The sequence below is a fragment of the Telluribacter sp. genome, assembly GCF_035998675.1.
Taxonomy (GTDB): domain Bacteria; phylum Bacteroidota; class Bacteroidia; order Cytophagales; family Spirosomataceae; genus Telluribacter.
Genome location: NZ_DASYHI010000020.1, coordinates 115,344 through 230,686 on the forward strand (window position 1 = coordinate 115,344; position 115,343 = coordinate 230,686).

The following is a 115,343-nucleotide window of genomic DNA, read 5'->3' on the forward strand; positions in this document are numbered from 1 at the left end:
TTGCCACAAACCTGCTGAAAGGCTTAGAGCGGCCCCATTCATTTGGACCAATCAGCGAAAGCGTGTCGGTTCCGTTCTGGCGCTCGTACAGGTAGTAGGTATGTCCAATCAGCGGTTCAAAACTCATGTGGGCCGAGTAAATACGCTCCGAGATTTCCACCCGCTTTTTAATGTGATTGGCCTGGTCGGCCAGGAGCTGCATTTGCTGGTAAATCTGCGCCATCTGAATATCCGTTTGCTGACGCATGGCCAGCACCGACCGCCCTTTTACTTTCCCCATATCGTCGGGGCGGATAACTGCTCCGCCGGCGGTATGGGCGTATTCCATTAAACCCGGATTCTGGGCAATTTTTTCATTTTCTTCTTCCTGCTCTGACATAGTACCTCCTATTGAGTGGCCGAAATTAAGGATACTTTCTCTTTCCTTCAAAAACTATTGATTAACTTTCCGGTTCGAAAAACGGCCAAAAAGAAAAATCATATCGCTTCTGACGAGATAGGGCGGGTATTTGTTGAGGTTGATAGTAAAGATTTCATTCCAATAATAGTGGTTTCAGACGGGCCTGAATATTCTGACAGGAAAAAAATTAATAAATGCAGATGCTTTGGCAAACCAACCGTAGGCAAATTGCCACGCAACCAGTACCGGAGTCGGCCTACTTTCGACTTGCTTACGATTTCGCCCAAACCTGGATAGCCAATCAGCCTGAGTACCTCCTGCATACCTCCGGCTCTACCGGGCAGCCCAAGCCCATAACCCTGGCCCGGGAACAACTCGAGAGTAGCGCCCGCCTGACGGGAAAAGCCCTGCAATTAGGAAAAGGAACCCGGGCGCTGGTAGCGCTCAATATCCGGTACATTGCCGGGGTGATGATGCTGACCAGAGGTATGGTACTTGACTGGGAGCTGACCATTATGGAGCCTTCCGCTAATCCGCTGCTGTCGGTACCGGCCGGGCAAACCTTTGATTTTGTTGCCCTGGTACCTTTACAACTTTCCGACATTCTTGAAAATAAAGAAACCCGGAGGCGGGTAGGTAGCCTGGGGAAAATATTGTTGGGAGGGGCACCCGTAAGTGTAGCCTTATGGGAGCAAATCCGACGTTTGAGCGTACCCGTTTACCAAAGCTACGGAATGACCGAAACCGTGTCGCACGTGGCCCTGCGGCAATTGAACGGCACCGGGCCCCACGAAGATTATACCCTTCTGGAAGGGGTGAACTTTGGGGTGGACCAGCGGGGTTGCCTGTATGTATCGGGCCCCATGACGCTCCACCAGACCATCCAAACCAATGATTTGGTAGAAATTACCTCCGACCGTACCTTTCGCTGGCTGGGCCGGGCCGACCAGGTAATAAACTCTGGTGGAGTGAAGATCCCATTGGAGCAGGTGGAGCGGGTAGTGGAACAGATTTTATACGGTATGGGATGTTCATTTGAATTTTTTTGCTGGCACGAACCTGATGAAAAGCTGGGGCAAAAACTGATTATGGTAGTGAAGAATCGGGATGTATATTTTCCAGGTGAAAAAGTACTAAGTGAAATCCGGCAACGGGAGTCGGCGTATCTGGCCCCCCGGCGCATTTACTTCGTTGATGAATTCCTGAAAACTCCCACCGATAAAGTAGATAAGAGGCGAACTGTTGACCTGCTCAGGCAGCTTGAGGAATAACACCAAACATACACAACTACACGATTGCATGAAAACAGAAGATCTGCGATACGATGAGGTACTTATCAAGTACCAGACCGCTCCCGTAGTGCCCGCACCTTATTCTTACTACTATACCATGCGCCTGACACCCGCGGAGTCGGAAAGTATTAACGTACAATTTGATATGGTATACCTGGACCGCGACGAACTGGATGAGGATGAGATCATAGGGGAAGGATTTTCCCTGAATGATGATTTCTCATGGCAGGGAAATTTGCCCCATATTTGGGTGGCAGAGTTGAATTCCACCCTTACCTATAGTCAATACGTAGAGGAGGCCGAGGAAAATGAACTGGAGGAATTTATTGAAGTTCAGTGGAGCCAGGAAGGGGAAACGGAAAAAGGCAGCCCGGTGGACAAAGAAAGCTGGTCCTACTTTCTCCAGGAACTCATGCAGGCTATTTTTGAAGCTTCGGGCCGGGAAAAAACCTTTGAAATGGAATACCTGCGGATAGAAAAAGGGGAAGAAACCTGGATGGGCTTCAATGCCTCTTTTATTACCAAGACCTTCACCATTAATAACAATAAAAATACCACACAGCAGTTGGACTGGGAACAGTTGGAAGAGGTAATGGGTACCGTATTCAAAGCCGAATTTGTCGCCGACGAGGCAATGGAAAATCGTCCTTCGGAACCAGGTACCTATCTTTCGGTGGGAGACGGCCTCTGGTACCAATTGGGCGCTTCCGTTCTGAATCCAACGCCCAAAAGCAAGGTACTTCCCCAAATCGAAAACCTGTTTGAGCGGTTAGAACGATGGGTTGCGGTCTAGTTCGTGGCGCAGCTCCTCTACCAGTTCCCGTACCCGGTCAATAGAAAGGCTTGGCTCGGGTAATTGCAGACTTACAAACGCTTTCACTTCCCAGACTTCCAGTACCTCCTTAATGGAGACTTCGGTGCTGGAAACACTGGCTATATCGGAACTTAGCAGTACTATCCCTTTGATTTTTACCTGATTATAAGCCCGGCGGTAAACTATGCCCTGGTTTCTGAGTACAAATATGTAATTGGCTCCATCCTTGATGTCGTACCAGTTCCTTATATAAGTACCTACCAGTAAAGCCCCCGGAAAGGCAAAGTCCTCGCCCGCCTCAAAGGCCCGGTAGTTGCCCGAAGGCAGGTTCGGGAGCTGAAACTGAGGCAGCCGGGTCAGGAAAGTACTGTTCTGGTAGTTGGTGAGGTAGTCGGTAGTCTGGCTATTCCTGACCAGCTGAATGGATTGTTGGCTGAACAGGTGCTCTTCCGGCCGGGAGGTTCCATTTGCCGACGTTCCCCCGTCATACTGGCTGTTAAACCGGGGGGGAAGGTACGACGCCTGAACCGAAGGGGCAGGCTCCTGACTATTTTTTGCAACACCATGATGAAGACCACCTTGCTGGGCAACACTTTGCTGAGCCACACTATGTGGGGGCGTTCCCGGCTGAAAGGTACCCCGCTGATGCACGGGTTTTAAGGTTATCTGGCGGGAAACCATCCGGAGGGTGGGTCGGGGGCGCTGGTACTTGTCAATAATGGCCGCCAGAGGTTGGGGTGGGGTGGGATCAGCCATGAGCGGTGGCGGAGGATTCTGCCCGACAGCACCATTCATCGGTAACCCCAGGTTGGGAGTTTCCCTTATTTTACGCAGGTCATTCTTAAGGAGTTGGTCCACCGAAATACCAAAGGCCTGCGCCATGTTTTTCAGGTTGGTCAGGTTTGGATTGGCGCGGGCTTCCTCATAAGCGCCCAACAAGGAACGTTTAATTCCTATTTTCCGGGCAAATTGCTCCTGGGTCAGGCCGTTCAGGCGGCGAAGGTACTTGATGTTGTTACTTACAATACTCATGGGCCGTGCTTGTCAGGACAAGGTACTCTTTTTTGACAAAATATTTAGTAAAAGCTGAATTCTGCAAATCATTACCCTTTTTTTGAGGTAATTGTTGACTGATTGGTTAACTTGGGAAAACAGATAATACCTGAACTGATCATGAATATACCTTTAACCGAGGAGGCAATACAGCAGGAAGCCCGCCTGCTTTTTGAAAAACAACGAAGATTTGCCCCCGCCATGGCGCAGACCACGGTCAAAGAGCGGATTGAACGGCTGAAGCGGCTGCTGAACTACCTGACCAGCCACCTGGAAGAAGCCCAGGAAGCAACCTATAAGGATTTTAAAAAGCCCGCCGCTGAAACCTTGCTGGGTGAAATGTACGTGCTGACCAGTGAAATAAAGTACACCATCAAGCACCTGCGGCGGTGGATGAGGCCCCAGAAAGTAGCTACGCCCCTGAGTGCATTGGGGACTTCGGCCTATATTCAATACGAGGCCAAAGGAAATGCCTTGATTATTTCACCCTGGAACTACCCCATCAATCTGGCTCTGAAGCCACTTATTTCGGCCCTGGCTGCCGGTTGCGTTGCCATTATTAAGCCTTCCGAACTGACGCCCCATTCATCTGCCTACGTGCGAAAAGTAGTGGAGGCGGTATTTTCTGCCGAGGAGGTGGCCGTGATGGAAGGTGGGGTTGAGGTGTCTCAGGCGCTGCTGGCGCTGCCGTTTAACCATATTTTCTTTACGGGTAGCCCCGCCGTGGGAAAGATTGTCATGAAAGCAGCCGCCGAACACCTGGCCTCGGTTACGCTCGAATTGGGTGGTAAATCTCCTTCCATCGTGGATGAAACCGCCGATGTAGCTACCACGGCGCAGAAAATAGCCTGGGCCAAATTCCTGAACAACGGCCAGACCTGTATCGCCCCCGATTACGTACTGGTACATAGCTCCGTACGTAGCAAATTCCTGGATGAATTTACCAAGGCGGTTACCACCATGTACCGCCCCGAAGGAAAAGAGGCCGAGGCATCCGAAAGCTACGCCCGCATAGTTAACAACCGCCATTTCGACCGCTTAAAATCCTACCTGGACGATGCGGTAGAGCAGGGGGCGGTGGTAGAGTTAGGGGGCAAGACCAATCCGGCTGATAATTTTATTGAACCTACGGTACTTTCCGGAGTAAATGATTCCATGAAGGTTATGCAGGAGGAGATCTTCGGACCCATATTACCCGTTATGGAGTACGAAAAATTGCCGGATGCGGTAGCCTACGTAAACCAACACGAAAAGCCACTGGCCCTGTATGTCCATAGCTCAAGCGTCGCTAATGCCAACTACGTCCTATCCAATACCAGCGCGGGAAATGCACTCGTAAATGACCTGCTTATCCATTTTGGAAACCACGAAATTCCTTTTGGTGGAGTTAACAACAGTGGTATTGGGAAGTCGAATGGCTTTTTTGGGTTTCAGGAGTTTTCCAACGCCAAAGGAATTATGAAACGAAAGTTTGGTACCACCAAATTCCTGTATCCACCCTACACGGACAAGATAAAAAAGCTGCTGAATTTTATGGTGAAGTATATGTAAAGTAAAAAAGGACCGATACCGGTCCTTTTTTACTTTCTAATTGTTCAGTAGCGTTATTTATAAATCTCCTTCCGGGCGGCCATCAGCGTATTGGTAAGTAGTCCGCAAATGGTCATTAGTCCCACGCCGCCGGGTACCGGGGTAATGTGGCTGGCTTTGGGAGCTACATCGTTAAAGTTTACGTCTCCTCTAATGGCGAATCCGCTTTTCTTGCTGGCGTCAGGTACCCTGCTTATTCCCACGTCAATAACTACGGCCCCTTCTTTTACGTAATCGGCCGTTACGAATTCGGGCCTGCCCAAAGCTACAATCAGAATATCGGCCGCCTGGCAGATTTCTATGAGGTTGTGGGTTTTGCTGTGGCAGATGGTAACGGTACAGTTGCCGGGGTAGGTGTTGCGTTGCATCAAAATACTCATGGGTAAGCCCACAATCTGGCTGCGACCTATGACCACGCAATGCTTCCCCACAGTGTCTATTTCAGCTCTTTTTAGCATTTCCAGAATACCGAAGGGGGTCGCCGACAGGTAAGCCGGAAGCCCCTTGCACATACGCCCTACGTTAATGGGGTGAAAACCATCCACATCTTTGGACGGATGAACCGCTTCCATGACGGTATTTTCGGAAATATGTTTGGGCAACGGCAGCTGTACAATAAATCCATCCACATCCGGATCGGTGTTTAACTGTTCTACGGCCCCTAGTAGTTCGGCTTCGGTTACGTCCGAATCAAATCGAAGCAGGGTAGAGGTAAAGCCAATTTCTTCGCAGCTCCTGATTTTGGAAGCCACGTAGGTTTCGCTGGCGCCGTCGTTCCCCACCAGAATGGCCGCCAGGTGGGGCTTCTTGCCTCCCCGCGACATCCAGTAGTCTACTTCAGTTTTTATTTCGGCCTTAATTTGGGAGGAAATCAGTTTTCCGTCAAGGAGTTGCATGCGTATTTGTCAATTAGGAATTGAATGAATTGTTCAAAAAGAGGAATCTAAACATACGTCATCGGGTCGTCAGCTACCCGGGTACCATCGTGCAGCTGGTTCAAGGCATCCATTTCCATGGGACTCAATTCAAAGTCCCATACGTCGAAGTTTGCTTTAATTCGCTCGGGGTTCACTGACTTGGGGATCGTTATTACATTATGCTGCATGGACCACCGGATAAGTACCTGGTAGGTTGACTTCCGGTGTTTTTTGGCTATTTCAACCAGTACCGGATGCCTGGCTTTTTCGCCGCGTACCAGGGGCGCGTACCCTTCCGGCTGAATGCTATGATCAATACAGTAGTTAACTACTTCGGGCACGTACATAAACGGACTAAACTCAAACTGGTTGACAGCTGGTACTACCGTGGCATACTCAAACAGTTCTTTCAGGTGCATTTCGTAGTAGTTGGATACGCCAATAGCCCGGACCCGTTTTTCCGCGTAGAGTGTTTCCAGCGCCTGCCAGGTTTCCTTAAGTTGATGACGAACAGGCCAGTGGATCAGGTACAGGTCAATGTAGTCGGTTTGCAACCTTTTGAGGCTATTTTCGTAAGCCCGGAGCGTTTGGTCATAGCCCTGCTCGTCACGCCATACTTTGGAGGTAATAAACACCTCTTCCCGGGCCAGACCACTATCTTTGAATCCCTGACCTACCTCCTCCTCATTCTGGTAAATACTGGCAGTATCCAGAAGCCGGTACCCGACCTCCAGGGCGTACGAAACCGCGTGTCTGACTTCGTTTTTTTCGCCCGGAGCATAGATCCCCAGGCCCAGAATCGGCATTTTAACACCGTTATTTAATATAACATTGGGTTGCATGGTGGTGTAGTGTGTTGATAATCAATGTTTACTGGAACAGGTACTCCCTGAGCCGGGCAGCACCGACCGTGGCTTTTTCCTTTATAAAAGTCATGTTAGAACTAAGCGAAACGTCGGGCATGGTCGGATCAATGAGGTAAATAGGTACCCCTTTGCGAACGTAATATAGTAAACCGGCCGCCGGATACACCGCCAGGGAAGTACCTATTACGACAAAAATATCCGCCTGTTCGGTAATCGCCACGGCGGCTTCCATCATAGGTACTTCTTCCCCAAACCAGACAATATGCGGCCGGAGCTGACTGCCCAATTCACACACATCACCAGGGTTAAGTTCGGTGCCTTCCAGGTTATAAACTAGTTCCGGATTTTTAGTACTTCTTACCTTGAATAATTCGCCGTGCAGGTGAAGTACCTTCGTTGAGCCCGCCTGTTCGTGCAGGTCATCCACATTCTGGGTTATGATGGTGACATCAAAGTCTTTTTCCAGTTCAACCAGAATGGCGTGAGCGGCATTTGGCTTTACAGATCGGGCCTGCCGCCGCCGCTGGTTGTAGAAGTCAAGTACCAAGGTAGAGTTTCGTCGCCAGGCTTCGGGGGTAGCCACGTCTTCAATCCGGTGGTTTTCCCACAGGCCACCACTATCCCGAAAGGTACTGATACCACTTTCGGCACTGATACCAGCTCCCGACAACACGACCAGTTTTTTTCTGGATTCCCCCATAGCCAGCCTGTTCTACTTTGACTTTTTTGTGGCGGTCTTGCGTCCTCCCTTTGGTTTGGCCGCGGGCTTCTCGTCGGTACCTTCGGCCAGCTTAAGCACATCTTCGTAGGTGAGCGAAGAGGGCTCCGTACCCCGGGGTATTTTAATATTCCGCTTTCCAAAGGAGATGTAAGGGCCGTACTTGCCGTTAAGTACCTTGGCGTTGGGGTTTTCGTCGTACTCCCGGATTATACGGTTGCTTTCCTGCTTCCGCTTTTCCAGGATTATCTCAATCAGTCGCTCCTCAGTAACAGACATTGGGTCATCCGTTGGAGCCAGGGAATAAAACTTATCGTCGTGCTTGACGTAAGGACCGTACTTGCCAATGTTAACCACCAGGGCTTTGTCTTCGTAAAATCCAACCTCCCGGGGCAGCCTGAAAAGCTCCATAGCTTCATTAAAGCTAATGGTTTCCATCAATTGGCCCTTCTGCAGACTGGCAAACTTGGGTTTTTCTTCGTCTTCCACGTCTCCAATCTGGACGTAAGGACCATACTTACCCACCCGCACCGACACTTTTTTACCCGAGTTGGGATCTTCGCCCAGGTCCCGGGTCGTCAGGCTCCGGTCTATTTTCTCTCCTTCCGCTTCGGCTACTTTTTTGTGGAAACCCTGGTAGAAGTTGTCGATCATTCGCTGCCAGGCAACTTTGCCCTCGGCAATATTATCAAAGTCTTTTTCGACGTTGGCCGTAAAGGAAAAATCAACGATGTCCTGGAAATGATTGACCAGAAAATCGTTAACGATCATGCCCGCACTGGTCGGGAACAGTTTCGATTTTTCGGTTCCAAAGGTTTCCTTATTGACTTTGCCTTTAATCTGATTCGCCTGAAGGGTAAATTCCTTGAACTCCCTTTCCAGCCCGGCCCGGTCTTCCTTGACCACGTAGCCACGCCGAAGTATAGTGGAAATGGTAGGGGCGTAGGTTGAAGGACGGCCAATTCCCATTTCTTCGAGTTTCTTTACCAGGCTCGCCTCGGTGTAGCGCGGCGGGTTACGGGTAAAACGTTCGGTAGCCTTCATATCCGAAAGCGCCAGCTTTTGTCCTATGTTCAGCGGGGGCAGCATTCCTTTCTGTTCCTCGTCCGTATCCTCATCGCTGGATTCCAGGTACACCGCCAGAAAACCTTCAAACTTAATGACTTCCCCCTGCGCTACCAGTTCTTCTTTTATAGATGAAATTTCAGTTAAAAAACTGGGATCATTTAATAAACTGGGATCATCAAGAATCCGAACTTCTTTCGATGGCATAATACCAATGGTAGCCGTGGTACGTTCCAGTTGTGCATCGGCCATTTGGGAGGCAATGGCTCGTTTCCATATCAGTTCATACAACCGTTGCTCATTCCTATCCTTACTGGCCAGCAGGGTCGAAAAATCAGTTGGGCGAATGGCTTCGTGCGCCTCCTGGGCCGACTCCGACTTGGTTTTGTAGGTTCTGGGTTGGTGAAATTTAGAACCATATTCATTCGTAATCTGGTCCTTGGCTTTCCCCATAGCTTCCTCCGACAAGTTGGTGGAGTCGGTACGCATATAGGAAATTTTTCCAGCCTCGTATAGCTTCTGGGCAATAGTCATAGTCTGCGAAACCGAAAAACTCAGTTTACGGGATGCTTCCTGCTGAAGCGTAGACGTTGTAAATGGCGGTGCCGGGGACTTTTTAGCGGGCTTAGTTTCCAGGTTACTAATGGTGAAGTTCGCCTGAATGCACTTTTCAAGAAAAGCATAAGCTTCCGCTTCGGTGGGGAAGTTTTTGGGAAGTTCAGCGTTAAGTACCTTACCATTTCCCAAATCAAAACGGGCCGTAACTTTGAAGCTTCCTTTGGTTTGAAATGCCTCAATCTCCCGCTCCCGGTCGACAATTACCCGCACGGCCACGGACTGTACCCTTCCGGCCGACAGGGATGATTTGCCAATGCGGATTTTTTTCCAGAGTACCGGCGAAAGTTCATACCCCACCAGCCGGTCCAGAATACGCCGGGCCTGTTGGGCATTGACTAGGTCAATATCAATCAGTCGGGGTTTTTGAATGGCGTTCTGGAGGGCCGCCTTGGTAATCTCCCGGAATACAATCCGTTTGGTGTTGTCCGGTAGGCCCAGTGCCTCTTTCAGGTGCCAGGAAATAGCCTCCCCCTCGCGGTCGTCGTCCGTCGCTAACCAAACTTCTTCCGCTTCCTTTGCTAATTTCTTTAACTCATTTATTACTTTCACCTTATCCGAAGATACCTCGTACACGGGCTGAAATCCATTCTCTACGTCCACACCCATATCATGTTCAGGAAGGTCCCGAACGTGCCCGAAGCTTGATTTAACGGTAAAATCAGAACCTAAATAACTCTCTATGGTCTTGGCCTTGGCCGGTGACTCTACGATCACCAGATTTTTTGACATAATGAATTTATTTAATAATAATGGCGCATTGAATGCTCAAATATAGGGTAGAAACTTACAAATCTTAAACTGCCGCTATAAATGGATTGTTACATCTGTAGTAACGGAAGGCTCTTATCCAATGGTTCTTCTTCGAAGATTATTTTATTAATTGGAGAAACATTGACAATTTATTTAGAAGAAATTTGAAATAAATCAAGAGCCATTCGATAAAATATTGGAAAATAACCGGGGCAAGCCGGTAACCTACGGGGATTTTTGTAATTTTAGGCGTCTTTTCTATTAAAGTAATCTGTTCACAATAATTATGGCATTTGACATTGACATGATCAAGGGCGTATATGCCCGGATGGGGGAACGAATCGAGTCTGCCCGTACCGCGGTAGGCCGTCCCTTAACACTCGTTGAAAAAATCTTATACTCGCACTTGTGGGAGGGCAACCCTTCGCAGGTGTACGAACGTGGTAAATCATACGTTGACTTTGCTCCTGACCGCGTAGCGATGCAGGATGCAACCGCCCAGATGGCGCTTTTGCAATTTATGCAGGCGGGGCGTCCGCAGGTAGCGGTGCCCTCGACGGTACACTGCGATCACCTGATCCTGGCCGAAAACGGGGCTGAGAAGGACCTGGTAGACGCTAACAATAAAAACAGAGAAGTTTACGATTTTCTGGCTTCGGTATCCAATAAATATGGGATTGGGTTCTGGAAGCCCGGTGCTGGTATTATTCACCAGGTAGTGTTGGAAAACTACGCTTTCCCCGGCGGAATGATGATCGGTACTGACTCCCACACCCCCAATGCCGGTGGACTGGGCATGGTGGCCATTGGAGTAGGTGGTGCCGACGCCAGCGACGTCATGTCCGGGCTGGCGTGGGAACTGAAAATGCCCCGACTGATTGGTATAAAATTAACTGGTACCCTCAGTGGATGGGCCTCCGCCAAAGATGTAATCCTTTGGGTAGCTGGTCAATTGACAGTAAAAGGTGGTACTGGCTATATACTTGAGTACTTCGGGCCGGGCGCTGAAAGCCTGTCGGCTACCGGTAAAGGTACCATCTGTAACATGGGTGCCGAAGTAGGTGCAACTACTTCCATTTTTGCCTATGACGAAAAAATGGGCTCGTACCTGCGGGCTACCGAACGTGCCGACATTGCCGATGCAGCCGACGCTGTTAAGCAACACCTGCGTTCTGACGACGCAGTATATGCTGATCCGGCTACTTACTTTGACCAGGTACTTGAACTGGACCTTTCTACGCTGGAACCTTATATCAACGGACCTTTTACCCCGGATCTGGCATGGCCGCTTTCCAAATTCGCTCAGGCGATTAAAGAAAACGAATGGCCCGAGCGGCTGGAAGTTGGACTGATCGGATCATGTACCAACTCTTCCTACGAAGACATGACCCGTTCGGCATCGGTAGCGGCGCAGGCCACTACCAAGCATTTGAAAACCAGGTCGGAGTTTACTATTACACCCGGTTCTGAGCTGGTGCGCTTTACCGCTGAGCGGGATGGTATTCTGGATACTTTTGAGAAAATTGGTGGAGTGGTACTGGCCAACGCCTGCGGACCTTGTATTGGTCAGTGGGCCCGCCATATGGATGACCCTTCGCGCAAGAACTCCATTATAACTTCCTTTAACCGAAACTTTGCCAAGCGGAACGACGGTAATGCCAGCACCCACGCATTTGTAGCTTCGCCCGAAATCGTTACGGCATTTGCTATTGCGGGTGACCTTACATTCAACCCCATGACCGACACCCTTACCAACGAGGACGGACAGCAGGTAATGCTGGATGAGCCCCAAGGAATAGAATTACCGATCCGAGGCTTCGATGTGGAAGATGCCGGTTACCAGGCACCCGCCGAAGACGGTAGTCAGGTACAAGTACTGGTAAGCCCTACCTCGGACCGTCTGCAGCTGCTTGATCCCTTTAAAGAGTGGGAAGGTACCGACATTACCGGCCTGAAGCTGTTGATTAAAGCCAAAGGTAAGTGTACTACCGACCATATATCGATGGCTGGTCCCTGGCTGAAGTACCGTGGTCACCTCGACAACATTTCGAACAACCTGCTTATAGGAGCCATCAACGCTTTCAACGATAAGGCCAATAGTGTAAAAAATCAACTGACCGGTGAGTACGGCGAAGTACCTGCTACCCAGCGGGTGTACAAAGCCGCCGGTATAGGTTCTATTGTGGTGGGTGATGAGAACTACGGAGAAGGTTCGTCGCGCGAGCACGCAGCTATGGAGCCACGCCACCTCGGGGTTCGGGCCATACTGGTGAAGTCCTTTGCCCGTATCCACGAAACTAACCTCAAGAAGCAGGGAATGCTGGGGTTAACTTTTGCCAACCCGAACGATTACGATAAAATTCATGAGGATGATACGATCGATATCGTTGGATTGCAGAGCTTTGCACCCAACCAGCCGCTTGGAGTGGTACTGCACCATGCCGATGGTACTACCGAGGAGATTCAGGTAAACCATACCTACAACGAGCAGCAAATCGAGTGGTTCAAAGCCGGGTCAGCGCTGAACATCATTCGCAAGCAGGTAGACGCTGGCAAGATCAGCTAAGTACTGCCGCATATCAATTAACAAAAGCGCGGCTGCCTGATTGGCAGCCGCGCTTTTGTTAAAAAGAGAGCTCTACCCGGTGATTAATTAATAGTTAGCGATTTGCTGAAATTCAGAAGCGCTACTAGTTCATCTTTTTCTTTAAAATTCGTTTTTTTCTCCTTCACATATCCGTTTATTTCCTTTTTGTGGTTAGGGAAAAAACGAAGTACACTGGCCTTACTGGCCGGATACACGACGTTGTTTTTATCTACCAGGAAAAATTCCTCTTCCCTGGTCAGCAGTACATCCCCTTTAATGTCCAGGTTTTGTACCCTGCCGTTCGGGTCCATAAACGATTTGACAGCGGTAATGGAGGAGGCTCCCGACGATTGGTCATAGGCGCCCATTTTATCATTACCTACCTGAATCAACATTTGATGCGCCGCTAACCGGAAACTCCCGTGGTCATCCACAAATACAAGGAAACCTGTCTTAGGATGATGGATAAACTGGTCCTGGTCAATCACGATTTGTTTAATGGTAAATTCATTGCTCAGGTTCATTGTGTCACCCTTAGGGTCAATAAACTGGATGGCTTTCAGCAGGAGGTTGTAATTCAGTTTTGCCTCAACGGCGGTACCATTGTGCAGGGACACGGTTCCGGTTTTGAAAGCAGGGTACTTGTACTGGTCTTTCATAGGTACTGCTTTACGTAAATCCGTAACATCTTTCACCCGGATAATTTTGGTGGATTGGGCCCAAAGGGAGGAGGCAAAACAGATAAAGGCGCTGGTAATCCAAAGGTGTGTTTTCATAGCTGAATAGTGGTTAAGGAAAGTTTAGGGAAAAGTACAGCCTGTACCCTGTATATAAAAGTATATAATATACCCGAAACTACCTCATTTCTAAATGAAAAGAAATTGGATATTGGAAAAACGGTTAAAATAAGATTTACGCTATGTTTCTGGGTAGGAAAATCAGGCAGGAACTACTCAATTTAGAGCTGATCACAGTACTTAAGTACAGCTTTCAGCTGGGTGACAATCATTAGGTCAATGCTGTTTTTTCTGATGTACTGGGTAATTTCCCTGCGATGGTTGGGGTAAAACGTGAGGAGGTTGGACTTGGTAACTTCATGAGCGGTATTATTTTTATCAACCAGAAAATAAAGTTTGGTTGGAATAAGAATAGTGCGCCCCCTCATATTATTCAGCTGGGTTTTCCCGGTACTATCCTTGGCTACTGTTATCATCACAGTTTTTGATAGTGATCCGGTACCCACCACCTTTTCGACCATTAAAAATTGGACTGATACTCTCAGATTTTTGTAGTTGGCAACAAAAGCCAGGAATCCGTACGGGGGTACGAAATGAAACAATTCTTCCTGTAATTTGATTTTGGCAATACCTCCTCCGTTGGCAAGTGCCAACGTATCTCCTTCCTCGGTAATAAAGTGCATTTCCCGAAGCAACCAATTGTAATTTAGTGGTGCGGTTACCGTACTGCTGTCATGAAAAGTGACAATACCGGGTTCGAATGTTGTATAGTGGTAGCTGTTCCGGATACTTTTGGTAGTATAGGTACTTTTTGTGTTCTCTTTATTTAGGTTTTCGTTGGACTGCGCCTGACCTGGCCCGCTGAACAGGAATAGCAGACAAAGAATTGGTAGAGGGAGGGAAGTTTTTGTAAAAAGCATAAATCAAAAATAAGGAGAACAACCTGGCAAAGTACCGGTCATTGGTACCTCAGGCAAAGGTACTGCGGTCTTTTTTGAAGTACTTAACCTGATAATAAAATTGGTGCAGCAGATTTCAGGTGGAATAACATTTGTTAGATTAGGAATAGTTAAAGAACTTTGGTCACTTACCCATTCAACTTTCACTGATGTCTAAATTTAGGACTTTTACCACCTTTTTATATTCCTGTACCTTTCTGGCAGCCTGCCTGACCGGTCATCCGCTCCTGGCTCAGAATGATACGCTCAGAACCAATCAACTGGAAGAAGTGACCATCAGCGCTTACGAGTCCCGCCGGACCTTACTGGAAACCCCGGCGGCTATTAGTTTGATAACGCCCCGGCTGATGACTCGATTTGCCGCAACTACCTGGATTAACGCCGTCAATACCGCTCCCGGCGTCAGGATGGAGGAGCGTTCACCCGGTAGCTATCGTTTTTCAATTCGGGGGAGCCTTTTGCGTTCGCCATTTGGCGTTCGGAATGTGAAGTTTTACTGGAACGGCATTCCCTTTACCGATGCCAGCGGAAATACTTCGCTGAATGTAATTGATTTTGCGGCCGTGGAACGGATGGAAATTATCAAGGGGCCGGGCAGCAGTCTGTACGGAGCCGGTACCGGTGGGGTAGTTTTGTTGTCTTCGCCCACCAACACGGCAGGGAACAATCGGGCCGAGCAGCAGGTAGGCGTTGGGAAGTATGGTTTCCGGAGCTGGAATTCCCTGCTTCAGACCGGTGGAGCCACGGTTTTGTATGGTCACCAGCAGCAGGAGGGGTACCGCGACCATAGTGCCATGGTCAGGGACGCCCTGACTTTTACCCTTACCAATCCGGTAGGTAGCCGGGGGTCTTTTTCCTTGCTGGGGATGTATTCGGACCTTCACTACCAAACCCCCGGCGGAATTAACCTGCAACAGTACCAGACCAACCCCCGGCTGTCCCGGCAGCCTACGCCGACCCTGCCGGGTAGCCGCGAACAACAGGCGGGGGTGTATACCCGCTACGCCATGCTGGGTGGAAGCTACGATTACCGCCTTTCTGCTAACTGGAGCCAGACCACCACGCTATATTTGTCGACCAACGATTTCCGGAATCCGTTTATCAGCAATCAGGAAAAACGGACCGAACTGGGCCTGGGCGGCCGTCAGGTTTGGAAATATGCGTTTGATAATGCTCGCTGGAATGCCACCTGGACCAGCGGCCTGGAAGGACAGTACCTGCAGTCGGTGCAGCGAACCTTTAGGAATCTTAAAGGGACTACCGGTACGTTGCTGACGGATGAAGAACTGCTGACCGGTGCATTCACCGCCTTTAGTCAGTTTGAGGCTGAGCCGGTGTCGGGTTTAATTGCTACCGTGGGCCTTAGCTATAACACGCTTCGCTACGACTTCCAGCGCTTTTTTCCGGCACCTTATGGTCGCCAGATGCAGAATTTCAAGGCTGAACTGGCACCCCGGATTGCCCTGCTGAAAAAAATCGGGGAGGATTGGGCCGTTTTTGGAAGCTACAGTCAGGGATTTTCACCCCCTACCTTGCAGGAAATTCGTCCCTCGGCCGGTGGGTTTCGGGCCGACCTCTCGGCCGAGCGGGGGGTGAACCGGGAGATTGGAATTCGCCGGGCCGGGCAAAAGCTCTCCGCTGAAGTAAATCTTTACTCCTTTAGTTTGCGGGAAGCGATTGTGCGACGCACCGAAGAAAACGGGGCTGAATTCTTCATCAACGCGGGCAAAACCCGGCAAAACGGCGTAGAATGGCAGGTTGGCTACGATATTTTTTCGAGCCGGACCGCTCCGTTGCGTCAGGTACGGGCCTGGCACAATGGTACCTACACCCGGTACACCTTTGTAGATTTCCAGCAGGCCGATGCGCAGCTCTCCGGTAATATCCTGCCGGGCATCCCTCGTTTAAGCCATACCACCGGGCTGGATCTGGAAGCACTGGCCGGATTGTCGCTTTACCTGACTTACCAGCACGGCGGTAGCGTTTTCCTGAATGATGCCAACACCGTGGAAGCTCCCGCTTATGACCAGTTTTTGGTACGGGGTAGTTGGAAGCGGAATTGGGGTGCCCACTTTTATACTGATTTGTCGGCTTCGGCCGAATGGGTGTCGGCTGAGATTTACAGCCTGGGCTATGACCTGAATGCCTTCGGAAATCGTTTTTTCAATGCTTCTCCCAAACAAAATACCTGGGTGGGAATCAAAGCCGGATGGCGGTGGTAGGTAATTTTACCAGAAGGTTTTGACGGAATTAAAAAGGCTGTTCAGACCAAGGACCAACGTGACTCCAAAAATCAGGTACAACAGAATGGTCTGAAGGCGGGAGTTGCGGTGCGCCGGGGGTAGGAGAGCCGGGTCATTAACCGCCCGGATTATTTGCCAGGTTATAAATGGTAATAATAACCCGTTGGCCGCCTGTGCGGCAATGATAATGGGTACTGGTTTAATGTTCAGTACTCCAAACACCAGTCCAATCAGGATAACGCCCCGACCTACCCAGGCCGTTTGTTGGGGAGTAGTTCCCAGTAGGGTACGGGCCGTTATACCAGCGGCAAACGGAGCCGTAACTACGGAGGTAAAGCCAGCACCGAACAGACCAATGGCGTACAGTAGCCGACCGTTTTTACCAAATTTCTGAGCGAGTACTTCGGCGGCTCTTTCAAAACTGAAGGTACCTTCTATTAGGGTACCTCCCAGCACAATGCTGATAGAAATTAGTCCCCCAATAAGAACGGCCAGTACCAACCCCTGCCGCATTTCCCGTACCGACTGCCCCTGCCCGATGCCCGAAGCAAGAAACAGGTTATAGGGTACCACGGTAGTACCCACCAGTCCGGTTATTACCAGGGCCGAACCAGCAGGGAAGGCAGGCACAAAGCTATCCCGGAGGAGTTGCGGAAGTGACGAAATGCTTTGTACGCCTACCCACACAAAGGCAATGCCCATCAGGAAAACTACCAGACCCAGCAGGCGGGTAAGTAGGGCGGTGGATGGTATGGACAAAAACAGTACGGCCAGCGTACCTACCACCAGCGTAAGCAGCCAGGCAGGTACCTGGAAAAGAAGTTGAATTCCGGCTACTGCTCCCAGGATATTACCGGCTTCGTAGGCCGCACAACCGGTTATTACTCCGATGGCCAGGAGGTAATTTACGGTTTGTCCGTGGCTCTCGTGCCGACCGGCCAGTATCTCTCCCAAATTCTTTCCGGATGCAATCGTTAGACGGGCGGCGGCCTCCTGCAGAAGTATAGTACTTACGGTAGAAAACACCAGGGCCCACAGCAGGGAACTACCAAAGGTGGCTCCCGCCAGTCCGCAGGTGGTGACGGTTCCCGGCCCGATAAAGGCCGCCGATATCACAGACCAGAACAGCAAGCTGGACAGCCCGGAACGGAGCGAAACGTACTTCATTTGGTAAAATAAATAGAAAAAAGATTTAGTCAGGTGACCTACCCGGCTTCCCCGTACCCACCGCCGCCGGGCGTTTCCAGGATAATACGTTCCCCGGGATACACGGTGGTACTGCCAATGGCGGGTGAATTTTCAACCTTACCCCCGCGACGAACCAGGGTAATCAGGGACGTTTTTCCGGGTTCACCCCCCTCGAGGCCATAGGGCGAAAAATGATTGTGCTGCCCAATGAGGGTTACTTCCAGTTTTTCCAGGAATTCCAGCTCGCGGATAATGCCATCACCTCCCCGCCACTTTCCGGCTCCCCCCGATCCCGTTCGGATGGCAAACCGGCGGAGGCGTACGGGGTAGCGCCTTTCCAGTTCTTCCGGGTCGGTGATGCGGGTATTGGTCATGTGCTGGTGTACCCCCGAGCGCCCGTGAAAGCCCGGGCCGGCACCCGCCCCTCCACCAATGGTTTCGTAGTACCCAAACCGCTCGTTGCCAAACAGAAAATTGTTCATGGTACCCTGGCTACAGGCCGCCAACCCGAAAGCTTTCAGGAGGGTATCCACCAGTCGCTGGCTGATTTCGGTATTTCCGCCAACCACGGCGGGGCAAAGGGTGGCATCATCTTCAAAATGAGGATGGAGAAAAGAGTTTTCCGGCAGTATAAGCTGTACCTGCTTCATCAGGCCATCGTTCAGCGGAATTTCCCGGCCTACGAGTAAACGAAGTACGTACAAGACCGCGCTGTGGATAATAGAAATATTCGCGTTCAGGTTCTGCGGGTGAACCCGGGAGGTACCTGTGAAATCAAAGCTCAGCCGGGAAGGAGTAACCGTGACTTTCAGGGCCAGACGGTTTCCATCGTCCAGGTACTCGACGGCTTTTAATTCTTTTCCTACCCAGGGTTTCAGGGCTTGGGTTACCTGCTGGGAAGCACTTCGTTTCAGGAGCTGCATGTAGGTAGTTACCTTGCGGTAGCCGTGCTCCTGCACGAGTTTCAGCAGGTCCTCCTGACCGCGGCGCAGGGACGACAGCGCCGCCACAATGTCGGCTTCATTTTCGGCCAGCATCCGGGACGGGAAAGGACCCCCGGTAAACAGCTGCTGAACAGTTTCCCATTGCAGTTCTCCGCGACGGACCAGGTACTGCGGAAGAATGGCAACGCCCTCCTCGTGTAGTCGGATGGCATCCGGTGGCATTGAACCGGGCTTTTTACCCCCTATTTCGGCATGGTGCGCCCGGTTAACCACGTAGCCAGCACACTGCCCATCCTCGGTAAACACACCGGCTATAAGAGTAACGTCGGGCAAGTGCGAACCACCGTACCGGGGGTGGTTGGTAATGACCACATCGCCCGGACCAATCTCAATTGCTGCCCTGACCAGGCGGGTACATATACCCAGGCTACCCAAATGCACCGGAATATGGGGGGCATTTACGAGAAGTTCACCGGCGGGGTCCAGCAGGGCACAGGAAAAATCGAGCCTTTCCTTCACATTCACCGAAAAGGCCGTGCGTTGTAGCTGGGCACCCATTTCCTCCGCAATGGCCATAAACCGATTGGTGAAAAGCTCCATTTCTACTTCCCGGGTATGCTGGATCGTAGCAGTCAGGTCCGTACGTTTATCGGAAAGAATAATATCGCGGGTAGTTTGAACTACACCTTCCCAACCTTCGGGCAGGTAGGAAGTGGAAGTGGCGTTGCGCAGAATGGCCGGTCCCATGATAAGATGGCCCGGGTCAAGCTCTTCCCAGTTATGGATACCTACTTCCTGCTGTGGCAGGTACGGAGTCGAAACCGTTTTCTTTGCCACCAGCGGAAAGCTTTCCTGTATGAGAGGAGTCGGGGGATTCTCCTGACTTTTTTCCTGAACCATCATCCGGATACTTTCCACCTCGACCTCCCTGGTACGGGGCAGGTACCCAAACTGGGTTTCATAGAGTTTCTCGAATAAGGAGAGGGTTTCCAATTCTCGATAGGGTACTTCCAAACTACTTTCCTGCCCGGCAAACCGTAAAAACAGGGCACAAAACGCTACCTCGGTCTCCTGGACCAATTCCATCCCAAGCTCAAGTACGGCCTGGGCGTGGAGTTCCTGTACGTAGGCAGGAAGCCGGTAAGCCACCTCCGTCCACTTTTTTAGGACCTGTACCGAAACGATCCGGCTTAGCTGCGCTTCTCCCATGCCCAGGGCACTGAACAAGCCCGCGTCAAACGGAATGATTACCTGTTTTATTCCAACGATTTCGGCCAATTGGCAACCGTGCATTCCCCCGGCTCCCCCAAAAGTCAGCAGGGCGTATTCTTTCGGGTCTACTCCGCGAGCTACGGAAATGCGGCGGATGGCCTCCGCCATTTTTTCATTGGCAATCCGTTCGAGGCCCAGCAGTACCTCCTGACTAGACAGACTGTTTCCACTTTTGAAAAGAATGTCGTCCTGCAATTTTTTTAAAGCTTCCACCGCGGCTTCGGGATAAACAGGAATACCCAACCGGGAGGCCTCCATCTTGCCGAGTAATAAATTAATATCCGTAAGAGTAAGCGGCCCTCCTGCGCCATAGCAGGCGGGACCGGGGCTGGCCCCCGCACTTTCGGGGCCTACCCGAAGGCCGAAGCCGTCGAACCAGCAAACGGAGCCGCCCCCGGCCGCTACGGTTTCAATGGCCAGGGCCGGGCTGTGCATCTCCAGGTTATTAATGCGGGTGGTATAGTGGAGGTCGGGGCGACCGGTAATACGGGCGGTGTCGGTACTGGTACCTCCCATGTCAAAGGTAAGTACCTTGTCATAGCCCAGCCGCCAGGCCAGGGAAGCCGCCGCAACCATTCCTCCCGCCGGGCCGCTCAACAAGCTGTCCTTGGCTCTGAACTTTTCTGCTCCCACCAGCCCACCGGCGCTGGTCATTACTTTTAAGGCGGCATCGCCCAGCGAGGATTTGATTCTGCTCAGGTAGGTGTCCAGTACGGGCGACAGGTAGGCATTGATGACCGCGGTTTGGGTTCGCCGGAGGTAGTGGAGGCCGGGGTAGAGTTGCGACGAGAGCGAAAGGTAGGCGAGTCCCTTTGTCCGCAGGTACTCCCCAATCTGCATTTCGTGCACCGGGTTGCAGTAGGAGTGAAGCAGGGAAATGGCAACCGTTTCAAACTGGTGCGCGCGGCAATAATCTCCCAATTTTGCCAATTCTTCATCCAAAAGCGGCACCGCCACCGAACCGTCTGGTTCCAATCGTTCTTCAATTCCAAATACGGCTGCATATAACAGGGTAGGTTCGGGAATATCCAACTGGAAAAGATGGGGTCTTTGCTGCGTACCAATACGGACAATATCTTCGAATCCCTTGGTAACAACCAGCAGCGTTTTGGCTCCTTTTTTTTCCAATAAAGCGTTAGTCCCCTTGGTGGTACCCAGGCGCATCCTGAGCGGAGGGAAGGAGTGACGGAGAGGCGTTCCGGTTACCAGCCGGGTGGCCAGAACGGGGGCTTCTTCCCCCGTAAAAAGCTCAAAATCTTTGTCAGATAACGGTGTTAGATTATCTTCTAAAGTTAGGGTTTGGTTTAAGTAGTTTATAGAGAGAAGCTTAGTAGAAAGACCTCCGTTGAGCAATCTAAACGAAAATCCTTCCAATAATTGACTTTCGTACTGCCAGGGCGCTTCAAATTTATAGTAGTTGGCATCTATTTTTCGTACGATCCGCCCCCGGAGACAACCACTGCTTAGTACTTTGGCCCGGTGCCGCTGGCCCTCCGGGTCAATGGCCAGACAATCGGTAAAGGTACCTCCGGTATCAATCCAGATTTTCCAGGGCGAAGTAGTTGCTGTCAAAACAGGCGGTTATTAAGTATAAATGGAGGGTGGTTGAAGTTTTTGATGGTGGTCTATTTAGTTTTCCCGGCCGATACCAGATTGGCAAACAACCGGTAGGCACCCGTAACCCCGGCGGGGAGTTCTCTGAAAAAGGAAAGTCCGGTGTAAATAAAATGGCCTTTTCCGTAGGGGGCATACAGCAGACTACCATCTTTGGGCGTTTCGCCGACATCGTTACCCGACAGAATGGCCTGGTAGGCCGGGTCCCACTCTTCGGCAAAGTACAGACCTCGTTCCTGAATCCAACCGTCAAAATCCCGGGCGGTAATTTTATTGGGAGCGTTCAGTAGCGGGTGCGCCGGTTTTAGTACCCTCATCTCAGCTTCCTCCTCCGACACCCGGTCCCGGCCCAGTTTGAAAGGGTAGGGACCTAACTGAGGTACTTTCAGACCATTGGAGGTAGTATATTGCACCAGCATCGTCCCCCCGTTTTTGACGTAATTCATGAGCTTATCCTGGAAAAAACGAAGTCGCTCCTCGGTATTATAGGCCCTTACCCCCACTACTATGGCATCGTAAGTACTTAGGTCTTTGCTTAGTTCTTCCCCGTTTAGCATAACGACCGTAGCCCCCATTTGTCGAAGCGCGGCTGGTACATCATCGCCGGCACCGGCAATGTACCCAATCCTGCGCGCGAGCATTTTAACATCAACCCGGGCCAGTTTTGCTTCGGCGGGAGGGAATATGGTTTGGGATGGAATGTGGGGGTACTCAATGGTTTTCATGGCGGTGGCATAACTCTGTCCATCCACCGTGGCGATGGCCCGGAGGGTCACTTCCTGGTTCTGGTTGGGAGGAGTAATGGTGAACGAAAAAGCTTCTTCCTGGTACTTGTCGTTGAATTGAAAGGGGCGGGAGGCGGGTTCAACTTTCCAGCCTGCGGGTACCTGAGGGCGCAAGGTACCCTGCATCCCTTTTTTCTGAGCTTTTACCAGTACCTGGACTTCCCGGGGACTGTTTGTGGTAAATATAAAAACCGGCTCGTTGAGGGTGGCAGTTACGGCGGGCCTGATTTCAAAGGGCCGGTACTGCTCTCCCGCCACCGGGTCGTTGAATTTGTAGGTCCAGGGCTTACTGAAGGTAAAAGGTTGACCATCAATCTCAAAAGTGAACTTTGTTAAAGTCAGTGGGGTATTTTCCGGAAAGCCAATGGCGCGTTGGTCATCAATCTGAAAGACCCCTTTACTCAAAGGTTTTTCTAACCAATAGGGCTGGCTTACAGGTAAATTATCCGGTAACTGGGTGTTCAGGGTAACGTTTACTGCTTTATGGAGGGCCAGACTGGTACTGAAGGTACTATCGGCGGCCCGGCCCGTCCATTGCAAGCCCACCAGTTTGACGGGGTAGTCGGCCCGCTTGACTACATTCACCTTTAAGCTAACCTGGGTACCCGGCACGGCAGAGTATTCGGTGGGGTTGGTTTCAAACCACAGGCCCAGGCATTGCTGAATCAGTTTTTCTACCTCTTGTTTTTTGGCTTGTACCAGAATCTGCGACGGGTCCAGCTTGCTGAGTTGCTGGTGTATCCGAACCAACGTGGGGACCGAGGCTTCCGGTTTGGCAACATTAAAATTTGTTATTACCTGAGAAACCAGCCGGGCCACCTCGGCGCTACCCGGTACTCGGTTCCAACTGGTATCAACTCCGTCAAAAAGGTCTTTTTGGGCAGGATCACCAGCGGTATGAACCAGGTAGTCGGTCCGGACATCACGTACGGGAGAGGACCCAAAACCCTGACTTTTATGCTGGCTCCGGCTTTCTGCGGCTATTTCTGAATAGGATTTGCCAAGCAGCGGGTTAAACCCACCTAACTCAACGGCTATGTAAGGAGCTTTTTCCTCGGTAGGGGCCTGGTTGGTAAAGCCCCGGCTGTAGGTGTTCCAGGTGATGCGTTTAGGTTGCCAGGTTTTGACGTATTTTAGCTGGTCAGGGTAAGAGGCCGGATTCCCTGCCAGTTTAAAAGCTTCTTCGGCCAGGAACGCCGACGTTTGGTGGTGACCGTGACCGGCCCGGGGGTCGGGGGGGAAGCGGGTTATAACTACATCGGGCTGATACTTACGAATCATCCATACTACGTCGCCCAGTACTTTTTCGCGGTCCCAGAAGTTAAGGGTTTCGTCGAGCGTTTTGGAAAATCCAAAATCGTAGGCACGCGAAAAAAACTGTTCGGCGCCGTCGATCCGGCGGGCCGCCAGTAGCTCCTGAGTTCTAATTAGCCCAATATTGTACCCCTGCTCAGCCCCGATAAGGTTTTGGCCGCCGTCACCGCGGGTCAGGGACAGGTACCCGGTGCGGGCCAGCCGGTCCTTGGACAGGTAGGCGAGCATCAGGGTATTTTCGTCGTCGGGGTGGGCCGCAATGTACAGTACTGACCCCAGCATATTCAGCTTTTTCAGGTTCAGCAGAATCTCACTGGAAGGCACGACAGGAGTCTGAGCGGTTACTTTTGAAACAATGAGAAATAGCAGGACTGCAAAAGAGGTATAAGGGAATCGCTTCATTATAAATTGAAAAGTATAGACAAGGATAGTAATATATGGTGTAATCTACTGACAGGAAGGGTAAAGTTGCAATAATGATTTTTTATTTCTCGGATATTTTATAAAAACTATACAAAATAATCAATGTAGGCTCTAGATGCATTTTTTTAATGTAAGGCCGCAATCTATATTTACACGATTTTTTGAACACTTAACCAAAAACGTATTACGCATGAATAGCATTACTTATCTGGTGCCAGTGCTTGGGCTCGTTGGGCTACTGGTCATGTTTTTTAAACGAGGCTGGGTGGTGAAGCAGGATGCAGGCGATGCCAATATGCAGGAAATCGCCAATGCCATTGCCGAAGGTGCCCTGGCCTTTCTTAAAGCCGAATGGCGGGTTCTTATTGTTTTTGGTGTAGTGGTTAGTATTCTTTTAGGTTTTTCAGGAACACTGGTCGAAAATTCCAGCTGGATTATTGGCGTTGCCTTTATCCTTGGAGCTTTTATTTCCGCCTTTGCCGGATATATCGGTATGACTATAGCCACTAAATCCAATGTGCGTACTACCCAGGCTGCACGTACCAGCCTGGCTAAAGCCCTTGAGGTAAGTTTCACGGGTGGTTCAGTGATGGGCATTGGGGTGGCGAGTCTGGCGGTGCTGGGTTTGAGCAGTTTGTTCATCGTTCTATATTATTTGTTTGTTGGAGAGAGTACGGATGTGAATGGTCTGCCCATGGAAACCGTACTGGAAGTACTGGCCGGCTTTTCATTGGGAGCTGAATCAATCGCTTTGTTTGCCCGCGTAGGTGGTGGTATTTATACCAAAGCCGCCGACGTAGGAGCTGACCTGGTAGGTAAAGTAGAGGCCGGTATTCCGGAAGATGATCCGCGTAACCCGGCTACCATCGCCGACAACGTGGGCGATAACGTAGGGGACGTGGCCGGTATGGGGGCTGACCTTTTCGGTTCTTACGTGGCTACCATCCTGGCTACCATGGTACTGGGCCGCGAAATTATTTCCCGCCAGCCTGACAACTTCGGAGGCATTGCCCCCATTCTGCTGCCCATGGTTATTGCCGGAGTAGGTCTGATCGCTTCCATTATAGGTATGCTGCTGGTTCGGATCGCCGACGAGAAAGGAGATGTACAGGGCGCTATGAACCGTGGAAACTGGGCTTCCATCCTTATTACGCTGGCGGTATCGTACCCCCTGACTACCTGGATGCTACCCGATTCCATTCTGACCATCCGTGGGGTTGAATTTACTTCGCTGGATGTTTTCTGGGCTATTCTGCTGGGTTCCGTTGTGGGCGCTATTATGTCGGCTGTTACCGAATACTACACCGCCATGGGCAAACGTCCGGTTCAATCAATCGTAAACCAGTCATCGACGGGTCATGCGACCAACATTATCGGTGGTTTATCGGTCGGAATGGAATCTACGGTTATTCCAACGCTGGTATTGGCGGCCGGTATTTTTCTCAGCTATGAATTTGCCGGTCTTTATGGAGTAGCCATAGCTGCGGCCGGTATGATGGCCACTACGGCTATGCAGTTGGCAATTGATGCGTTTGGACCTATTGCGGATAACGCGGGTGGTATTGCCGAGATGTCCTACCTGCCCGAAGAAGTTCGGGGGCGTACTGATATTCTGGATGCTGTGGGGAACACTACCGCTGCTACGGGTAAAGGCTTCGCCATTGCTTCGGCTGCCTTAACTTCCCTTGCACTTTTCGCGGCCTTCTGTGGTGTAGCCGGAATCAGCGCCATTGACATTTATAAGGCTAATGTACTGGCTGGTCTTTTTGTTGGTGCCATGATACCGTTCATATTCTCTTCGCTGGCCATTGCGGCGGTAGGTAGGGCGGCCATGAAAATGGTGGAAGAAGTACGTCGTCAGTTCCGCGAAATCCCGGGTATTATGGAAGGTACTGCCCGTCCCGAATACGAAAAATGCGTGGCTATTTCCACCCAGGCTTCCATAAAAGAAATGGTGGCTCCCGGTCTGATTGCCCTGATAGTACCCGTTATCGTTGGATTTGTCTTTGGGCCCGAAGTACTGGGAGGTACCCTGGCTGGTGTTACCGTTTCCGGCGTGTTGATGGGTATTTTCCAGAACAACGCCGGTGGTGCCTGGGATAACGCGAAAAAATCGTTTGAGAAAGGAGTTCTTATCAACGGACAGACTTACTACAAAAAGTCGGAGCCACATAAGGCAGCTGTAACGGGTGATACCGTAGGTGACCCCTTCAAAGATACTTCCGGTCCTTCTATGAACATCCTGATTAAGTTAATGTCCATTGTTTCGCTGGTTATCGCTCCGCACATTGCGGTGAATGAAGTAACGGATGAAGAGTTTATCGAAGACAGCAGCATACAGGTAGAAGCGCCTACCATGGCGGCCACCGACAAAAACCCTAACCGGGTAGAGTGGTCTTCGGTTGCGAAGTAATTACTAGAATTTTATAAATGAGGCCCGACCAATTGAATGGTCGGGCCTCATCTTTTTGAGTAGTTAAATAAAATTAATCGCGGTTGTAAATCCGGGTCCATTCCAGCAGCTGCTTTTCAGCTTCCTTGGTAAGCTGGCCGGGTTTGAGCCGCCAAAGCCAGTTACCTTCTCCCTCTCCCGGATAATTCATCCTTGATTTTTCATCCAGCCCCAGTAAGTCCTGAAGCGGAATTATGGCAATCTTGGCAACGGAAGCAAAGGCCATCCGACACATAGCCGGGGCTATTTCATCCCTTTCCAGTACCCGCCCCAGGTACTTATCCATCCGTTTTTTATCCTCTTTGCCTTCCTGATTGTACCAGCCCAAAATGGTGTTGTTATCGTGGGTACCGGTATAGGCGACAAAATTAGGGGTGAAATTATGGGGGATAAAAATGCTTTGGGGCATACTTTCATCAAACGCAAATTGGATTACCTTCATCCCGGGTAGCTCAAACTCATCCCGGAGTTCCAGCACGATGGGACTCACATCGCCCAGGTCCTCCGCGATGAACGGCAGGCCGCCCATTTCTTTTTTTACCTGGTTAAAGAATTCCGAACCGGGGCCCAGTTTCCACTCGCCACGGCGGGCGGTCTTCTCGCCGGCCGGTACCACCCAGTAGTCAGCAAATGCCCGGAAATGGTCGAGCCGAACAATATCAAACAGCTCAATGTTTTTTATCAGCCGCTCAATCCACCACCTATAGTTTTGCTTTTTGAGTACATCCCACTCAAACACCGGCATTCCCCAAAGCTGACCATCCTCACTGAAAAAGTCGGGAGGTACACCCGCGATGCCGGTCATGTTTCCTTCCTTATCCAGACTGAAAATCTCCCGGTTGGCCCATACGTCAACCGAGTCGTAGCTGGTATAAAAGGGCATATCTCCAAAAAGTTGGATCCCCCGGTTATTACAGTAGGTTCTCAGGCGTTTCCATTGAGAAAGGAAAATGAACTGCAGCCACCTGGTTTTCTCAAACTGGTCGGCTTGTTCAGCTTTGAGTTTTTCCAGCACTTTTTTGTCGCGTTGCTTGAACTCCTCAGGCCACTCAAACCAGGGTTTTCCTCCGTTTTTGTCTTTCAGTACTATGAACAGGGCGAAGTCATCCAACCACAGGGCTTCTTGTCGGCAAAAGTCAAGGAACTGCTGCTTCATGGTAGCAAATTCCCCGTCCTTGTAATTTTTCCAGGCTATTTCAAATAGTTCAGTTTTTATTCGTTCGGCCTCCGCGTAGTCGGCCTGGTCTTTTTGGGGAAGCCGGTACTTTTTAAAATCCTTCGGGTCGAGCAAGCCAGCGTCGGCCAATAACTCGGGACTTATCAGCAATGGGTTACCGGCCCGGCTTGATAAAGCACTATAGGGCGAATGCGCCTGGCCTTGTTCGGTAGGGTTGAGCGGTAACAACTGCCAGTACTTTTGCCCCGTCCGGTACAGGAAGTCCGCAAAGGCTTTGGCCTCCGGACCCAGGTCACCCAGTCCGAAAGGAGACGGTAAGGAAGTAATGTGGAGCAGGATTCCGGCTCCACGTTCATTCTTTGCCTTGAATTTTAATACCGCAATTGGTACGGTGGTAAACAAACCATTAACCGGTAGTTCTTTTTCAGCAGTCCCCTCGGTTTTTAAGAGCAGGTGCTGCCATTCGGTAGGTATGTCTTTGGGAAGTGTAATGGTGGTATCCTTCCAATCCAGCTCCAGTACCTCTTTTCCCTGTTGCTTACAAAGCTGAGCCAGGTGCAGGGGTACGACTATCAGGTAACAGGTTTGCTGGTAGGAGCGGGCAAAAGCTATAATATTGTCTTTATACTCGCCGCTTACTTCCAGAGGCAGGTAGTCGCCCTTGGCAAAAATATCGGCGTTTCGCTTCCGCTCATTGAGGAGCGTGTGCGTCAGCCAGAGTTTTATTTTGGCGTTTGACCGGTTTTGCCATAAATCCTGCCATACTTCCTCCTGTTTATTGAGGTCCTGGGCATCCAGGTCATCCAGCCACTGCTGACGTTTTTTGTAGTCTACGGCCCGACGGTTATCCGGGTCGACCAGACTCAAATCCCACAACTCGGTACCCTGGTACACATCCGGAACGCCCGGGCAGGTAAACTTTAGCAGCACCTGCGACAGGGAGTTTACAATTCCGTAATCAGCCACCTTCTGGTGAAATGGCGCAAAACTTTTCCAGAAGGGCTTGCTCTGGTCCAGCAGCCCCTTAGCGAAAGCTTTGGTAGCTGTCTCATATTCCTCATTAGGGGTAGTCCAATTGGAGTTTTTCTTGGCTTCCCGCAGCGCTTTCTGCAGGTACTCCTGAATCCGCTCCCCAAACTGGTCTTCGTCTTCTCCCGGCATGGGCAGGGCACCAATCAGGGTTTGGTATATGAGGTACTCGTCGTTGTCGTCCGGGGCTCCGTTTTGTTTCAGGTCACCGGATTGTTTTTTCCATTCCTGTACCTTTTCCAGCCACTCATCCGCCAGGTCGGTAAGTACGTTGAGCCGGATTCTGACATCTTCCCCCCGCTTGGTATCGTGGGTGGAGGTAGTATTGAGGGCCAGGGGCCAGTTTTTTTGACGATCCACCATTTTCTGGTGAAATTCCTCCGGCGTTAGACCAAAGGCTTCGGGAGAATCGCCCACTTCATTGTGACCAATAAAGCGGTTATAGGTGTACATCAACGTATCCTCTACTCCCTTAGCCATGAGCGGTCCGGTAAACTGCATAATCCGCTGGTAAAAAAGCAGCGCGTTCTTATGTTCTTCTTTTTTGGCTTTGGCCGGTTTTTTCAGGATGGCTTCCTCCAGCAAATTTATACCAGGGACCAGTTCCTTTTTGTTCTTACGGATATTATTAAAAATCTCCGTTACGGCGGTAGTCTCTTCCTCATCCAGCGGAAGGCTGTTACCGTAGTACCTGTAAACCGGACACTGGATAAGTACTTCACCGATGGCCCTTTTTAGTATTTCCGGGTCAACTTTGGATAAGGCCTTTTCATCCGCCAGGTTAAGCTCTATAAACAGGTGGTACAGGTTGTCCAGCTCCCCGGCCATGTGTTCAAATAAAATGTAAGCCTTTTTGTCGTGGATCTGGTCGTGGGCTGAGGCTTCGTTGCCCACCAGCCGGGCGTAGTAGTCAGTGAAGCTTTTTTTGCTTTCCCGATTAGTAAAAAGGTTATTTACATCCGATAAAAACTCGTAACCAGTCGCTCCCTGGATGGGCCAGTAGTTAGGTAAATCCTCCCCGGGTTCCAGAATTTTTTCAACCACAATATATTTTTCCTCCCCGGCCAGTTCCCGAAGTTGCTGCAGGTAGCCACTCGGATCAAACAAACCATCGATATGGTCGATCCGGATGCCCTGGAAAATATCGTCCTGCAACAGCGTATTGATAAACTGGTGGTAAGTTTGAAAAACTTCCGGATTCTGAATGTTCAAACAGATCAGGCTATTGACGGTAAAGAACCGGCGGAAAGTGATTTTTTTGTCTGTTTCCTGCCAATGGCACAGGCGATAAGTTTGTTCTTCGGCTATTTTACTGATCGCGTCCGGGTCCTGGTTGACCGCCTTAATACAGGATTCAATGTAGGAGCCGGTGGTTTTATTCTTCAATAGAGAAGCGAACTGCTGCAGAAACTCCTCCCAGCGTGAGGAAAAGGCTGTTGATTCATCTTCCTTATGGATTTCGTCCAGTTTTTCCAGGAGCTGGTTGATGGCTTCGGATTTTTTCTTTTTCCCTGAATTTAAAATGGTAGCATAGGAGCGGAGATTGAGTGGATAATCAGAATCGTAGTAAGAAAGGTACAGGCGTAGGCGATCGGCCTGGTACTTGACTTTTAGCTCTCCATTCTGGATTACCTCTTCCAGGGTACTACCCAGAAACGGCACCATGATCCGGCCATTATAAAGCTGGCTGGTCCAGGCTACGTCGAAGAAAGAAGCGTAGGCCGAAAGCTCTCCTTTTTCCAGGACATCCATGAGCCAGGTATTGTTGGGGTGGTAGGCCATGTGGTTGGGCACAATATCCTGAACCCAGTTTATACCCTGCTCTTTCAGGCGTGTACATATATCCCGTAGTTGTTCTTCAGTACCAATCTCGGGGTTTATGCGGTGCGGGTCAACGCCGTCGTACCCATGCGTACTGCCGGGGGTAGCTTCAAAAATGGGAGAAGCGTATAAGGTACTTATCCCCAGCTTCTGGAGGTAAGGGAGTAGTTTTTCTGCGTCAGCCAGAGTAAAGTTCTCGTGAAACTGTATCCGGTAGGTAGCGACGGGATTATGCATGGTTGGTGTAGATTTGTATAGACTCAGGTTGTACCACCACGGTCGAGGCCTCTTTGGCTTGCTCAGGTGCAGCGGCTGGGCCATTCCATTCGGGAGCAGCCGAATCCAGCAACTTGGTCCACGAACTGGCGTGGGCCGGAAGCCTGAGCTGCTGCGTAGTTTTTGAGAAATTCATCAGACAAACAACGCGCTGATTGTCATTCCAGCGGGTAAGTACCAGCGTTTTTTGATTTTCGTTGGTTTCTACAGTTAGTTGATGGCGGTTGAGCTGGCGTAAGGCAGGTACCTCTTTACGCAGCCTGATTAGGGTTTGGTAGTACCTGAAAATAGTCGAGTGGGGTTCCTGGTCAAGCAGATTCCACTGCAGCTTCGATTCTTGGAAGGTACTTTCTGCCATGGGATCAGGCGCTTCGCCTTCGGCGTGGAATGCGGCAAATTCGGCTTTTCGACCCTTACGAACGGCTTCGGCCAGTTCTGGGTCGGTGTGGCTGACGAAGTACAGGAAGGGGTTGGGTTCGCTGTATTCTTCGCCCATAAATAGCATGGGAAGATAGGGGCTAACCATAACGGCACCCGCCAAAAGTTTTTGCATTTCAAAACTTGTCAGCTGGCTCGTGCGCTCGCCGAGCATCCGGTTACCTACCTGGTCGTGGTTCTGCGAGAAAACGATGAATTGTTGGCCCGGATTATTCTCTGCTTTTATACCAAATATTTTATCCCGGTGTGGTGAATACTGTCCATCGTAAACGTAGGCGTCTTTATAGGCCTTAGCCAGGTGAGATAGCCCTTCAAAGTCGACGTAGTACCCATTGCGATCGCCCCCGGCCGTGACGCGGAGGGCATGGTGGAATTCGTCCACCCACTGCGCATCCATGCCAAAACCCTGCTTCTCGAGCGGATTAATAAAGCGGGTATCATTCAGGTCCAGCTCCACGATCATGTAATGCGTGCGACCGGTTTCCTTCATCAGTTGATTAACACACTGTTTCATTTCCCGAAGAATATGGGTTGCACTAAAATCCTTGATGGCATGAACAGCGTCCATGCGTACGGCATCAATATGAAAGTCCCGGAACCACATCAACAGGTTTTCGGTGAAGTACTTTCGTACCCCGTCGCAACCGGCATCATCAAAGTTGAGCGCCTGCCCCCAGGGGGTATTGTACTTTTCGGTAAAATAGGGGCCAAAGTCGTTTAGGTAGTTGCCTTCGGGGCCCATGTGGTTATAGACCACATCCAGGATTACGGCAATCTCTTTTTTATGACAAACATCGACCAGATGCTGTAGTCCTTCCGCGCCTCCGTAGGAATTCTGGGTAGCAAATGGTAGCACTCCATCGTAACCCCAGTTGCGGGAACCGGGAAACTGGGCCACCGGCATGATTTCAATGGCATTGACCCCCAGCTCTTTCAGGTAGTCCAGTTTTTGTTCCAGACCCGCAAAGGTACCCTCGGGCGTAAATGTACCCGTGTGCAGCTCGTACAGGATGTAGTCTTCGAGCGGAATATTCTTCCATTGGCCGTCAGTCCACTCAAACTGATTTACATCTACTGCTACCGAATTTCCGTGTACGCTATCTTCCTGGGCCAGGGAGGCCGGGTCGGGGCGTTCAGTACCGTCCAGTACTATTTTATAGGCATCGCCGGGCTGTATGTCCGGGCTGGTGGTTTGCCAGTATCCCATTTCCCCTTTGCTCAAAGAGATGTTTTTTTTGTCCCGGGAGAGTCGGATGGCTACTTTCTCTGCCTTTGGGGCCCAGACATATACCTCCGCCTGACCCTGGGTGTTAAACGTAACACCCAGGGTTCTTTTACTACTATCCAGTTGATTCATAAGCTTATCTTTGGAAGGGGAATTTTAAAAGTACCACTGAGCGGCTCTTGACTGTGAGGGTGTCCTCCGGCTTAAAAGTTTCACCTTCTTCATCCACTTTATTTTCACTGGTGTCCAGGATTTTTATCCACTCCTTTCCGTACTTTTCGGTCGGCAATTTGAATTCGAGCGATTCATAGTGGGCATTGAAAATCACGTAGAAAGAATCATCCAGGATTTGCTCACCTTTAGAACCTACTGACCGCAGTCCGCGTCCATTAAGAAAAACCCCCAGGGATTTGGCAAAATCGTGGGACCAGTTCTCCTCATTCATTTCAGTACCTTCCGGTAGGAACCAGGCGATGTCTTCTACGCCGGTACCTTTAATAGGCTGCCCCTGAAACCAGCGACGACGGCAGAAGACCGGGTGGTTTCGGTTAAGGGCAATAAGCTTTTGGGTAAAGGCCAGCAAGTCTTTGTCGGCATTCTCCCAGTCCAGCCACGATATTTCGTTATCCTGGCAGTAGGCATTGTTATTACCTCCCTGGGTACGGCTTATTTCATCCCCCGCTACCAGCATGGGTACACCCTGCGACAGGAACATCGTAGCCAGCAGGTTACGTTTCTGGCGGTTACGCAGGTCAATTATCTCCGGGTCGTCGGTGGGGCCTTCCACGCCACAATTCCAGGACCGGTTGTGGCTTTCGCCGTCGTTATTATCCTCACCGTTTGCGTCGTTATATTTTTCGTTGTAGGTAACCAGGTCGTTCAGGGTAAATCCGTCGTGGGCCGTAATAAAATTGACACTGGCGGTGGGCCGACGGTTATCACCTTCGTACAGGTCCGAACTACCCGTAAAGCGCATCGCAAATTCGGCCAGCATACTGTTTTCACCGCGCCAGTAGTCACGCATACAGTCGCGGTACATGCCGTTCCATTCGGCCCAGCCCGGTGGGAAGTTACCAACCTGGTAGCCCCCTTCGCCTACGTCCCAGGGTTCGGCAATTAGTTTGGCCTGCGAAATAATGGGGTCCTGATGGATAATATCAAAGAACGAACCCAGCCGGTCAACCGCGTGCAGCTCACGGGCGAGGGTGGAAGCCAGGTCAAAACGGAAGCCATCCACGTGCATGTCCAGAATCCAGTACCGCAAGCTGTCCATAATCAAGCGGAGTACGCTGGGAAGCTGGGCGTTCAGGGTATTTCCCGTACCGGTATAATCCATATAGAAACGTTTGTCTTCCTCGACCAGCCGGTAGTAGGAGCCGTTATCAATCCCTTTGAAGGAAAGCGTTGGCCCCATGTGGTTCCCTTCACCGGTATGGTTATATACCACGTCCAGAATTACCTCAATACCCGCTTTGTGAAGTTCTTTCACCATATTTTTGAACTCGGTCACCTGCTCACCGAGGGTACCGCTGCTTGAGTAGCGGACATCCGGAGCAAAAAAGCCGATTGAGTTGTAGCCCCAGTAGTTGGTCAGCCCCTTTTCCTTGAGGTGCCAATCGGTAATAAAATGGTGTACCGGCAGTAACTCAATAGCGGTAATTCCTAATTCTTTCAGGTACTTAATAGTTACCGGATGACCAATTGCCGCGTAGCTTCCCCGGATGTTTTCGGGTATATCGGGGTGTTGTTTGGTAAAACCTTTTACGTGTGTTTCGTAAATTACCGTACGGTGGTAGGGTATCCGGGGCGCTTTATCTTTTCCCCAATCAAAATTCGGGTCAATAACTACCGATTTTGGAATATAAGGAGCACTGTCGGATTCACTCATGTTCAGGTCTTCGTCCGGATTGCCAACATCATAGCCAAACAGGGATTCATTCCACTCTATGGTTCCGGATATGGCCTTGGCGTAAGGGTCTATCAACAATTTGTTCGGATTGAACCGGTAACCATTGGCAGGGTCATAAGGGCCGTGCATGCGAAATCCGTACAGTTGGCCAGGTTTCAAACCGGGCATATATACGTGCCACACGTGGTGGGTGCGCTCCATCATTTTTACCCTTACCGATTCTTTTTCAGCCTCGGTGCTATCAAACAAACAAAGTTCAACGCCCTGGGCATTCTCGGCATATACTGCAAAATTTACTCCTTCGCCATCCCAGGTGGCTCCCAGGGGGTAGGGGTTACCCGGATAGGCAATAACATTCTTTTTGGTTTCAACTCCCGCGGGTTCGGCGGCGATATTGCTGAAATTTTTTCCCATTAGTTTAGTGAGTTGGTAGGTTTTAGTTTAGGTACACGGAAAGTACAACAAGGATGTACCGTCATTACATCTCAACAAGTACCAGCAAAAACTGTTTTCAACCAGACACTGGACAGATGTAGTGCTGGAAATCCAGATCTTAGTAAATTTATACTATATAAATCTGGTGGGAGAGTCCGCCCTTGAGGAACATAGTCTATAAATAGTCGTGCCACCGCTGCTCTACCTAATTCTTAGAGAGCGAAATGGATGGGAAGGAAGCTGAGGGAATTCAACTAAATGGGAGAGCTAGCAGAGAATAGTGCCAGAAAAAAGGGAGCGCGGTAGTTGGGGGAGTTATAAAACAAATATGCCGACCAATGGTCGGCACGTTTGCATCTATTAGCCATGAAAAATAAATTACTATCCACGTAACTGTCCACGAAGTGCCCGTGGGATTTCAACCGAAGCAACCGGGTTGCTGGAAGGGCTTAGTATAACGTAGCCCTCAGGTTGAATAGCGCTCACCTTCACTGATTTGCCAAGGTCAAGCGTAGTTACATCAACTTCAATATAGTCAGGAATGTTCTTAGCCAAACCTTGTACACGCAATTTACGCAATTTTAGGTTAAGTTTTCCACCTTTCATTACTCCGGTTGAAGCTCCTGTTAACTTAACAGGTACTTCTACCTTTATTTCTTTTCCTTCCACAATTTCCAGAAAGTCGGCGTGTAGCAGACTGTCGTTTACCGGATGGAATTGAGTTTCCTGCAAAATGGCCGTAAAAATATCGCCTTCGATATTCAGAGTTACTTCAAATACATCGGGAGTATACAGCAATTCACGGAAAAGGATGGAGGGCGCATAGAAATGAACCTGATCTTTTCCTCCGTACAATACTGATGGAATATAACCCTGAGCACGCAGGTCCTGAGATTCAGACTTGCCGAGATTCGCTCTTTTATACCCTACAATCTCTAATTTTTTCATAATTTGAATTAGATAAAAATAAATGAATGTTAATAAATAAAAATGGTACTATTGATTATTTATGAATAGTGAGCTAATAGAATCGTGGTCCCGGATACGGCCAATCGCTTTGGCAAATAACTCCGCGACTGATATCACCCGTATTTTATGGTTATTTTCTCTAAGGGGTATGGTGTCGGTAACTATTAACTCTTCCAGAACGGAGTTAGCAATGTTTTCGTGCGCATTTCCGGACATGACCGGATGAGTACAAATGGCCCGGACCGAACGGGCTCCTTTTTCCAGAATGATTTCGGCGGCCTTACATAGGGTACCACCCGTGTCAATGAGGTCATCTACCAGTACCACATCGGCTCCTTCAACGTCCCCGATGACCTGCATGGAGGCAATTTCGTTGGCTCTTTTGCGGTGTTTATCGCAAAGAACCATATCAACATTGAGCATTTTGGCAAAGTTCCTCACCCGGGCAGCGCCTCCCACGTCGGGTGAGGCAATGAGCAGGCGATCCAGGTTAAGTTCTTTTATGTAGGGAACCAGTACCGTAGTACCTTCCAGGTGGTCCACCGGGAAATCAAAAAAGCCCTGAATCTGGCCCGCGTGCAGGTCAATGGTCATCAGCCGGTCCACGCCCGAGGCCGACAATAAATTAGCCACGAGTTTGGCCGCGATAGGTACCCTGGGCTTATCCTTCCGGTCCTGACGGGCATACCCAAAGTAGGGAATAACTACCGTTACGTAGTGGGCGGAGGCCCGGCGACAGGCATCTACCATCAGCAGCAGCTCCATTAGGCTGTCGGTAGGCGGAAACGTAGACTGAATCAGGAAAACGTCACAACCACGAACAGATTCTTCAAAACTAGGTGAAAGTTCTCCGTCGCTGAATTTGCGGAGAGTATACCCTCCCAGGTCTTTGCCAAAATAGCGGGCAATATCCTTCGACAAATATTCCGACTGACTTCCGGAGAAAATTTTAACTGTGTTAATAGAGCCCATGGCTACGAGAAAATTTCCGCAAAAATAAAGAAAATCAAATTATTATGACAGCTTTCGCTGTAAAACATTTTTGTAAATCAGGATACATACCGCCGCGGCTAGGCAACCCACCAGGGCTCCCACCACCAAATCGCCCGGATAATGGACGCCTACGTAGATTCGGCTGAATGCATAAATGATGGCCCACAGGTACAGCCAACCCGCCCCTTTCAACTCACTGGACGTAAGTACCTGAAACGTTACAGCCAGCGCGAAGGCCGTGGCGGCGTGGGACGAAACAAAGCCGTACTGTCCGCCGCAGCCATTTATTACGTGTACCACCGAACTGATGTCCGGGTCGTGGCAGGGCCGCAACCGGGCAAAAAACGGTTTGAACAGGCCGGATGCTATTTGGTCGGCCAGGGCAATGGCGGAAATGAGGGTAAGTACCATTCCAATGGAACGCCTCTGGTACTTCCTGACCAGACTATAAATCAGGAACAGGTACAGAGGAATCCAGGTAAATTTAAAGGTTACGAGGTCCATGATCCGGTCGACCCAGGGCGTATGCCACCCGTTCAGCGCCAAAAAAAGGCGCTGGTCGGCCTGCCCGATGGCTTCCAGTAGGGTAGTCATGAACCGAAGCCCAGCGCCTGGCGTACCCGGCTTATGGTATTTCGGGCAATCTGCCGGGCCTTTTCTTCACCTTCTTCCAGTTTGCGTTCCAACTCGCCCGGATTTTCCATGTAGTAGTTATAAATGCGACGGGGCTCCTCAAAACTCTCCATGAACAGTTCGTACAAGGCCTGTTTGGCATGACCGTACCCGTAGCCTCCGTTCTGGTAGTTCTGCCGCATTTGGGCCACTTCCGCCTCGGTGGCTAGTAAGGAATACAATTGGTAGGTAATGTCTGTATCCGGATTCTTGGGCTCTTCCAAGGGGGTGGAGTCAGAAACAATTTTCATGACTACTTTCCGCAAGTCCTTCTCCGGCAGGAAAATATCAATATAGTTGTGGTACGACTTACTCATTTTCTGCCCGTCCAGCCCCGGTATTACCATCAGTTTTTCGTCAATTCGTGATTCGGGCAGTACAAGTACTTCCTTACCCACCTGCCGGTTCAGCGCGCTGGCTATATCACGGGTCATTTCCAGGTGCTGCTTCTGATCTTTTCCTACGGGTACTATATTGGCGTCGTAGAGCAGGATGTCGGCCGCCTGTAAAACAGGGTACGTAAAAAGTCCGGCGTTGACGTCGGAAAGCCGCTCCGATTTTTCCTTGAAGGAATGCGCGTTGGCCAGCATGGGAAAAGGTGTGAAACAGCTAAGGTACCAGGCCAGCTCGGTATGCTCCTGAACCCGCGACTGCCGCCAGAAAACATTACGGTCCGTATCAAAGCCAAAGGCCAGCCAGGTAGCGGCTATGGCGCGGATATACTCCTCACGCTGCGAACCCTCTTTAATGGTGATCAGTGAGTGCAGGTCAGCGATGAAAAAGAAAGACTCGTTCTGAGGATCTCTGGATAGCTCGATGGCCGGCTGAATGGCGCCCAGGATATTACCTAAGTGGGGCCTGCCGCTGCTCTGGATGCCGGTGAGGATTCGTGCCATATGGGAGGAAGATTTATTCGGTTAGATTCCATTCGAAGCCCTAAAATTCGTTAAATTGAGCCAATATTTGAAATGAAAATCGTGATTAATCATTAGAAGGCTCATTTGCAGCAGCTAAGGACTTTGGTACCCCCGGTACCTGCATTTCTGCCATGCGCTTCTTCTTTATCCAGTACTACGAATGATTCAGGCAACTACGCTCCATTTTTTGCGTGATTTGAGCGAGAACAATAACCGGGAGTGGTTTCAGGAAAATAAAAAGCGGTTTGAAGCCGCAAAAAAAGATTTTGAGAGTACAGTTGATGCGCTTTTGACGGAGGTTAAAACCCTGGAAGAGCTGGGGAACACCCAGGCCAAGGACTGTATATTCCGAATAAACCGGGATATACGCTTTTCAAAGGATAAAACGCCCTACAAAAACTGGCTGAGTGCCGCCATTGGGCCGGGTGGTCGAAAGTCGGGCCGCACCGACTACTACCTGCATATTCAACCGGGGGGAGAGTCGTTTATTGGGGCTGGTATGTGGAATCCTACGCCCCAGCAGTTGGCGAAGTACCGCCAGGAGATAGACTACAATGCCGGCGAACTGAAAAAGATTATTCATGCGGAAGCATTCCAGACCTACTTTCCGGAGGTATGGGGTGAATCCACGAAAACCGCGCCCAAAGGGTACGCAAAAGAACATCCCGAAATAGAACTACTAAGACGAAAGCAATTGTTCTTTATGCACTATTTCAGCGATAAGGAAGTGCAGCAAAAAGGCTTTGTGCAGGAAATAATGAAGGGAGTGGTTCTCATCAAGCCTTACTGCGAATTCCTGAATTACATATTCTTCGACGAACCCCAGGAGGAGTAGGGCCTATATGCTGAATGATACAGTTGAACGTTTTATACTAAAAAAGCTAATAGCTTACACCATAAGTACCTAATCAATGCAATTTTCTCATTTACACTGCCACACCCAGTTTTCGTTGCTCGACGGAGCGGCTGATATTAAAAAGCTTTTCAAAAAAGCCAAAGCCGACAATATGCCGGCGGTGGCCATTACCGACCATGGTAACATGTTTGGCGTGTTTGAATTTGTGGCCGAGGGCAATAAGCAGGGCGTAAAACCTATAGTCGGCTGTGAGTTTTATGTGGTGGAAGACCGCCACAAACGGCAGTTTACCAAAGAACAAAAAGACGTACGGTACCATCAGTTGCTGCTGGCAAAAGATGCCGAAGGCTACAAAAACCTGGTAAAGCTTTGCTCGCTGGGTTTTATGGAAGGCATGTACGGCAAGTACCCCCGCATTGATAAAGAACTTATTATAAAGTACCATAAGGGTCTCATTGCGACTACCTGTTGCATTGGCGCCCAGGTACCTAAAACCATCCTGAAAAAAGGCGAAGCGGAGGGAGAAAAAGAGTTTAAATGGTGGCTGGACCTGTTTGGTAAGGACTACTACGTGGAGTTGCAGCGCCACGAAATACGGGAGCAGTTGGTTGTAAATGAGATACTGGTGCGGTTTGCCCGGAAGTACGGGGTGAAAATCATCGCTTCCAATGACTCCCACTACGTAGACCAGGACGACTGGAACGCCCACGATATCCTGCTGTGTATCAATACGGGAGATAAGCAGAGTACCCCTTCGGCCAAAGACTTTGACGATGAAGTAGGTATACCTAAAGGGTCGCGCTTCGCCTTTTTTAACGACCAGTTCTACTTCAAAAACACCAGCGAGATGCTCACCCTGTTCAACGACATTCCCGAGTCGCTGGACAACACCAATGAAATCGTTGACAAGATTGATACGCTGGACTTGCGGAAGGATATCATGCTGCCCAACTTCCCGATTCCCGACGAATTCAAGACCCACACGTCGTCGGAAATGGCGGGTAAAAAAGAATTGACGCCCGATGTACTGAACCAGTGGGAGTACCTGCGCCACCTGACCTTTGAAGGAGCCCGCCAGAAGTACCAAACGATTACGCCGGAAATTGAAGAGCGGTTAAATTTTGAGTTGAATACCATCCGGAACATGGGTTTTCCGGGCTACTTCCTGATTGTGGCCGACTTTATCAGGGCCGCGCGTGAAATCGGCGTATTTGTGGGGCCGGGTCGGGGCTCGGCCGCGGGTTCGGCGGTGGCCTACTGTACCGGTATTACCAATATTGACCCCATTAAGTACGACCTGCTTTTTGAGCGTTTCCTGAACCCCGACCGGGTATCACTGCCCGATATTGATACTGACTTTGACGATGAAGGTCGTCAGCGGGTGATTGACTACGTGGTAAAAAAGTACGGCTACAACCAGGTGGCCCAAATCGTGACCTACGGTACCATGGCCTCCAAGTCGTCGCTGAAAGACGTAGCCCGGGTTATGGACCTGCCCCTTCAGGATGCCAACGCCCTGGTGAAACTGGTACCCGATAAGCCTACCTACAACATGACCCTCAACCGTATATTTACGGCCCCGCTGGAAGGGGAGGGTAGTCTGCTGAAGAAGGAAGGTATCTCGCCCGACGAGATGGAAAATGTCAAACGACTGCGGGCCATCGCCGCCGGCAAAGACCTGCCGGCGAAGGTTATTCAGGAAGCGCGCCGGCTGGAAGGTACCGTGCGCAACACGGGTATCCACGCAGCGGGGATTATTATCGCGCCATCCGACCTGACCGAAATTATTCCTGTAAGTACTTCCAAAGACTCGGACCTGCTCATTACCCAGTTTGGCGGAAAGGTAATTGAGGACGCGGGCGTAATAAAAATGGACTTCCTGGGTTTGCGCAACCTGACCATTATCAAGGAAGCGCTGAACCTGATAAAACAGAATTACGGACGGGAAATAGATATTGACGCCATTCCGCTGGACGACCCTAAGGTTTTCGAATTGTTCCAGCGCGGGGAAACTAACGCCATATTTCAGTTTGAATCGGACGGGATGAAGAAGTACATGCGGGAGTTAAAACCCGACCGATTTGAGGACCTTATAGCCATGAACGCCCTTTACCGTCCGGGTCCGCTGGCCTATATCCCTAACTTTATCAAGCGCAAACACGGGCTGGAAGAAATAACCTACGACCTGCCCGAGATGGAAGAGTACCTGTCCGATACTTACGGCATTACCGTGTATCAGGAGCAGGTGATGCTACTCTCGCAGTCGCTGGCGGGCTTTACCAAGGGCCAGGCCGATACCCTGCGGAAGGCCATGGGGAAAAAGCAGATTGAGATACTCAATAAGCTGAAAAACGACTTCATGAAGGGTGGTGAAGAGCGGGGGCACGACAAGAAAAAACTGGATAAGATCTGGACGGACTGGGAGGCCTTTGCTTCCTACGCCTTCAACAAATCGCACTCGACCTGCTACGCCTTCGTGGCCTACCAAACCGCCTACCTCAAGGCCCATTATCCGGCCGAGTACATGTCGGCGGTACTAACCAGCTCGCTGGGTACCATTGAAAAGATTACCTTTTTTCTCGAAGAATGTAAAAGCCTGGGCCTGCCGGTACTTGGGCCGGACATCAACGAATCGGACCGGCAGTTTAACGTAAACAAACGGGGCGAAATTCGCTTTGGATTGGGTGGAATTAAAGGTACTGGCGATGCCGCGGTTGATTCCATTATAGAGGAGCGAAATGCCAACGGACCTTTTGCGGATATTTACGACTTTATAATCAGGGTAAATCTACGGACGGTAAATAAAAAAACACTGGAAAGTCTGGCCTATGCGGGCGGTTTTGACTGCTATGAAGACATCCACCGCGCGCAGTACTTTGAGTTGGTAGAGGGCGACAATGCCACCTTTATTGAGAAACTCATAAAGTACGCCAACAACTACCACGCTGAGAAAGCCTCGAGTCAGGCTTCCCTGTTCGGGGCGTTTGGCGGAAACGATGCCCTGATGGTCAAACCCAAACCGGCGCAGGTGGAGCCGTGGAGTGATATTCAGAAACTGCGATTTGAACAGGATGTAGTTGGGTTTTACATCTCGGGGCATCCGCTGGATACCTTTCGGATTGAACTGGACAACTTCTGTAACTGCACCCTCGACCGCGTCATGGAGATTCCCGAAGGGGAACGAAATCCGGTTTTCTTCGGAAAAGAAATCAGTGTGGGCGGCATCGTGACCAGTGCGCAGGAGCGAATTTCCCGTAATGGGAATCCCTTCATGATTTTTAAAGTGGAAGACTACCGCGGCTCCATGGAAATGCTGTTGGGGGGAGAGGAATTTGTCCGACTGGGTAACTACATTCAACCCGGCCGTTTTCTGTACATAAAAGGGAAAGTACAGAATCGCTGGAAGCAGGAAGATCAGTTTGAATTTAAGCCAATAAGCATTCAGCTTCTTACCGAAATCAGGGATAAAATGTGCAAAGAAATAAAGGTGCAACTATCACTGGACCAGATAGATGACCGGTTTGTGTTAAACCTGAACGAGGCCATTAACAACCATCCCGGTTCCTGCTCGCTCACCATGACCGTAGTGGACCCCGAAACCCGCATGGAAGTGCAGATGCTGTCCCGGCGTTTCCGGGTTTCGGCTTCTAACGAATTCTTTAATGGTTTAAAAGCGCTGGACGGTGTAACCTTTTCGCTTAACTAGTTTTGCCGAACGTACAGCAGAGGAACTTTTGGTACCATTTTTTTGATTGTAGAAAGAACAGCATATTTTTCTATTTTACACTTTCTATAAACAATATGGGAAAAGCACTTGAAGTAACCGACAACAACTTTGAAGAAATCATTCAAGGTGATAAACCAGTACTTGTAGATTTCTGGGCTGAATGGTGTGGGCCTTGTAAAATGATCGGCCCCGTTGTGGAGCAACTGGCTGGTGAGTACGAAGGCAAAGCCGTTATTGCCAAAATGGATGTTGATATGAATGCCCAGATTCCGGCTAAATTTGGTATCCGCAGCATTCCTACCCTGATGATTTTCAAAGGCGGCCAACTGGTAGATAAAGTAGTAGGTGCAGTACCTAAGTCGGTATTGGAGCAGAAATTGAACGAGCAGCTTGGGTAAAGCAGCTTTACCGATAAACGAAAGCCCCGAAAGTGTACCCTCCTTGGGCAGGCTTTCGGGGCTTCGGCCTGAAAGGCACCTACAATGAAGCCACCGGCGTGGCCTGCGCCAATACCTTTCTGATTTCCCTTTCCACTTCCCCGCTCGAAGGCCTCGCCGCCATGACGCTGACTATCCTTCCCTGCTGGTCAATGAGGAAGTAGCGCGGAATGCCCCAGATCATGTATTTTTTATAAACAGAAGAGTTAGCGTCCGCCTCCGGATTCTGGTTGATGTGAATGCCCGTCATATCCTGATTTTTTCGCAGGTACTTTTTCCATTCTTCTACTTCCTGGTCAACTGAGACGTACAGGAACGCCACCCGGTCGTTACCTTCAAATTGTTTTTTTATCTTTTTAGCATAAGGAAATTCACCCTTGCAGGGACCACACCAGGTAGCCCATATATCTACATAAACTACCTTTCCGCGTAGGTCGCTCAGGGAAAATTCTTTTCCATCGGAGTTGATGCCCCGGATGTCGGGAGCAACTTTACCCGGCAGGAGCGCCGCCCACTTCTGGTATTGGGTTTCAACGGAAGATTGATATTCTGAAGAAGGGTAGTGCTGTTTAAATTGAGTATAGAAGGAGTCGATAGCGGGAGTAATGCCGAAACTGGCTAAAGAATAGTCCAGAATCTTAGCTTGAAAGAACTCCTGAAAAGCGGGCGGTGGGCTAACTTCTTTTATCTTTTCGTAAGCTAAAAAAGGAAAGTTCTTACTTATTGAACCAACTTCTGTCTTACTGACGCCTTTGGGATACACCGAAGGGTACTTGTGCATGTAAAGGTAGAAATACAAAACCGACGCATAGGTAGGCATAGCCGTGCGAAGTAAGGTAGAGTCGAAAGGAATTTCTTTCCAGACGCTGCTGATGGCCCCAGGTATTTCCTTGTTTTCTGCCGCGAAATAATTATTCCAGAAAAATCGTTGTTTCGCCATTAACAAGCTAAGTTCATATCTATGCTTGAATAGTGTCCCTATTGCGGCCGATAGAGCCGTACTGTCCTGGTAGTGCCGGAGGAAGTCTGAAATTTTATTCTTTGTGGAATCAAGGCGGGCCAAAAAAGTCTCGGCACTGATTTCATTTTCGTAAAGGCCCGATTGCTGCCAGATTAAAACTTCCTGAGCCAGGTAGTGGTTTGCGTCAGCAGAGGTACCTTCAAAGCGTACCTGGTTCCCGGTTGTATCGTAGTGAATGGTAAGCTCATCGCCGGGTGTAAGGTATAGTGTCTGAAAATCATCGCCCAGCTGGAGTCGGGTAAATTGGGGTCGGGGTAATTCAAACTCCAGCAGAGTACTTCCAGCCGAATCTATTGTTAACTGAGCTATCACCAGATTCTCCAATGAGATCATATCCAGAGTATCCAACTGAACGTCTAGCAGGGCCTGCGGGATACTTCGAATGGAAAGCCTGACGGTGCGGGTACTTGATTGTGGTTGGCAACCAGCCATGAACCAGAATAAAGCCATTCCAAGTACAGCGAGGCGAAGGGTAGTTCTCATAAGGGGGAAGGAGCTGTGTGATAGTAGTGATTTATTGAAAGATACGTAGAAGGGAGGTATCGTTGGAAGAATCAAAAATATTTTTTCTTTCACTTCGAAAGGGTACCCGTTCTTTCTATTGCCACTACCCCCGGCCCTTCCTCCTCCGGAGGAAGGTAGTATTGCCAGTACTTATAAAAAAGTACCTTGCGCGGGCGTTTCTACCCCGGTTTGGTTGCCTTAAACGCCTACTTCAAGTACCCCCAGAATAATCTCGCAACCTTCTTTAATCTGTGCCTCCGTGATCGTCAGGGGCGGGGCAATGCGCATGGAATTGTCGCAGAAAAGAAACCAGTCGGTGATAACGCCTCGCTCAATACAGCGGTCTATTACTTTTTTAAGTACTTCAAATGAATCAAATTCAGCCGCCAGCATCAGGCCTTTTCCCCGTATTTCCTTAACCATGGGGTGCTGAATCAAGCTTTTTATCAAATCTCCCTTCGCGTTAGCTTGTTCTTCCAGCTGCTGGTCCCGTATAACCGTAAGGGTAGCCAGGGATGCCGCACAACTTACCGGATGCCCGCCAAAAGTGGTTATGTGCCCCAGAATCGGATTATTTTTAAAAACACTCATTACCTCCTGCGAGGCCATAAACGCCCCGATGGGCATACCTCCGCCCATACCTTTGGCGCTGACCAGTACATCCGGGTAAATACCATAGGGTTCAAAGGCCCAAAAGGTACCGGTACGGCCAAAGCCCGTCTGGATTTCATCCAGAATCAGCAAAGCCCCCACCTCGGTACAACGTTTCCGCAGCGCCTGCATATACGCCACCTCAGGTACCCGTACCCCCGCTTCTCCACCAACTACCTCTATCACTACCGCCGCCGTTTTGTTGGTAATCATGTCCAAATCCGCCGTAGCGCCGTGTTGTATCTGCCGGATGCCGGGGATGAGCGGCCGGAAGTTTCGTTTAAAAAATTCAGCTCCCGAAAGACTCAATGCCCCCTGGGTAGCCCCGTGGTACGCATTGAAGCAGGATATAACTTCGGGGCGACCGGTAAAGCGCTTCGCCAGTTTCAGGGCTCCTTCTATGGCCTCGGTACCGGAGTTAGAAAAGTAAACATTGTTAATGCGGCCATAAGGGGCTGTTTGGGCCTGAGGCAGATTCAATGTCTGGGTGAGGGCTTCGGCCAGCCGGACCTGCGGACTCTGGACAAATTCTCCGTATACCATCAGGTGCAGGTACTTGTCCATTTGTTGCTGAATGGCCGCCAGTACCGCCGGATGCCGGTGTCCCACGTTGCTTACCCCAATTCCCGAAATAAGGTCAAGGTAGCGCTGGCCATTGGTACCGTACATATAGACCCCTTCGGCCCGATCGATTTCAATGGCCAGGGGGAAATCGGAAGTCTGGGCCAGGTGATTAAAAAAAAGCTGTCGCTGATTTATATGCATTCTTGAAAGAACAAATTTAGAAAAGTACCACTTCAGAAAGGTTCAAAGAAGCAGGCGCTGCCACCAACCCAGGTAAAATCCTTGTTGAAGCGTACCCCAATCATTTCACCCCGGCTCAGGCGGCTCAGGCTGGTCAATAGGGTTGGTCGCTCGTCTGCATCCGGCCAAACGTACAGCATCCGGATTTCGCATTTGACCCTACCGTCCGGTGCCTCAATTACGGGTGCGTACACAACCTTGCGCTGTAAAATGTAGTTGTGCGGGTCTTCAATTTGTTGAAGTACCTCCGGGGTTACGTGTAGTTCAACGCCGGTACCGGCAAAGGAGAACAAGGGCTTTAGTACCCAATTTTCCAGGTCATCGGGAAAATTCCCCCCGTAATCGCTGACATAGCGCGTATCGGGAACGTACCTGCTTTGGAGCAGGGGCAGGGTAAATTTGCTTATCCGGAAAAACCAATTAGGGTGCCCCACCCAGGTCACGTCCACTTTGTCGGTAAAGTGAAAGCCAGTTGGCAGGTCGGGGAAGTTTTTTAAATCGTCAAATATTAAGCGGTTGTATATTCGCCTTACCTGGATTTTGCGCCCTTCCTGCTCATAGTATAGCCGACGGCCTTCCTTGATTAATCGGGTGTAGCAAATGGCCTTTACGCCCACTAGCTGCTCGGTAATAGCAAAATCAATCCGGGTTTTTTGCTGCTCGGGGTAAATTTCCAGCAGGATTACGTTCTCCGGATGTTCATCCGCCAGAATGGTCCGTTTCAATTTTTCTACGTATTCTTCCGGGCTGTTTACACCGAAGGCATAGGAAAACTCAGAAGGGACTGAAAAGTGTTTTCGGTACAACTCAGAGAGATACAACTGGTACCCAAACATGGACGGGAATCCCTGTAATTCGATTAACTGGGGTACGAGTTGTCCCTCCTGATCCTGACAAACTGCAAAATCTATGGCCAGAAAGGAAGTATGCCCATTTTCGTTGGGAACTGCCTCTCCGGCCGGAATGGCCCGGTCTGTTTTTTGAATAAAGTCCGGCGCGGCAATGGTACTTATGATCTCCTCGCAGGCTTCCACCATCTGCTCACCAAGTTTCCGGGGAATGAAAACGGGACTTTCCGCCACCCGAAAATCCAGCTTGTCAGGAAAATCAGTCTGGATGGCAGCCAGTAGTTGCTGGTACTTCTCTTCACTGAAAGTTTGGTTAAAGTTGGTCCGGGCGGTCTGGTGCATACATCGAAGGGTAAGGCGGGAAATAGTTCAGACCTGCTGGGGGGTAAACAGCCGCTGCGCGGCCCTTGACAGGAAGCCCGGCAAAATAGTAGAACCAGTCAAGAGAATCTTGTCCGGATCGTTCAAATGCTCAATCATGGCGTTATACTTATCCAGACCGTGATTTTTAACAATGTTTGCTTTTTTATCTTCCTTCAAAAAGTACCTGAGCATCCCTTCGGCGTCGGCTTCGGGATGAAACTGGGTACCAACAATCTCTTTGGAAAACCGAATGGCCATAACAGCCCGTTCCAGGTTAACGTGGGGGCGGATTTTTTCCAGACACAGTACCTTAGCCCCCATTTGTTCCAGGACGTGGTGGTTGGGTTGAATAACCTGGTACTCGCGGGAGTCAACCACCCAGAAAGGGTCGTTGAGCCCGGAAAACAGAGGCTCCTGGTGAGCCGAACGGGTCATGTGGACGGGAAAGGTACCAAAAGACGTAGACCGGCGCTTGCCAACCGAGCCGATTTGCCAATGAACGCAGGCCATCTGAAACGAATGGCAAATCAGGAACAGCGGCTTTTTTATCCGGTTGCGACGGTTGGCATTATGGGCCCAGATTTGGTCCAGAAAATTGAAAAAACGCCGTTCCCATACGGTGCCTTCCACCATTGGGCTTCCCGGCCCACCCGTTGAAATGTAAGCGTCGAAGCTTAGGTCAGGTACCTCATGGTGCTGACGCACATCAAACACCTGGTACTGTACCGGTAGTCCTTCTTTTAGTCCAAAATCTTCAATATGCTGTTTTATACAGCGCATTCCTTCGTTCTCCACCCCGTTGTACATGTCCAGGACGGCGATACGAAAGGCCTGTTTTTCTATATTCATATGTAAAATTAATGAGTGAATTAGAAATTGAGCGAATAAAGGATTCCAAATGGAAGATTTTCCAAAAAAGATTCACTCATTCACAATTCACTAATTCAAAATAATCATTTACCCAATTCCAATCCTGGTCTCAGATACTATATAATCAACGACGGCCGCCATATCATTAGTTTCCTCAAAAACAGCCAATTGGCGGTCGGCACCGGAACCCATTTCCAAAATCCGGTGAACGTATTCCACTTCGTGACGGCTTCCCAGCTCATCTACTACATCGTCAATGAAGTCGAGTAGTTCGTGGATCAGTTGTTTAAACTCCACTTCCTCCTGCTTGCCAAAATCAATCAGCTTGCTATGAATACCATACCGGGCCGCCCGCCACTTGTTTTCGTTGATCAAGATGCGGCGGTAGGGGCGGAAGTTGAGGTTTTTCTTGTGTAGTTTATGGATCTTGGCCACGAGCGCCTGCATAATGGCCGCCAGACAAACGGTTTCGTCCGTCCGCATAGGTACATCACAAATCCTGAACTCGATGGTATTGAAAAACGGATGCAACCGGATGTCCCACCAGATTTTCTTGCCGTTATCAATACATTTTGTCTTGATGAGCAGGTTGAGGTACTCGTCGTATTCGGCGGCGCTGGAGAAAAAATCGGGTATGCCCGTGCGGGGAAATTTATCGAAAACTTTGGAACGGTACGATTTAAACCCGGTATTGCGCCCGCACCAGAAAGGCGAATTGGTAGACAAAGCGTATATATGGGGCAAAAAGTACCGCACCGCATTCATGATATGAATGCCTTCGTTGCGGTTTTCAATGCCCACGTGTACGTGCAAACCGAATATGAGATTACCCCGGGCTACGTCGCGCATTTCGTCAATCAATTCATCGTACCGGGGATCGTCGGTAATAAGCTGGTCTACCCAGTCGGCGAAGGGGTGGGTACCCGCGGCGGCTACCCGCAGGTCCTGCTCACCCGCCAGGTCCAGGATCATTTTACGCAGGTACGTAACTTCATCCCGTGCTTCCTGGATATTGTAACAGATATTGGTACCTACCTCCACCACGGCCTGGTGCATTTCGGCCTTTACCCGTTCCTTCAGGATTATTTTCCCCCCTTCAACCAGCTTTGACATGTGCGAACGCAGGTTTCGCGTTACGGGGTCAATGGTCTGAAATTCTTCTTCAATACCCAGAGTGAATGCCGGCATAGGATAGTCGGTTAGGTCAAGATTATTTTTTTCCGGGGGCAGCGGTACCGGGTTTTTTGGGTTTTGCGGCTGCTCCATTGGCTTCACCGGCCGGTTCGGTCGGCGCGGTGGTACCTACCGCCGACCGGACAAAGGTACCCCAGGTCAGATTGTCCTTTCCGGGTTTTTGCTTTTTGGCCCGTTCAATCGCCATGTTGGCGGCGGCTTCCACAATCCATTCAAAATTGTTGTGCCCTACCGAATATACATCCGCATCGGGTGCCGGATTACAAAAATCAATGGCAATGGGGACCCCGTCGCGTACAGCAAACTCAACCGTATTGAAATCATATCCCAGCGCTTTGTTGAGGCGAAGTACATAGTCTTTTATGGTAGCCAGCAATTTTTTACCGGCCGGTCCTTCGGTATTCATCTGGGCCGCGTAGCGCAGGTGGTGCGGATTGCGCGGCTCGTAGGGCATAATATGTACTTCTTTTTGTCCAATGCAGTAGCAACGGAAATAATCGGTAAAAACTATTTCCTCCTGCAGCATCATGACCAACTGGCCGGTTTCCTGGTGTTTTCTCCACAAATCATGGGGGTCTTCCACCCGGTACACGCTTTTCCAGCCCCCCCCGGCGTGGGGTTTCATGTAAGCCGGAAAACCAATGTACTCAAACATGGCTTCCCAGTCCAGAGGAAATTTCAGGTTGCGGAAAGAAGTTTCGAACGTATCGGTCGGTCGCTCGTGCGAAGGCAGAATCACCGTTTTGGGAACGGGTACGCCAATCTTTTCGGCCAGACAGTTATTGAAAAATTTTTCGTCGGCGCTCCACCAGAACGGATTATTTATAACGGCAGTCCCACTAAGGGCGGCGTTTTTCAGGTACGACCGGTAAAAGGGGACATCCTGGGAAATGCGGTCAATGATTACGGCATACTCAGTTGGTTCGGCCTGAACAACCTTGCCAATGCTTACCGGCTCGGCTACTATCCCTTTTTCTCCCTTACTATTTACACGCTCAATAAAGGCCTGAGGAAAAGTGTTTTCCATGCCGTGCAGAATTCCAATTTTTTTCATGGGAGCTTTGGGTTTTACTGACTTTAGTTTGGGTTAATGAATGCGGTAAGGGGTTGCTCTTTTTGCGACCTACAAGATAAGTACTTTACTGGGCCATTTTGGAAAGGTAATCAGGGAACATCTGCCGCCACAGGGGCCAGTCGTGTAACTCGCGTCCTCTGATGTCTAACCAGTGATCTATCCCTTTGTTATTTAAAATCCGGGACATAATTAAATTTCCATTGAGACAGATATCCCATTCTGAACTACCCAATACGATATTCATATGCGCGAAGCGCCAGCCCTGGTCATTAGGAATATAGTCCACCGGATTGGTAAAGTACACGTTCTGGTCGTAGTACCCATTGAGGAAGCTCCGGATATCAAAATCGCCGCTCATACTTAATAAGTAGGCTACCTGGTCGGGGTGGCGGAAGGCGAAGTTCAGGGCGTGGAAGCCACCAAAACTACAACCGCCCACGGCAATCCGGTCTACCTGGCACTCCCGCTGAATATAGGGAACCAGCTCATTGGCCAGAAATTTATCGTATTGTATATAGTTTTGTACACGCTGAGCAGGGGGAAGGTGTTTCCCGTACCACGTTTCGGCGTCAAGGGTATCTATACAATAAATCTTAAATTTGCCGGATTCGACAAAACCCCGGACGGATTCTATCAGTCCCTGGTCTTTGGCTTCGTAGTACCGGTTGAGGGTACTTGGGAAAAGCAGGATAGGGTACCCCCAGTTGCCAAACACCAGCATTTCAACGTCACGGGAAAGGCAATGTGAATAGTATTTAATATATTGTTCTTGCAAAATTCTGCCCGGATTTAATGTTCAAACAGATTGGGAAAGATACAAAACAAAACTAAGGAAGCAAATCCGGGGCGTCGCCTAAAACCTGCAGATGCCCGCCAGAATATGGCCCGAAACCTGCCCAGAGAACTGGGTTTGATCGGAGTTGTATGAGTATGGGCAGTACTGGCTACGCAGGCACAGCAGGCAACCATCAGGGGAAGGGTGCTGGATGAAACGACCAGCCAGCCGCTGGAATTTGTATCGGTGTACCTCAATACCACTACCATAGGTACCCTGACCAATGAAAAAGGTGAATTCACGATTCCGGTGCGGGCAGGCAGGTACGAGCTGATTGTATCCATGGTAGGCTACGAACCTATTATTTATCCCATAGAAACCTCCCGGCTTCCCTCGGCTTACGTATTCAAACTTTCTCAGCAGAACCATACACTTAACAGTATTCAGGTAAAAGCAAAGCGCGGAAAAGAATGGTACGACAATCTGGAAGTATTTAAAGAAAATTTCCTGGGCCGGGGTGAGCTGGCCCGCGGCAGTAAACTTAAAAATCCGGAAGTACTTATCATTGATTACAATCGTTCACAAGGTACCCTCAAGGTTAGTGCGACCGACCTTATTCAGATTGAAAACCCTGCACTTGGCTACCAGATAAGTTACCTGCTGGTAGCATTTGAATTCATCATTCCCGAGCGTTACGTCTCTTATCTGGGCTACCCCCGCTACGAACCCATGACCGGCAATGCCCGCCGACAACGACGTTGGGAACGAAACCGGTTAATTGCCTACCAAGGTTCTACGATGCACTTTGTAAGGTCGCTCCGGCAACAGCGGCTGGAAGAAGAAGGGTACAACCTGAGGCGACTGCACCGCAGCCCCAATCCGGACCGCCCGTCGGACGAAGAATTGGAAGAGGCCCGGAAGCAGCTCAGGGCCGGGGGAGGTTGGGATATGGTACCTGAACATGACCCCCTCCGGCAAGTACTTTCCAAGTCGAACCTGCCCAAAATGATTGAGCGCCTGGACACCACGCAGGTACCTTACCAGGACTACCTCCGTAAGGATAGCAGTAGCGTTACAATGGCTTTTGACGGGTACTTTCAGGTAGTGTATACGGGTGAAAAAGAAGAATGGGATTACGTAACAAGTAGCTTTCAGCGCCGTATCCCTACTTTCCAGACTTCGGTACTTTCTTTACATTCCAATTCTGTTATACTGGACGAGCTGGGCGAGTTTATTGAACCACTTAATGTATTTGTGGAGGGCTACTGGAGCTGGGAAAAAGTTGCTCATTCCCTGCCGTACGATTACCTCCCCCGCTAGGGCAACCATGGCCGGAAGAAACCCACTTTTTTTCTTATCATTAGCACCTTTTTCCAAGTTTTGATACCTTATATACTTTTCCATTTAATGATTTTCCAGGCCACCAACGGGCTTTCAGCCCCTGACCAGGGAGTAAGTAGCCGATAGTACTATGCAATCTATTCAATGCCTGAGTGATTCTCTGACCTCCAGGTACCTGGGGCGAAAAGTAATGTTAACCGTACTCCTGCCGCCGGAATATTCCCAAACGGAAGCGAGGCTGCCCTTGCTGCTGGTCCACGATGGGCAGGATTTTCCGGCACTTACTTTCTCTGAAATTCTTGAAGAGAGCTTTCGGGAGCAACGGGTAAAACCCCTAATGGTGGTGGGGGTACATGCCAATAAAGATCGACTTTCTGAATACGGCACCGCCCACACGCCCGACTATGCGGGCCGTGGAAACAAGGCGGCACTGCATGCCCAGTTTGTATTGGAAGAATTGCTGCCCTACCTGGAAGAAAAGTACGGGGCTACCCGGGAAGCAAAAGACCGGGTAGTAGCCGGGTTTTCCCTGGGGGGACTCATGGCCCTGGATTTAGCCTGGAACCATAGCCGCATTTTTTCAAAAGTCGGTGTGTTTTCGGGCGCTTTGTGGTGGCGAAAAAAAGCCTTCGACAAGGACTACCTCGATAGCTACCGGATAATGCACCAGCAGATCAGACAAACGGAAAGCCGACCCAGCTTAAAGTTCTGGTTCCAGACTGGTACAAACGATGAAACCGATGATAGGGATGGAGATGGAGTTATTGATTCAATAGACGATACGCTCGACTGCATCGCCGAGCTGGAAAGGAAAGGCTACCGCTGGGGCAAGGAGGTCGAATACGTGGAAGTGGCAGGTGGTGAACACAATCCCAAGACTTGGGGTAAGGTAATGCCGCAATTTTTGATTTGGGCTTTTGGAAGATAGTTTTATATATAGTTTAATTATCTATATTTGTAGTATAGATAATTAAACTATATATATATGAAAAGAGTGCTACTGCTGCTTTTGATACTGCCCTATTTATGTTGCGGACAGAAGTCCCGAAAGCCACCCATGTTTGATCCACCTCGTGGCTCTAAAATTATTTATTTGTACTATGACCAGTCGGATGCTGAAGCGTACCAATCGGCCCTCCGAATGATTCAGTCCCACGGGTGGTCACTGGCGCAGCAGGATACTATTGCTGGTCTGCTCGAAACAAGCTTGTTTCCCCTATCACCAGGCTACGATATGATGATTAGGCTTACCTTACAGGATAGAAAAATACAACTCCGGGGTTATTGTTTTAACTACCTCGGTATGGAGTTTGAGGCTGAATGTGGGGCATTAATGAGGGGGCCTTTACTGGCTTTTAACCGACTCAATGCCTTTGCATATTCGCTAAGAGGGAGACTAAATACCATGCGATTTGCCTACGCAAAAGAATAGGTACTTATAACTTACTCAAAAACGCCATAGTATCTACTCCATCGGCAAAATCACTTAATCCGGGCCTTTGCGCTTTTCCTAAGGGAACAGTAGCCAACGGATTGGTAGCCATACCCACCACACATTGAATCTTCTCTTTGTCCTCCTCCAGGTGCTGCCTTACCTCATCCAGATTTTCGCAGGGCTCAAAGTTGACCACACTAAGTGGAGATACAAGGGCCTTATTCTGATGCACAATCAAAAAGCCATTGTCCAGGTGGGCCTCGCCGTTTACCAGAAGTATTGACTTATTGTATTCGTAATTATTGAAAAACTTGTGGTGATTGCGGCAATACGACTCAAACGGTTGCACGGCTTCAAAGAAAGGGGTGAAGTCATAGCCCGTGGGTACAAATAGCTTGGCCACATTTCGACAGCCCAGCCCGTAGTACCTTAATATATCTTCTCCCAGCGCAGTCAGTTCTTCCCGGCTCTCTTCTCCGGTCAGGACCGCCACCGCCACGCGGTTTTTCCGGATAATACTGGGTTTCCGGCCCAGGTAGTATTCAAAGTACCGGGCGGTGTTGTCGCTACCGGTCGCTATATAAGCCTCGGCGTCATTGAGCCGCTCGGAAATCTGGATATAATCATGAAAGGCCGGTTCAATCAGGCAGATCTTGTCCAGCAGAAATTTAATCAACACACTATCGTCTGTACTTAGCTTGGCCAGTAGAGTGTGGCCGCTTAGCAGCACAGCCATAGCGTCGTGAAAACCCGCCGCCGGTATGTTGCCGGCCATGATAACTCCTACTTTTCTGGAGGTAGCAGGCTCGGGGTAGCGGTCTGCCCACTCTTTCAGCGCTTCCGCAGTAAGGTACCTTTCTCCGATGGATTGCAATGAATTCAGGACGTTTTCCGGCGTAAACCAGTTATTGGTCAGGTTAGCCCGAAAGGCCCAATCTTCCAGCAGCAGTGCATTGGCCGGGTCGGTGAGGTACTCTCCAAGTAATTCAAATGTTTTATAGCGGGTTGTTCTGAATATCATACCAAATGTTCTTTAAATAATTACAGCACAAAGCATTTATGCTATTTTCTAATTGTTATGAAACTATAAATAGTTATATTTGTTGATTAGAAATAGTGAATGTCGAACAAATATAAACAATCCGACGACCATGGCTATAATGATAACCGATGAATGCATCAATTGTGGTGCCTGCGAGCCAGAATGCCCTAACACAGCTATATACGAAGGAGGAGTGGAGTGGACCTGGGGTGACGGTACCAGTCTTGATGAAGTTGATTTTGGAGATGGGACTATTGTAAGTGGTAAAGAAAAACAGTCTCCCGTATCCAACGAATTTTACTATATAGTATCTGATAAATGTACCGAATGCGTCGGATTTCATGAAGAGCCCCAGTGTGCCGCAGTTTGTCCGGTTGACTGCTGTGTACCTGATCCTGACCACGAAGAAGAACAGGATACACTTTTAGCCAAAAAAGCCTGGTTGCACGCCGAATAGATATATACGTACTTTTAATGCCCCGGCCCACCCGACAGGTGGGCTTTTTTTTGTGCCCTACCTATGGCTTTCGCAGGATATTTCCACCAAAATACATTTCAAGTGTGTGTAGGTAACAAAAGATAAAATTTGGCAAAAAGTCACAATTACAGAATAAGGTCCAATATTTAATTTTTATAAAAACTGGGCAATTATGGGTATATATAAATATGGATTTTCACTTTTTAAGGAATTTTAGCCTAAAAGTACTATTATTCATACTTGTCTATTTGATGATAATCATAAATAGTTAATATTTGTCATCGAAATGATAGCTGATCGAATTTACCCACCTAACAAAATAAAATTATGAAGAAGTTCTATTTAGCAGCATTATCTATTATGGTACCTCTTTTGGGTTTTACCAAGGAGGGCGACAAAAAGGCTGACCAGACCGAAGAGGTTAAAAAAGCCGAAGACACCAAGGCCGATGAGGAAAAGAAAGGTGTCTTTACATTTTCCGGGTATCTGGATTCCTACTACGTAGCCAACCTGAACCGCCCGGCTTCCCGCTCCAATATGGGTGCTTCTAACGCCCGTGTTTTCGACCAGCGTTCCGGACAATTTCAGATTGGTTTGGTGCAGACGAAAATGACCTATACCAATGACAAATCAGAAGCTGTCGTTGACCTAACCTTTGGTCCCAATGCCGACCTGGGTAACTATGGTAACCTGATCGGCCCCCTTGATTCTATCAGTACGGCGCTTACTATCAAACAGGCTTACTTCACCTACAACTTTACCGATAAGTTTTCCATGACGGCGGGTCAGTTTGGTACCCACATCGGTTATGAAGTCATTGACGCTCCGGTCAACTTCAATTATTCCCTGTCGAACCTGTTCAACAACGGTCCTTTTTATCATACCGGCTTAAAAGCTACCTACGCTTTTTCGGATAAAGCCTCCCTGATGATGGGCTTTGTCAATAACGTAGACGGCCTGGGCGATAACAACCGTAAGAAAGGCTTTATCAGCCAGCTGTTTTTTGCTCCCGTTGAAAACTGGAACGTGTACCTGAACTACATAGGAAGTAACGAAGCCGCCGAAGACCCTGCTACCGGTACTACACCCGATGCTTACTACCGCGTTATTGACCTTACTACCAGCTACCAGGTTACCGAAAGATTCCTGCTGGGACTTAATGCTGCCTACGGTGGACAAAAAGGAGATTATCAGAGTGGTGGCGGACCCTCAGAAGTAAAGACCTGGGGTGGTGCTGCCGTATACGCTAACCTGGCCCTAACTGACTACTTCGCACTGGGAGGCCGCTACGAAAACTTCAACAACAAAAGCGGCGTTCGCGGCCTGGTAAACAGCCTGGGAGAAGGTACTTCGGTTAACTCCTTTACGCTAACCGGCAATTTTACCCTCGCCGATGGCCATGTACTGTTGAAGCCCGAAGTACGGCTGGACAGCTACCCAAAAGTACCGGGTGCCAACGAAGTACAGCAGTTTGAAGATTCAAAAGGCAACTTCACCAACAACAGTCAGACTACCGTTGGAATGGCCTTCATCTATAGGTTCTAAAATACAACCCATCAAAAAATAAAAGCAAGTACAACCAAAACCATCAAGATTATGCAAAAGTTTAATTTCATTCCTCTGATTATTCTGCTGTCGGTGAGCCTGATAGGGGTGTTTCTGCCCTCGGCACCCGCCCAAATCGTAACCGAAGGACTTGACACGGGCGACATGGCCTGGATGCTGGTTGCTTCGGCGATGGTACTGCTCATGACGCCCGGTCTGGCGTACTTTTACGGTGGAATGGTGAATAATAAAAACGTTATATCAACCATGCTGCAGAGTTTTATTGCTATGGGTGTTATCAGCGTTCTGTGGGTAGTAGTTGGTTTCAGTGTAGCCTTTGGTGAGTCCATCGGTGGTATCATTGGTAATCCTACTACGTATTTCATGTTTAACGGTGTACTTGAAAGCAAGCCCTGGTCACTGGCTCCCACCATACCTTTGGCCCTGTTTGCCTTCTTCCAGTTGAAATTCGCCGTAATTACCCCCGCCCTGGTTACAGGTTCCATGGCCGAGCGTATCAACTTTCGCTCTTACGTACTTTTCATGATTCTTTTCAGCCTGTTCGTGTACGCTCCCTTGGCACACTGGACCTGGCATCCCGAAGGACTGCTGTTTAACATGGGCGTTCTTGATTTTGCTGGTGGTACCGTTGTTCACATGTCGGCTGGTTGGGCTGCCCTTGCCGGTGCCCTGTACCTGAAGCGCCGTCGCTCGCACGTTGAGGCCAGTGTACTTCCTCCTGCCAACATTCCTTTTGTATTGTTAGGTACGGGCTTGCTATGGTTCGGTTGGTTTGGATTTAACGCCGGTTCGGCGGTAGGTGCTTCGGCCCTGGCAGTTTCAGCTTTCGCAACTACCAACACTGCCGCTGGTGCAGCCGGCCTGGCCTGGGTACTTTTTGACGCGGCCAAAGGCAAAAAAGTATCAGCGCTTGGTTTTTGTATCGGTGCCGTTGTAGGTTTGGTAGCTATTACTCCGGCTGCCGGTTTTGTAACGATTCCCGTAGCTATATTTATTGGCACTATTTCATCCATCATCAGTAACTACATTGCTCACCTGCGTACAAAGTCAGCGCTTGATGATACCCTGGATGTATTCCCCTGCCATGGTGTAGGTGGTATGGTCGGTATGATCATGACCGGTGTATTTGCAACGTCAAGTGTTAACAGTGGGGTGGTAGATCAGGGTTTGGCTTACGGTGAAACTACGCTTTTCATTAACCACATGATTGCCCTGGTACTGGTTTCGGCCTTTGCTTTCATCATGTCCTTTATTCTTCTGAAAGTAACTGACCTGATCCTGCCGCTGCGTGTTACCGAGGACGATGAGAAGGTAGGTCTGGATATCAGCCAGCACGACGAATTTCTGGTGGAAGCTTAATCAATAGATTAGGTCCGCCTACATAGCAACAAAACCACAGTGCATCTGTGGTTTTGTTGTACTTCGGAAAGTTGCCTGCCTTTGGCGGGCAACTTCTTTTTTATAGGCAGGGGAGTCGGTTTCAGGAATGCGTCAGGATTTGGGTTTCGGCCTCATCCACCTCCATCAGTCCACTTTCATTTAGTCCGGTCAGTACTACCTTTTTGGTTTCGTTTATCAGCAGCGGGTCGTAGCGGGCCGTTACCCGCACGTAGTTTTCGGTAAAGCCCTGCATCATTCCACCCTGAATATCCTCTTCAAATAGGACGGTGGCCGGCCGACCAACCTGCTGCTCGTAGAAAAACCGCTTTTTCTTTTCGGAAAGGATATGGAGCATTTTGCTGCGTTCGGCCCGCTCCCTGACCGGTACCACCGGACGTATCGTTAACGCGGATGTATTGGGGCGCTCGGAGTAGGTAAAAACGTGCAGATACGAAATATCCAGGTCGTTAAGAAACCGGTAGGTTTCCAGGAAATCATCCTGGGTTTCGCCGGGGTGCCCCACTATGACATCCACCCCGATGCAGCAGTGCGGCATTAGGGCCTTGATTTTTTTTATCCGGTCAATGTATAAGGCTGAGCGATACCTCCGGCGCATCAGCCCCAGCATTTTATCGGAACCTGACTGGAGCGGAATATGAAAGTGAGGTACAAAGCGTTTGGATTGGGCCACAAATTCAATTACTTCGTCGGTAAGCAAATTGGGTTCTATGGAAGAAATCCGGAACCTGGCAATTCCATCCACTTCATCCAGCGCTTTCACCAAATCCAGGAAATATTCCTGACGCTGCCCGTCCCGAATACCGAAATCACCGATATTCACCCCCGTAAGTACTATTTCCTTCACCCCCTGCTGAGCAATTTCCAGAGCTGCCTTCACCACATTCTCCACCGAGTCGGAACGACTCTTACCCCGGGCCAGCGGTATGGTGCAGTAGGCGCAGGGGTAGTCACAGCCGTCCTGTACTTTCAGAAAAGTACGGGTGCGGTCGTTGAGCGAATAGGAAGTATGGTAGTCAATGGCTTCTTCAATGGGGGAGGCCAGTACCCGGGCTTTGGATGCTACCGGGTCTTTCTCAAACGTATCGAGCAGTTCAACGAGCCGGAATTTCTCGGCGGCCCCAAGTACCACGTCCACACCGGGAATTTCGGCTATTTCTCTGGGCTTTAACTGGGCATAGCATCCAACAATGGCCACATAACCAGCGGGATTTATCTGCTGAGCCTCCCGAACAATCTTCCGGCATTTTTTATCCGCATTGTCGGTAACTGAGCAGGTATTAATAATGAATATATCCGGCTGTTCATTAAACTCCACCTTCCGGTACCCCTTCTGTTCAAACATCCGGGAAATGGTTGAAGTCTCGGAATAGTTGAGCTTACAGCCTAAGGTATAAAAAGCTACTTTCTTCATTTTAACTCTATTATCACGCAAAAGTACAAAATCGGGAACATATTACAGTGTACTTGAGTCGGAGACAGTCTGACGGGTACAGAAGTACCTGATGATAACCGGGTTAAATGGTGGGAAGCCGGGCTAAGTTCTGACCGGGTCAGCAGAATCGTTTCGGCCTGGAAGCTTGCATTTAAATATTCCTTGATATATTCGTAGCATCTATACGTTATTTTTCAATAATTGCATACTTATAGTGGAAAACCACTATGGTTTTTAGGCCTGATATTTAAAACTTACATTCATTTTTGTCAAAACTTTAATTCATTCTTACATGTCTTTTCGTTCCAAAGCAATTGAAACCTCGCTCGACCGCAGCCCGATACCTTTGTCACCTCCTTCCGAAAAAATCACCGAACTGTACGCGGTGAATACCTTCAGTGAGGACGTTATGCGGGCGCTGCTTTCCCCGGAAGCTTATATTAAAATCTCCAATGCTATCCGTTCCGGCTCCCACATTGACCGGGAAGTAGCGGAGGAAGTAGCTACCGCCATGAAGTCGTGGGCTATTTCCCGGGGGGCTACCCATTATACCCACTGGTTTCAGCCCTTAACCGGTACCACCGCCGAAAAGCATGATTCCTTTTTTGATTTATCGGGAAGTGGCAAAGCCGTGGAGAAGTTTAAAGGAAGCGCCCTGGTTCAGCAAGAGCCCGATGCTTCCTCTTTTCCGAGCGGTGGATTACGGGCAACTTTCGAAGCCCGCGGCTATACCGGCTGGGACCCCAGTTCTCCGGCCTTCCTGATGGACAACGGGGCGGGAGGAAAAACGCTTTGTATCCCTTCGGTATTTATTTCTTATACCGGTGAAGCGCTCGATTATAAAGCTCCTTTACTGCGGGCGTTAAACATGTTGGATAAGGCTGCCACGGCCGTTTGCCAGTACTTTAACCGCGATGTTACCAAGGTAACCGCTACCCTGGGCGCTGAGCAGGAATACTTCCTGGTCGACAAAGCTTTGTACTATGCCCGTCCTGATCTGGTTATGTCGGGCCGGACGGTATTTGGCCACAGCCCGGCGCGGGGACAGCAGTTGGAAGACCATTATTTTGGCTCTATTTCTCCCCGGATTAACGCCTTTATGGTTGATTTTGAGTTTGAAGCGCTCAAATTAGGTATTCCGGTCCGGACCCGCCACAACGAGGTGGCACCGGGGCAGTACGAATGTGCACCTACTTTCGAAGAAATGAACCTGGCCATTGACCACAATGCTCTGCTGATGGACCTAATGCAGAAAGTGGCCGAGAAGCACCATTTCAAAGTACTCTTCCACGAAAAACCGTTCGCGGGAATAAACGGTAGCGGCAAGCACAACAACTGGTCCATGTCAACCGATACGGGGATTAACCTGTTAGCGCCAACTAGCAAACCCAAAGAAAACCTTCGCTTCCTGACCTTCCTGGTCAACGTGGTGAAGGCGGTACACGACAATGCCGATTTGCTGCGGGCTTCAATTGCATCTTCGGGTAACGAGCACCGCCTGGGTGCCAACGAGGCCCCACCGGCTATTGTATCGGTTTTCCTGGGTACTGAGCTGACAAAAATGTTAGAGGAATTGATTAGCCGGGGCGAAATCACCCTGGAAAAAGGAGAGAACTTTTATTACAAACTAGGAATAAACCGCATTCCTAATCTCCTGCGGGATAATACCGACCGGAACCGTACCTCACCATTTGCCTTTACCGGTAATAAATTTGAATACCGGGCCGTAGGTAGCAGCGCCAACAGCGCGTCGGCCATGATTGTCCTGAATACCATTGTGGCGCGCCAGCTGATGGAGTTTAAGCGGGAACTGGATGAGCGCCTGAACACTGGCGAGGAAAAGAAAATTGCCGTGGTGGAAATTCTTAAGAAGTACTATACCGACTCTAAACGCATCCTTTTCGAAGGAAATGGATATTCGCAGGAGTGGGTAGACGAAGCCGAACGCCGCGGACTTTCGAATATTGGAAATTCCTACGATGCTTTGAGAGAATACATCAGCGACAGTGCAGTTGAGGTATTTGAAAGCATGGAGGTACTTACCAAACGGGAGCTGCACGCGCGGTACGAGATTGAGCTGGAAAATTACGTTAAGAAAATCCAGATTGAATCGCGGGTAGTGGGAGATTTGGCGATAAACCATATTGTGTCCACCGCAGTGAAGTACCAGCATAAACTGGCACAAACCGCCCGCTCCCTGACCGACCTGGATATGACCGGGGAGGCTGAACCCATCAAGGAAATAATTATGGAGATTTCCAACCACGTAAAGGTTATTAAGGGGCTGGTGCAGGATATGACGGAAAGCCGAAAGCGAGCCAACGCCATTGAAGATTCGGTTGAAAAGGCCCGGTTGTACGGTTCGGAGGTGAAGTCCTATTTTGAAAAAATCAGGTACCATGTAGATAAGCTGGAACTGGTCATTGACGACGAAGACTGGCCGTTGGTAAAATACCGCGAAATGCTCTTTATCAAATAGTAGTTTTCCCAGAAAGCCCGGCCTTCCCGGGCTTTCTTTATAATTTAGGTGAGCCCTGAAAAAGGTAAAGTACCGATGGCAAGTTAATCGGCTGAAATTTATTATTTTAGAAGAAAGAAACAAATTGCCTTCGGAACGATTTGTAGTAATAGATCAGGTGCCGGTGGGTCCGGACTTGGCTCTTTCTTATACTTTTAGGTATTACTTTTATAACTAAACATCAATTGAAACAACTATGAATCCCGGATTTGATCCAGAAGAAATAGCCCAGCTAAAACGCGAATGCCGAGCAGAAGGAATGAACTTCGTGTACGTTGAAGATGAGTTTGAGGACGAGGAAGAAAACGATGAACACGCCCACATTCAGTTTATAGGTTTTTACCAGGAGCAGGAGGCCATCTATGACGCCTTAATTTACACCCTTCGGCTCCATCATTCCACCCTGGTCTATGATTTGGCATTAAAACGGGTTCAGGAACAAATGCCGGGATATATTCCGCCGGATGAAAGAACAATCAATGATCCTGATGATTCGGACAGGGATGAGGATGCTGAACTTCTCCTGACCGAGTACATTGAAGAAATTGAGGAGAATGAGGAAATAAAGGTAAGTGAGCACGTGGAAGTAGATACCAAGTTTGAATACGGTATCGGCTTAGAAGTAGGGTTGAACCGGCCCTCTATTAACGAAAAAGTAATCAATGATTTCATCGCTCATTTCAACGCCGGACGCCTGCAGCTTGATAAAGCGGTTTACTCCTTTTCCAGTGAGGATGAAGACTAAAAATAAATAAAAAGAGCCCGCTCAAATGGAGCGGGCTCTAAAAAAGAAAGCCTCCGGCAAGTACCGGAGGCTTTTCTGTATTCGTATTCCAAATTACACTTTTGCTGTTTTGACAGTCTTGATAATACGGGCAGCTACCTTATAAGGATCAGCAGCTGAGTTGGGACGGCGGTCTTCCAACCAGCCTTTCCAGCCTTTTTCAACCGTAGCGATAGGGATGCGGATAGAGGCACCGCGGTCAGAAACGCCGTAGCTGAACGTATTAATTGACTGAGTTTCGTGCTTACCAGTCAGACGCATGTGGTTATCAGCGCCATAAACTGCGATATGCTCGGCAATGAAAGGTTCGAAGGCCGAACAGACAGTATCGTAGGTAGCTTTGTTACCAGCCGTTCTCAGGGTGGTGTTGGAGAAGTTAGCGTGCATACCCGAGCCGTTCCAGTCGGTTGCGCCGAGGGGCTTACAGTGCCAATTAATGGCAACACCATATTTCTCACCAATTCTTTCGAGCAGGTACCGCGCCACCCAAATCTGGTCGCCGGCTTCGGCCGCTCCTTTGGCAAAAATCTGGAATTCCCACTGTCCGGCCGCTACTTCGGCGTTGATACCTTCCACGTTCAAACCTGCGTCGAGACAAGCGTCAAGGTGCTCCTCTACAATGTCACGTCCGAAAGCATTCTTGGTACCTACTGAGCAGTAGTAAGGTCCCTGAGGGGCTGGGTAGCCGTTGGCAGGGAAGCCCAGAGGACGGTTGGTTTCGGGATCCCACAGGAAGTACTCCTGCTCGAATCCAAACCAGAAATCGTTGTCATCATCTTCGATCGTAGCCCGACCGTTCGACTCGTGCGGCGTTCCGTCCGCGTTCAAAACTTCGCACATCACCAGGTACCCATTCTTGCGCTGAGGATCAGTACAAATGAAAACAGGCTTTATCAGGCAGTCGGAAGAACCACCCGGAGCTTGCTCAGTAGAGGAACCATCAAACGACCACATGTCGCAGTCTTCCAGTTTTCCACTGAAATTGTTTTCAATCTTGGTTTTGCTGCGAAGACTTTGTGTTGGCTTATATCCATCCAGCCAAATGTACTCAAGTTTAGCTTTTGCCATAACTGTACTAAGAATAGGGGGTGATAGATGACATTTAATAACTACATGCCAAAAATAGGGGATATAGTTAATTTTATAAAATTTTATTGAACAAAAATTTCAAAATACTTACATAAAGTTGTGCATGTTGTAATATTCTGGGTTTTTTATGTGATATTTTATTAAAATGAGCAAGTTTAATATTGAAGTGGTTGGAAGTAAAAATTCGGTGATAACTTAAAAAGTAGTGTTATTATAATATAGGTTCGGGTATAAAATGGTAATAATTACAAAAAATGGTGTAAATGTGTAAATCTATAATTTTGGTATGTTTACCAAAGAATTTTCTAAATAGGTAGTATCATTGAATCCTGGCCCTGCTTTTGTACTTTGTACAGAAACCAGGCTGGAATAAACCTGAGGAAGTGGAACCCTTGAACCAACACATTGAAATCAGCTTATCCTTTAAGAAGTATGCATCTCTTTTATCAGCCTTCAGCCAGTCAGCAAACTTTAGAAGGAGAAGAAGCCCGGCATTGTGCCAAAGTTCTGCGCCTGGGGGTGGGGGACCTGATATGGGTAACCGACGGAAAGGGAAAACTTTTCAAAGCCAGCCTCACGCAGGTAAAAGAAAAGGAAGTGAAGTACCTCATTTTGGAAAGCATAGAAGTACCCGCCCGTTCCAACCGGATCAGTATGGCCATTGGTCCAACCCGTAAAGCAGAGCGAAATGAATGGATGGTGGAGAAAATGACAGAACTGGGGGTAGACGAAATTCAGTTTCTGTTTACGGAGCATATCCACCACGAGAGTATTCGCAGGGTACTTAACCCTGAGCGTCTGGAGCGCATTGCCCTGTCGGCCATGAAGCAGTCACAGCAGGTTGTAAAGCCGTTCATTAGCCTGCATAGGGATTTTAAGGAGTTCCTGGCCGGCTGTAAACAGAATAATAAGTTTATCGCATACGTTACGGATACGGACGTTCCCGAGCATTTGGTAAAACAGGTACAGAAAGGGGAAGATACCCTGGTACTCATTGGGCCGGAGGGGGATTTTTCGCCGCAGGAAATTGAGCTGGCCCTGAGTCTGGGCTTTAAGCCGGTTTCTCTGGGTACCACCCGATTACGAACCGAAACCGCGGCAGTAATGGCCTGCCATGCAGTACACCTGGCCCAACTTATTTAAGTTTTGAACAATTGTATTATAAGTATAGTAATAGTAGTATGAGAAAGAATATAAAATGGTTTTGTCTGAGTTTGGTTTTACTGGTACTTGGAAATGTGAGTTACGGACAATCTTCGTACAAATTAGCTAAGCTTAAGTACGGCGGGGGAGGAGACTGGTATGCCAACAAAACTGCGTTGCCCAACCTGATTCGTTTTTGTAATACGCAGCTTAAAATGAATATTTTTCCCGAGGAGGATATTGTGGAGGTAGGTAGTCCTGATCTGTATTCGTACCCCTTTGTGTACCTGACCGGCCACGGTAACGTAGTATTTACGGATGGGGAAGCCCGAAACCTTAGGAACTACCTAATGGCCGGCGGCTTCCTGCATATTGATGATAATTACGGTATGGATAAGTTTATCCGGCGGGAAATGAAAAAGGTATTTCCGGAGCTTTCCTTCGTCGAACTACCTTACAGCCACCCGATTTATAATCAGAAGTTCAAATTTCCGAACGGGCTGCCCAAAGTCCATGAACACGATAGTAATCCGCCCCAGGGGTTTGGACTGATTTATCAGGGTCGGCTGGTTTGCTTTTACAGCTACGAAAGTGACCTGGGGAACGGATGGGAAGACCAGAGCGTTTATAATAACCCGGAAGAGATTAGGCAGCAGGCACTTCGTATGGGCGCCAACTTACTTGACTACGCCACCACGGCATTTTAAGTATAAAGTTGTTTAATGCCGCTTTACCATTAAATTTGTAGGATTATAGTAAGAATTAAAACCTCGTTATTCATGTACGCAGTTATTGCCGCTTTTGTGGGACACTGGTATCTCTCGCTGTTCTGCCAAACCTTTTTTCTTCACCGCTACTCTGCCCATAAAATGTTCAGAATGAACAAGTTCTGGGAAAGATTTTTTTACCTGTTGACTTATATTTCCCAGGGTTCTTCTTATTTAAGTCCCAGGGCTTACGCCATCCTGCACCGCATGCATCACGCGTTTAGTGATACAGAAAGGGATCCCCACTCTCCCCACCATACCAAGAATGTCTTTACCATGATGTGGGAAACCAAAGATATTTATAACGCGGTACTCAACCGCAAGCGGGCCATTGAGTCGCAGTTTGAGCGGAATTACCCCGAGTGGAACCTGATTGAAAAGCTTGGTGATTCGTGGGCTTCCCGGGCCGGTTGGGGAATCCTTTACATTACATTTTATGTACTGGCTTACCTTTACCTGGATATGCACTGGGCGTTTTTCTTTTTACTGCCGGTTCATTTCCTGATGGGACCCATCCACGGAGCTATTGTCAACTGGAGCGGCCACAAGTACGGCTATCAGAATTTTGATAATAATGATAAATCCAAAAACTCCCTGATCATTGATTTCCTTATGATGGGTGAGCTCTTTCAGAATAACCACCACAAGCGTCCCAATTCGCTGAATTTCGGTTCCAAGTGGTTTGAGTTTGATCCTACCTATCCGGTCATCAAAATGTTGGATAAAATGAAGATCATCGAAGTTCGTAAAAAAGAGAAGTAGTATACTAAACAGCAAATAGAGCGGGCGGACCAGTTGGTCCGCCCGCTCTATTTGCTATAGGGTACCCTACAAAAACTTTGGCAGGTATGTGTACATACCTGCCAAGTTTGCTTATTAACACCACAAAAAATGAAATACAAATTGGGAATCCTTTTATGGGAACTCTCCCAAAGGAAGAATTCTCTGTATTGGAACAATACAAATAAATCATAGACTTATTAGAATGGAGTTAAAATGGCGTTAGAATTTCCTTAAAGTCGCAAAAATTTTAGCTGGAAGATAGTACCACTTGGTTCGTTGGATTTAATAGTGATGGTACCATTGTGCAATTTCATGATGCGATCGACCAGAGAAAGACCTATCCCGTACCCTTTTACACTTGCCGTGTTGTCGCCCCGGTAAAAAGGCTGGAAAACCAGGTTCTGGTCCTGCTCCGGAATTCCCTTGCCGGAGTCGGAGAAACTAAGCTCAATGGCCTCCTCGGTAGCGGCTAAAGAAATGGATACGCTGTTGTCGTCGGAAAATTTACAGGCGTTGTCAATCAGGTTCAGGAAGGCGGTTTTCAGCAGGGTAGGATTGCCCGTCACTTCCAGCCAGGTATCGTCTTCGGGTAGTTCGTCCAGGTTAAGCTGGATTCGGTACTGACTGTTCGACTGGCTAATACTGGTTCGGGCATCCCACAGTAACTCATCTACGCGCACGGTTTCGGTCAGGATATCCCGGCGGTCCTCACTCACTTTGGCCAGTTCAAGCAGCGTATTGGAGAGTTGTGAAAGCTGCTGTATATCTTCCAGTACCGAATGGATGGTATTTTGGTATTCATCAACTGAGCGTTCCTTGAGTAAGCTTACTTCCAGTTGAGAGCTGATTTTGGTCAGTGGGTTTTTTAGCTCGTGGGACACATTGGCCACAAAGGTTTTCTGCATCCGGAAGGCCGTTTCAATGCGGTCCAATAGTTTGTTAAAGGTAATGGTAAGCCGCCCGATTTCATCGTTTTGATTGGGCGTGTCCAACCGGGTATTGAGCTTTTGGGGAAGGATACCTTCCACATCGTTCATAACCCGGGAAATTGGTAATAGGGCCCGTTGAGCGAAAAGCCAGCCGGCAAAGGCAACAATGGCCGTCACAAAAATAAAAATCACCGCCAGCATGGTCCGGAGATTGTCAAGATTTGCTTTACCATACAAATCCAGGGCACCGAGTAATACCACGGCCTTGTTGAAGGGGTACTTGTAGTAAATACCAACTACTTTATATTCGCCGTCGGTATACCTGATTTGTTCAGCACGACGGATTTCATCCAGCCAGAAGTTTGATACATGAATAGAAAGCGAGTCAGTATTGGCATAAATCAGCCGGTTTTTTTCGTCAAAAATCAGAATGTTTTCATTATAAATCAGGTCCCGATTTGACTTGTCAAATACCTTTAATAATTCGGTATCTACCTGACGGACTTTTAAGAGGAGTTCTGCCGTTGAAACAGCCTTGGAGCGAAGGCGATCGTAAAAATCTTCGTTGGTATTAACAAACGTAAAATAATAAATAGCCAGGAAAGCCACCAGCAAGATAGCACTTACCAAAAGGGAAAACTGGACAGTCAGGCGCGTGCGAATCTGCATCTCTATTCATTTTTAAGCACATAGCCCATGCCAAACTGGGTGTGAATAAGCTTCGTTGGGAAATCGCGGTCAATTTTCTTCCGAAGGTAGTTGACGTACACCTCAATAATATTAGTACCTGAATCAAAATCAATTTCCCAAACCTGTTCCGCGATTTCAGCCTTGGAAACAACCCGTCCCTGGTTACGAATCAGGTACACCAGCAGGTTAAATTCCCGGGCGGTAAGCTCGATCTTAACGCCGGAGCGGTGTACAGTTTTGGCGTCCAGATTCACTTCCAGGTCAGCGAAGCCAAGGAGTTGAGCGGTTTGGGAAATGTTTCCGCCGCGCTTGGTCAGCGCGCGTACCCGGGCCATCAGTTCCTTAAATTCAAAAGGCTTGACCAGGTAGTCATCGGCCCCGGCGTCAAAGCCGGTCACTTTATCGTCGGTAGTACCCAGGGCGGTAAGCATCAGAATGGGCGTTTGGTTGCCCATTTTCCGAAGCTCCCGACAAAGTTCTACTCCATTCATACCCGGAATAATAATATCACTTATAATAAGTTGATAGGCGTTGCGGCGGGCTATCTGTAAGCCGATCAGGCCGTCGTACGCCACGTCAACCTCAAACCCGTTCTCTTCCAGCCCCTGTTTCAGCGACTGCAGGGTTTTGGGTTCGTCTTCTATGAGTAATAATTTCATACGTGTGGCAAAAACAATTCGGAGATTTCTTTCCAGTTATTTACCCGCCTGAATCCCCCCGCTTTTCGATTATGGGGGGCCGAGAACAGGATTCCCTCTCCCCGGAAGGACGCCAGGATTTTGGGCTGGTCGTCCACTAAAAAGTCCGATACCAGGATGCTTTTATCGCCGCAGAACACCAGGTTTGACCAGGGAACAAAGTTGAAATGCCGTCGCAACCAGTCGTACTTTTCGCGGAATGAGTTCGGGAATTCCATGGCACCGGTGGCAATGTAAACGTCATAGTACCTGGACAGGCGTTGCATGGTATCCACGGCACCTTCCCGGACGGCCAAATCCGCAAAAAAACCAGGCTGGTTGATCATCCGGTACAGTCGGTTTTGCTGCTTGGGATGCAGTAGTTCCTTCAGGGAGCGGTGGTAAAAATCTTCTTTACTGTGTAACGTATCAAACTCATTCAGGACGATATCCACGAGCTTTCGGTGGGTATCAGCCAGGATATCGTCCATACCAAAAGTAATACGTAGCATTACAGAATGGGTCGTTTCAAATCAAACTGTTCCAGGTAGTCAGAAACCCTTTTCACAAACCTGCCACCCAGTGCTCCGTCGACTACCCGGTGGTCGTAGGAGTGGGAAATAAACATTTTGTGCCGGATTCCCAGCAAATCGCCCTGGGGAGTTTCAATGACGGCTGGTTTTTTATCAATACTACCAAAGGCCATTATGGCTACCTGCGGCTGCACTATAATAGGGGTACCCATAATATTACCGAACGAACCAATGTTGGATATGGTATAGGTACCGCCCGCCAGGTCGTTGGCTGTCAGTTTGTTTTCGCGCGCCCGCTGGGCCAGGTCATTTACTTTTTTGGCCAAACCCACCAGATTATACTGGTCGGCCTGATGAATAACGGGTACTATCAGGTTTCCATCGGGAAGGGCAACGGCCATCCCGATATTAATGTCGCGTTTAACCAAAATGGTATCTCCTTCCACGGAAACGTTGATGAGGGGGAAGTCTTTAATGGCTTTTACGACTGCCTCCACCAGCAACGGCGTATAGGTTATGGATTCTCCGGTTTGTTTTCTGAAATCGCTCTTAACGTTGTTCCGCCAGAAGACAATGTTGGTCATATCGGTTTCGACGAACGAGGTAACGTGGGCCGATACCTGCAAAGATTCCAACATTCGGGAAGCTATCATCTTCCGCATCCGGTTCATTTCAATGATATCATCCTTTCCATTGGCTGACCGGGGTACCGCCGTAGGTTCAGAAGGACTGGCTGTGGCCTCACTGGCGGTTTTGGTGCGGGATTTAATAAAGGAAATCAGGTCTTTTTTGGTAACCCTATTTTCGGCTCCGGTCCCGCTTATGGTAGCTAGTTCTTCCAGGCTTACGCCTTCTTCCCGGGCTATGCTCAGTACCAGGGGCGAATAAAACCCATTGTTGGTTTCGCCATCTTCTTTTCCGGTTGCCGGCTGGACGGTAGTACTTCCTGACTGTACCGCCACCAGCATTTTTTCTTCCAGTTGCTGAGCTATCTTTTCTTCCTCAACCTGGGTATCCGTTTCCACCGGAGCTTCCGCGGCAGGCGTTGGTTTCGCAGGTTCCTTGCCGTTTCCCTGTACCTCAATGCGGGCCACCGCTCTACCAATGGGTACTACCTCGCCTTCTTTAACCAGCCACTCTATCAAAACGCCGGAGTGGGGGGCAGGTACTTCGGTGTCTACTTTATCCGTTGCTACTTCCAGAACTGAATCATCGGCTTCTACGGTGTCGCCGGGTTGCTTGAGCCAGTTCAACACCGTGCATTCCATGATACTTTCGCCCATTGGGGGCATAACCATTTCAATTATTTTCATTTTCAATCTAATTTGAATCGTTATTGTTGATGAACTATCTGAGGTTTCTCATCAATCTTGACCAGCTGTTCGCGTAGTAAATTCAGCGCGTAGGTGGCCGTAAGCTGGATGTTGTGGAGGCGGTTGCCTCCTAATTTTAAAAGCCGGGTGACCGTTTGGGTAGGGGTAGCGCAGGCAATCCATACGGTTCCAACCGGTTTTTCTTCGCTCCCTCCGTCCGGACCGGCAATACCACTGGTGGAAATACTATAGGTAGTACCCAACAGCACACGCACCCGCTCAGCCATTTCTTTTACAGTCTGCTCACTTACCGCCCCCTGTTGCTGGAGTACTTCTTCCGGTACGCCTAAGGTACGGGTTTTAACCGCATTGTCATAGCTAACGACCGAGCCCAGGAAATAACGAGAGGAGCCGGCAATACTGGTCAGACGGTGGGCCACATACCCTCCGGTACAACTTTCGGCCGTACCAAGCGTGGCGCCCTGGGCTACCAGTTCTCTGCCAACTACTTCTTCCAGAGTATCGTTGTCAAATCCAAAAACATATTTATTTATAAGTGGCATCACCCGCTCCACCTCGTAGGCGAGTTCATTGGTTAAAGTGTCCCGGTTGGAACCCGTTGCGGTCAGGCGCAGCCGGACCTGGCCCAGGTGGGGCAGGTAAGCCAGCCTGATGTGGTCGGGAAGGGAGTCTTCCCAGGCTTCAATGTGCTCGGCCAGGAAGGATTCCCCGATTCCTACGGTATGAATGATCCGGTGGAGGATCACGGGCGGATTATAGTAGGTCCTGAGCCGGGGCAGAATAACGTTTTCCATCAGGCTTTTCATTTCAAAAGGTACCCCCGGCATGGATATGAATACGGTACCTTCCTGCTCAAACCACATGGCGGGAGCGGTACCCCAGCGATTTTCGAGGTAGGTACAATTGGTCGGAAGCGCGGCCTGCTGTCGGTTGAGTTCGGTCATAGCCCGGCCCCGCTTCGCAAAGAAACCAGTGATGAGTTCCAGCGCCTGCTCATTGATAACTAATTCTGTACTAAAAAAGCGACAAAGCGTCTGCTTGGTTATATCGTCTTTGGTGGGCCCCAGCCCGCCGGTTATCAGGACCAGGTCAGCGCGCTGGGATGCTTCCTGCAGTGCACTCAGAATATCTTCGGCGTTGTCGCCAACGGAAGTTTTGCGAATGGGCCTGATTCCGATGGAAGTCAGTTCCGCACCAATCCATTGGGTATTGGTATCGGAAATCTGACCGAACAGGATCTCATCGCCAATGGTTATAATTTCAGCCCTTATGGCAGGACGCATACCAGGATAGTTTTGTGTGTAAATGCCTTAATTTTTCAAAAATACGCAATTTTTATTGTTAATATTTACGTTTGAGTAGTAGTAAACACAACTAAAACCTAAACACAAATGAAATTCAAAGCGCTATTTTTTGCCTCTCTTTTTCTTTCTGCGGGCTGTTCCAGTCAGGCTCAGTTCAATAAAACCAAGCTGGGCAAGGTACTGGAAAAAGTGAATAATCAGGCCGGAGGATTGTCTGAATCAGAAATTGCGAATGGTCTGAAAGAGGCCCTGCGGGTAGGGATTAACAACGGATCAGCTGAGGCATCAAAAACCGATGGGTACTTTAAAAACCAGTACATCAAGATTCTTTTTCCACCGGATGCCCAACGGGTTGAACAGCGCCTGCGGCAACTTGGATTGGGCAACGAAGTAGACCGGTTTATTCTTTCGCTGAACCGGGCGGCCGAAGATGCAGCTAAAAAATCCAAGCCTATCTTTTTGAATGCTATTACCTCCATGACCATCAATGATGCGGTAGGAATTCTTCGCGGAGCGGATACGTCCGCAACCGGGTACTTACGCAGAACGACCAATGAGCAGCTTTATGATTCATTTTATCCGGTGGTAGATAGTACCCTTAACCTTAACGAGGCTACCCGCTACTACGCGGACCTGGTTAATACCTACAACAAGCTTCCGCTGGTCCAGAAAGTAAATCCCGACCTTAAGCAGTACGCCACCCAAAAAGCGATTGACGGTTTATTTGTCCTGATTGCCGAGGAGGAAAAGAAAATTCGGAAAGACCCCGCCGCCCGCGTGTCTGATATTTTACGCCGGGTTTTTGGGCAGGCCGGGCAGTAGTATGTACTTTTGTAAAAAAACTACCTGTTACTAATGAAAAAATCAGACATTCATTTCTCCGTTGAACTTGATAATCAGAATATTCCTGAGAAAATTTTCTGGGAAGCCACCGATAATCCCAACGAAGGAATTAACGATACTCGTGCCATTGCTATAGCCGTTTGGGACCACTACCACCGGGGTACCCTCAAGATTGACCTCTGGACCAAAGACATGGAGGTGTTTGACATGAAGCGTTTTTATATCGAAATTATGAGTGGAATTGCCGATACCCTGCTCACGGCTACGAACGATAAGAAAATGGCTGACTCCATCGAAGGTTTGTGCCAAAACTTGAGCAAAAATCTGGAAGAAGAGATGAAAGCTGCCCAACAATAACAAAGCTAAAAGATATAACAATGTTAAAAAAGTGGTCTATCTGCCTGCTTCTGGGATTAAGTACTGTTCTTGGCGCTCAAAGTCAGGGCATTCAGTTTGCGGAAAATAATCTTCGGAATACGTTTAATCAGGCCCGGGTCCAGAATAAACCGGTGTTTGTGGAGGTGTATTCTAATTCCTGTCACGTATGTCAGAGCTTTATTCCCATTTTCAACCAGAAGCAGGTAGGAGACTTCTACAATCAGAATTTCATTAATTATAAAATAGAGGTTAATTCTCCGGATTTCCAGCAGTTTATTCTGGGCCGGAAAATATTCGTGCCGTCGCTGCCGCTGTTGATGTACTTTGACGGCAACCAAACGCTTCAGCACCTGGCTATTATCCAACCCAGTGCCGAAAATGTAATCCAGCAAGGGAAGCAGGCGCTCAATCCGGCCCAGCGGTCGGCTTCCATGCGGCAGCGGTTTGCCGCCGGGGAGCGGGCCAATCAATTCCTGATTGATTTTGGCATGTATAGTCGGGTGGTGTCGGATACGGCCATGAACCTCAAAGCCATGGATGCCTACGCGCGCCAGCAACCCGCCAACGCCTACTTGAGTGAAACTAATTTCCTGGTACTTCAGCGGTTGATTATGGATGTGGACAATCCCCTGGCTACCTATTTTATCAACCACCTACCCGAGTACTCCAAAAAGCACGATCCCAAGTTAGTGACCGGTACGGCTGAAAACATCATTATGTACTCCCTGTTCAGTAGCCGGGGCAATAAGTACAGTAGTACCAAGGTCATACAAATGCGGGAGAATCTTCTGAAAGCCGGGATTGCCCCCCAAATGGCCCGAAACCGCGTGCTGCTGCCCCTGCTGAATGCGTACCTCCGGGAAAAGAAACCCGCTCAGGCCGTTGAAGTGGTCAATACCCACAGCAAGCAGGTATCTCTAAAAGCGCCTGACTACCTATACCTGATCAGGTACTTCAACGAAAAAAGTCCGGACGCGAGTTATGTACCATCCGCCCAAACCTGGTTTAGCAATGGACTCAAAACCGTAGCTAGCCCCACCAGCAAAGAAGCCGCGGACCTGTACTACCAGATGGCGGTAGCCTTTAAAAGAGCCGGTAAAAAAGCCGAAGCCACCGATAACGCCAAACGCTCAGTAGCGATTGCAAAGGCCGCCAAGGTTGACAGTAGCCAGGCGGAGGCGTTGCTCGGAAGTATTTAATCTGGTAGGTGTTGGAAAAGAAAAGCTTATTCAGAGGCATCTGTGAGGGCAAAGGCCTTTCCGTAAAAAGGCGGCTGCGACAGCAAATAGCGGGCTTCCTCGTCGCCCAGTTCCACGGCCCGGTGCAGGTCCCGTGCCGACTGCTGGTACTGGTGCATTCGCAGGCGGCACAAGCCCCGGAAACGGACGGCGTCAGCATTGGCATTGTGAAAAAACCAAACCGCTTTATCAAACTCCCGAAAAGCGCAGTCGTATTCCCTTAGGGCCAGGTGGGCTTTTCCTTTATCCAGGTAGCAACCAGGCAGGGTATTGTCGTAGCTAAGCGCCTGCGTCAGATCATAAATGGCCGAGTAGTAATTCTCATCGTGCAGGTTGCATTTACCCCGATAAGCGTAGGCTACCGCCGACTTTGGGTTTTGTTTTACCTGCTGATCAAAGTACCTGAATGCAGCTTCGCACTGTCCCTGAGTATAAAGTTGTATACCCTCCTGAAACTTAATAAAATCCTTCTCGGCCGGTGTGTCATGGTCGGTCAGGTGGTACTTGATAACCAGGTAAGGAATAAAAAGCAGAACCAGTAGTGAAATTTCCATTTCGGTATGTTGATTTGGACTCGACTGATAATTCCAGGGGTGACACTATACGGGTGGTTGGTCCAGCGTTTGTTTCGTTTTGGCGGGTAAAGAAGCCACTACCAGGGAGTAGGAGTCAACGATCCACGAACGAAGTACTTTATCAGGTACCGAACCATCCACCACGATAGTATTCCAATGTTTCTTGTTCATGTGATAACCAGGCAAAACGCTGGGGTATTGCTCCCGTAACTCTTCGGCTTTTTCCGGTTCACACTTTACATTAAAACGAAACGTATCGCTGTTTAGGGAGGTCAATAGAAAAATTTTCCCCATAACCTTGTACACCAGGGTTTCCTCTCCGAAAGGAAATTCTTCGGTAACCCCCGGAAGTGCTATGCAAAGGTCACGGAGATTTTCAATATTCATCGCATAATGGCTCTTACAACCATGACTACCACACAAAACAGGAACATGATGATGGAAATACGGTTAATGCCGTGCATCATTTTCAGGTTAAAGGAGGTTGGTGCGCTGGGATCAGGCTTTCTGAAAACCCGGAAAAAGTACCGGAATACATCGCCTAATTGGAAATAATTCTTTACACTACTCATAGTTAGGACTTTGATTTTTTTGTAGAAAAAGCTACTTCAGAAGCAGCCGAACATAGTACAGGTTTAGGCAGGGAAAGGTTCCTCTATGGCCTCAGGATCTATCCACCGGCCATCTTCCTTTATTAGTCCAATGAGTTCATCCACCGCTTTACTGGCCGTAACGGAGCGTTTAATAACCTGCTGGCCCCGGTACAGGGCAATCTTGTCTTTTCCCATGCCAACGTAGCCGTAGTCGGCGTCAGCCATTTCACCGGGACCATTTACAATACAGCCCATAATACCGATCTTGACTCCTTTCAGATGTTCGGTATGCTTCCGGATCATGGCGGTTGTTTCCTGAAGGTCAAACAAAGTACGTCCGCAGGAAGGACAGGAAATATATTCGGTCTTGGACATGCGCGTACGGGCCGCCTGCAGTATGCCAAATCCGACGCTGTTGTAGGTACTAAAGATTTTTAATTTTTCGGATTTGTCGGCCTCCGCCAGGTACTCCGGAGTTAGTATCAATCCATCTCCCAGGCCATCAATCAATAAACCACCAATATCAGTCGCTGAATAAAGCACCATTTTGTCCCCCAGTCTGGCCGGAAAGCTACGTTGAACCACAACAGGTACCTGTAGGTCCAGTTGAATTAACCGGAAGAAAAGCCGACGCATTTCGGGCATGGCGTGCTGGTTGTCAGACCGAAGTACAAGTATTACGTTGGGGTTATTACCAAGGCCGGACAAAAAAGCGTTATCAAAGGTGTGTATATCTCCGCAGATAAAATTCAATACCGGACTCACTTCCCCGGGCTGAGAATCCTGCCACTCCGCCGTAGTCAGCAGTGGAAATGTATGTACCTTATCGGGATGACCGAGCCACTCTTTATAGTTAATAATTTCTTTCAGGCCATTGGGTAACATAAAAGGAACAGGGGTACTTCCCGAATAAATATAGTCAGCTCCCTGGTCATTCATGCGCCATTTGTCGGGTACCGGCAGGAAAAAATGGCCAATGCTGCGCAGGTCTTCGTGCTGTTCGACGGTAAGTCGGGAGTAATCGGCGATAATCCGGGGTACATTGCTTCCTCCAATATTCAGGACTTCCCGGGTTTCCCGGCGGCTATGCTGAAAGGGGTCAATAGGTACCTGCTCAATGGGGGGAATAAAGGCATGCGGAGCGCGGGTCGTGTACCGCTCAATAAGGTCACGTGCTACGGGCGCTTCGTTTTCGGGGGCCTCGGTCAGCGAAACGCGTACTGTATCACCCAGGCCGTCTTCCAGCAAAGTACCTATGCCAACCGCTGACTTGATCCGGCCATCTTCCGCTTCCCCGGCTTCGGTCACTCCCAGGTGTAAGGGGTAGGGCTTAAGGCCTTCTTCGTCCAGTCGTTGTACCAGTAGCCGGTACGCCTGTACCATTACCTGGGTATTACTGGACTTCATCGAAAGAACAATATCTGAATAGTTGAACTCCTCGCAGATGCGCAGGAACTCCAGGGCCGATTCCACCATTCCCAAAGGGGTATCGCCGTAGCGACTTAATATCCGGTCAGAAAGCGAACCGTGGTTGGTACCTATCCGCATGGCGGTACCGTATTCTTTACAGATTTTTATCAGGGGAATGAATTTCTCCCGGATGCGCTCCAGTTCGGCGGCGTAGGAGGCATCCGTATAATCAATGAGTTCAAATCGTTTGCGGTCGGCGTAATTACCAGGATTGATTCGAACCTTTTCGACAATACGGGCGGCCAGTTCGGCGGCATTGGGTGTAAAGTGGATATCAGCAATGAGAGGTACCTGAATCCCCCGCTGGCGGAGCTCTTTTCTGATGTTTTCCAGGTTCTGCGCTTCCTTGACGCTGGGGGCCGTAATCCGAACATACTCACAGCCCGCTTCGACCATCCGGATTACCTGCTCGACCGACCCCTTAGTATCCATGGTGTCCACGGTGGTCATGGACTGCACCCTAATGGGATAGTCAGACCCCATCGGTACATCGCCAATCCGGACCGAAATGGTTTTCCGGCGGGTGTATTCAGTTAGGGAAGGACAATAAAGCTTGGATTTTACGTCAGATAGGGCGGCTGTCGTTGTCATCGGGTTATTTTTAATAGGAATTTGAATGAATTCAACACAAAGGTAATCGAATCATTTCCTTACCTTATAAACCCACTGTACAAATTAAATGTTCGGCTCGGAGGCCATTTTTTAGGCTTCCCGGCGGGTGCCTTCGTCAACGGTAATTATGTAGCTTTTTCCCCCGACTTTCTCGATGGCTTCGGCTACTTCTTCGGCCCTGGTCGGGGCGTATACAAACATGCAGCCACCGCCACCGGAGCCGTTTATTTTACCACCCAGCGCACCGGAAGCCAGGGCCGCGTCCATCATGCGTTCTATTTTTTGGGTAGAAGTACGCTTATGGTCCCGGAGGTTGAGGTAATGCTGATACAGCAGTTTTCCAAAATGAGCATCCGTAGTTTTCTGTTGTCCGGCCCCGGCGGGTCTGGCAAGTAGTTCTTTTCCCTCCCGAAGTATATCGCGGTCCTCCAGATTGGCCTTAAGTAAGGCGGTCTCGTCCTTCGAAAGGAGAGTACGGTACTCCTCCACCTGCCTTGCTGGCGTCGAAAATATAGAAAAAGAAGGATCGTAATTTTTTACTTTATCAATCACTGCTTCCATACCGTAGCGGCAGCGGGCCAAAATACCCAGGGTATCTTTGGGTTCCAGCGAATCACCCAGGACAAAGGTACCTAATATAGGAGTGAGGGCTTCCACCTGAATAGCCGGCGTGGATTCCAGATAAATAACCTGGCCAATGGCCGTTGAATAGTGGTCCATCATGCCGCCCGGCTCCCCAAACTCCAGTACTTCGGCGGCATTGGCTATTTCACCCAGTTCCTTGGGACTAAAATGGGCAGGATTGTCACTGAGCTGATCCAGAAAATGCGCCCAACTGACAATCAGGGCCGAAGAGCTGGAGGTACCCGAGTTAATCGGGATATTACCCCGAATGGTACCTTCCAGTCCGCTGGAAAAGCGGAGGCCCCGGCGTTTCAGGACATTGATGGTACTTTTAAAATAATCTCTTTGTTTGCCATACTGCTCCGTTTCTGATAGGCTGAACTCTTCCGTTTGACCCAGGTCGGGCAGATGCAGAAGTACCCGGTCGTCAGCACGTTTGGTTCCCTCAATCTGGATGCGGCGCGAAATGGCCGCGGCAATAACCGGAAGCCCCAGGTAGTCCTGGTGCTCTCCGAAAAAACAAATGCGGCCGGGCGTGGAAATATTCATAAGACTACCAGCTGTGCTTTTTATGACCGGCTATGGCGTAATAAAGTATGAACAGGTACAGCGGTACCATCATCCAATAAGCCTGCTGGGTACTTCCGATGGAATCGGCAGTGGCACCATAAACAATGGGAAGGATGGCTCCGCCCGAAATACCCATAATGAGTAGTGCGGCACCGGTCTTCATAAATTTGCCCAATCCCGCAATGGCCAGGGGCCAGATAGCACCCCACATAATGGCATGCGCTAAACCCAGTATGGCAATGCAAAGCACCGACACAAATCCGGTAGTGGTGGCCGCAACAATGGTAACGACGATCCCCAGAATAGCCGAGAACCTGAGCCACACCTGCTGGGAAACAAATTTGGGAATAAGGATAATACCCAGAGTATAACCAAACATCATGGCCCATAGGGTATAGGTACCAAACAAGCGGGCGTCTTCTTCGGGAAAGCCCAGGGATACACCATAGGCAATAATGGTATCACCGGCTATTACTTCTACGCCTACGTAACAAAAAAGAGCGATAACCCCCAGTACAAGGTTAGGGAATTGAAACACACTTGTTTTTTTGGTTGGCGCAACGCCCGCTTCGTCCACTATCGGATTTTCTTCTTCTTCATCCACTTCGGGTAGCCCTTTCGAAAGGCGAATCAATAAGGCCAGACCAACCAGCACCGCCGTCAGGACCAGGTAAGGACCTACTACCTTATCAAGCTCTTCTTCCTGCGTGGTAGCCGTAGCGCCCGAGAGGAGGAGCCCGCCAAACACCACCTGACTGATAATACCGGCTCCTTTGTTGGCCAGCCCCATGAAACTAATGCGCTGGGCGGCGCTTTCGCGCGGGCCCAGTATGGTTACGTACGGGTTAATGGCCGTCTGCAGGACCGTCAGGCCAATGCCGATGGAGAACAGCCCGATCAGAAACATGGGGTAGGAGGCCATTTTGGCGGCGGGTGCAAAAATAATAGTACCCACGGCCATAACCAGTAACCCCACCGACATGCCGTTCTTGAATCCTACCTTTTTTAGGACATAGGAAGAAGGAATGGCCATGAGGGTATAAGAGATGAAAAAAGCAAAGGTTACCAAGTAGGAACTGGTGTTGTCGAGATTAAAGGCTTTCTGGAAGAAAGCAATGAGGGTACCATTTACCCAGGTTATAAAACCCAGGATGAAGAATAAAATACCAATGATGATAAGCGGACCTGCGTAACTGTTTTTTGGGGCCATGGGAAGGTTTAGGTAAATAGTAATGAATATTTTTAGCTGCTTACTGCCTGTGGACTGACTGTGGGCGAACTTTGTCCAGATTTATTGGGTTTTTACAGTACACAACTGACCTGAAAATGGTGGCTGGGGCAGCCGAAATGGATTGAGAAAATAAAGCCAGGTCATGCAAGTGGAAACATTAAGTTGGGAATTGCAATTTAACAGCAATAAAGCGAATAGTAAATTATTTTAATAAAATTATAAATCGCAAATCAGCTGCTTGAAATGCAGGGCTTTACCTTCTAATTTTTGAGGGAAAGCTTGTAAAACCCAAGCATTGTTTAAATATTTTTAAATAAAGTTAAACAAAAGTAAAGGGGCTGCTGTTGATTACTTGCCCTTATTCTTCAAAGAACAACAAAAATTGTTCTGAGGCTTTAAGTGTGTTGTACACAAACTCTGTAACGACATTTAAGGCAATTATTTAGACTCAAACCTGGAATCAATGACAGAAAATCGAGTGGCGGTGTTTCGCAAGGAGAATTTTAACGCGGCACACCGGCTTCACAACCCTGACTGGTCGGACGAAAAAAATGCCCGGATTTTTGGGAAATGCAACAACCCCCACTACCACGGCCATAATTACGACCTGATTGTGCAGGTTACGGGAGCTGTTGATCCCGAAACCGGTTATGTGTTTGACATGAAAATCCTGAGCGACCTGATAAAAGAACAGGTACTTGACCGATTTGACCACAAAAACCTGAATCTGGATACTCGTGAGTTCCGGAACCTCAACCCCTCGGCTGAAAACATCGCCATTGTCATCTATAAATTATTAAGAGATAAAATTGACACTACACTCGATTTGAAAATAAGATTATATGAAACAGAACGGAACTTCGTTGAATACCCCGTCCACTGAAACACCGGACTTTGAGGAATTAGGGAATGACCACGCCATGACCTCATTCGATACCCCACTGCGGGTTGATGCCTTTGCCATGGATGATGAACTTAAGATTGAACTCATCGGAAAGCATTTCCGGCATATAATGGAAATTATGGGGCTGGATTTGACCGATGATAGTTTGAAGGGTACTCCCCAACGCGTGGCCAAAATGTACGTAAAGGAGGTTTTCAGTGGCCTTAATCCAGAAAACAAGCCTAGTGTTACCCTGTTTGAGAATAAGTATAAATACGACCAGATGCTGGTCGAAAAGGATATTACTGTTTTCTCCAATTGTGAACATCATTTTGTACCTATATACGGGAAAGCCCACATTGCTTACATTTCCAGCGGAAAGGTAATCGGGTTATCCAAACTGAACCGGATTGTGCAGTACTACGCCAAGCGCCCCCAGGTACAGGAACGATTGACAGTCCAGATTGCCAATGAACTTAAGGAAGCGCTACAAACCGAGGATGTGGCGGTGGTGATTGATGCCAAACACATGTGTGTACATTCGCGGGGAATTCAGGATACGGGTAGCTCAACCACTACCTCTTATTACGGGGGTAAGTTTGAAAAAGACGAGACCCGAAGGGAGTTTCTAACGTATATTGGTTTATAAGAAATTCTAAAAAATCCGGAAGCACCCCTTCCGGATTTTTTTTACCCTAAACTAACCATGGTCATGTCTAACTTTACCGGAAGAAATTACCTTGTTTTTGGGGCCAGCTCGGGAATTGGTTTGGAGATTGCCCAGCGCCTCCTGAAACAGGGAGCCAATTTGTACGTAGCAGGTCGCACCCAACCTCCACTTTCTGCGCAGTACCTGCCCTGGGACGCTGAAAACCCTGATTCAACTGTTTTTGATGCACTACCCGAGGTACTTCACGGCCTGGTGTACTGTCCGGGTACTATAAACCTAAAACCTTTTTCCCGGTTTACGCTGGAAGACTTCAGTAAAGACTTTCAGATAAATACCCTGGGAGCGGTAGCCGCCCTGCTGCCTACCATTTCCCGCCTCAGGAAAGCCGAGGGTGCCGGCGTGGTGTTTTTCAGTACCGTGGCCGCCCGTACCGGTATGAGTTTTCATACGTCCATTGCTACGGCCAAGGCGGCCCTGGAGGGTCTTATGGTATCGTTGGCGGCCGAATATGCTTCGTCGCTTATCCGTTTCAACGCCGTAGCTCCTTCATTGACTAATACGCCACTGGCCGCCCAGCTACTTTCTTCTGAGGAAAAAAGGGAGGCTTCGGCCAAGCGCCATCCAATGAAGCGCTACGGTACTCCGGCTGACCTGGCTCAGGCCGCACTTTATCTTTTGAGTGAAGAGGCCTCCTGGGTAACCGGTCAGGTACTGGGGGTTGACGGAGGAATGGGAAAACTCAAATAAAAAATGGCTGGATAGTGTAAAGACTATCCAGCCACCTGGTATTAACTAAATTTTCTGGTTACGATACAATCTGACCCACACGCTCGAGCAGAGCCTTGGTAGCTTTTATACCGTCGTATTCGGAAAGCGTACTTCCTTCGTATTCAATACCGGCGATTCCCTTGAAACCACTGTCCTTTACAATTTTCATCATTTTTACGTAGTCAATTTCTGACTCGTTGCCATTGGCGTCGAAGTTGTGGGTCTTGGCACTTACGCCCTTGGCGTAGGGCATCAGTTCTTTTACTCCTTTATAACGGTCGTACTCGTTGGCACATTCGCGTCCGCCAGCCTTGCGGTCAATGCAGAAGTTGCCAAAGTCGGGGAGGGTACCTACGTTTTTCATACCAACCTGCTTCATAACACCGGCCAGCCACTCACCATTGGAAGAATACCCACCGTGGTTTTCAACAATCACGTTAATTCCGGTTTTACTCGCGAATTCGCCCAGCTTACTCAGACCGTCCACGGCAGCCTTGCCTACCTCTTCAGCAGTACCTTTGCCATAGGCATTGACCCGGATGGTTTTACAACCCAGGTACTTGGCGGCTTCCACCCATTTGTAGTGATTTTCAACGGCTTTGTTACGGGCAGCCTCGTCCAGTTCGGCCATTCCTCCTTCACCATCAATCATAATCAGGTGGTTTTTTATTCCGTTATCCTTGCAACGTTTCAGGAGGTCGTTCAGATAAGCCGTATCATTAGCTTTATCCTTAAAAAACTGGTTTACGTACTCAACTATACCTATTCCAAACTCTTTGCGAGCCAGTTCCGGAAAATCAAGATTGCTTAATTTATTACCAAACAGGGCTTTGTGAAGTGACCACTCGGCCAGAGATATTTCGTAAAACATCTTTTTGGCGGGTTCGGCCCAGATATCGGTCATGGTGGTAGTGGCCAAAGCGGTTGCTCCTACCTTTTTAAGGAAATCACGTCTTGAATAATCCATTTTGAAATAGTTGATATAAGTACTTATGAAACTAAGGATTAAAAGCTGGATAGCAGCCACTTTCTAATTACTGAGTTTCTGTTTTTTTATTTTCGCTTCCAGGAACAACTTTTGGTTTTTTACCAGATTCACCACATCCCAGTCTATTTCCTGCTCAAAGGCGTGGGTCCGGAAGGGGCAGTCGGCCAGCTGACAGGTATGGCAACATTCGGGCAGGCAGGGGTCCGAGTGGACAAAAATTTCCGTTTCGCCGGGATGTTCCCCTTTCAGTATGTTTTCGAATTCGTGGATGACTTCGTGTACTTCGTGCAACTGCCAGTAGTAGGGTAGGGTCAGGTGGCAGTCAATGTGAAGGTCGGAGCCGTACTGTTGCACCCGCAGGTTATGTACATCCACCCAAAACGGTTTTTTATGGTCGCGGATGGTCTGCACCACTTTTTCCATCAGGGTAATATCACTTTCATCCATCAGGCCTGCCACCGACTTCCTGACCATCCGCAGGCCACTGTAGGCTATAATAAGGCCAAAAAACAGCGAGGCTACACTGTCAATCCAGACCCGGCCGGTAAGCATGACCAGCCCCACACTCACCAGTAACAGTACACTACTCAGGCCATCAGAAAGCAAATGCCGACCATCGGCGGTCAGGGCCAGGGAATTAAGCCGGGTACCTTCCTTGAGGAGCAAAAATCCAATTCCCCCGTTTACGATAATGGTGAAAAATATGATTATTGAACCACTGGTCAGATTTTGTAAGTCAGTAGGATTTAAAAGCCGTTGAATGGCCTCATAACCAATAAACAGAGAGGCAATAATTATTAAGGCTCCCTCAAATCCGGCGGAGAAAAATTCTACTTTGCCGTGACCATAGGGATGATTCTGATCTTTGGGGAGCGAAGCTAGCCGGATACTATAAAACGCAAACCCACTCGCAATAACATTGATGATTGACTCAAGGGCGTCGCTCAGAATGGCATTGGAATCGGTCAGGAAAAAAGCGAAAAACTTAACCCCCGTCAGGACCAGGCTGGCCACAAAAGACAGCAGGATCAGGCGTTGTTTGCGCTTATTTTGGTTTATTTGCATTTCAAAACGGATTATGAATACAAAAGTACTAAGAAAATACGGGGAATGAAGACCGAAAACAACTGGAAAACCCTTACCTCAAAAACGGTATACGAAAATCCCTGGATTGAAATTCAGCACCGGGACGTACTTAACCCCGCCGGAAAGGAGGGGATTTACGGTGTGGTGAAATTTAAGAATAAGGCCATTGGAATAGTACCACTGGATGAGCAGGGGAATATTTACCTGGTGGGCCAGTACCGGTACACGCTGGATGAATATTCGTGGGAAATACCCGAAGGGGGAGGCCCACTGCACGAAGATCCACTGGAAGCTGCCAAACGGGAACTGAAAGAAGAAACTGGTCTGCTGGCTGCTACCTGGACCTCATTGGCTCGTATACATACTTCCAACTCAGCCACAGACGAAGAAGGATTTCTTTTCCTGGCCGAAGAACTTACGCAGCATGAGCAGGAACCCGAAGAGACCGAGGAGCTTCAGGTCCAAAAGGTACCTCTAAGTGAAGCAGTAAACATGGTTATGCGCTCGGAGATTACGGATGCCCTGGCGGTGGCCGCAATTCTGATGGTGGCACGATTGAAAGGGATATGATAGGAGCTATATTCTACGGGTTTATTACGGGGGTACTTCTTTGTTTTACGTTTGGGACGGTATTTTTCTCTCTGGTTCAAAACAGTGTGGACAACGGCTTTCGTAGTGGCGTAAAGATTGCCTTCGGTGTACTGGTTTGTGATGCCATCTTTGTGTTTTTTGCCATTTTTGGTACCACCCTGCTTCCATCCATTGAAGGATTTGAGAAAGCGATGGCGGGAATAGGTATCCTGTTCCTGTTAATTCTGGGTATAGCCAACCTGATTAAAGGGCAACCCAAGATAGTTTATCCTAAGACCCGTTTTGGTAACTTCCTGTACTACTTCTCTACGGGCTTTCTATTGAATGGTTTAAATCCGGTCAATTTTATCAGTTGGGTAACTATCGCTACCTATATACGCAGCAATCTGAACTATACCATGAGCCAGGTAATAGTTTTCTTTGTAGTAAGTTTGGTAGCTGTTTTCCTGACCGAATCATTGATTGCGGGTTTCGCGCATAAGTTGAAAAGGCTCTTTACTCCCCGAACCGTTACCGTCTTTAATAAGGTGACGGGGGTAGTGTTCGTTTTCATTGCTTTTCAAATCCTGTATATAAATTTCCTGAAGGGATAAGTACTAAAAACTACCGGCCACCAAAAGTGAAGTAAACTCACTTTTGGTGGCCGGTATGATATAATCCTCTGTTTATTTTAGGTAGTTATTATTCCTGAGGTAGCTTTCCCAATCGTCGATCAAGTTTTTCTTGAATACCCGGGGGAATTTGTGTTGGCCACCCATTTTGCCTTTGGAGGCCATCCAGCCGTAAAATGCTGAGTTAGGAAGTACCGTCACAAAAATATCTTTCAACGCGTGTTTGCGCTCTACTGCGTAGTCGTCATTAAGTACTTTCAGCTTTTCGTCCAGCTTTACTTTTAAGGCTTCGGGGTCAACGGCATTGTCGGTACCTATGTACCAGTGGTGGGCAAACAGGGATTCGTGGGCAATACCAGCGACGGTAAATTCCTTCACTGAAATCCCCAAATCCTCCGAAACCAGATCAATGGCTTTGTTCATGTTATCTACCGAAAGATGCTCGCCGCATAAGCTCAGGTAATGTTTGGTCCGGCCCGTGATCACAATCTCGGCTTTGGCTTTATCTACAAACCTGACCGTATCGCCAATCAAGTACCGCCAGGCGCCCGAACAGGTGGATAGCAGGAGCGCGTACTCTTTTCCTTCCTGGACTTCGTGGATCATCAGCGTTTCCGGATTTTCTACCAGTCCACCGTCCGAGTCAAAATTCTTTTCGTTAAAGGGCACAAATTCAAAGAAAATCCCATTGTCCAGCACCAGCTGCATACCCGGGGCACCCGGACGGCTCTGGTAGGCAATAAACCCTTCGGAAGCCAGGTAGGTGTCAATGTAGGTAATGGGTCGGGCCAGTAGCTTTTCAAACCCCTTCCGGTAGGGCTCAAACGACACGCCCCCGTGACCGAAAACCTGAAGACTGGGCCAGATATCGTGGATGGTTTCCAGCTTGTAGTGCTCAATAATTTTCTCCATCAGAAGCTGAATCCAGGCCGGTACTCCCACTATGAACCCAATGTCCCAGTCTTTGGCTGCCAGGGTTATTTCCTGCAATTTGAGAGCCCAGTCCTTTTCGGCTGCTATTTTCTGTCCGGGTTTGTAGTAAGGCCTGAACCAGAACGGAATTTGACTAGCGTTAATTCCGCTCAGGTCTCCTTCAAAATGGCTTCCTCTTGGGTTTAAATCCGTACTGCCTCCCAGCATCAGGAATCCTTTTTCGTACAATTTATCGGGAAGGTCTTCGTAGCGGCCCAGCGACAGGATTTGTCGGATACTGGTCTTTTGCATGGCCTTGGACATGGCCTTAGTGACCGGTATGTACTTGGAAGCCGCTTCGGAAGTACCTGAACTCAGGGCAAAGTACTTGATTTTGCCCGGCCAGCAGATATTCTTTTCACCATTGAGCGAACGGTGCCACCACTCGTTATAAATTTTATTGTAGTCGTGTACCGGTACCGATTTCTTGTATTTCTCGTAAAAGTCGTATGGTTTACCAAATAAGGCACTGCTTAGTACATCTTCAAACCGGTTCTTTACGCCAAACTCGGTGTACCTGGCCTTGGCTAAAAGTTTTGACAGGGTCTTTTTCTGCTGCTTGAAAGCGTTTATTTTCTTACGACTGGCTACGATGTTCCCGAACCGGATGCCTCTTTTGAGCAAACTTCCTACAATTGCCATAGCTTTTTTCGTTGCGTACTTTTTTGTTGTACTTGCCTAAATAACTGGTCCTATAAGCCCCAGGAAGAAATATTATCCAGGACTTCATACGAAGTAAGGTCATATTTACAAGGTACTACTGATACGTACCCCTGTTTAAGCGCCCACTCGTCGGTATCTTCCTTGTCGTGGTCGTAATTTACAAATTCACCCGCCATCCAGAAATAGCCGCGGCCGTAGGGGTCTTTTCGGTAGTCAAATTTTTCCTGCCACTTGGCGTGGGCTTGCCGACAAACTTTTATTCCTTTGATGGGTCCATTGTCAATTGATGGGATATTGACATTAAGAGCTACTCCTTTGGGAATGCCATTTTGTAACGCAGCCCGGGTTATGGCTAGTACATACTCACCCACGTGACTAAAATCTGCTTCCAGGCGGTAGTCGCACAGGGAGAATCCAATGGCCGGAATTCCTTCCACCGCCGCCTCAATGGCCGCTGACATGGTACCCGAATATAATACGCTTATAGAGCTGTTACTGCCGTGGTTGATTCCGCTTACCACCAGGTCCGGAGCCCGATCCTTGAGCACGTAACATTTGGCAAGTTTAACGCAGTCGGCGGGGGTACCTGAGCATTCGTATTCATCAACCTCGTCAAATATTTCGGTTGAATAAAGGCGGAGTGGTTCGCCGATGGTAATGGCATGCCCCATGCCTGATTGCGGACTATTGGGAGCTACTACCACTACTTCACCAAGCGTTTGCATGAGTTCTACCAGTGTGCGGATACCTAACGACGTTATTCCATCGTCGTTACTAACAAGTATTAGTGGTCTTTTAGTTGTTGATTCTGAGCTATTTACATCCATTTTTTGGTAATATTTCGTAACTAATGTCCGTATCGCCCATATTTGCAGTACGGATTGCCAAATTTACGTATTATGACCTCATTCGCAATAAAAACAGCCACAGTTGAGGATATTCCTTTGATTATCACTATTCAGGAACAAACCTGGGAGCCTACGTACCGCCAAATTCTTTCCTGGGAGCAGATTGATTATATGTTTGCGCTTATGTATTCTCCGGAGTCACTTTATAAGCAGATTCAGGAGTTAGGTCATACCTTTTTAATCCTTTCCGAGCAGGAAAAGTACCTGGGTTTTGCCTCTTTTTCCAGGGTGGAAGAGTCCGTCTTTAAGCTTCATAAAATATATGTACTGCCCGAAAGTCAGGGAACGGGTAGCGGCTCCTACCTACTGGAAAAGGTAGAAGAGTGCGTCAGGGAGTTGGGGGCCGAACGGTTAACGCTGAACGTAAATCGGTTCAACAAAGCCCGGTACTTTTACGAAAAGAAAGGGTTCAGGATAGTGCAGGAGGAGGATATTGCCATTGGCCCCTACTGGATGAACGACTACCTGTTGGAAAAAACCTGGGTATGAACTTGGCTCATACCCAGGAAATACGCTATCCGTTTATCAATCTTTTCTTATCGAAATCATCCCGTTTGCGCAGACTGAGAAAACCCTGTAACGGGTTGTAATGGTTGCTGTTGCTGGCGTAGTACCCGGTACCATCGTAGGGACGTTTAGCCGGATGGGTCTTACAGGCCGGTGAGCAGGCTCCTTCCATTTCTTCCCCGCATTTTTCGCAGATGGGTACATGCCGGTTGCACTCTGAATTGGCACAGTTTACCATGCGGTCACAGGTGTCGCCACACACGTAGCAAGTAGACACTACGATTGGATTTACCTTGTTGACATCAACTACCACACGGTTATCGAATACGTAGCACTTGCCGTCAAAGTTTTCTCCGCCTTCTTCCAGACCGTACCGGATAATACCCCCGTGCAACTGGTACACATCCCGAAAGCCGCGTTCCAGTAGGTAAGCGCTGGCTTTCTCACACTTAATTCCACCGGTACAGTAGGTGATTATCTTTTTATCTTTGAGGTGTTCAATCTCGTTGACGTGCTCTGGAAGTTCCCGGAGGTTTTCCATGTCAAACGTAACCGCCCCCTTGAATTTTCCGACGGCGTGTTCGTAGTTGGACCGCATATCGACCAGTACTACCTCCGGATCATTCAATAGCTTCCTGAATTCGGCTGGATCAAGGTGCTTCCCGGTCCTTACCAGCGGATTTACGGGCAGGTCTGAATTGACGATCTCCTCCTTTACCCGCACGTGGAGCTTATGAAATGTATGCCCATCGTGTTCTTCTATTTTAAACTCCGTGTCAGCAAAGCGAGCATCGGCCCGGAGGAACGCCATATAGTTCTCGCAGTCAGCAGCGAGGCCGGAGACGGTACCATTCAGCCCCTCGGGCGATACAATGACCCGTCCTAACAGGTTGTGTTCAATACAAAACAGGTGGTGCTCGTCCCGGTAAAGTTCAGGATCGGCAATCGAAACATAATTATAGTATAGTAATACGCGGTAAGGCTTCATGGTAAAAAACTTTAACGATATTTTCAGGTTGCAAAGATACAAAGATCAACGGTTTAGCGACGAAGGTCCTCCGCCTGATTTTCGTCATTGCCACTTGCGGGTTCACTTTTGCGGAGAAGTAATGTACTTTTACATTTTAATAATTTAACAAAATTTAGCATGCATATCGCCATTACAGGTAACATTGGAGCGGGTAAAACCACCCTTACGCAAATGCTGGGAGAACATTATGGATGGGGGGTACTCTTTGAAGCCGTTGAGGGCAATCCCTACCTGGCCGATTTCTACAAGGACATGGAGCGCTGGGCCTTTAACCTGCAGATTTATTTTCTCAACAGCCGCTTTGCCCAGGTTCAGCGTATCCGGTCGCTGACCTACACTACGGTAATTCAGGACCGGACCATCTACGAAGACGCCTTTATCTTTGCCAAGAATCTTTACGATTCCAGAATTATGACCGAGCGGGACTACCAGAGCTATCTCATGCTGTTTGATACCATAATCAAAGCCGTTCAACCACCCGACCTGATGATTTACCTGAAAGCCGATATACCCAAGCTCGTAAAGCAGATTCAGAAACGGGGACGCGACTTTGAAGCCGATATTTCCGTTGACTACCTCCAAAACCTGAATACCTACTACGAACAGTTTGTGGCGAAGTATGACCACGGTCGGCTGCTGGTAATTGATGTAAACAATATGGATTTTGCCAACAACCCGGACGACTTCAGGAAAATCATTGAGTTGATGGATAAAGAACTGTTTTACGTATAAGTACCTGAGGTCATTTTTCTATAAGCCGCACTTTGCGGCTTTTTTTATGAAAACCGATTTTTTTTAAACTAATAAAAAAATAAAAATTGTAGGTGAGCGGTTATATCAGAAAGTTGACTTTTCAACTATATTTGTCACCAGGATAAACAATAGATACTACAATATTTTATGGAAAGGAACGTGGCGTTTTTAGGTACTTTGGTCGATCATGCTGAATATGTCCGGAATATCAGGAAGGCAGAACAGAAGGTCGTCATTCCATCGTTGGTGCAGGATGAATTAACGTTGAGGGGGAAAAACATCGAAAGGGTGATTATAGCCAGGAACTGGCAATCGGCCTACCGAAGTTCGGATGTGATACTGGAAAGGCTACTTTCCTGCCGTAATCCGGTGGCGCAGGATGAAACCTGGCACAAGATTGAGACCTATATTCAGTGGAAACAAACCGCAAGTAAAGAGGCCAACGAGTGGAAGCAGGAAGCCAAAAAAATTAAAGATGAGTTGACCAATATTTAGACAAAGGCGGCCCGCTGGTTGCCTTTGGTTTGTTCTAATTGCTTCTCCTCAGTGAATCTGACACCGAAGTTTTCACCTTTAAAAACAAGGTGAAAACTAATTTTCTCCCGGAAGGCGGTTAAAAATGTACGAGTATTCAATTGAAGTTTACAAGTCAATAGTGGATGGTACTCCGGATGCTTATCTTGAGTACCAGTTGGCGGTATCGCTCCGGAAAGAACAGTACGAACTGGCGGCTTATATCCGGGATGTCATGGAACAACGAAACCAAAAGCCGGAGTTACGGGTAAAATCCTGTGAAGTTGAATAGGTATCCGGATGGAGCCCTAGTCGAACTGACACAAGGAAGCTACATAGTCTTTACTACCGTCGGTAACCCACGAGTCCAGTTGCGCGGGATCTTTAAGCTGTTGTCCCCGGTGCCGGGCTACGGCAATATAACCACATTTTATATCCGTTAAGGCCGACATATCGCTCCAAAGTTTTTCGATTTGGGCTACCGGATAAATGTCTTCCTGCCCGTGTCCCCACCGGTACTTTACCTCTTTGATGGTCACATAGGTAGGTATGCGATGAGCTACCGCACGGACCGCTTTGGCTAAACTGGCCTCGCTTCCCTTTTGGATATCCAGGCGTGTGAGCCCGAACAGTTTCAGTAAAGGGTCGATCTGAATCCAGGTAGTATTGGTATTGTAGTAGCTAAGTTTGAGCTCATCCTCTTCGCGGGGCTGCGCCAAACCTTCCAGTAGCCGTATCTGTCCATTTACCCGGGCCAGTCCACCCCCGCGGTCCTCAATCCGGCGGGGTACTACTTCAAAGGTAAGCACATGGCCCGATTCCAGGTGGTATCCCAGTGCAGCCGCGTCCACATCGGCTCCCAGCGTATCAATATTGTGCAGCATGATGGTTTCTACTTCTGGACGTTCGGTCAGTAATCGTGCCAGGGTACCGTTCCGGAGTAGATTCGATACCTCGTACCAGTGGCCAAGTGGTGAAAACCGCTGCGCCGCAATATTATCGGTATAGTCGGTTCCTTCCCCTTTGGTCCGGGCCCAGGCAATCAGGCTTTCCCGGACAGCTTCCCGAACTTTCTGCTTATTTTCGTCGAGGGTTTCCTGAGGCATTTCTTCCCATAAAAAACGCAAATCCCGCTCCATGGGCACAAAGCGCTGGCCGATGGAACGCCCCGCCGATAGCAGGGTAGGACCGGAGTAGCCAAAGTTCTGGGTTTGTTCCAGTTTTTTAAAAATGGGCTGGTGGGTCAGGTAGCTGGTAGCCACCAAATGAGGCAGGTACGCTCCGTACTTTTCCGCCACTTTTCGGGTTTTAGCTAAATGAATTTCTAAAAAACTGCGGTGTTTTCCGCTCAATTCTACGAAGGGATTTATGGCTTTGATTACCCCGGCGCCTTTGGTCCAGCGGCTACCTACCCCCGCGGCCAGTGACATCACGGCTACCTTACCGGCCCGAATTGCCCCTTCCCCGGTGGCTACGGCAGCCTGCAACCGCTCGTGCTGGGCTATTTCCTCCGGCAGCACATCCTCAATGGTACTTTCGGCGGACAGACGGTTGCGCGATAACCCAATCCGGCCTTTTTGAAGTTCTTCCCGAATCTCATCGTGCTGTATATAATCAAACCCGTTTTCTTTCTTGATTCGGTCAGCCTTTTCATTTTCGAGGCTTCGGTTACTCTGGTTGGAAGGGTCCGAAACCTTGAACAGGTTGCTTACGATAGTCCGGAGCAGGGGGTAAGCCAGATTGTTGCGTTCGCAGTAGGTAGTAAACACATCAATTTCGGCCCGGCGGATATAAGGGATCGAGGCCGGATCTTTCCGCACCAGTTCCGATACATGAATACCGTAGTACTGCTCGGGCATGAGGGCCTCTCCACCTTCGTGGAGGGTCGACCAGGAACCTCTCGGATTGACGCTCCAGTTGTACACTACCGGCTCCATGGCAAAGGGCAGGGAGTCAGAAAGTTCCTGCTTGGTAGTTCGCAGAATTTCCAGCACACGGAGCTTGTAGTCTTCGTAGCGGTCCGGATTGACAAACATGCCCATACCTCCTCCTGACATACCCCCCAGCATCAGGAATCCGTAGTAGTCATCGGCGAATTGCTTTTTCGCCCTGGCAATAATTTGCTCCGTAAAAAAGGTGGAAGCCCAGGGAATAATAGTTTTTATTGGGAATTCCCAGTTTTGGGCGGTATTGGCACCCAGTTTTTTAATATCCCCTTCGCGGATAGACGCCAGAATATTATCAAAAATCTGATTAGTTTGCTGACGGGCTGCCCATTCTTTTTCGCCCCTGAGGAGGTACTTCTCCGTTACCATTTCCAGAATAGGACCTACGTTGGAGGCCATTCCCCCGTGCATAAGTACCAGCGAATTCATGATTTTATCGGCAAATTCCGGGTGGACGTCCTTTCCCTGCAGTACCCGGTGCCGGGGCAGCAAGGTACCCCGGCTAATGCCAAATTCGGGATCTCCTTCCTGGGCCAGGGTACCCTGAATAGCCTTGATACCCGGCCATACCCCTCCGGAGTCCTGCCAACCACCCCCCGAACCCCCAATCCATTCACCCAGAATGGCGCGGGAAGCCACGAGTCTTCGTTCCGATTCAATCAGTCCACCTTCGAGGGTACTGGTCTGGCAGGTAGCGCGCATGAGGAGGCTGATGATAGAACCCAATAAATTAGTGGATACGGCAAAGCGGGACCCCTTGGGAATATCGTTGACTTTGGTTACCAGCTCAATACCCATACCCGGGGCCACTATGCGACTCAGGATGTCAGGTAGTGATTGGTTGGTACCTTCAAAGGAGGGCGGGATTAGGCCGGAGGCAATTACACCGGCTTTGACCAGGCTGAGGTAGTCGTTTCCGAAATTGAATAAATCGGCCAGGTCAAGGATGTCCTTGGTGGTATTCAAATCAACACTGGTCAGGCGAAGTACCGGCTCCGGGATTACGCGGAAGTAGCAGTGCAGGGGAGGACGAATATCCTTATCCCGATTGTACACCCCCAGGTCAATGGAAATATTTACCACGCGCGCCCCCTCGGGATAATCCATCCCCAGGAAAAAAATATCGGACCAGCCACTGTGAGTCAAATCCATCCGGACGGCGGTCTGCTCGTGCAGAATGGGGTAAAACATCGAGTTATCCTGACGTTGCAGCAGCCGGGGGTGAATCCGGATGGGGTGTTCGGCCTGGTGGCCTACCCGGAACATCCACTGGTTGCCCTTGCTGGACCGCACGCTCTTCCTGACCTGGTCGGCCAGGGTCTGAAAGGACAGGTGGTGGTAGCTCTCGGCCAGGGCGCTGACCAGGGCCGCGTTGGGTCCGTGTTTGTCTAGTTCTTTGTAAAAAAGGCTGATGGCATGTTCAAACCGGCGCCCCAGCAGATCATCAAAACCCGCGTAGGGGATTTTTCCGATGGAAGGCGTTTCTCTTGATTCCATCAGAAAAAAACGGTAACCCGCGTACAGAAAAAGAATAGCCCTGACCTTATCGTAAAGATTGGGAGTACTTTCACGGAATCGGTCCAGTTCCCGCAGGGACTTAAGTAATTCTTTCTTACCCAGAGTCCGGCTTAATTCAAAGAACGAACGATTACGTACATCAGGATTAACCGAGGTAATGGATTCTATAAAAATATTCATGTGCAGCTTTTAGCTTCGGAGTAATTACTTAGTTGACCATCAGGGAGGTTCGCATATTTGCTTCTGCCAATAGCTCAACCATAGCGGAAAGAGTTTCGTCGTGGGCTTCCCCCGCTAAGCCCAGGGCTATCTGGGCCTGCAACAACCCATGCCTTTTACTCAGGTCATAGCGATTGCCCTTCACTTCCAGAGCCAGGTACTTTTCGGTTTCTGCCAGCTCCTGAAGGGTTGGAGTTAGCAGTATATTGGTGCTCTCCTGAGCTATGTGTTTTTCTAATATTTCAAAAACCTGCGGAGTAAAAACGTGCATACCAAAAAAACACAGGTAGTACCCAACCCGCAGTCCGGGTGTCTGAAGTTCCTGCTCGGCAACACTTAGGGAAGGTTTCTCCAGGATTTTATTTATCTGGTACACGCCCGGAGCATTTTGGATATGTTTGCCGGTTAGGGTACCATAGCGGCCAATCTGGTGCTCAATGGTTGGGTTAACGGCCGACACGGAACAGTTTTCCTGCGTAGCCAATTCAATCAACTGGGCAGCGCAACGTTTCTGCGCCAGATTGGAAACGTACAGGTAGTCACCCAGCATCAGTAGTACCGGCTCGTTATTGACAAAATCCCGCGCACAGTACACGGCATGGCCATACCCCAGGGGTTCCCGTTGTTCAGCAAAATAGATCTGGCGGATAAGGTAATCAATTTTATCGGCCTCAGCTTTGGCCCAGTCCACACTTTTAAACGACCTGATGAGGTTGTCACGAAGGGAGGTAAAGGCATTGATGTACCTTTCGCCGTCGCCGGGCGCGCACACTACGCATATTTCTTCGATACCACTGGCGAACGCTTCTTCTGCAATGATCTGAATAACAGGTTTATGAATTCCATCGGTATCAATTACAGGCAGCATGGCTTTCTGGATGGTATCGGCTACCGGGTATAGTCTTTCACCGCGGGCGGCAGCAGTGATTACAGCTTTTTTAACTCGCATGGTAGGTTATGTGTAGAATGGAATGTAGGTACCTGTTTTAGGATTGTTTGTAAAGTATGGCCACGAAAATGATACTTACCTTTTGCTGGGCCATGAATTTGGGCTAAAATTACTTAATTTTTAAAGTTCTGCGTCACCATCAATCCGTAAACACCACCGTCCAGAATTCCGATACCGACCCGGCCGAACGCGGGTCGCAGGATATTGGCCCGGTGTCCGGGTGAGTTCATCAATCCGGTATGGGCAATGTTAACCGTTTGAGCCAGCGCCAGGTTTTCGCCGGCGGTTAAAAATCGTATTCGGGCGGCTCTGATGCGATCAAACGGATCTTTGCCATCGGGAGTAACATGGGCAAAGTACCCTCTGGCAAACATATCCCGCGAGTGCAAGCGTGCTACTGCGGCCAGCTCCGGATCGGCTTTCAGTGGCTTCAGACCCTCCTTCGCCCGTTCTTCGTTGACCAGTTCCAGCATTCGGGCTTCCAGGTCCGGCCGGATTTTTGGACTTTTTACTGTAAAGGGAAGATTGACAGATTTGTCAGAGGAAGGCTCAACCGTCAGGTTATTCAGAGAGCGTTCCACGGCGTCTTCAAAAACCGGAGAAAGCTTCGTTTCAAGCCACTCCACGGGCTGAATTAGCTTACTGGAAAGTACACTGTCACGGCTACTGGTAGTAAAGCCATCAGACAGGGGCAAGGCCATCATGAAAGCGGCGGCAAAAGAAGCGTAAATAATGCCATTGACTAAACCCGGCCCCAGCCCCAGGAAGCGGTTAACGCCATGGTAATGTGCCTCTACGGGTACATTTTTAAGTGCCGTGTTCATAATGCCAGAAAGAAGAAGCCGGGCTAAAATAAGCGTGATAAAAAAGGAAACGGGCAGGTTCCAGACCCCCAGCGAAGGAAAGTATTTGTCAAAAACAACAGACAGGTACTTATAAAACGTCAGGGCAATTAGAAAACTACCAATCAGGGTAATCAGATTTAAAAGCCCCAAAATAAAACCCCTCTGCCAGCCACTCCATAGAGATAGAAGTACGATAAGGATGAGAAGCCAATCGACTAAAGTCAGATCCATAGTCTGGTTTCTTATTTAATAGAATAAAAAAGAAACTGTCCGGAGGCCGGAAGAGTTTGATTTTGGCACGTACTCCCAAAATAAAGACACCCGGCCATAGGCCAGGTGCCTTTATTTTCTAACCAAAAACCTCCCTCAGGTTTTGTGTTCCTAATCCAATAAATGATGGTGCAGATATATAGTACAAAGGTAAGGATGTCTATATAACCCATACAATACCGGATTTACAGTATTTTTCACGTATCCGGAGAAAGAATTTGGCTGATTTTTGACAAATTCGATGGTTTAAGGCAAAAAAAAACTGCATTACGGAGCCGTAAATGCAGTTTTAACAAGAGTGTCCAGAAGGAGAGTCGAACTCCTACACCCGAACGGGCACTACCCCCTCAAAGTAGCGTGTCTACCAATTCCACCACCTGGACTTGTTGTGATCCCGCTGGGATTCGAACCCAGGACCCATACATTAAAAGTGTATTGCTCTACCAGCTGAGCTACGGAATCGTTAGTATTAACTTAGGCACTCTTGACTTGTTGGTGATCCCGCTGGGATTCGAACCGCGCGGCGGCCGCCCAGGACCCATACATTAAAAGTAGATTGCTCTACCAGCTGAGCTACGGAATCGTTAGTATTAACTTAGGTACTCTTAACTTGTTGGTGATCCCGCTGGGATTCGAACCCAGGACCCATACATTAAAAGTGTATTGCTCTACCAGCTGAGCTACGGAATCGTACAATTTGTTGGAATAGCCGGGGCCTTTTCCGTAATTGCGATGCAAAATTAGGCTACTAGTTATTATTATGCAAGCATCCCGCAACAAATACATGATTTTTATGGGTCTGGTGGGGGTACTATTCCAATTTTTAAGCCCTGCCGTTGCCCAGGAAAACCGATTAAAGTCGGCTGATTCTCTGTTTACTATCGGCCGGTATTCAGAAGCAAAATCTATCTATCAAAATTATTTTCAAAACGAAAAAAAATACAATCCTAACCTGCTCATGAAGCTGGCTTTTCTGTCAGAGAAAGCCAATGACTACACCCAAAGCTTGTATTACCTGAGCTGTCTGGCGCAGTTGGAACCGTCCGTTGCCCTGCTCGAAAAGATGAGTACGATCGCCTCGGCCAATGGGTTGAAGGGGTACGAGTTCGACGACTATAGTTATTTTATTATTTTGTACCGGCGCTACGGTGAAGTTCTGCCGATCCTGCTGCTGACTCTGGGCGTATATGTATTTGTAGTCATGCTGATAAAAATTCGTAGCGGTGAATATATTTACCGGCGGCACAAATGGGCCATGGTTATTTATCTCATTGCTCTGCTGGGCTTACTGAACGTACCGGCCAACTACAGTACAGGTATTATCAGTAACAGTAGTACCTATCTGCGTTCTTTTCCGTCGTCGGCAGCCCCAATTGTTGAAAAAGTCAGTAAAGGTCATAAACTGACCATCATAGGTGCCCGCGACCATTGGAATTTAGTTTTTTGGGGGGGCGAGCTGGTTTACGTCCGACAAGCTGATTTATTGCTTGTGTGAGAGAGGTACTAAAAACAACTTACCCCCATTTAGAGGTTATGGATATGATTTTCCGTATATTTAGCCAGCAATATTTTTAATTACTATTCTTATGAAAAAGACAAAGAAACACGGTACACTTTTATTTGTAGCGGCGCTTATGATGGGTATAATGACCTCTTGTAAGGATGAAGGGCCACATAATGACCCGATAGTGAGATTTACTTCCACCATTAATAGCCAGAATACCCAACCGCGTGCCACCTCCTCCGGGCAGGCTTCCGGCGTATTCGAGTTTAACCGGGATACCAGGAATCTGACTTATAATATTACTTACCAGGGGCTTACCCCTACGGCCATCGAACTCCGTTCGGCGGAGCCTTATTGGGAAGTAGGACCTATTGAGCACAACATAGCCGCTACGGGCTCCTCTCCGGTCACGGGTTCTGTTACCCTAACTCCGCAACAGGCCAGATTACTGAGAGTAGGAGGTATGTACATCAATATACCAACCGCTCAATACCGTTTTGGCGAAGTAAGGGGGCAAATAGTACTGGAAAAGTTTGGCAACGACTAATACCTTTACGTATTTACAATACCAGAAGCAGGTCGAAAGATCTGCTTCTTTTGTTTATTCTCCACTTTTTTGATAGGACAAAATTGATTCTCTTTTCTGCCCAGAGAGGATTGCTCACTATATTAATTTAATTTTGCAGGGTTTTGGGATTTTTTTTAGATTCTGCCGGAGTTCGTTGATTCATATTTTGAGGGAATTTGTCATGTATCAACGAATTCAGGTTAGTTTGTGTTTTATACTTTGACGTCCGGCTAACCAGAATTAGTCTGACTTTTTGAATAGAAAATCTTAGTATGCGAGTTATTGAAAAGTACGAAAAAGTAGAGATAACTGATTTTGCCGCCGAGGGCAAATGTATCTATAAATCAGCCGAAGGCGTTATTTTTGTTGAAGGCAACGTAGCTCCCGGCGATATTGTGGACCTGGAGGTAGTTGGAAAAAAGAAGAAGTTTAAGGAAGCCGTTGTCCGAAAAATCCATACTCATTCATCGCTCCGTACTCAGCCTTACTGCGCTCACCATGACACCTGTGGCGGTTGCCGCTGGCAGCATATCGACTATTCCCATCAGTTGCGTTTCAAACGGCAGCAGGTAGTTGACCATTTTGAGCGTATTGGCAAACTGAACGGGGTACTTGTCAGTGACATTATTCCGGCCAACGATACCCGCTTCTACCGTAATAAACTGGAATTTACATTCTCCAGCAACCGCTGGCTGACTCGCGAAGAGATAAGTTCGGGCAAAGACTTTCACCGCAACGCGCTGGGTTTCCACGTACCCAAGCGATTTGATAAAATATTTACGGTGGAGACCTGCCACCTCCAGCCTGATCCTTCTAATGAGATCAGGAATGGAATGTACCAGTACATCAACGAAAAAGGGTACCGCAACTACGACATCAGGAAGAATGAGGGCATCCTGCGTAACCTGATTATCCGTACCGCCAATACTGGTGATATCATGGTGATTGCCCAGTTTGGGGAGCGTGATGAGGAGGTTATCCCAGATGTGATGGAGTACCTGAAAAATGCTTTTCCGGTCATTTCTTCCCTACATTATATAGTTAATACCAAAGGGAATGATTCGTATCAGGACCAGGAGGTAGTACTGTATGCCGGTGAACCGGTAATCCGGGAGACCATGGAAGATCTGACTTTTTTGGTAGGTCCCAAGTCGTTTTACCAGACCAACTCCGAACAAGCCTATACGCTTTTTAGCGTAGCGCGTGACTTCGCGGGTTTAACCGGAAAAGAATTAGTGTATGACCTGTATACCGGCACGGGTACCATTGCCAATTTTGTAGCCCGTCAGGCAGCCCAAGTAATTGGGGTAGAGTACGTAGAAGCGGCCGTACAGGACGCGCGTAAAAACTCGGTGCTGAATGGAATTACCAATACGGAATTTTTTGCGGGCGATATGAAGAACCTGCTGAACGGTGAGTTTTTTAAAACACATGGAAAGCCAGATGTAATCATTACTGACCCACCAAGGGCTGGCATGGACCTGCCGGTGGTGGAAACTATCTTAAATGCAGCCCCGAAAAGGATTGTGTACGTAAGTTGTAATTCGTCAACGCAGGCGCGCGACATTGCCCTCATGTCACAGGCCTATGAGGTAACCCGGGTGCAGCCCGTGGATATGTTCCCTAACACTCACCATGTAGAAAACGTGGCCTTACTGGAAAGGCGAAAAGTGTAAAGTACTTATTGCCTGCGGTTAGAAAGGGGGCTCATCGTTGGGGCCTTTGTAGTCAAAATTACTTAGATCGTTGGCCTTACTCCGGAAAGTGGTATTGCCCGCCGGTGGATTGGCCTGACTTTCAAACGAAGAAATCGGATTGGCCGCCACTGGTATCGGACGATCCGGCGACATGGGAACCGGCGTATAGAAAGAGTCCAGGTCACTAAACTTGGTGTATTTACCCACAAATCGCAGCTGCACCGTATCCAGCGAGCCACTCCGGTTTTTGGCCAGAATCACTTCACCGATACCCGCTACGGAGTTTCCGGTTTCGTCCTGGGTAATACCATAGTATTCCGGACGGTACAGGAATATTACCATGTCGGCATCCTGCTCAATAGATCCAGATTCACGAAGATCTGAAAGCTGAGGTTTCTTTTCACCGCCCCGGGTTTCCACCGCCCGGCTCAGCTGTGACAGCGCAATTACCGGTACATCCAGTTCTTTGGCCAGGTTTTTCAGGGAGCGCGAGATAGAAGCAATTTCCTGTTCCCGGTTGCCACCCCCTTTTCCGCCCGTATCACCGGTCATTAATTGCAAGTAATCTATTACAACCAGCTGAATGTCGTGCTGGGCTTTAAGGCGACGGCACTTGGCCCGTAGTTCCAGGATGGATAGGGCAGGGGTATCGTCAATAAAAATGGGGGCGTTGGTCAGGCGGTTGATCCGGTGGTGCATTTGCGCCCACTCGTGGGGAGCCAGGCTACCTTTCCGGATTTTTTCACTGTCAATTTCCGCTTCGGCCGAAATCAAACGATTGACCAGCTGTACCGACGACATCTCCAGGGAGAAAATAGCCACCGGCATATTGAATTCAACGGCTGCGTTGCGCAATGAAGAAACCACAAAAGCGGTTTTTCCCATACCCGGTCGGGCCGCCAGGATAATCAATTCGGTTTTTTGCCAGCCGGAAGTAAGGCGGTCGAGGGCACTAAAGCCAGAAGGTACCCCCGTCAGGCCATCAGTATTGTTCTTTTTCTTATCCAGCTCATCCAGGGCCTGCCGCATGAGGGCGCCCATATCCGAAAAGTTCTTGCGGATGTTGTTCTCGGAGATTCTGAATAAAGCCTGTTCGGTTTTATCCAGCAACCTGAAAACATCAGTGGTATCTTCAAATGCCTCTTTCTGGATTTCGGAAGAAATAGTGATTAATTCCCGCTTGATGGATGCCTGGGAAATAATCCGGGCGTGGTATTCAATGTTGGCCGCCGAGTTGACCCTCGAGGTGAGTTCGGTAATATAGGAGGCTCCCCCCACTATTTCCAGTTCTCCGGTACTACGCAGTTTGGCGGTAACTGTAAGCAGGTCAATGGGATCTGAGTTGGCAAACAGGGTAATAATGGCGCTGTATATCCGCTGGTGCGCTTCCTTATAGAAACTTTCGGGCTTGAGAATGTCCGCCACGGCCGAAAGGGCATCTTTTTCAATCATCAGAGCACCCAGTACGGCTTCTTCCATATCGACCGCCTGGGGGGGTAATTTACCTAGTCCGGACTCCGAACCAAGCCAGCGGTTTGCACCCGTGGCTCGTGCCGGTGTTTGCTGGGCCGCACCCGATTTTTTCAGAAAATTAAATGTCCTTTCGTTTTCCATAAGTAATTACAATATTAAACATTGGATACCATTCTGGAAAGGGGGGAACTCAACATTTTTTAAAGTAAAACTAATATTAGAGCGTCCTGTCTTGAAAGTGAAGCGATTGAACAACATATATTTTTTTTTCAGTGTTAAATACTGAATATTTGGTAAAAAAATGGTGTTATTAAGGTACCAGGTATACAATTTTATGTTACTTTTTAATCCATATATACTTACACCTAACACAAAACTCATTTGGTAGAAAAAATCATAATGCTCGAAGACGTATCTCTGGTAGATTTCCTGGGCGTCCAAAACGCCAACATCAGAGAAGTGGCTGCTGCCTTTCCGGAAAGTAAGATTATTTCCCGGGGCAATGAGATAAGAATTCAGGGTACAGCTCCCGAAATAGTAAAAATCACCGATGTACTGGAGTCATTGCTCATCCACTACCAGAAGTACGGAAAGGTAACCAACGAAAATGTCAAAAGGTACCTGACCGGGGTTAGTCAGCCCAGCGCTGATAATTTTGATGAGGATACCGATGTCATCATTTACGGAAACAAAGGTATTGTAGTAAAGGCCAAGACTCCCAACCAGCGGGTGCTGGTGGAGGCCGCTTCAAAGTTTGACCTGGTGTTTGCGGTAGGGCCGGCCGGAACGGGAAAAACCTATACGGCGGTGGCCCTGGCGGTGAAGGCCTTGAAGAATAAGGAAGTAAAAAAAATAATAATAACCCGGCCGGCCGTAGAAGCCGGTGAGAACCTGGGTTTTTTACCGGGCGACCTGAAGGAGAAAATAGATCCTTACCTTCGGCCCATTTATGATGCCCTGGATGATATGATTGCGCCCGAAAAGCTGAAGTACTACGTTGATAACCGGATTGTGGAGATAGCCCCGCTGGCTTACATGCGCGGACGTACCCTAAACAATGCCTTTATCTTACTGGACGAAGCCCAGAATACCACACCTATGCAAATGAAAATGTTCCTGACCCGGATGGGCCCCAATTCCAAGGCTATTATAACCGGTGATAAGTCCCAGGTTGATTTGCCTAAAAACCAGAAATCCGGATTGATTGAGTCCCTGGGTATACTTAATGGAATAAAAGGGATTAGCTTTGTGGAACTGGACGGGGCAGATGTGGTAAGGCACCGTTTGGTAAAAGATATACTGGCAGCGTATGAAAAGGCAGAAAAGTAGGCGTGGCCTGCGTTTTTTTTGTTTTGTTTTTTTGATAAGTATGGTACCTGGTGCATTTGCCCAGGTACCTAATATTTTACAGGATAAATGCGGTGCCCAGGAGCGTTTTACCCGGCGCAGCCAGGCTAATCCGGCTTTGCTGCAGAACCGGATCAAAACCGAAGCGGCCATTGCGGCCTTTATGAGGACCAATGGAAACCGGGGGCGGCGAGCCACGGATGAAGTGATAAAAATCCCGGTGGTGGTTCATGTAATTCATGATCAGGAGGACCCTAACGCCATTGGCGGCATTAATAATCCCAATATTTCCATTGACCAGATACAAAGTCAAATTACGGTATTGAATGAGGATTTCCGCAAGAAGGAAGGTACTCCTGGTTTCAATAACAATCCCCTGGGGGTAGATACCGGCATTGAATTTTACCTGGAAGGCGTTACCCGCACCAAATACACCGAAAAAACAAGTTTTGATCCCTATGCTGACGACCAGCTTTTGGCCAACCTGGCCTACTGGCCCTCGGATAAGTACCTGAATATTTGGGTATGTCGGTTTTCATCAAATACCTTTTTAGGAATAGCGCAGTTTCCTTCGGTTACCGGCGTTGAGGGACTGGATAACTCCAACGAAGAATTTATAAAAACGGACGGTGTCATTATTGACTTCCGTTTTTTTGGTCGGCGCACTGGGGCCATCACCAGCCGTATCTATAACCAGGGAAGAACAACAACCCACGAGGTTGGCCACTGGCTGGGACTTATTCATACCTGGGGAGATGTAGACTGCGGCACCGACTACTGCGATGATACGCCCCCTACGAAAGAGGCCAACTTTTCTACCCGCTGTACCGAGAAGTTTTCCAACTGCTACGGGATAACTACCCGGAACATGATTGAGAACTACATGGATTACTCCCCTGATTCCTGTATGAATATTTTTACCCGCTGTCAGGCCGACAGAATGCGGGCCGTCCTGGCGGTTAGTCCCCGCCGGGCGCGGCTGGTGGAAAATGCTTCCATTGGCATACCCGGACAGTCAGACCAACTGGTGGTAAGTCTTTTTCCTAACCCGGTTTATGCCGAGCTCCAGGCCAACGTACAGTTCCCGAATAATCACGACCTCAACCTTACCATCTATGACACCCGGGGCGTTATTATTGAACAGATTACCTTTTTGCAGGCCTGGAGCCGTCGGGTTTTCATTGACGTCAGTAACTATAAACCGGGGGTTTATTTCCTGAAAACCCTGGTCAATCAGGAGTCGGTGGTCAGCAGGTTTGTTGTAGTGCGTTAGGTATGCTGGACCGGGCCCCTTTTATCAGGTATGTTTCCTGCTTAATCGGTGGTATTCTGCTGCATGAGTTTGTTCTTCTACCTACCGGTGCTTACGGTAATAGGTACTTTCTCCTCTTTTTGGTGGGGCTATTGACGGCGGCCTCCGGTACTTTTTATTTCCTTAAAAAACATTCTTTTCTTTCCGGAGTACTTTTAAGTCTGGTGTTGGCCTTGCTGGGGATCCTCACGGCCCAGCTACGCGCCACAGATTACCAGGAGGCGGTTGACCAGCTAAGTGACCCCTATGATTCGTACCAATTCACGGTAAGTACCCTGCCCGAAAAACGCACGGCTTCTATTCGCTACCGGGTGGAAATCAACCAACTCCGGCGGGCAGGAGCGTGGCAGCCGGTTCGGGTGGAAGCCATGATTACGGTACCCGAAAACGCCGCCCAGGTTTTCAATCCCGGTGATGTGGTGCTGGTAAATGGTCAGGCGGAGCGTCCAATACTACCCCGTAATCCGGAAGAATTTGATTACCGGCATTACCTCCGAATGCGGGGTGTAGCCTGGACGGATTTCCTCCGGGAAGGGAGTTACCAGGTGGTTGGACGGGTACAAAAGCGCTGGAATGTACAGGTGTGGAGCATGAAACTTTCCCATTGGGCCGATCGCACGTTCCGAAGCTACCTCCCGGATGGCGACTCCTATGGTTTGGTGAAGGCTATGTTGCTCGGGCGCCGCGACGACCTACGGGCAAATCTCAAAGATTCCTATACTTTATCCGGGGCGGTACACGTGCTGTCGGTTTCGGGCTTGCACGTGGGGATACTTTTTCTACTAATCAGTAAGGTATTTGGCTGGCTTCGCCGGTTGAAGGGGGGAAGGTACCTGTACTTTATCCTGGTTACGCTGCTGTTGGCATTTTACGCCCTGGTGACCGGTTTGCCACCCTCCGTCTTACGGGCTACCCTGATGTGCGTGCTTTTTGTTGCGGCGGCGACATTTCAGCGAAGAAACGAGGGGGTCAATACCCTGGCGGTTTCGGCGTTTGTACTTTTGCTGTTTGATCCCTATGCTCTTTTTGCCGTGGGCTTCCAGTTGTCCTATCTGGCGGTTCTGGGAATAGTTTTATTTTACCGGCCCATCAGGCAACTCGTTGAAGTTGAAGATCCAATCCTGAGTTGGCTTTGGCAAATTACCGTCGTTTCCTTCTCCGCCCAGCTACTGACGGTACCGCTTACGGTGTACTACTTTCACCAGTTTCCGGTTTATTTCTGGTTGGTTAATCCCTTTGTTATTGCTTTCACCACGCTACTGTTGCCCCTGACCCTGGCGTTGCTGGTGTTTAGTTTCTTTTCGCCACTTGCAAATTTTGTAGGGTTAGGTACCAATATGGTAGCCTATCTGACCAACCAGGTAGTAACAATACCCAAAGTACTTCCTTTTTATCTGGCCGAGGATCTAGTCCTTGACCGGGTTGAGGTCGGAGGTTTATTTTTGTGCTTGTTTCTCACCTGGTATATGTTCCGTTTCCGGGAGTTTAAACTGCTGAAAGCGCTAACGTTATTCATAGTACTGCTGGCCATGTATTCCATCTTTACGCTGGCTGATACTTTCCAGAAAGAACAAATGGTGGTTTACGCGGTGCCTAGGCAGGATATTATCAGTGTTAAAAAAGATAACAGGCTGTATTATTTGTCCGAGGGAGCGATTGGGCAGGATTCCGCGCTTTTTGTGTTTCGCCTGAAAAATTATAAGGTTAAAAATGCGATTAGGGATACGGTACATGTACCCCTGGGCGGGAACGGTCAGGTGGGTGGTTTACAATTGAGACAAACCCAGCTGGGTACTTTGCTGCGCTGGAATCCAACTACCCGGCCGCAGGCAGCCGCTCCGGATTATCTGTTAATTACTTCCCGCAGCTACCCCCGTCCCGAATCGGTCCGGCATAACCCGGCGGTAGTTTATCTGCTGGGAGGTCAGCTGGGAACCCGTACCCGGGCCCGTTGGGTAGAACTCTTGTCGACCGTTGGCAACCGCTACCATGACCTAACGGCCGACGGGGCCGTAGTGGAAACAGAATTTTAAATTCTTTCAATTTTGCCGGGGAAACTTTTTGCCTGAACACTCGTTTGTTAAGTGTATGGAAAAGATACAAATAATCCAAAAAACGTATAAGGAATACGTTCTGGAACACGGCACCCCTCCTCCTTCGGTTTTTATTTTTATGAAACGACTCAACCTGACCGAGGGAGAGTTTTATGACTTCTACAACAACTTCGAATCCATCGAACAGGACGACTGGTTAACTTCTTTTCAACAGGCCCGGGATTTGGCCGAATCAGAAGAGGTGTATTTTCAGTATTCGGTTCGGGAAAAGTTGCTGTCTTTTTATTACACCTGGGTGGAGGTACTTAAAAAAGACCGGAGCTACTTTGTGTACAGCTACCAGCGCCTCAAGCAGCCCGTGGGTCGGCATACCGGTCACCTGGCTCTGCTGAAAGATGCCTTTTCGGCTTTTGCCCTGGAACTTGTCATGGAAGGCCGCGAAAGCAAGGAGGTAGTAATCCGGCCCGTTATTTCTGACAAGTACGTAGACGGACTGTGGATGCAATGCCTGTACATACTTGACTTCTGGGTGAAGGATACCAGCCGGGGTTTTGAAAAAACCGATACCGCCATCGAAAAAATGGTAAACACCTCCTTTGATTTAATGGGACAGTCGGTAGTGGACACCGTACTGGACCTGGCCAAATTTGTATACCAGAATCGTTAGAAATGAAAGCACAGGAATCAATACCCACCTCCAAAGTAGCTCGCGCTACGCAGTTTGTGAAGACCGGGGTGAAGATAGGTGGGAACTATATAAAGTATAATGTGAAGAAGATGGTGGACCCGACCACCTCCCGCGAAGAACTCCACAACGACAATGCGACGGATATTTACGAGTCGTTGAGCCAGCTGAAAGGGTCTGCCCTGAAGGTAGCCCAGATGCTGAGCATGGACCGTAATGTTTTACCCCGGGCCTACGTGGATCGCTTCCAGATGTCGCAGTACTCGGCACCGCCCTTGTCCGGCCCGCTGGTCCTGAAAACTTTCCGGAAGTACCTGGGCAAATCGCCCAATGAGTTGTATGACCAGTTTGAGATGAAGGCCGAAAATGCGGCCTCTATCGGGCAGGTACATCTGGCTTGGAAGGACGGTAAAAAGCTGGCCGTGAAAATCCAATACCCCGGGGTAGCCGACAGCATAAGCTCAGACCTTAAAATGGTTAAGCCCATGGCAGTCCGGCTGTTTGGACTGAATGAGCGGGACATTGACCGGTATATGGGAGAGGTTGAGTCAAAACTTCTGGAAGAAACGGATTACGAACTTGAACTGCGTCGCTCCATAGAAATCTCGGAGGCCTGTTCGCATATCAGTGGTCTGGTGTTTCCCCGCTACTATCCCGACCTTTCGGCTCCCCGCATCCTGACGATGGACTGGCTCGACGGGCTGCACATGAAGGATTTTCTAAAAACAAATCCTTCCCAGGAAGTACGGAATAGGATAGGGCAGGCCCTGTGGGATTTTTATGATTTTCAGGTACATCAGCTCCGTCAGGTACATGCCGATCCGCACCCGGGCAATTTCCTGATGCGTCCGGACGGTACCCTGGGGGTGATTGATTTTGGTTGCGTGAAAGTAATTCCTGCGTTTTTCTACGATACCTACTTTGCCCTAATCAATCCGGACACGCTGGATGATGAGGAACTGACGGATAAGATATTCTACGATTTGGAATTTTTAACGCCCGAAGACTCCCCCAAAGACAAGCTGTTGTTTACCGACCTTTTCAAGACCATGACCCGGCTTTTGGGTAAACCCTTTGTGGAAGACCAGTTTGATTTTGGCGATGAAAGTTACTTTGATTCCGTGTATGCATTCGCCGACGAACTGGCCAAGGTCGAAGAGTTGAAAAATTCAAAGGTAGCGCGGGGCAGTCAGCACGGGTTGTACATTAACCGTACGTACTTTGGCCTGTACTCTATGCTCAATGAATTAAAAGCCCGGATTACCATCCATAAACCCGAATGGCTGCGGAGTAAGAAACAACCGGTTGCCTAAGGGATCTGGTACAGGCGCGTTATTTCCTGGGCAACCTTCTGGTCCCAAACGGCCTGAACCGCGGTATTGAGGCCGTGATGGGTTTGTCCGTCGTAGCTCTTTTGCTCCCGGTCCATATCCCGGAATGCTTCCAGAAACTCGTACTGGATCTGGCTGTCGTGGTCTTCGATGGTCAGATCCAGTTTTTTTAGTCTTTCCTTAAAGCGTTCCCCCACCAGCCGGGTTACGTCAAAGTGGAGCTGTTCGTGGCGAAGGGTATAATCGTTGCGGGCGCTGGATTTTCCCCACGACATACTTTTTACCATAAACACCTTCACCCCAATTTCGACATCCAGGTACTTGCCGTTCATTTTTGCACCACCCTCGTAGGCAATGCTGGTAAAAACGGCCGCGGCGTAGTTGCTGTTCGGGCGGCTGCTCACACCCTGAAAGTCATTCCACACCAGTTTCCGTTCGGGGCGGTAAAAAATGGTATCCTGGGTATCGCGGTAAGGTTTGTCAACAAATACCAGCCGAATGCCCCGGGCCAGCGCGGGATTTTTGCCCTCATTTTCCTTAAACCAGGTATCCACGTGTTTTAAAGCGCCGGTCATCAGTTTACGCACCATTGCCTCGTGGTCATAGGCCGCTTCGGGACGGGTATAGTTAATCTTAGCCTGGTACTGCGTCAGGTCAATGGGAACGGTTTGCCGGGTCCAGCCGAAAGTGAGGTGAATGGCAAATTCTCCCGAAACTTTATTTGGCGCTACTCTTTTCTCGGTAACTTTAAAATCCTTGACGGTAATCGTCAGGGGAATCATGTCTTCCGCCCGGCGGGGAGTAGCGTGGGACCAGAAGTCATACAGGCTCCTTTCGAGCCGGGAGTCTACTGACAGTGGTTTGGCTACTGTATTTTCTACTATAGTACCAATCGAAGTACCCACAACCGGGCGCTTATCAACCACATCCAGAATATAAAAGGAGCTTTCGCTCGTGAGCGGTATTCTTTCTTTCTTAAACTGAATAAGCGAGGCATCCGGCTGCGCCAGGGCTGTGGTAGCAACTGCTACCAGAAGTACCTGTAGAAGTGCCTGGCGTACCTTATTTTTAAAATGCCATTGAATCAATGTCATGCTTTACCTAATTTGCGGTATAATTAAACGATAAAATGAGTAAAACTATATCGACCCCTCGCCCCCATTTTGATGATATTTTTATGGAGTTAGCCAAAAATCTGGCTAATCGTTCGCACTGTATCAAGGCTCAGGTTGGGGCGGTACTGGCCAAGGATACCCGGATTATTTCCATTGGGTATAACGGTCCTCCCGCCGGTACCCACAATTGCGACGAGGAGTTTCCGGAAACCGGTTGCCCCCGCGACTCCAAGGGGAGCTGTTCGCTGGCCCTGCACGCTGAGCAGAACGCCATCCTGTACGCAGTAAAAAATGGGTCAAATATTGAAGGAGCAACCTTATACGTTACGCTGGCTCCCTGTATATCCTGCGCCCGCATTATATACACAATGAAGATACAGAAAGTTCTTTATCTTGAGTCGTATGCTGCCTATAAAGGTATTGGTATTGAGGAAGGTGTGGAGTTTCTGAGGCGGTTTGGCGTGGAGGTTGAACAGTACGGAGTAGGGGCTGCCGGTCTGGTTCTCTGATAAACCATAAAAGCGCCTGGGTAAGTACCCAAACGCTTTTATTACCATGGAAATGCAGCAGGGTTAGTGTTGTACCCCGCCGTCACCGTGAACATGGCCGTGGTCCAGCTCGTCGGCAGTGGCTTCGCGTATGGTCACGACTTTACCCACAAAATGCATGGTTTTGCCCGCCAGCGGATGGTTAAAATCCATGATAACGTGCTCGTCGGTCAGGCGAACTACCTGGCCCTGTAGCCGGTCACCTTCTTCGTTGGTCATGGGTACTATGTTGCCAATCGCCAGAAGTTCTTCTTCGTTGACGTCGTCCATCTTAAATATTTCCTTGGGTATCTCTACGATGGCATTCGGGTCAAACTCACCGTAGCCTTCTTCTGGTTCAATGGTAAAGTCAAAGGTATCACCGGGCGCAAGCCCCTGGAGGTTGTCTTCAAAGCCTTCCGGTAAGCCACTCATCCCATATATAAAGTACATGGGGTCGTTATCGTCCACCACTTCCACCACATCCATTTCATTTTCTTCGTCGGGTATGCTCAGGTGGTAGGATACCGCTACAACCTTATTTTTTTCTATTTTCATTTGCTTGTTACGTTTAAAAAGTTGTTGTTGAAAGATAGTTGTATGTGTTTTGCTGCTCCGGTGGTACTTTGCAAACGTACGGCAATTTTAACGAAATGCCTTTCAAAATGAATTTTTTAGCACATTTGATGCTTTCCGGCGATAGGGAGGAGGTGATAGTAGGTAACTACGTGGGCGATTTTATAAAGGGTAAACTTACTCCCGAGCGCGTCGCCAGCTGGTCCCCTGACTACCTGCTGGGAGTAAGGCTGCATCGCTTTATTGATTCTTATACCGATACCCACCCGGCCGTACGTCAGGTCCGCCAGCGGGTTGCACTCACCCACGGCAAGGTGGCCGGCGTGGCCGTTGATATATTTTTTGATCATTTTCTGGCGATTAATTTTGAAACATACCGCCAGGAAACATTACCAAACTTCTGTGCCAGAATGTATTCCATTCTGGAAAAGCAACGGCCCTACATCCCGCTGGCTATGATACCTATGGCCGAGTCCATGATGCGGCATAACTGGCTGCTGGGGTACCGGGAAATCGCGGGCATCCGGCGTTCTTTTGACGGCCTGGCCCACCGGTTTACTTTTATGGCGGCTATTCGGGGGGCTGAACAGGATTTAGAACAGAATTACCTATATTACAATTCGCTTTTTCAGCCGTTTTTTAGGGAACTGGAAGAAGTATCGCAGACATTTATTCAAAACAACCATTAAGTTTTCAGGATTGAGCTATGGCAGTTGCGCCGGATGTTATTGTAAAGGAGATTAAGAGCAAGCAGTTCAGGCCCGTGTATTTTTTGTACGGCGATGAACCCTACTATATTGAAGCCATTGCCGAAGAACTGGAAAAAAAGGTAGTACCCGAGCCGGAAAAAGGGTTTAACCAGTTTGTACTATACGGAAAGGATACTGATCTGACGGGTGTGCTGGGCTACGCCCGGCGGTATCCGTTTATGGCCGAACGGCAGCTGGTACTTGTTAAGGAAGCCCATAAACTGGGAGGGATGGAGCAAAAGGAGCAACTGGCCCGCCTGGAAGACTACGCCCTGAATCCCCTGTCCAGTACCATTCTGGTTTTTTGTTACCACGCCAATGCCGACGAACGCAAAGCATTCCTGAAAGGAATAGCCACCAAGGGGGCGGTCGTACAGTCCAAAAAAATGTATGATAATAAACTACCCGACTGGGTTTCCAGCTACTGCCACACCCATGGCGTTAAAATCAGCCCCAAGGCGGTTCAGATGCTTGTGAGTAACATAGGAAATGACCTCCAGCGGCTGGTCAATGAAATTCAGAAGGTACTGGTCAATCTGAATGTAGGAGAAGGTATAGACGCCGAACTGGTCGAAAAATACATCGGGATTAGTAAGGAATATAATGTTTTTGAATTTCAGAAAGCCCTGTTACAGCGCGATGTAATAAAGGCCAACCAGATCGCGTCTCATTTTGCGGCTAATCCCAAGGATAATCCGCTGGCACCCATTCTGATAATTCTGTACGGGTTTTTCAGCAAGGTACTTATCACGCACGCCACCCCCGACCGGACGGAAAAAGGCCTGGCGACGGCGCTGGGGGTCAATCCCTATTTTGTCAAAGACTACACCCTGGCCGCCAGGAATTACCCGTTTGGTAAGGTAGCCCATATAATCCATTACCTCCGCACCAGCGACAGTCAGCTAAAAGGAGTAGAGGGCGGCTCGATTACCGAGGGCGAACTATTGCGGGAATTGGTATTTAAAATTGTACATTGACAAAGTACCTTCAGGAGTCTGAAGTTTTAGTTCGGTATTGGAGCAATTGAAAAAGCACCGCCACCGCTACAAGGGTTATGGTACCGGCACTGAGCAGCACCACCAGCTGGTGTGGCAGGCTGTCGGACCAGTAGTAGGGGTTCTGGGTTTGCTCCCGCCTGAATATCAGAAAGGTACCTGCCGCCAGCAAGAACCAGAAAAGTACTTTTCTGAGAATGGAAGGACGTATAAAGGTTTCCGCCGGTTCATTCAACTTTATAAGGACCCACAGCAGAGCCAACAGGGCAATAAGCGAATTGATATGCTCGAGTATATGGTAGAAGGGTTGCCGCATCCCTAAAAACGTATAGGCCCTTTCAAAATACGACGGGGCCAGGTGGTAGATACCCAGGTAACCTTCGGGTTTTCCCAGGCTATCCCACACCAGGTGCGAAAAGATTCCCAGCAGGGCGGACGAAAAAAACACCAGCCAGTGTTTTTTGAAATAGGTAGCGAAATTGAAACTCAGGAATCCACTGTATTTCCGGTCAAAGGGAGCTGGAAGGTGGGAAAGCAATGGGTTTCGAATTAATAAATGAAACAGGGCCGAAAGGAAAAAGGTCAGTGGCAGGTCAAAAAGGAAAATGCCCGGGTGGGTATGTCCATAGTCATAATTGCCGCTGAAAGCCATAAGGTACTCAAAGTCAGGTGCCAGGCTTCCGAATACCAGGCCGGAGAGGGAAAACCAGCCGGGTTTCATTTTTTTAAGGGGAAGTACAATGGCTGGATGCGAAAACGTAAATGGCATAAGAGTTTAACAAATTTTTAGCTGGTACCTAAAATTTCATACCCGCACTACGGACAGCAGGAATTGCGGAAAAGTGAGCTTAATCCCGAGTCAGGTACCCGTAGAAACAGGGGGCTGACAAAAAATCAATAAAAAAACCCTAACTTATGGGAGTTAGGGTTGGAAAAATCACGTAGCGGGGAGCAGGATCGAACTGCCGACCTCAGGGTTATGAATCCTGCGCTCTAACCATCTGAGCTACCCCGCCGTCTTAATTTTGGGCAAAACTAAGGTGAAAATTTTTATGCCGCAACATATTTTGCATATTTCACCTGAGTAGCCTAACTTACAAATCCAAGAGTTGGGCAGTCGGCTGGATTTACCGTAGAGGGAGAGGATACGCGAAGATTCGGTAAGCGGGTGATTATAAATAGGATGCTAAGAAGTAAGGCTAATAAGCTTAAATGAATATTAAACTAAAGAGTAAATTATGGAAAAACACAAATTTGTGACCGAATATGAATTGCGTTCTTCTCCAAAGGTCCTGTTTCCATACATTAGTACGGCCTCCGGGCTGGAACAGTGGTTTGCCGAAAAAGTAAAGGTACTGCCCGACCACCGTTTTAATTTTCTTTGGGACGGAGAAAGTCACGTAGCCCGGCAGGCTTCCCATCGGCTCAATAAGGCCGTTCGCTATGAATTTGAGAATACCGGCGAAAACGATTCGGACCTCAACTACATAGAAATGAAGCTTGAAGTAAGCGAACTTACACAATCAACCTACCTGCGTGTCGTTGACTATTCAACAAATGAGGACGACCAAGAACTATTATCCATGTGGAATGGGTTAATAGATAGCCTGAAAGAAATAGTAGGTAGTTAATGAAAAAGCTGGATAAGCTGGTATTAAAAGCATTCTGGGGACCATTTCTGGTCACATTGTCGGTGGTAGTATTCATTTTCCTGATGCGGATTATGATTTTCTACATTGATGAATTTGTGTCC

General features: G+C 48.9%; 96 protein-coding genes and 4 tRNA genes (2 of these 100 cut by a window edge). 45 read left to right on the forward strand and 55 right to left on the reverse strand.

The genetic code is table 11. The features are described from left to right. Window positions 1–379 carry the 5' portion of a DUF2452 domain-containing protein gene (locus VGN67_RS14615; RefSeq protein WP_327487597.1) on the reverse strand. 71 nt of this gene lie to the left of the window's left edge, so 379 of the gene's 450 nt are visible here — the first part of the coding sequence; it begins with the start codon at window positions 377–379; its stop codon lies beyond the left edge, outside the window. Window positions 380–594: 215 nt separating this feature from the next. Between VGN67_RS14615 and VGN67_RS14620 the strand changes: the two genes are divergently transcribed. Together VGN67_RS14620 and VGN67_RS14625 are read left to right on the forward strand one after the other, a co-directional pair. Then, entirely contained in the window at window positions 595–1,671 is a 1,077-nt protein-coding gene (locus VGN67_RS14620) for an AMP-binding protein (RefSeq protein ID WP_327487598.1), read from the forward strand. 28 nt (window positions 1,672–1,699) lie between these two features. Further along, window positions 1,700–2,485 (forward strand): hypothetical protein, encoded by a 786-nt coding sequence (locus VGN67_RS14625; protein WP_327487599.1) that lies wholly within the window; start codon window positions 1,700–1,702, stop codon window positions 2,483–2,485. Here the strand turns inward: VGN67_RS14625 and VGN67_RS14630 are convergent. Further along, window positions 2,462–3,538 (reverse strand): helix-turn-helix transcriptional regulator, encoded by a 1,077-nt coding sequence (locus tag VGN67_RS14630; protein WP_327487600.1) that lies wholly within the window; start codon window positions 3,536–3,538, stop codon window positions 2,462–2,464. The genes VGN67_RS14625 and VGN67_RS14630 overlap by 24 nt on opposite strands. 141 nt (window positions 3,539–3,679) lie before the next feature. Between VGN67_RS14630 and VGN67_RS14635 the strand changes: the two genes are divergently transcribed. Further along, window positions 3,680–5,110, forward strand: a complete 1,431-nt coding sequence (locus VGN67_RS14635; RefSeq protein WP_327487601.1) for an aldehyde dehydrogenase family protein — start codon at window positions 3,680–3,682, stop codon at window positions 5,108–5,110. 53 nt (window positions 5,111–5,163) lie between these two features. Here VGN67_RS14635 and VGN67_RS14640 read toward each other — a convergent pair whose 3' ends face one another. The 4 genes from VGN67_RS14640 to topA are packed head-to-tail and all read right to left on the reverse strand — an operon-like array spanning window position 5,164 to window position 10,062. Then, window positions 5,164–6,045, reverse strand: a complete 882-nt coding sequence (locus tag VGN67_RS14640) for a bifunctional 5,10-methylenetetrahydrofolate dehydrogenase/5,10-methenyltetrahydrofolate cyclohydrolase (protein ID WP_327487602.1) — start codon at window positions 6,043–6,045, stop codon at window positions 5,164–5,166. Between the two features lie 47 nt (window positions 6,046–6,092). Further along, complete coding sequence (locus tag VGN67_RS14645; RefSeq protein WP_327487603.1) at window positions 6,093–6,908, reverse strand: aldo/keto reductase; 816 nt, start codon at window positions 6,906–6,908, stop codon at window positions 6,093–6,095. Between the two features lie 28 nt (window positions 6,909–6,936). Next, a complete protein-coding gene (locus VGN67_RS14650) occupies window positions 6,937–7,632 on the reverse strand; it encodes an NAD-dependent deacylase (RefSeq protein ID WP_327487604.1) in 696 nt (231 codons plus the stop codon). 12 nt (window positions 7,633–7,644) lie between these two features. Then, on the reverse strand, window positions 7,645–10,062 hold the full coding sequence (gene topA / locus VGN67_RS14655) for a type I DNA topoisomerase (protein WP_327487605.1): 2,418 nt from the start codon (window positions 10,060–10,062) through the stop codon (window positions 7,645–7,647). A gap of 307 nt (window positions 10,063–10,369) precedes the next feature. Here topA and VGN67_RS14660 point away from each other — a divergent pair, with 307 nt between their 5' ends. Beyond that, window positions 10,370–12,649 carry an aconitate hydratase gene (locus VGN67_RS14660; RefSeq protein ID WP_327487606.1) on the forward strand — a complete coding sequence of 760 codons (2,280 nt, stop codon included), beginning with the start codon at window positions 10,370–10,372 and terminating at the stop codon, window positions 12,647–12,649. A gap of 83 nt (window positions 12,650–12,732) precedes the next feature. Here the strand turns inward: VGN67_RS14660 and VGN67_RS14665 are convergent, their stop codons facing one another. Together VGN67_RS14665 and VGN67_RS14670 are read right to left on the reverse strand one after the other, a co-directional pair. Next, on the reverse strand, window positions 12,733–13,446 hold the full coding sequence (locus tag VGN67_RS14665) for a hypothetical protein (protein WP_327487607.1): 714 nt from the start codon (window positions 13,444–13,446) through the stop codon (window positions 12,733–12,735). Window positions 13,447–13,628: 182 nt separating this feature from the next. After that, the gene (locus VGN67_RS14670; RefSeq protein WP_327487608.1) at window positions 13,629–14,327 is read right to left on the reverse strand and encodes a hypothetical protein; all 699 of its coding nucleotides are present in this window, start codon (window positions 14,325–14,327) and stop codon (window positions 13,629–13,631) included. Window positions 14,328–14,515: 188 nt separating this feature from the next. On the opposite strand from VGN67_RS14670, the gene VGN67_RS14675 reads away from it, so the two are divergent. After that, on the forward strand, window positions 14,516–16,588 hold the full coding sequence (locus VGN67_RS14675; RefSeq protein ID WP_327487609.1) for a TonB-dependent receptor: 2,073 nt from the start codon (window positions 14,516–14,518) through the stop codon (window positions 16,586–16,588). 6 nt (window positions 16,589–16,594) lie between these two features. On the opposite strand, the gene VGN67_RS14680 is transcribed toward VGN67_RS14675, so the two are convergent. From VGN67_RS14680 to VGN67_RS14690, 3 genes are read right to left on the reverse strand one after another with little or no spacing between them, the layout of a single operon-like run. Next, a complete protein-coding gene (locus VGN67_RS14680) occupies window positions 16,595–17,776 on the reverse strand; it encodes an Nramp family divalent metal transporter (RefSeq protein ID WP_327487610.1) in 1,182 nt (393 codons plus the stop codon). A gap of 38 nt (window positions 17,777–17,814) precedes the next feature. Further along, window positions 17,815–21,585: a hydantoinase B/oxoprolinase family protein gene (locus tag VGN67_RS14685; RefSeq protein WP_327487611.1), complete on the reverse strand. Its 3,771-nt coding sequence runs from the start codon at window positions 21,583–21,585 to the stop codon at window positions 17,815–17,817. Window positions 21,586–21,638: 53 nt separating this feature from the next. Next, window positions 21,639–24,128 (reverse strand): PIG-L family deacetylase, encoded by a 2,490-nt coding sequence (locus VGN67_RS14690; protein ID WP_327487612.1) that lies wholly within the window; start codon window positions 24,126–24,128, stop codon window positions 21,639–21,641. Between the two features lie 211 nt (window positions 24,129–24,339). Here VGN67_RS14690 and VGN67_RS14695 point away from each other — a divergent pair, with 211 nt between their 5' ends. After that, window positions 24,340–26,562 carry a sodium-translocating pyrophosphatase gene (locus VGN67_RS14695; protein WP_327487613.1) on the forward strand — a complete coding sequence of 741 codons (2,223 nt, stop codon included), beginning with the start codon at window positions 24,340–24,342 and terminating at the stop codon, window positions 26,560–26,562. Window positions 26,563–26,635: 73 nt separating this feature from the next. Here the strand turns inward: VGN67_RS14695 and treY are convergent, their stop codons facing one another. The 7 genes from treY to trpS form a co-directional block, all read right to left on the reverse strand. Further along, a complete protein-coding gene (gene treY, locus VGN67_RS14700; RefSeq protein ID WP_327487614.1) occupies window positions 26,636–30,865 on the reverse strand; it encodes a malto-oligosyltrehalose synthase in 4,230 nt (1,409 codons plus the stop codon). After that, a complete protein-coding gene (treZ, locus tag VGN67_RS14705; protein ID WP_327487615.1) occupies window positions 30,858–32,699 on the reverse strand; it encodes a malto-oligosyltrehalose trehalohydrolase in 1,842 nt (613 codons plus the stop codon). The genes treY and treZ overlap by 8 nt, the downstream gene beginning before the upstream one ends. 4 nt (window positions 32,700–32,703) lie before the next feature. Further along, complete coding sequence (gene glgX, locus VGN67_RS14710) at window positions 32,704–34,890, reverse strand: glycogen debranching protein GlgX (protein WP_327487616.1); 2,187 nt, start codon at window positions 34,888–34,890, stop codon at window positions 32,704–32,706. Window positions 34,891–35,292: 402 nt separating this feature from the next. Continuing rightward, entirely contained in the window at window positions 35,293–35,859 is a 567-nt protein-coding gene (locus VGN67_RS14715; protein ID WP_327487617.1) for a 50S ribosomal protein L25/general stress protein Ctc, read from the reverse strand. A 48-nt stretch (window positions 35,860–35,907) separates the two neighbouring features. Further along, complete coding sequence (locus VGN67_RS14720) at window positions 35,908–36,852, reverse strand: ribose-phosphate pyrophosphokinase (protein WP_327487618.1); 945 nt, start codon at window positions 36,850–36,852, stop codon at window positions 35,908–35,910. Between the two features lie 42 nt (window positions 36,853–36,894). After that, window positions 36,895–37,467 carry a phosphatase PAP2 family protein gene (locus VGN67_RS14725; RefSeq protein ID WP_327487619.1) on the reverse strand — a complete coding sequence of 191 codons (573 nt, stop codon included), beginning with the start codon at window positions 37,465–37,467 and terminating at the stop codon, window positions 36,895–36,897. After that, window positions 37,464–38,441: a tryptophan--tRNA ligase gene (gene trpS, locus VGN67_RS14730; RefSeq protein WP_327487620.1), complete on the reverse strand. Its 978-nt coding sequence runs from the start codon at window positions 38,439–38,441 to the stop codon at window positions 37,464–37,466. Before trpS ends, VGN67_RS14725 begins: the two co-directional genes overlap by 4 nt. Window positions 38,442–38,622: 181 nt before the next feature. On the opposite strand from trpS, the gene VGN67_RS14735 reads away from it, so the two are divergent. The 3 genes from VGN67_RS14735 (at window position 38,623) to trxA (ending at window position 43,443) form a co-directional block, all read left to right on the forward strand. Further along, window positions 38,623–39,297, forward strand: a complete 675-nt coding sequence (locus tag VGN67_RS14735; protein ID WP_327487621.1) for a DUF2461 domain-containing protein — start codon at window positions 38,623–38,625, stop codon at window positions 39,295–39,297. 76 nt (window positions 39,298–39,373) lie between these two features. Then, window positions 39,374–43,024: a DNA polymerase III subunit alpha gene (gene dnaE / locus VGN67_RS14740; RefSeq protein WP_327487622.1), complete on the forward strand. Its 3,651-nt coding sequence runs from the start codon at window positions 39,374–39,376 to the stop codon at window positions 43,022–43,024. A gap of 95 nt (window positions 43,025–43,119) precedes the next feature. Next, window positions 43,120–43,443, forward strand: coding sequence for a thioredoxin (gene trxA / locus VGN67_RS14745; RefSeq protein WP_327487623.1), 324 nt, complete (start codon window positions 43,120–43,122; stop codon window positions 43,441–43,443). A 79-nt stretch (window positions 43,444–43,522) separates the two neighbouring features. Here the strand turns inward: trxA and VGN67_RS14750 are convergent, their stop codons facing one another. The 7 genes from VGN67_RS14750 to VGN67_RS14780 form a co-directional block, all read right to left on the reverse strand. Beyond that, complete coding sequence (locus VGN67_RS14750) at window positions 43,523–44,986, reverse strand: TlpA disulfide reductase family protein (RefSeq protein ID WP_327487624.1); 1,464 nt, start codon at window positions 44,984–44,986, stop codon at window positions 43,523–43,525. 219 nt (window positions 44,987–45,205) lie between these two features. Then, on the reverse strand, window positions 45,206–46,423 hold the full coding sequence (locus VGN67_RS14755; protein ID WP_327487625.1) for an aspartate aminotransferase family protein: 1,218 nt from the start codon (window positions 46,421–46,423) through the stop codon (window positions 45,206–45,208). 32 nt (window positions 46,424–46,455) lie between these two features. Beyond that, window positions 46,456–47,652, reverse strand: a complete 1,197-nt coding sequence (locus VGN67_RS14760; RefSeq protein ID WP_327487626.1) for a hypothetical protein — start codon at window positions 47,650–47,652, stop codon at window positions 46,456–46,458. A gap of 27 nt (window positions 47,653–47,679) precedes the next feature. Next, complete coding sequence (locus VGN67_RS14765; protein ID WP_327487627.1) at window positions 47,680–48,522, reverse strand: type 1 glutamine amidotransferase; 843 nt, start codon at window positions 48,520–48,522, stop codon at window positions 47,680–47,682. A gap of 108 nt (window positions 48,523–48,630) precedes the next feature. Next, window positions 48,631–49,731, reverse strand: coding sequence for a carboxylate-amine ligase (locus VGN67_RS14770; RefSeq protein ID WP_327487628.1), 1,101 nt, complete (start codon window positions 49,729–49,731; stop codon window positions 48,631–48,633). Window positions 49,732–49,753: 22 nt separating this feature from the next. Next, a complete protein-coding gene (locus tag VGN67_RS14775; protein WP_327487629.1) occupies window positions 49,754–50,791 on the reverse strand; it encodes a hypothetical protein in 1,038 nt (345 codons plus the stop codon). Between the two features lie 85 nt (window positions 50,792–50,876). Then, window positions 50,877–51,587 (reverse strand): esterase family protein, encoded by a 711-nt coding sequence (locus VGN67_RS14780; protein WP_327487630.1) that lies wholly within the window; start codon window positions 51,585–51,587, stop codon window positions 50,877–50,879. 192 nt (window positions 51,588–51,779) lie between these two features. Between VGN67_RS14780 and VGN67_RS14785 the strand changes: the two genes are divergently transcribed. The 3 genes from VGN67_RS14785 (at window position 51,780) to VGN67_RS14795 (ending at window position 54,360) form a co-directional block, all read left to right on the forward strand. Beyond that, window positions 51,780–52,907, forward strand: a complete 1,128-nt coding sequence (locus VGN67_RS14785; protein WP_327488408.1) for a carboxypeptidase-like regulatory domain-containing protein — start codon at window positions 51,780–51,782, stop codon at window positions 52,905–52,907. 151 nt (window positions 52,908–53,058) lie between these two features. Beyond that, window positions 53,059–53,856: an alpha/beta hydrolase gene (locus VGN67_RS14790; RefSeq protein ID WP_327487631.1), complete on the forward strand. Its 798-nt coding sequence runs from the start codon at window positions 53,059–53,061 to the stop codon at window positions 53,854–53,856. Window positions 53,857–53,913: 57 nt separating this feature from the next. Then, window positions 53,914–54,360 carry a hypothetical protein gene (locus VGN67_RS14795; RefSeq protein ID WP_327487632.1) on the forward strand — a complete coding sequence of 149 codons (447 nt, stop codon included), beginning with the start codon at window positions 53,914–53,916 and terminating at the stop codon, window positions 54,358–54,360. 4 nt (window positions 54,361–54,364) lie between these two features. Here the strand turns inward: VGN67_RS14795 and VGN67_RS14800 are convergent, their stop codons facing one another. Beyond that, window positions 54,365–55,384 carry an acyl-CoA reductase gene (locus VGN67_RS14800; protein ID WP_327487633.1) on the reverse strand — a complete coding sequence of 340 codons (1,020 nt, stop codon included), beginning with the start codon at window positions 55,382–55,384 and terminating at the stop codon, window positions 54,365–54,367. Window positions 55,385–55,514: 130 nt separating this feature from the next. Here VGN67_RS14800 and VGN67_RS14805 point away from each other — a divergent pair, with 130 nt between their 5' ends. The 3 genes from VGN67_RS14805 (at window position 55,515) to VGN67_RS14815 (ending at window position 58,808) form a co-directional block, all read left to right on the forward strand. Beyond that, complete coding sequence (locus VGN67_RS14805) at window positions 55,515–55,862, forward strand: 4Fe-4S dicluster domain-containing protein (protein ID WP_327487634.1); 348 nt, start codon at window positions 55,515–55,517, stop codon at window positions 55,860–55,862. 348 nt (window positions 55,863–56,210) lie between these two features. Then, window positions 56,211–57,428, forward strand: a complete 1,218-nt coding sequence (locus VGN67_RS14810) for a porin (RefSeq protein ID WP_327487635.1) — start codon at window positions 56,211–56,213, stop codon at window positions 57,426–57,428. A gap of 51 nt (window positions 57,429–57,479) precedes the next feature. After that, window positions 57,480–58,808, forward strand: coding sequence for an ammonium transporter (locus VGN67_RS14815; protein WP_327487636.1), 1,329 nt, complete (start codon window positions 57,480–57,482; stop codon window positions 58,806–58,808). Between the two features lie 121 nt (window positions 58,809–58,929). Here the strand turns inward: VGN67_RS14815 and mtaB are convergent, their stop codons facing one another. Further along, the gene (gene mtaB / locus VGN67_RS14820; RefSeq protein WP_327487637.1) at window positions 58,930–60,261 is read right to left on the reverse strand and encodes a tRNA (N(6)-L-threonylcarbamoyladenosine(37)-C(2))-methylthiotransferase MtaB; all 1,332 of its coding nucleotides are present in this window, start codon (window positions 60,259–60,261) and stop codon (window positions 58,930–58,932) included. A 313-nt stretch (window positions 60,262–60,574) separates the two neighbouring features. Here mtaB and VGN67_RS14825 point away from each other — a divergent pair, with 313 nt between their 5' ends. Then, a complete protein-coding gene (locus tag VGN67_RS14825; protein ID WP_327487638.1) occupies window positions 60,575–62,761 on the forward strand; it encodes a glutamine synthetase III in 2,187 nt (728 codons plus the stop codon). Between the two features lie 235 nt (window positions 62,762–62,996). Continuing rightward, window positions 62,997–63,545 (forward strand): hypothetical protein, encoded by a 549-nt coding sequence (locus VGN67_RS14830; protein ID WP_327487639.1) that lies wholly within the window; start codon window positions 62,997–62,999, stop codon window positions 63,543–63,545. Window positions 63,546–63,638: 93 nt separating this feature from the next. Here VGN67_RS14830 and VGN67_RS14835 read toward each other — a convergent pair whose 3' ends face one another. Beyond that, complete coding sequence (locus VGN67_RS14835) at window positions 63,639–64,652, reverse strand: glutamine synthetase beta-grasp domain-containing protein (protein ID WP_327487640.1); 1,014 nt, start codon at window positions 64,650–64,652, stop codon at window positions 63,639–63,641. A gap of 453 nt (window positions 64,653–65,105) precedes the next feature. Between VGN67_RS14835 and VGN67_RS14840 the strand changes: the two genes are divergently transcribed. The 3 genes from VGN67_RS14840 (at window position 65,106) to VGN67_RS14850 (ending at window position 67,345) form a co-directional block, all read left to right on the forward strand. After that, window positions 65,106–65,816, forward strand: a complete 711-nt coding sequence (locus tag VGN67_RS14840; RefSeq protein WP_327487641.1) for an RsmE family RNA methyltransferase — start codon at window positions 65,106–65,108, stop codon at window positions 65,814–65,816. A 38-nt stretch (window positions 65,817–65,854) separates the two neighbouring features. Next, entirely contained in the window at window positions 65,855–66,523 is a 669-nt protein-coding gene (locus VGN67_RS14845; protein WP_327487642.1) for a DUF4159 domain-containing protein, read from the forward strand. A gap of 72 nt (window positions 66,524–66,595) precedes the next feature. Beyond that, window positions 66,596–67,345: an acyl-CoA desaturase gene (locus VGN67_RS14850; RefSeq protein ID WP_327487643.1), complete on the forward strand. Its 750-nt coding sequence runs from the start codon at window positions 66,596–66,598 to the stop codon at window positions 67,343–67,345. A 251-nt stretch (window positions 67,346–67,596) separates the two neighbouring features. Here VGN67_RS14850 and VGN67_RS14855 read toward each other — a convergent pair whose 3' ends face one another. The 5 genes from VGN67_RS14855 to VGN67_RS14875 are packed head-to-tail and all read right to left on the reverse strand — an operon-like array spanning window position 67,597 to window position 72,812. Continuing rightward, the gene (locus VGN67_RS14855; RefSeq protein ID WP_327487644.1) at window positions 67,597–68,964 is read right to left on the reverse strand and encodes a HAMP domain-containing sensor histidine kinase; all 1,368 of its coding nucleotides are present in this window, start codon (window positions 68,962–68,964) and stop codon (window positions 67,597–67,599) included. Window positions 68,965–68,966: 2 nt separating this feature from the next. Continuing rightward, entirely contained in the window at window positions 68,967–69,644 is a 678-nt protein-coding gene (locus VGN67_RS14860) for a response regulator transcription factor (RefSeq protein WP_327487645.1), read from the reverse strand. Beyond that, window positions 69,641–70,174: a 5' nucleotidase, NT5C type gene (locus tag VGN67_RS14865; RefSeq protein ID WP_327487646.1), complete on the reverse strand. Its 534-nt coding sequence runs from the start codon at window positions 70,172–70,174 to the stop codon at window positions 69,641–69,643. Before VGN67_RS14865 ends, VGN67_RS14860 begins: the two co-directional genes overlap by 4 nt. After that, window positions 70,174–71,508, reverse strand: a complete 1,335-nt coding sequence (locus tag VGN67_RS14870; protein WP_327487647.1) for a dihydrolipoamide acetyltransferase family protein — start codon at window positions 71,506–71,508, stop codon at window positions 70,174–70,176. The genes VGN67_RS14865 and VGN67_RS14870 overlap by 1 nt, the downstream gene beginning before the upstream one ends. Before the next feature lie 20 nt (window positions 71,509–71,528). After that, complete coding sequence (locus VGN67_RS14875; RefSeq protein ID WP_327487648.1) at window positions 71,529–72,812, reverse strand: competence/damage-inducible protein A; 1,284 nt, start codon at window positions 72,810–72,812, stop codon at window positions 71,529–71,531. A 108-nt stretch (window positions 72,813–72,920) separates the two neighbouring features. Here VGN67_RS14875 and VGN67_RS14880 point away from each other — a divergent pair, with 108 nt between their 5' ends. From VGN67_RS14880 to VGN67_RS14890, 3 genes are read left to right on the forward strand one after another with little or no spacing between them, the layout of a single operon-like run. After that, window positions 72,921–73,655 (forward strand): DUF4197 domain-containing protein, encoded by a 735-nt coding sequence (locus VGN67_RS14880; protein ID WP_327487649.1) that lies wholly within the window; start codon window positions 72,921–72,923, stop codon window positions 73,653–73,655. A gap of 33 nt (window positions 73,656–73,688) precedes the next feature. Beyond that, on the forward strand, window positions 73,689–74,033 hold the full coding sequence (gldC, locus tag VGN67_RS14885) for a gliding motility protein GldC (RefSeq protein ID WP_327487650.1): 345 nt from the start codon (window positions 73,689–73,691) through the stop codon (window positions 74,031–74,033). Window positions 74,034–74,053: 20 nt separating this feature from the next. After that, the gene (locus VGN67_RS14890; RefSeq protein WP_327487651.1) at window positions 74,054–75,253 is read left to right on the forward strand and encodes a thioredoxin family protein; all 1,200 of its coding nucleotides are present in this window, start codon (window positions 74,054–74,056) and stop codon (window positions 75,251–75,253) included. Window positions 75,254–75,279: 26 nt separating this feature from the next. On the opposite strand, the gene VGN67_RS14895 is transcribed toward VGN67_RS14890, so the two are convergent. The 6 genes from VGN67_RS14895 to VGN67_RS14920 form a co-directional block, all read right to left on the reverse strand. Further along, entirely contained in the window at window positions 75,280–75,846 is a 567-nt protein-coding gene (locus tag VGN67_RS14895) for a hypothetical protein (protein WP_327487652.1), read from the reverse strand. A gap of 45 nt (window positions 75,847–75,891) precedes the next feature. After that, window positions 75,892–76,254 (reverse strand): MmcQ/YjbR family DNA-binding protein, encoded by a 363-nt coding sequence (locus tag VGN67_RS14900; RefSeq protein ID WP_327487653.1) that lies wholly within the window; start codon window positions 76,252–76,254, stop codon window positions 75,892–75,894. After that, entirely contained in the window at window positions 76,251–76,439 is a 189-nt protein-coding gene (locus tag VGN67_RS14905; protein WP_327487654.1) for a DUF6728 family protein, read from the reverse strand. Before VGN67_RS14905 ends, VGN67_RS14900 begins: the two co-directional genes overlap by 4 nt. A 63-nt stretch (window positions 76,440–76,502) precedes the next feature. Then, window positions 76,503–78,521 carry a (E)-4-hydroxy-3-methylbut-2-enyl-diphosphate synthase gene (gene ispG / locus VGN67_RS14910; protein ID WP_327487655.1) on the reverse strand — a complete coding sequence of 673 codons (2,019 nt, stop codon included), beginning with the start codon at window positions 78,519–78,521 and terminating at the stop codon, window positions 76,503–76,505. A 111-nt stretch (window positions 78,522–78,632) separates the two neighbouring features. Next, on the reverse strand, window positions 78,633–79,715 hold the full coding sequence (locus tag VGN67_RS14915; RefSeq protein ID WP_327487656.1) for a galactokinase family protein: 1,083 nt from the start codon (window positions 79,713–79,715) through the stop codon (window positions 78,633–78,635). 4 nt (window positions 79,716–79,719) lie between these two features. Continuing rightward, window positions 79,720–80,946 carry a sugar MFS transporter gene (locus VGN67_RS14920; RefSeq protein WP_327487657.1) on the reverse strand — a complete coding sequence of 409 codons (1,227 nt, stop codon included), beginning with the start codon at window positions 80,944–80,946 and terminating at the stop codon, window positions 79,720–79,722. Window positions 80,947–81,430: 484 nt separating this feature from the next. Between VGN67_RS14920 and VGN67_RS14925 the strand changes: the two genes are divergently transcribed. From VGN67_RS14925 to VGN67_RS14935, 3 genes are all read left to right on the forward strand, one after another. Next, window positions 81,431–81,850, forward strand: a complete 420-nt coding sequence (locus VGN67_RS14925; RefSeq protein WP_327487658.1) for a 6-pyruvoyl trahydropterin synthase family protein — start codon at window positions 81,431–81,433, stop codon at window positions 81,848–81,850. After that, entirely contained in the window at window positions 81,810–82,499 is a 690-nt protein-coding gene (gene folE / locus VGN67_RS14930) for a GTP cyclohydrolase I FolE (RefSeq protein ID WP_327487659.1), read from the forward strand. The genes VGN67_RS14925 and folE overlap by 41 nt, the downstream gene beginning before the upstream one ends. A gap of 63 nt (window positions 82,500–82,562) precedes the next feature. After that, entirely contained in the window at window positions 82,563–83,267 is a 705-nt protein-coding gene (locus VGN67_RS14935; RefSeq protein ID WP_327487660.1) for an SDR family oxidoreductase, read from the forward strand. A gap of 58 nt (window positions 83,268–83,325) precedes the next feature. On the opposite strand, the gene VGN67_RS14940 is transcribed toward VGN67_RS14935, so the two are convergent. Together VGN67_RS14940 and VGN67_RS14945 are read right to left on the reverse strand one after the other, a co-directional pair. Beyond that, window positions 83,326–84,255, reverse strand: a complete 930-nt coding sequence (locus VGN67_RS14940; protein ID WP_327487661.1) for a sugar phosphate isomerase/epimerase family protein — start codon at window positions 84,253–84,255, stop codon at window positions 83,326–83,328. Window positions 84,256–84,318: 63 nt separating this feature from the next. Further along, window positions 84,319–85,341: a cation diffusion facilitator family transporter gene (locus VGN67_RS14945; RefSeq protein WP_327487662.1), complete on the reverse strand. Its 1,023-nt coding sequence runs from the start codon at window positions 85,339–85,341 to the stop codon at window positions 84,319–84,321. A gap of 45 nt (window positions 85,342–85,386) precedes the next feature. Between VGN67_RS14945 and VGN67_RS14950 the strand changes: the two genes are divergently transcribed. Beyond that, on the forward strand, window positions 85,387–85,932 hold the full coding sequence (locus VGN67_RS14950; RefSeq protein WP_327487663.1) for an NUDIX hydrolase: 546 nt from the start codon (window positions 85,387–85,389) through the stop codon (window positions 85,930–85,932). Further along, window positions 85,929–86,546, forward strand: a complete 618-nt coding sequence (locus tag VGN67_RS14955; RefSeq protein ID WP_327487664.1) for a LysE family translocator — start codon at window positions 85,929–85,931, stop codon at window positions 86,544–86,546. Before VGN67_RS14950 ends, VGN67_RS14955 begins: the two co-directional genes overlap by 4 nt. Window positions 86,547–86,618: 72 nt before the next feature. Here the strand turns inward: VGN67_RS14955 and VGN67_RS14960 are convergent, their stop codons facing one another. Both VGN67_RS14960 and surE read right to left on the reverse strand, forming a co-directional pair. Continuing rightward, entirely contained in the window at window positions 86,619–88,178 is a 1,560-nt protein-coding gene (locus VGN67_RS14960; protein WP_327487665.1) for a GH3 family domain-containing protein, read from the reverse strand. Window positions 88,179–88,228: 50 nt separating this feature from the next. Further along, window positions 88,229–89,026 (reverse strand): 5'/3'-nucleotidase SurE, encoded by a 798-nt coding sequence (surE, locus tag VGN67_RS14965; protein WP_327487666.1) that lies wholly within the window; start codon window positions 89,024–89,026, stop codon window positions 88,229–88,231. 72 nt (window positions 89,027–89,098) lie between these two features. On the opposite strand from surE, the gene VGN67_RS14970 reads away from it, so the two are divergent. Then, window positions 89,099–89,596, forward strand: coding sequence for a GNAT family N-acetyltransferase (locus VGN67_RS14970; protein ID WP_327487667.1), 498 nt, complete (start codon window positions 89,099–89,101; stop codon window positions 89,594–89,596). A 25-nt stretch (window positions 89,597–89,621) separates the two neighbouring features. On the opposite strand, the gene VGN67_RS14975 is transcribed toward VGN67_RS14970, so the two are convergent. After that, window positions 89,622–90,602 (reverse strand): rhodanese-related sulfurtransferase, encoded by a 981-nt coding sequence (locus VGN67_RS14975; protein WP_327487668.1) that lies wholly within the window; start codon window positions 90,600–90,602, stop codon window positions 89,622–89,624. A gap of 159 nt (window positions 90,603–90,761) precedes the next feature. Here VGN67_RS14975 and VGN67_RS14980 point away from each other — a divergent pair, with 159 nt between their 5' ends. The 3 genes from VGN67_RS14980 to VGN67_RS14990 all read left to right on the forward strand — a co-directional run bounded on the left by VGN67_RS14980 (window position 90,762) and on the right by VGN67_RS14990 (window position 92,202). After that, a complete protein-coding gene (locus VGN67_RS14980) occupies window positions 90,762–91,376 on the forward strand; it encodes a deoxynucleoside kinase (protein WP_327487669.1) in 615 nt (204 codons plus the stop codon). Window positions 91,377–91,544: 168 nt separating this feature from the next. Next, on the forward strand, window positions 91,545–91,892 hold the full coding sequence (locus VGN67_RS14985; protein WP_327487670.1) for a hypothetical protein: 348 nt from the start codon (window positions 91,545–91,547) through the stop codon (window positions 91,890–91,892). A gap of 124 nt (window positions 91,893–92,016) precedes the next feature. Then, window positions 92,017–92,202: a hypothetical protein gene (locus VGN67_RS14990; RefSeq protein WP_327487671.1), complete on the forward strand. Its 186-nt coding sequence runs from the start codon at window positions 92,017–92,019 to the stop codon at window positions 92,200–92,202. Window positions 92,203–92,218: 16 nt separating this feature from the next. Here VGN67_RS14990 and VGN67_RS14995 read toward each other — a convergent pair whose 3' ends face one another. The 6 genes from VGN67_RS14995 to VGN67_RS15020 form a co-directional block, all read right to left on the reverse strand. Continuing rightward, window positions 92,219–95,554, reverse strand: coding sequence for a UTP--glucose-1-phosphate uridylyltransferase (locus VGN67_RS14995; protein WP_327487672.1), 3,336 nt, complete (start codon window positions 95,552–95,554; stop codon window positions 92,219–92,221). Between the two features lie 28 nt (window positions 95,555–95,582). Next, window positions 95,583–96,542, reverse strand: coding sequence for a UTP--glucose-1-phosphate uridylyltransferase (locus VGN67_RS15000; protein WP_327487673.1), 960 nt, complete (start codon window positions 96,540–96,542; stop codon window positions 95,583–95,585). 113 nt (window positions 96,543–96,655) lie between these two features. Beyond that, window positions 96,656–97,618, reverse strand: coding sequence for a CvpA family protein (locus VGN67_RS15005; RefSeq protein ID WP_327487674.1), 963 nt, complete (start codon window positions 97,616–97,618; stop codon window positions 96,656–96,658). 338 nt (window positions 97,619–97,956) lie between these two features. Further along, window positions 97,957–98,040: transfer RNA gene (locus VGN67_RS15010), tRNA-Leu, on the reverse strand. A 6-nt stretch (window positions 98,041–98,046) separates the two neighbouring features. Further along, window positions 98,047–98,119 (reverse strand) — tRNA-Lys (locus tag VGN67_RS15015). A 152-nt stretch (window positions 98,120–98,271) separates the two neighbouring features. Continuing rightward, window positions 98,272–98,347, reverse strand: a tRNA-Lys gene (locus VGN67_RS15020). 70 nt (window positions 98,348–98,417) lie between these two features. On the opposite strand from VGN67_RS15020, the gene VGN67_RS15025 reads away from it, so the two are divergent. From VGN67_RS15025 to rlmD, 3 genes are all read left to right on the forward strand, one after another. Then, a complete protein-coding gene (locus tag VGN67_RS15025; protein ID WP_327487675.1) occupies window positions 98,418–99,152 on the forward strand; it encodes an SH3 domain-containing protein in 735 nt (244 codons plus the stop codon). Between the two features lie 91 nt (window positions 99,153–99,243). Further along, window positions 99,244–99,708 (forward strand): CHRD domain-containing protein, encoded by a 465-nt coding sequence (locus tag VGN67_RS15030; RefSeq protein WP_327487676.1) that lies wholly within the window; start codon window positions 99,244–99,246, stop codon window positions 99,706–99,708. 293 nt (window positions 99,709–100,001) lie between these two features. Further along, on the forward strand, window positions 100,002–101,405 hold the full coding sequence (gene rlmD, locus VGN67_RS15035; RefSeq protein ID WP_327487677.1) for a 23S rRNA (uracil(1939)-C(5))-methyltransferase RlmD: 1,404 nt from the start codon (window positions 100,002–100,004) through the stop codon (window positions 101,403–101,405). Between the two features lie 18 nt (window positions 101,406–101,423). On the opposite strand, the gene dnaB is transcribed toward rlmD, so the two are convergent. Beyond that, window positions 101,424–103,040 (reverse strand): replicative DNA helicase, encoded by a 1,617-nt coding sequence (dnaB, locus tag VGN67_RS15040; protein ID WP_327487678.1) that lies wholly within the window; start codon window positions 103,038–103,040, stop codon window positions 101,424–101,426. Between the two features lie 240 nt (window positions 103,041–103,280). Between dnaB and VGN67_RS15045 the strand changes: the two genes are divergently transcribed. From VGN67_RS15045 to VGN67_RS15065, 5 genes are read left to right on the forward strand one after another with little or no spacing between them, the layout of a single operon-like run. After that, window positions 103,281–104,228, forward strand: coding sequence for a PhoH family protein (locus tag VGN67_RS15045; protein ID WP_327487679.1), 948 nt, complete (start codon window positions 103,281–103,283; stop codon window positions 104,226–104,228). A gap of 40 nt (window positions 104,229–104,268) precedes the next feature. Then, a complete protein-coding gene (locus VGN67_RS15050) occupies window positions 104,269–105,519 on the forward strand; it encodes a M43 family zinc metalloprotease (protein WP_327487680.1) in 1,251 nt (416 codons plus the stop codon). 2 nt (window positions 105,520–105,521) lie between these two features. After that, complete coding sequence (locus VGN67_RS15055; RefSeq protein WP_327487681.1) at window positions 105,522–107,591, forward strand: ComEC/Rec2 family competence protein; 2,070 nt, start codon at window positions 105,522–105,524, stop codon at window positions 107,589–107,591. A gap of 55 nt (window positions 107,592–107,646) precedes the next feature. Next, the gene (locus VGN67_RS15060) at window positions 107,647–108,279 is read left to right on the forward strand and encodes a TetR family transcriptional regulator C-terminal domain-containing protein (RefSeq protein ID WP_327487682.1); all 633 of its coding nucleotides are present in this window, start codon (window positions 107,647–107,649) and stop codon (window positions 108,277–108,279) included. Window positions 108,280–108,281: 2 nt separating this feature from the next. After that, window positions 108,282–109,610 (forward strand): AarF/ABC1/UbiB kinase family protein, encoded by a 1,329-nt coding sequence (locus VGN67_RS15065; protein ID WP_327487683.1) that lies wholly within the window; start codon window positions 108,282–108,284, stop codon window positions 109,608–109,610. Here the strand turns inward: VGN67_RS15065 and VGN67_RS15070 are convergent. Next, window positions 109,607–110,722 (reverse strand): hypothetical protein, encoded by a 1,116-nt coding sequence (locus tag VGN67_RS15070; RefSeq protein WP_327487684.1) that lies wholly within the window; start codon window positions 110,720–110,722, stop codon window positions 109,607–109,609. The two genes, VGN67_RS15065 and VGN67_RS15070, sit on opposite strands and share 4 nt — an antisense overlap. A gap of 35 nt (window positions 110,723–110,757) precedes the next feature. On the opposite strand from VGN67_RS15070, the gene VGN67_RS15075 reads away from it, so the two are divergent. Then, the gene (locus tag VGN67_RS15075) at window positions 110,758–111,252 is read left to right on the forward strand and encodes a dCMP deaminase family protein (RefSeq protein WP_327487685.1); all 495 of its coding nucleotides are present in this window, start codon (window positions 110,758–110,760) and stop codon (window positions 111,250–111,252) included. A gap of 63 nt (window positions 111,253–111,315) precedes the next feature. Here the strand turns inward: VGN67_RS15075 and VGN67_RS15080 are convergent, their stop codons facing one another. After that, window positions 111,316–111,828, reverse strand: a complete 513-nt coding sequence (locus VGN67_RS15080) for an FKBP-type peptidyl-prolyl cis-trans isomerase (RefSeq protein ID WP_327487686.1) — start codon at window positions 111,826–111,828, stop codon at window positions 111,316–111,318. A 107-nt stretch (window positions 111,829–111,935) separates the two neighbouring features. Here VGN67_RS15080 and VGN67_RS15085 point away from each other — a divergent pair, with 107 nt between their 5' ends. Both VGN67_RS15085 and holA read left to right on the forward strand, forming a co-directional pair. Next, complete coding sequence (locus tag VGN67_RS15085; RefSeq protein WP_327487687.1) at window positions 111,936–112,535, forward strand: ACP phosphodiesterase; 600 nt, start codon at window positions 111,936–111,938, stop codon at window positions 112,533–112,535. Between the two features lie 17 nt (window positions 112,536–112,552). Continuing rightward, window positions 112,553–113,572: a DNA polymerase III subunit delta gene (holA, locus tag VGN67_RS15090; protein WP_327487688.1), complete on the forward strand. Its 1,020-nt coding sequence runs from the start codon at window positions 112,553–112,555 to the stop codon at window positions 113,570–113,572. A gap of 10 nt (window positions 113,573–113,582) precedes the next feature. Here holA and VGN67_RS15095 read toward each other — a convergent pair whose 3' ends face one another. Both VGN67_RS15095 and VGN67_RS15100 read right to left on the reverse strand, forming a co-directional pair. Next, complete coding sequence (locus VGN67_RS15095; RefSeq protein ID WP_327487689.1) at window positions 113,583–114,359, reverse strand: DUF4184 family protein; 777 nt, start codon at window positions 114,357–114,359, stop codon at window positions 113,583–113,585. A gap of 173 nt (window positions 114,360–114,532) precedes the next feature. Next, a tRNA-Met gene (locus VGN67_RS15100) sits at window positions 114,533–114,606 on the reverse strand. Between the two features lie 222 nt (window positions 114,607–114,828). Here VGN67_RS15100 and VGN67_RS15105 point away from each other — a divergent pair. Both VGN67_RS15105 and VGN67_RS15110 read left to right on the forward strand, forming a co-directional pair. Continuing rightward, window positions 114,829–115,221: an START-like domain-containing protein gene (locus VGN67_RS15105; RefSeq protein WP_327487690.1), complete on the forward strand. Its 393-nt coding sequence runs from the start codon at window positions 114,829–114,831 to the stop codon at window positions 115,219–115,221. Next, a protein-coding gene (locus VGN67_RS15110; protein ID WP_327487691.1) for an LptF/LptG family permease crosses the window boundary here: on the forward strand, window positions 115,221–115,343 show its 5' portion. 1,410 nt of this gene lie beyond the right edge of the window; only the first 123 of its 1,533 coding nucleotides appear in the window; the start codon lies at window positions 115,221–115,223; its stop codon lies off the right edge, out of view. The genes VGN67_RS15105 and VGN67_RS15110 overlap by 1 nt, the downstream gene beginning before the upstream one ends.

Excerpts from the sequence above, each read along its gene's own strand:
- rlmD (WP_327487677.1), top strand. The coding sequence starts at position 100,002 with ATGCGAGTTATTGAAAAGTACGAAAAAGTAGAGATAACTGATTTTGCC.
- dnaE (WP_327487622.1), top strand. The coding sequence starts at position 39,374 with ATGCAATTTTCTCATTTACACTGCCACACCCAGTTTTCGTTGCTCGAC.
- VGN67_RS15025 (WP_327487675.1), top strand. The coding sequence starts at position 98,418 with ATGCAAGCATCCCGCAACAAATACATGATTTTTATGGGTCTGGTGGGG.
- VGN67_RS14990 (WP_327487671.1), top strand. The coding sequence starts at position 92,017 with ATGTACGAGTATTCAATTGAAGTTTACAAGTCAATAGTGGATGGTACT.
- VGN67_RS14995 (WP_327487672.1), bottom strand. The coding sequence starts at position 95,554 with ATGAATATTTTTATAGAATCCATTACCTCGGTTAATCCTGATGTACGT.
- VGN67_RS14925 (WP_327487658.1), top strand. The coding sequence starts at position 81,431 with ATGACAGAAAATCGAGTGGCGGTGTTTCGCAAGGAGAATTTTAACGCG.
- VGN67_RS14845 (WP_327487642.1), top strand. The coding sequence starts at position 65,855 with ATGAGAAAGAATATAAAATGGTTTTGTCTGAGTTTGGTTTTACTGGTA.
- VGN67_RS14860 (WP_327487645.1), bottom strand. The coding sequence starts at position 69,644 with ATGAAATTATTACTCATAGAAGACGAACCCAAAACCCTGCAGTCGCTG.
- VGN67_RS14870 (WP_327487647.1), bottom strand. The coding sequence starts at position 71,508 with ATGAAAATAATTGAAATGGTTATGCCCCCAATGGGCGAAAGTATCATG.
- VGN67_RS14895 (WP_327487652.1), bottom strand. The coding sequence starts at position 75,846 with ATGGAAATTTCACTACTGGTTCTGCTTTTTATTCCTTACCTGGTTATC.
- VGN67_RS14840 (WP_327487641.1), top strand. The coding sequence starts at position 65,106 with ATGCATCTCTTTTATCAGCCTTCAGCCAGTCAGCAAACTTTAGAAGGA.
- VGN67_RS14955 (WP_327487664.1), top strand. The coding sequence starts at position 85,929 with ATGATAGGAGCTATATTCTACGGGTTTATTACGGGGGTACTTCTTTGT.
- VGN67_RS15075 (WP_327487685.1), top strand. The coding sequence starts at position 110,758 with ATGAGTAAAACTATATCGACCCCTCGCCCCCATTTTGATGATATTTTT.
- VGN67_RS14795 (WP_327487632.1), top strand. The coding sequence starts at position 53,914 with ATGAAAAGAGTGCTACTGCTGCTTTTGATACTGCCCTATTTATGTTGC.
- VGN67_RS14815 (WP_327487636.1), top strand. The coding sequence starts at position 57,480 with ATGCAAAAGTTTAATTTCATTCCTCTGATTATTCTGCTGTCGGTGAGC.
- glgX (WP_327487616.1), bottom strand. The coding sequence starts at position 34,890 with ATGGGAAAAAATTTCAGCAATATCGCCGCCGAACCCGCGGGAGTTGAA.
- VGN67_RS14640 (WP_327487602.1), bottom strand. The coding sequence starts at position 6,045 with ATGCAACTCCTTGACGGAAAACTGATTTCCTCCCAAATTAAGGCCGAA.
- VGN67_RS14890 (WP_327487651.1), top strand. The coding sequence starts at position 74,054 with ATGTTAAAAAAGTGGTCTATCTGCCTGCTTCTGGGATTAAGTACTGTT.
- VGN67_RS14725 (WP_327487619.1), bottom strand. The coding sequence starts at position 37,467 with ATGACTACCCTACTGGAAGCCATCGGGCAGGCCGACCAGCGCCTTTTT.
- VGN67_RS14945 (WP_327487662.1), bottom strand. The coding sequence starts at position 85,341 with ATGCAAATAAACCAAAATAAGCGCAAACAACGCCTGATCCTGCTGTCT.
- VGN67_RS14660 (WP_327487606.1), top strand. The coding sequence starts at position 10,370 with ATGGCATTTGACATTGACATGATCAAGGGCGTATATGCCCGGATGGGG.
- VGN67_RS15070 (WP_327487684.1), bottom strand. The coding sequence starts at position 110,722 with ATGACATTGATTCAATGGCATTTTAAAAATAAGGTACGCCAGGCACTT.
- VGN67_RS15105 (WP_327487690.1), top strand. The coding sequence starts at position 114,829 with ATGGAAAAACACAAATTTGTGACCGAATATGAATTGCGTTCTTCTCCA.
- VGN67_RS15000 (WP_327487673.1), bottom strand. The coding sequence starts at position 96,542 with ATGCGAGTTAAAAAAGCTGTAATCACTGCTGCCGCCCGCGGTGAAAGA.
- VGN67_RS14875 (WP_327487648.1), bottom strand. The coding sequence starts at position 72,812 with ATGCGTCCTGCCATAAGGGCTGAAATTATAACCATTGGCGATGAGATC.
- treY (WP_327487614.1), bottom strand. The coding sequence starts at position 30,865 with ATGCATAATCCCGTCGCTACCTACCGGATACAGTTTCACGAGAACTTT.
- trxA (WP_327487623.1), top strand. The coding sequence starts at position 43,120 with ATGGGAAAAGCACTTGAAGTAACCGACAACAACTTTGAAGAAATCATT.
- VGN67_RS14810 (WP_327487635.1), top strand. The coding sequence starts at position 56,211 with ATGAAGAAGTTCTATTTAGCAGCATTATCTATTATGGTACCTCTTTTG.
- VGN67_RS14735 (WP_327487621.1), top strand. The coding sequence starts at position 38,623 with ATGATTCAGGCAACTACGCTCCATTTTTTGCGTGATTTGAGCGAGAAC.
- dnaB (WP_327487678.1), bottom strand. The coding sequence starts at position 103,040 with ATGGAAAACGAAAGGACATTTAATTTTCTGAAAAAATCGGGTGCGGCC.
- VGN67_RS14720 (WP_327487618.1), bottom strand. The coding sequence starts at position 36,852 with ATGGGCTCTATTAACACAGTTAAAATTTTCTCCGGAAGTCAGTCGGAA.
- VGN67_RS14900 (WP_327487653.1), bottom strand. The coding sequence starts at position 76,254 with ATGAATATTGAAAATCTCCGTGACCTTTGCATAGCACTTCCGGGGGTT.
- trpS (WP_327487620.1), bottom strand. The coding sequence starts at position 38,441 with ATGGCACGAATCCTCACCGGCATCCAGAGCAGCGGCAGGCCCCACTTA.
- VGN67_RS15005 (WP_327487674.1), bottom strand. The coding sequence starts at position 97,618 with ATGGATCTGACTTTAGTCGATTGGCTTCTCATCCTTATCGTACTTCTA.
- VGN67_RS14715 (WP_327487617.1), bottom strand. The coding sequence starts at position 35,859 with ATGAAAAAATTAGAGATTGTAGGGTATAAAAGAGCGAATCTCGGCAAG.
- VGN67_RS14630 (WP_327487600.1), bottom strand. The coding sequence starts at position 3,538 with ATGAGTATTGTAAGTAACAACATCAAGTACCTTCGCCGCCTGAACGGC.
- VGN67_RS14775 (WP_327487629.1), bottom strand. The coding sequence starts at position 50,791 with ATGAAAAAAATTGGAATTCTGCACGGCATGGAAAACACTTTTCCTCAG.
- VGN67_RS14940 (WP_327487661.1), bottom strand. The coding sequence starts at position 84,255 with ATGGATTATTCAAGACGTGATTTCCTTAAAAAGGTAGGAGCAACCGCT.
- VGN67_RS15060 (WP_327487682.1), top strand. The coding sequence starts at position 107,647 with ATGGAAAAGATACAAATAATCCAAAAAACGTATAAGGAATACGTTCTG.
- VGN67_RS14625 (WP_327487599.1), top strand. The coding sequence starts at position 1,700 with ATGAAAACAGAAGATCTGCGATACGATGAGGTACTTATCAAGTACCAG.
- VGN67_RS14835 (WP_327487640.1), bottom strand. The coding sequence starts at position 64,652 with ATGGCAAAAGCTAAACTTGAGTACATTTGGCTGGATGGATATAAGCCA.
- VGN67_RS14800 (WP_327487633.1), bottom strand. The coding sequence starts at position 55,384 with ATGATATTCAGAACAACCCGCTATAAAACATTTGAATTACTTGGAGAG.
- holA (WP_327487688.1), top strand. The coding sequence starts at position 112,553 with ATGGCAGTTGCGCCGGATGTTATTGTAAAGGAGATTAAGAGCAAGCAG.
- VGN67_RS14755 (WP_327487625.1), bottom strand. The coding sequence starts at position 46,423 with ATGCATATAAATCAGCGACAGCTTTTTTTTAATCACCTGGCCCAGACT.
- VGN67_RS15095 (WP_327487689.1), bottom strand. The coding sequence starts at position 114,359 with ATGCCATTTACGTTTTCGCATCCAGCCATTGTACTTCCCCTTAAAAAA.
- VGN67_RS14975 (WP_327487668.1), bottom strand. The coding sequence starts at position 90,602 with ATGAAGCCTTACCGCGTATTACTATACTATAATTATGTTTCGATTGCC.
- gldC (WP_327487650.1), top strand. The coding sequence starts at position 73,689 with ATGAAAAAATCAGACATTCATTTCTCCGTTGAACTTGATAATCAGAAT.
- VGN67_RS14855 (WP_327487644.1), bottom strand. The coding sequence starts at position 68,964 with ATGCAGATTCGCACGCGCCTGACTGTCCAGTTTTCCCTTTTGGTAAGT.
- VGN67_RS14750 (WP_327487624.1), bottom strand. The coding sequence starts at position 44,986 with ATGAGAACTACCCTTCGCCTCGCTGTACTTGGAATGGCTTTATTCTGG.
- VGN67_RS14670 (WP_327487608.1), bottom strand. The coding sequence starts at position 14,327 with ATGCTTTTTACAAAAACTTCCCTCCCTCTACCAATTCTTTGTCTGCTA.
- VGN67_RS14905 (WP_327487654.1), bottom strand. The coding sequence starts at position 76,439 with ATGAGTAGTGTAAAGAATTATTTCCAATTAGGCGATGTATTCCGGTAC.
- folE (WP_327487659.1), top strand. The coding sequence starts at position 81,810 with ATGAAACAGAACGGAACTTCGTTGAATACCCCGTCCACTGAAACACCG.
- mtaB (WP_327487637.1), bottom strand. The coding sequence starts at position 60,261 with ATGAAGAAAGTAGCTTTTTATACCTTAGGCTGTAAGCTCAACTATTCC.
- VGN67_RS14695 (WP_327487613.1), top strand. The coding sequence starts at position 24,340 with ATGAATAGCATTACTTATCTGGTGCCAGTGCTTGGGCTCGTTGGGCTA.
- VGN67_RS14830 (WP_327487639.1), top strand. The coding sequence starts at position 62,997 with ATGAATCCCGGATTTGATCCAGAAGAAATAGCCCAGCTAAAACGCGAA.
- VGN67_RS15050 (WP_327487680.1), top strand. The coding sequence starts at position 104,269 with ATGGTACCTGGTGCATTTGCCCAGGTACCTAATATTTTACAGGATAAA.
- VGN67_RS14920 (WP_327487657.1), bottom strand. The coding sequence starts at position 80,946 with ATGGCCCCAAAAAACAGTTACGCAGGTCCGCTTATCATCATTGGTATT.
- VGN67_RS15085 (WP_327487687.1), top strand. The coding sequence starts at position 111,936 with ATGAATTTTTTAGCACATTTGATGCTTTCCGGCGATAGGGAGGAGGTG.
- treZ (WP_327487615.1), bottom strand. The coding sequence starts at position 32,699 with ATGAATCAACTGGATAGTAGTAAAAGAACCCTGGGTGTTACGTTTAAC.
- VGN67_RS14950 (WP_327487663.1), top strand. The coding sequence starts at position 85,387 with ATGAAGACCGAAAACAACTGGAAAACCCTTACCTCAAAAACGGTATAC.
- VGN67_RS14765 (WP_327487627.1), bottom strand. The coding sequence starts at position 48,522 with ATGAATATAGAAAAACAGGCCTTTCGTATCGCCGTCCTGGACATGTAC.
- VGN67_RS14680 (WP_327487610.1), bottom strand. The coding sequence starts at position 17,776 with ATGAAGTACGTTTCGCTCCGTTCCGGGCTGTCCAGCTTGCTGTTCTGG.
- VGN67_RS14825 (WP_327487638.1), top strand. The coding sequence starts at position 60,575 with ATGTCTTTTCGTTCCAAAGCAATTGAAACCTCGCTCGACCGCAGCCCG.
- VGN67_RS14915 (WP_327487656.1), bottom strand. The coding sequence starts at position 79,715 with ATGAATATTTCCACGCCCGGCCGCATTTGTTTTTTCGGAGAGCACCAG.
- VGN67_RS14770 (WP_327487628.1), bottom strand. The coding sequence starts at position 49,731 with ATGCCGGCATTCACTCTGGGTATTGAAGAAGAATTTCAGACCATTGAC.
- VGN67_RS15030 (WP_327487676.1), top strand. The coding sequence starts at position 99,244 with ATGAAAAAGACAAAGAAACACGGTACACTTTTATTTGTAGCGGCGCTT.
- VGN67_RS14935 (WP_327487660.1), top strand. The coding sequence starts at position 82,563 with ATGTCTAACTTTACCGGAAGAAATTACCTTGTTTTTGGGGCCAGCTCG.
- VGN67_RS14985 (WP_327487670.1), top strand. The coding sequence starts at position 91,545 with ATGGAAAGGAACGTGGCGTTTTTAGGTACTTTGGTCGATCATGCTGAA.
- VGN67_RS14980 (WP_327487669.1), top strand. The coding sequence starts at position 90,762 with ATGCATATCGCCATTACAGGTAACATTGGAGCGGGTAAAACCACCCTT.
- topA (WP_327487605.1), bottom strand. The coding sequence starts at position 10,062 with ATGTCAAAAAATCTGGTGATCGTAGAGTCACCGGCCAAGGCCAAGACC.
- VGN67_RS15055 (WP_327487681.1), top strand. The coding sequence starts at position 105,522 with ATGCTGGACCGGGCCCCTTTTATCAGGTATGTTTCCTGCTTAATCGGT.
- surE (WP_327487666.1), bottom strand. The coding sequence starts at position 89,026 with ATGGATGTAAATAGCTCAGAATCAACAACTAAAAGACCACTAATACTT.
- VGN67_RS15080 (WP_327487686.1), bottom strand. The coding sequence starts at position 111,828 with ATGAAAATAGAAAAAAATAAGGTTGTAGCGGTATCCTACCACCTGAGC.
- VGN67_RS14880 (WP_327487649.1), top strand. The coding sequence starts at position 72,921 with ATGAAATTCAAAGCGCTATTTTTTGCCTCTCTTTTTCTTTCTGCGGGC.
- VGN67_RS14635 (WP_327487601.1), top strand. The coding sequence starts at position 3,680 with ATGAATATACCTTTAACCGAGGAGGCAATACAGCAGGAAGCCCGCCTG.
- VGN67_RS14790 (WP_327487631.1), top strand. The coding sequence starts at position 53,059 with ATGCAATCTATTCAATGCCTGAGTGATTCTCTGACCTCCAGGTACCTG.
- VGN67_RS14850 (WP_327487643.1), top strand. The coding sequence starts at position 66,596 with ATGTACGCAGTTATTGCCGCTTTTGTGGGACACTGGTATCTCTCGCTG.
- VGN67_RS14865 (WP_327487646.1), bottom strand. The coding sequence starts at position 70,174 with ATGCTACGTATTACTTTTGGTATGGACGATATCCTGGCTGATACCCAC.
- VGN67_RS14645 (WP_327487603.1), bottom strand. The coding sequence starts at position 6,908 with ATGCAACCCAATGTTATATTAAATAACGGTGTTAAAATGCCGATTCTG.
- VGN67_RS14650 (WP_327487604.1), bottom strand. The coding sequence starts at position 7,632 with ATGGGGGAATCCAGAAAAAAACTGGTCGTGTTGTCGGGAGCTGGTATC.
- VGN67_RS15065 (WP_327487683.1), top strand. The coding sequence starts at position 108,282 with ATGAAAGCACAGGAATCAATACCCACCTCCAAAGTAGCTCGCGCTACG.
- VGN67_RS14620 (WP_327487598.1), top strand. The coding sequence starts at position 595 with ATGCAGATGCTTTGGCAAACCAACCGTAGGCAAATTGCCACGCAACCA.
- VGN67_RS14665 (WP_327487607.1), bottom strand. The coding sequence starts at position 13,446 with ATGAAAACACACCTTTGGATTACCAGCGCCTTTATCTGTTTTGCCTCC.
- VGN67_RS14970 (WP_327487667.1), top strand. The coding sequence starts at position 89,099 with ATGACCTCATTCGCAATAAAAACAGCCACAGTTGAGGATATTCCTTTG.
- VGN67_RS14960 (WP_327487665.1), bottom strand. The coding sequence starts at position 88,178 with ATGGCAATTGTAGGAAGTTTGCTCAAAAGAGGCATCCGGTTCGGGAAC.
- ispG (WP_327487655.1), bottom strand. The coding sequence starts at position 78,521 with ATGACAACGACAGCCGCCCTATCTGACGTAAAATCCAAGCTTTATTGT.
- VGN67_RS14690 (WP_327487612.1), bottom strand. The coding sequence starts at position 24,128 with ATGAAGCGATTCCCTTATACCTCTTTTGCAGTCCTGCTATTTCTCATT.
- VGN67_RS14675 (WP_327487609.1), top strand. The coding sequence starts at position 14,516 with ATGTCTAAATTTAGGACTTTTACCACCTTTTTATATTCCTGTACCTTT.
- VGN67_RS14805 (WP_327487634.1), top strand. The coding sequence starts at position 55,515 with ATGGCTATAATGATAACCGATGAATGCATCAATTGTGGTGCCTGCGAG.
- VGN67_RS14760 (WP_327487626.1), bottom strand. The coding sequence starts at position 47,652 with ATGCACCAGACCGCCCGGACCAACTTTAACCAAACTTTCAGTGAAGAG.